Consider the following 82,630-nt stretch of genomic DNA (forward strand, 5'->3'; position numbering starts at 1 on the left):
AAGAACGGCACCAAGAGCTTCTTCGACTGGGACGGGCGCGCCCTCACCGGCTGGCGCAGCTTCAACGGCGTCAAGTACTACTTCGACCCTTCCACGGCCATGAGCCTGCGCTGGAGCCAGAAGCTGGATGGTCGCTGGTACTACTTCGACTCTGCTTCTCGAATGACGAAGGGCATCGTCACCTGGAAAGATGGCACGAAAAGCTACTACGATTCCCAGGGTCGGGAGACAGGGGGCTGGATTCAGTCCGACGGTGCTTGGTATTACTTCGCTTGGTCTGATGGTAAGGCGGTTCGCTGGCATCAAAAGATCGATGGCCACTGGTATTATTTTGACTCGGACTGTCGGATGCATACAGGCTGGCTAAAGTGGAGCGGCGTACAGAAGTGGTCGTACTTTTACAGCAATGGCCAGCAAGCTTTTGGAACCCAGATCATCGGCGGTTGCCGCTATGTATTTGATAGCAATGGGGAGACGAGCACGAAGCCCGTCACTCTGCCCGCCGGTCAGCTGGCTATGTGGAACAAGGCTCAGAACTATTACAGCAACACCAATTACATCATCTTGGTTAATAGCCGCACGCACAAGGTTGGTGTCTTCCGTGGGAGTAGCTATAACTGGGAGCCGATATGGTATTGGGATTGCACAACGGGCGCCCCTGGTTCCCCGACTGTTAAGGGAACCTTTACCGTAGGGTCGCGCGGTAAGTCTTTCGGTTCTGGCTATACCTGCTGGTACTGGACACAGTTCTATGGCAACTACCTGTTCCATTCAGTGCTGTACCAACCGGGGAGCATGTCGCGCATTCAGGATGGTCGTCTGGGCATCTCTGCCTCTCATGGGTGTGTGCGTCTTGACATCGAATGCGCGCGATGGATATACAACAACATCCCTCGCGGTACACGAGTGGTATCCTATTAACATTCTTCCAGAAAGGTGAAGGCATCGATAAAGCCCGGGAGGTCGACGTCGATCTCCCGGACTTTTTTCTGGTGCTTCTAAGATAATGAAGGACGGTTGGTTTCATGATCGAGCGAACGACCGACGATCGCTATGGCAAAAAAAACTATTTCGGCTACTCCCTTGCTGAGACGACTCGCAAGGGACGTTATGCTCTCGTCCTTTTGGGTGTATGCGCGGTCGCCTTTGCAGGCGTGACGCTAACGCTTATCGTGTCAGGTCGTTCGCTTGTCTGGGATACTGACGGACGTCTGCTGTATTTCCCCTTCATGGTTGCGGAAGGAGAGTGGCTGCGAGATATTGCCGTTTCGCTTTTAGCGGGCGATCTGGCGATTCCGCTGTACTCGTTCGATATCGGCTTTGGGGCAGACTGGCTTATTGCCGCATCGGGAAATTCCAACGAGCCGATTAACCTCCTGGCGGCTTTGTGCCCGCCGGAGGCGTCTGAGTGGCTCTACGATGCCCTCGTGTTCTTAAGATTCTATCTGGCGGCTCTCGCTTTCTCTTTCTATTGTTTTAGTCGCGGCAAGGGCAAAGGGGCAACGCTCGTGGGCGCGCTTTGCTACGTGCTGTGTGGGTATATATTGTTCTGGGGTGTTTTGCGCCATCCGAACTTCATTGATTTCGCTGTGTTTCTTCCGTTTGTGTTCATGGGTGCCGACAAGCTGTTCGTGGGCAAGAATCCGCTTTTGCTTATTGTTTCCATGGCGGGTATTTTCGTGTACTCCATTTATTTTGCTTACATGACGTGCCTTTTCTTGCTCATGTACTGCCTTATAACTTATTTTGCTTACCCTCGCGAGCGTTCCATGGGAGATTTCGCTTTACTGGCGGGCAAGTTTGCCCTCTGCCTCCTCGCCGCATTTGCATTGGTCGGATTTTCAACGATACCGATGTTCATCACTCTTACCTCCATGGGTCGCGTTGGCATCGTACGGGATATCGCCTTCTTCCAGACGGCGGATTTTTATGAGAGCTTTGCCAGTGTGCTTTTGGGCAACCACGAGGCCCAAAGCGCTTCGGTGTTGGGGGCGATTCCGGTTATCGCGATTTTGGCTCTTTTTGTCGCGCGGGACTCGATGGATGAACGCGAGCGACGGGCATGGGGGTGCGGGATCGCCCTGTGCCTCATCGGTGCTCTTATCGCGAAGGTTGGCTCGGTTTTCAACGGCTTTGGCTACCCCACGGATCGATGGGAAGTTATTCTCGGCTTTTGCGCAGCGTACGCGGCGGTGCTCTTGGTGCCCGCAATCCCTCGCTTTTCGGCGCTTCAATGGAGGCGACTTACCGCGCTTGTTGCCGTAGTGGCTGTTTGGGCCTTGGTTTATGCGTTCAAAGAGGGGACACTGCTGGGGTTTGCTACGGTGGTCATGTTTGCTGGCATTTACGGAGCATTGGCCCTGTGGGCCTTTTTCCGTCGACGTGCTGCGGGTTCCCCCTCGTCGTCCTTGCCTCGGGTTTTGACTGAACGCTGCTTGTGTGCTCTGCTTATTCTTGCCGTCGTTGCCAATGCTACGGTTCACGTCGGTCTTTTCATGAGTCCACTTGGTAGCTCCTATTGCAAGGAATTCATTCGTGCCGGACATGTGTGGGGCACGCGAGAGCAGCTGGATCTCTCTTCTGTCCTTGAGCAACTTGACGATACCTATCGCATAAATCGAACGGACACTACTTACGGACGCAACGGCAGCTTTGTGCATGGTTATAAAGGTTTTGACTTTTATTCGAGTTTTTACAATCAGGCCGTCGATGATTTTCGCCAGTCTATGGGACTGTCAGACGATGTGAAAAGCACGATGTTCGACGGAACGCGCCAGCGAGCTGCCCTCGATTATGTGCTCGGGGCCAAATACTATATCTCGTCTACCGAAGCCGCCAATTTGATCCCGGGCGGCTATGTGAAGATAGCCGAGCTAGGGGAGGCCCATAACGGATTGTCTTACGAGCTATACGAGACTGATAGGGCTCTTCCTCTTGTTTTTACGTACGGTTCGGCTGTTACCCAGCAAGCCTATGAGGAGCTCGATTTGGTTCAACGCCAGGAACTCCTTACTCGAGCGCTTGTCCTGGCAGTGGACAAGGCCGAAGGTACGGTTCCGCGGTTCGATACGCAGCGGGAACAACTTGGTGTCGTGGAAGTCGATGGGGCCACGGTTCAGGGGGGTCGCATTCTAGTCACGAAGAAGAACGCCTCGGTGACGTTTTCTCTCAGCGGACGTGCTGGTTGCGAGACCTACCTATGCTTCGAAGGGCTGCGTTTCCGCTCGTTGCCCGTTTCGGATGCGGAGCGTCTTGCCGATGAGCCGCAGCTTGCTTCCGATGACCTTGCCGTGAATCCCTCCTTCACTCCGGCGAAGACGTGTTGGGTCACGGTTTCAGATGGAGCTCGGGAAAGCTCTTTCGAAATATCCACAAGCGCCAGTCCCAAATATGCGGGAAAGGAAGATTGGGCCGTGAACCTTGGCGTTAGCGAGGATCCTGTCACGTCGATTACGGTGACGTTTGGCGGCGTAGGTATCTATGAGTTTGCTGAACTCTATGGCGCGACTCAATCCGTCGAAGTTATTCGCGAGAATGCGGAGCGTCTGCAAGAAGGAAATGCCGCATCAGTGGCGTTCGGAAACAATGCTATGACGGTTTCCGTGGAAGCCGTCGATTCGACCGCTGCTGGGGAGAATCGGGAGAAATCCCGCTACGTATTCGTGTCTGTCCCGTACTCAGAGGGGTGGAGTGCTACGATGGATGGGGAATCGGTTGAGATACTGAAAGCGAACGTCGGCTTCATGGCTGTCGAGGTAGATGGCGAAAGCCACAAGCTTCGGTTCTCTTATGTAACACCAGGACTCGATTTGGGATTGGCGTGTACGGGAATTGCTGTCGTGTTGCTGAGCGTCTTCGAGTTGAGATGGGTTCGTCATCGGCGGACGATGGCGGACCGAAGAGGGATATCTGAAAAGGAGCCTATCCGATGATTGACTTCAATGTTCCGCCCTATATCGGTACGGAAATGGAGTATGTGCGGCAGTCGGCCGAAGACAACCATAAGATATGCGGCGACGGCCCTTTCACAAAACGCTGCCAATCGTGGCTTGAGGAACGTTTTCGTGCCGATAAGGTTTTGCTGACCACTAGCGGAACGACGGCGCTTGAGATGGCTGCCATGCTTTGCGATCTTGAGCCGGGAGACGAAGTGATCTTGCCGAGCTTTACCTTTTCGAGTACGGCGACGGCTTTTGTTCTCATGGGGGCGAAGCTCGTGTTCGTCGATATTCTGCCCGATACGAAGAACATCGATCCTGCTGCCATTGAGGCTGCTATTACCGAAAGGACTCGAGTGATCGTGCCCGTCCATTATGCGGGAGTGGCCTGCGACATGGACGAAATCATGGCCATTGCCAAGGCCCATGATTTGTTGGTAGTGGAAGATGCCGCCCAAGGCGCTATGAGTGCCTACAAGGGTAAAGCGCTCGGCACCATCGGCGACTTCGGGTGCTATTCGTTCCACGAGACGAAAAACTATTCTATGGGGGAGGGCGGTGCTGTGCTCATCAATAATCCGGCATATTGCGAGAGGGCCGAGATTATTCGCGAGAAAGGAACGAACCGTTCGAACTTCCTGCGCGGCCAGGTAGATAAGTATACGTGGGTCGATAAGGGGTCGAGCTATCTGCCCAGTGACATGAATGCTGCTTATCTCTGGGGTCAGCTTGAGGCGGCTCAGACCATATACGATGACCGTATGGCTACTTGGGATGCCTATAACAATGCTTTTGCCGATTTGGCAGAAGAAGGTCTCGTTGAACCGCCGGTCGTTCCGGACGATCGCGTTCAGAATGCCCACATGTACTATCTTCTGCTTCCGACGCTTGAGGATCGAACGAGTTTCATCAGCTTTCTCAAAGAGGGCGGCGTGCAGGCCTGCTTTCATTATGTCCCTCTGCACAGCGCGCCAGCAGGGGAGCGGTTCGGGTCGTTCCACGGTAAAGACGTGTATACGACGGAAGTGAGCGAGCGTCTGGTCCGTCTTCCACTCTACTACGGAATGAGCGTCGCAGACCGTGCCCGGGTTATCGAGGTGGTGCGGGCGTACTTTGGCAGGTAGTTCGATGGCGGGCAGGCGTTGGTTCAAAGCATCAGCGATTGCGGGCCGCCAGCTAAGGGAAACATAGAGGTGATCGGAGAATCAATTCTCTCTGGGGCTTTCCGTCTCCGCTAACCACTGGTTCGCTTTCTGTAGGGGCCCTGCGAAGCGCCGCTCCAGCCACCCCATTATGGGCTGTTCCAAAAGCCTTATCCTCGCGAGATCGATGGCGGCGCCGACGGCGTACACCGCCACACCTGACAGCACGCCCACGGCGAGGATCGCTGCAGGGCCCAGTGCGTACGTCCGCGCCAGATGGGGCCAGAGCCAGGCGCGGGTGATGGGGTTGTCGTGGATGAGATAGACGCCGAGCGCGCCCTTCGCGGCGGTGTTGATCCAGCGGATGGGCGGCAGCTCCCAGGAGGCGAACAGGCCGAACAGGCCCAGCGACGCGGCGAAGGTCGGCACCATGTACTGCCAGATGAAATAGTCGGGCAGCACGTAGTCGAACCCGAAGGCGCGCTGCGCCCAGCCGATCGCGGCCATCGAAGCCCATACGAACAGCACGCCGGCCGCGAGGGCGCAGGCATTGCCGCGACGCGTCCATAGCGGGCGGTCGCGCAGCCAGCCGCCCACGAGGTACAGGTAGAAGAACCACACGAGATCGCTGCCGATGGGGTTGTAGGTGGTGATCGTCGGGATGGCGGATAGCACTACGAAGCCGATGATCGCAAGGCGTCTGCGCCCGTCGTCGGTGAGATGCCGGTACAGCACGTTCAGAAACGGGCTCGTCACTATAAGCGCCAAATAGCACGTGATGAACCAGTATTCTCCCGAGGTGATGGGCGTCACGGCCTTGCGCAGGCGATCGGATGTGACGAGGTCGGGTTGGGCAATAGCGAATATCGCGAGAATCGCGAACGAGTAGAACCACGTCTGCAGCACCACGCGCAGCGGCGATTGCACCTTCAGACGCCCGTGCACCATGAAATACCCCGTGATGAGCATGAAGCAGTTCACGCCGAGCTTGCCCCCGAAGCTCAGCATTTCCACGGCCGTATCGGAGGAGAGCGGGCCGTCTTCCGGCCATGCACCGTGCACGCTGAAATGGAACATGACGATAAGCACCATGCTCACGATGCGCAGAAGTTCGATGTTTGAGTTACGCATAGGTCTCCTTGGGCGGTTTGTCGGCGAGACGAAGTATAATCGAGCGAGTCATTGCATCCAACGCTCTTGGGGTCTGGTCTCACGGAATCCAGTCCTCGGGCCTGCAGAAAGGACCTTTTATGATTGACCGCAAGGCATTTCGCTCTCTGTCTTCGGGGCTCTATCTCATCACGGCCAAGGCGGGCGAGCGCCGCTGCGGCTGTGTGGTGAACACGCTTGTCCAGGTGGCGAGCGAGCCGGCCACGTTGTCGGTGTCGCTCAACAAGGAGAACGCCACCACCGCCGCCATCCTGGAGACGGGCCGTTTCGCCGCCACGGTGCTCGCCGAGGACGCGCCCATGGAGCTCATCGGCACCTTCGGCTTCCATACCTCCGCCGACACCGATAAGTTCGCCGCGTGCACGAGTGCGGTCGACGGCGCGGAGGTGCCCTACGTGACCGAGCACGGCCTGGCGCGCTTCTCCGTCTCCGTCACCGAGACCATCGATGTGGGCAGCCACTACCTGTTCGTGGGCGTTGTGGAAGAGGCCGAGGTGCTTGCCTCCGGCGACCCGCTCACCTATGCCTACTACCACGCCGTGAAGGGCGGCAAGACCCCGCCGAAGGCCGCCACCTACAACGGGGGCGACGAAGCGGCGGTTCCCGGGGTTACCGAGACGGCCGCCGGCGCGCCCGATGCCGGCAAGAGGATCGCCTGGCGCTGCACCATCTGCGGCCACATCGAGGAAGGCTATCCCGACGGCCTGCCCGAGGGCTACATGTGCCCCATCTGCGGCGCTCCCCGCGAGATGTTCGAGCGCGTGGAGCTGTAGTTCCGGGTCTCGAACCGAAAAAGCCCCCCGACGATTTGCGCCGGGGGGCTTTCGTTTGTCGGGGATTGCGCCGCGCCTACAGCGTGCCGCTGCGCCAGTCTTCCAAACCTTCGATAACGAGCGCATGGGTGCGCTCCACTTCCGGGAGGTGCTTCTCGGCGGCGTCGTACTCGCCGGCGTACAGCGCGTCGGAGACGAGCGTCGCGCAGTCGTAAAGATCCTTGAACGACAGGTTGCCCGCCACGCCCTTCAGCGCATGGGCCTGGCTGTAGCCCTCGGAGTAGTCCTTGGCCTCCATAGCGGCCTGAAGCGCTACGAGGTGCCCGTCGTCCAGATACTTCAACGCCAAGCGCTCGTACAACTCGGCGTTGTCGCCGAAGCGATCCATGGCATCCACGTAATCGATGCCGAAGGGGCGAAGCTTGTCTGCGAGCTGAGCGGTCATGATCGATCCTTTCCCGTGCTATTCCGGCGCCCGCGGCCCTCTTTCCTCTTCTTTGGACGGCAGTCGCGTTAAGTAAAACTGCTGCTCAGTGTAGCCCCGCGCCACGAAGCTGTCAGCGTACCAGGCTACTCGTTTACGTTTCGTAGCCAGCTGTCAGCAAACTGTAATCTTGGCTTCGATGGATTATCGCCAAAGCGTGAATGAGGCGCGATGTTGGCGCCTGTCAATAGCGATTCCCGACGTCAGGTACGTGATACCCTAGTAGTCCGCCGCTGCGTCGCTTTCCATCCACTGCTCGTAGAACTCCTCGTAGGCGTCGGCAAGCACGGCCTCCCGGGCGCGGCGCATGAGGTCCAGCAGGAAATGCAGGTTGTGCACCGACAGCAAGATGGCGCCGAGCATCTCGTTCTGCTTCACGAGGTGGCGGATGTAGGCGCGCGTGTGGTTTTTGCAGGTGGGGCAGTCGCAGGTGGGGTCGAGCGGCGTGAAGTCGCGGGCGTACTTGGCGTTGCGCATGTTCATGCGGCCGGCGCTGGAAAACGCGGTGCCCATGCGGGCCGTGCGGGTGGGCAGCACGCAGTCGAACATGTCGACGCCCTCGCGCACCGCGCGCACGAGTGTGGTGGGGTTGCCGACGCCCATAAGGTAGCGCGGCCGATCGTCCGGACAGGCCCGGGCCACCTCGCCGAGCGTCTCGAACATGACCTCGTGATCCTCGCCCACGGAATAGCCGCCGATGCCGTAGCCGCCGAAGCGCCGACCGCCCGTGGCCAGCGACTCGTCCTCGATCTCGCGCAGCCGCCGCACGCTTTCCAAGCGCAAATCCAGGTGCATGCCGCCCTGCACGATACCGAAGAGCGTCTGGTCGGGCCGTTTGTGGGCGGCCAGGCAGCGGCGCGCCCAGGCGCTGGAGTAGTCCACGGCGCGCGCCACGAACTCGCGGGTGGCGGGATACGGCGCGCACTGATCCAGCTGCATGGCGATGTCGGCGCCGATGAGCTCCTGGATGCGCATGTTCTCCTCGGGCGTCCAGTGGATCTTGCTGCCGTCGTAGATAGATTGGAAGGTGACCCCGTCGTCGGAGAGCTTCACGGTATCGGCCAGCGAGAACACCTGGAAGCCGCCGGAATCGGTGAGCATGGGGCCGTCGTAGTTCATGAAGCGGTGGATGCCGCCGGCCTCGGCCACCAGGTCGGCCCCGGGGCGCATGGCCAAGTGGTACGTGTTCGCGAGCACCACCTGGCTGCCCAGCTCGGCCAGCTGGGTCGTCGTGATGCCCTTCACCGTGGCGGAGGTGCCCACGGGCATGAACATGGGGGTGCGGAAATCGCCGTGGGCGGTGGTGTAGGTGAGCGCGCGGGCGTGCCCGCTTACGGCATCGCATGTGCAATCGAACAGTGCCAAAATCGTTCCTTCTATCCGTGAAATACCGGTAGAGCCGGAGGCCGAGGGGGTGCTCGCAGACCTCTGATCGCCCCCCGGAGAACGCGATCGTTAAGAATCAGCTTCCACTTCAGCAGCAGCGATGCCGGGATGGTACCCGCCTATGTGCGTCATCTTCGCTGATTCTTTTATCGCGTTCGGAGGGGGATAAAGCGATCAGCGGGCTGCGAGCACCCCCTCGGCCTCCGGCCCCCGCGAGTTGAGGTAGGTCATGGTAGTATAGCGCCTGCATGCATTCAAAGGAGCGCTTTTCATGAGAACCGATGATTTCGACTACAACTTGCCCGAAGAGCTTATCGCTCAGGAGCCGGCGGCCGTGCGCGACGAGTGCCGGCTGCTCGTGATGGACCGCAAAAGCGGGGAAGTGGAAGATCGCATCTTCAAGGACATCATCGAGTACCTGCGGCCGGGCGACCTGCTCGTGGCCAACGAGACGCGGGTCATGCCGGCGCGCCTGCTCGGCGCCAAGCGGGGCACGGGCGGGGCGGCCGAGGTGTTTCTGCTGCGCGAGTGCGGAGGCCCCGAGCCGCGGACGAACCGCGTGGCCTTCTGGGAGGTGCTCGTGCGGCCGGGCAAGCGCCTGAAGCCGGGCGCCGGGGCCGTGGTGGATTTCACCGATGCTGCAGGTGAGGTGGCGCTCTCCGCCGAGATCATCGATTGGGCCCGGGACGGCCAGCGCGGCGAACGCGTCGCGCGGCTTTCCACGACGCTGCCGTCGCTTGACGAGGCCCTGCATGCCGTGGGGCACACGCCGCTGCCTCCCTACATACGCGACTACGCCGGCGACGAGGAGCTGTACCAGACGGTGTACTCGCGCCGGGAAAGCTCGGCGGCCGCTCCCACAGCCGGGCTGCACTTCACGCCCGAGCTCATCGAGCGTTTGCGCGCGCGCGGCATCGGTTGGGCCACAGTGGAGCTGGAAGTGGGTCTGGACACCTTCCGCGTGGTGGACGAGGACGACCCGGAGAAGCACCACATCCACACCGAGTTCTACACGGTGACCCAGGCCACCGTGGACGCCGTGAACGCGACCCATGCCGCAGGCGGCCGCGTTATCGCCGTGGGCACCACGAGCGTCCGCAGCTTGGAAAGCGCCTGGGATCCCGAGGCCGACGACGGCCGGGGCGCTCTTGTCGCCCGCGATCGCGAGGCCACGAGCCTCTATATCTTGCCGGGCTATGAGTTCCACGTGGTCGATGCCCTCATCACCAACTTCCACGTGCCGCGTTCCACGCTCATGATGCTCGTCTCCGCCTTCAGCACCCGCGAGAACATCCTAGCCGCCTACCAGCACGCCATCGACGAGCGCTACCGCCTCCTCTCCTTCGGCGACGCCATGTTCTTGCATTAAACGCGTTTGCAGCTCGCCTGTTCATGTCGAGCGGTTCCCTGTTTCCCTTTGTCTGGCTTGCAAAATGCGATTTTAGGGACGGCCGTCCTTCGGCGAGGCGACCGCCCTCCTTCGGCGATGTCGCGTTGTGTGCAAATCCGCGGGTCCCTTCCCCCACCACGCGGGGCATCTCGACCTCTTGCTTGCGTTGGCGCGCAAAACTGCGGGCGCTGCTTGCTGAAATGGCTTGAAAATCACGAAACATCGGCGTCGGAGGCGAAAAACGCGTTTCGTTGTAATACGCCACCTGGGAAAACTCTGCGAATCGAGACATCACCGTTCTTTTTGGGACGCCAACTGCCGATCTTTCGTGTTTTTCAAGCCATTTCAAGCGATTGAAGCGCCGATTTTCTTCTGCATTCCGATCTTTCGTCATTTTCAAGCCATCATGCCAGCTTCGCGCGGAGAAGGTGGCGTATGGGCGACGCGGGGGCTCTGTGTCGGCAGCAGGGCACCCGCTCGGCAAAAGATGATACATTTGCTTTCAGCAGAGGATATTTCATGTACTGCGCTATTCTGAGAACGAGTGGCGAGTATTAGCTTTAGAATGCCGCGAATGCGGTTGATCCTCTTTGGCATATCGGCTTTCTCCTACTGGCTTTGCGCGCCGTCGGCGCCCGATGCCTCGTGCAAGGTGTCGGCGAAAATTCTGAAGAATTGCGAGCCCGTCCTTGAAGCACTGCGCCATTTGGAAGGAATCTTCCCGTTCCTGCCCCGGCCGCATCATGTCTCTACGACGTCTCATACCAAAAGGCCGTTGTCGGAAGCGATCTGCCATCTTGTGGTTCGCATGCCGAAGGGAAAGGATTTCTGCCGCGTGGAAAGCGGCGTGTTCGTCTCCTGTCCCGAGCTCTGTTTCGTGCAGCTTGCGCAGTCGCTTCCTTTTCACGAGCTCGTTCGCGCGGGCAATGTGCTTTGCGGCCGCTTCTACCTCGACGCAGGGAAGAGTGGTGAGCTTGGGCAACGTGAGCCTCTTACCTCGAAGCGGCGCATCGAGGCCTTCATCCGCGCCAACCCTGGAATTAAAGGTGTGAAGGAGGCTCGCCGGGCGCTCCCGTGGGTTACGGAAGGTGCGGCCTCTCCTCCAGAGGCGTTTCTCGCCATGGTGTTTGGGCTGCCTTACCGCTATGGCGGCTTTCAGCTCTCAGACCTTGCGGTAAACCGGCGGTTGCGGCCGAGCCACAAGGCTCAGCAGATAGCGCGGCGCACCACGCTCGTCCCTGATATCCTCTTTGCTGATGCTCGCCTTGCGATCGAGTACGACTCGACGGCCGAGCACACCAGCTCTTCGCAGCTGACGAGGGACGCCCAGAAGCGCCTGGCGCTGGAGACGGACGGCTACAAGGTCGTCACCGTGACGGCGGGGCAGATTGGCAGCTCGGGCGAAATGCGGCGCATTGCCGAGCAGTGCTATCGCCGGCGGGGCAAAAGATTTCGCCCCCAAAGCAAGGAATTCGCGAATCAGCAAGCTATCCTGTTCCGCATGGGCTGGTCGTTGGAGGATTACTGTCTCAAAGAGCAGCCTCGCTAGGTGCTTTTCAAGAAAATAGTTTTCCCAGTTCAGAGTAAAGGATTAGGGAAAAGATTACGAGAATAATCTTTTTCTCGCTCGCTTTCCGATGCGCGATGGCGCGGCGGCGTCCATAGTGAGGATCGTCACGGGGCGCCGAGCCCGCACACCAGTTGAAGGTTGTCGCGGGGTGCCGTACTCGGGCGGCAGCTGGAAGGCTGCCCGAGTGCGAGAGCGGCGGTGAAGGCCGCGGTCGTGGTTCCCCGGACGGCATCTGTCAAGGAGGGCGCGCGGCGCCCGACAAAGCGCAGGGCGCGAAGGAGCGCCCGGCGCAAGGAGAGGCACGAGGGCGCATGAGAGGCGTCCCGCGCAACGGAAAGAGAGGGAGTTCACCATGACCACCACCGTTACTCGTCGCGATCTGTTCAAGTTCGGCGGCCTGGCCGCGCTCGGCGTGGCCGGCGCCAGCACGCTCGCCGGCTGCGGCCAGCCCAAGACCGTCGCCGAGGCCGCCGCCGAGAAGGGCCTGGCCGACACGGGCGCCGCTGCCGGCCCCGCGTTCCTCGCGCCCCAGGAGCCCATCACCGACTTCGCCGAGACCCACGAGTACGACATCGTCGTGGTCGGCGCCGGCGAGTCGGGCCTGTCCGCCGTGCACACCGCGCTCGAGGCCGGGGCGCGCGTGGCCTGCGTGCAGAACATCAACGCCGCCCAGACCACCGGCAACATGGCCGCCTCCATCGACCTCACCCAGACCGACGAGGCCGCCGTCCAGGCCTGCGTGAGCTTCATCAACTGGAAGAGCGACTACCGCTCCAACCGCGACCTCGTGAACATCTGGGCCCACAATTCCCAGGAGGCGCTGGCCTGGTGGGCCGAGGAGGCGGCGAAGGGCGGCGTGGAAAGCAAGCCCCACGACGCGGTGCTCTCCTACAACGGCTACGACATCCACCTGCACGCCAACACCTACTTCCACGTGGAGGGCAACCACAACGCCGCCGCCACGGTGATCGCCGAGAATCTGGCCGCTGCCGGCGCCGAGTTCTTCTACAACATGCCCTGCAAGCAGCTGGCCACTGACGAGTCCGGCGCGGTCACGGGCGCCATCTGCGAGGATGCCGACGGGGCGCACCACCTGTTCACGGCGACCAAGGGCGTCATTCTGGCCTGCGGCGACTACTCCTCCAACCAGGAGATGCTCGATTACTACGCGCCGGACACCAAGGGCTTCTCGCTGTTCACCGACTTCCGCGACGGCAGCGCGCTTGTGGCCGGCATGAACGCCGGGGCCATCATGACGCCGCACACCCACACCAAGATGATCCACGGCGAGCCGGCGGCTGTGCGCCTGGAGATGCCCTTCCTCTTCGTCGACCAGGAGGGCAACCGCTTCATGGACGAGACCTGCTGCCGCATGGGCTACATGAATAACTTCGCCCGCCCGTACTTGGCGAAGGCTGGCTTCACCGACTCCACGGCAGCGAAGTTCTTCAGCCTGGTGCCCGCGAACTGGGAGAGTTTCTACGAGGAGTGGAAGGCCGCCAGCCCCTACGACATCTCCCAGTACAACGGCGACAACAAGGTGAACCCCGAGAAGTGGATCACCGCAGACACCATCGAGGGCCTGGCCGAGGCCATGAACGCCTACGCCGCCGAGAACGATTGGAAGCTCACGAACATCGACGCCGCCGCGCTGGCCGACACCGTGGCCCGCTACAACGAGCTGTGCGCCGCCGGCCGCGACGAGGACTTCGGCAAGGCCGCCAAGTATCTCGTGCCCATCGAGGGCGGCCCCTACTACGCCATCCCCCGCGGCTCCAACAAGCTGCCGGCCATTCTGGGAGGCCTTGTGGTCGATAGCAACCACCAGTGCCTGAACGGGGAGTTCGAGCCCATCAGTGGTCTGTACGCCGTGGGCAACGCCTCGGGCCAGTTCTTCGGCGGCGTGGATTACCCCATGGACATCGAGGGGCTCTCCATCGGCCGCGCCATCACCTCGGGCTACTACACCGGTCGCTTGGTGGCGAGCCTGTAGGCCACCCGCCGTCTCACCCTCCCGTGCCCGGCCGACGCTCCCTCCCCGTCGGCCGGGCTTTTGTTTGTGCGTTCGCGTCCCCTTGCGGTCCTCGAGTTTCTTTGCGGCCCCTTGCCCTCGATGTCGCAAGGCCCGGAACGCACCGACCTCCCCGCCAGCCGGTCCTGCCACCTGCTATAATGGCCGCCATGGGGAACCTGTTGAAGGACATACGGAAGGGGAGGGAAGACCGCTCCCTGTACCTGCGGGGCATCCTGCCCTATCTGTTCGCGCTCGGCTGCGCCCGCGCCTGGGTGACGCTGGCCGTGGCGGCGCCGGCCCTCGCGCTGCCGGCCGCCTTCGATCTGCACGACGTCTTCGATTACGCGTTCTGCCTGATCTCCATTGCAGTGGCGCTCGCCGCGCGCCGCCTTTTGCCCTTGAACGCCACGAGGCGCATGCGCGCAGCGTCGGCGGCGCTGATGGTCGCGGCGTCGCTCTGCCTCATCGCGGCCGGCACCGGCCTGGTCGCAGAGCCGGCGGCCATTGCGCTGGTGGCCGCGGGCGCGGCGGCGGGAGGCGCGGGCTTCGGCCTCTTTTTGCTTCTGTGGGCCGAGGTCTTAAGCTGCATTTCGCTCATCCGCATTTTCCTGTACACGACGGCCTCCCAGCTGGTGGCCGTTGTCTGCGTGTTCTTCTGCGACGGCCTGGACGATCTGCGCGTGGCCTGCGCTTTGGTGATCCTGCCGCCGGTGGCGTTGCTTTGCCTGCGCCGGGCGTTCTCGGCGCTGCCCGCTGCCGATCGCCCCTCGCCGGTCATCCCGAAGTTCACCTACCCGTGGAAGATCTTCGTGCTCCTGGCCCTGTACTCCTTCGCCTACGGGCTGCGCCAGCACCAGCTGGCCGCCGGCGCTGGTATGCACTCGTCGGTCTCGACGGCCATCGTCATGGCAGTGCTGTTCGCGAGCGCCTACTTCTTCTCGAACCGCTTCAACATCGGGACGCTGTACCGCTCGCCGCTCGTGCTCATCGTGTGCGGCTTTCTGCTCGTGCCCGTCGAGGGCGTCTTCGGCACGGCGGTGTCCAGCTACCTTATCTCCATGAGCTACTCGCTCGTGGGCATCATCGTGGCGCTGCTTCTGTACGACATCGCCAAGCGCCTCGGGGTCACGGTCGTCATCTTCGCCGCCATCAAAGGCGCCGAGCAGGTGTTCGTCATCTGGGGCAAGGGAGTCGCCGAGGCCATGGCCGCCGCCGGCATGAACGCCGGCGCCCAGGACGCGATCATCGCGGTTGCGGTGGTGGCCATGATGCTGGCGGCTACGCTCATCCTGCTGTCCGAGAAGGAGCTGGCGAGCCGCTGGGGCGTGCGCATTCTGGACGCGGGGGGTCTCGTGGAGAAGACCCCGGAAGAGCTGCGACGCGACGAGCGGGCGGTCGAGCTGGCCGAGCATGCTCGCCTCACCCCGCGGGAGACTGAGATCCTGTCCCTGGTGGCCCAGGGCAAAAACGGCCCGGCCATCATGCAGGAGCTGTTCATCGCCGAGGGCACCTTCAAGGCCCACATGAGCCACATCTACGAGAAGTGCGGCGTCGCGAACCGCCGCGAGCTCGTGGCGCTGTTGGGTGCGTGATAGGGCGTCATCGCCGCAACCTGCCGGCCCTCGGATGGCTTGGAAATCACGAAACATCGGGTTTAGGGGCAAAAGCGCATGTGCTCAGCCTTCAAATGGCTTGGAAATCACGAAACATCGGCGCTAAAAGCGAAAAAGGCGTTTCGTTGTAATACGTCACCTGGGGAAACTTCAGAAAAATGAAGGAAATAGCCTGCCGAGAGGCGCCAATCGCCGATGTTTCGTGATTTCCAAGCCATTTTGGACGATCGTAGGGTTCGTTTCCCTCTGTATTCCGATGTTTCGTGATTTCCAAGCCAATTTCCAAGCCAGATTGATAGCTTGCGGCCTTGAGGCGAAGGCGGGTGTATTCGTTTGGCGCGCTCGTCGCCGGGTGGAGGGGTCTTCTGGCGTTGGAGCACGCTCGTTTCACGGGTTCGCCGCCGAGCGGAGGAGCGTTGTCACGTTGGGGCGCGCCCCTGAGGCTCCCGAGGCGCTCCCGATTATGTCGCATTAGTTGTCGTGATGTCAGAATCAGGCGTTGACCTTCGGTTCATTTGTGGCACAATAGGCAAGTTACTGTGAAAGCGCCGCTTCGGGGGAGGCTGGGGCGCTTATCGCGCGAGAAGAACCACCGCGCGAGAAAAGAACGGAAGCGCGCTAAGAGAACCAGGGCGCGCAGGAGAACGGAACGCGAAAGAAGAAGGTCGCATCCCATGGCATTGGAACGCAACGTCAAGAAGAAGCCGGCCCGCACGGCGGATCGCCGCAATGTGTGGCTGCTCATCCTCACCACTCTGCTCATCGTTGTGTCGGTGGTGCTGTTCACCCCGCCCAACGAGAAGATCAACCAGGGCCTGGACATCCAGGGCGGTCTGTCGGTGGTGCTCACGGCGAAGTCCACGGATGGCCAGTCGGTCACCCCCGAGGACATGGAGAAGTCCCGCGCCATCATCGAGAGCCGCGTGAACGCGCTGGGCGCCTCGGAGGCCACCGTGCAGGAGCAGGGAAGCGACCAGATTCTCGTGCAGATCCCCGGCTTGGCCGATACGGAAGAGGCGCTCGCCACCATCGGGCGCACCGGCTCGCTGGAGTTCGCCCGCCTGGATTCGTTCACCGATGAGGACGTGAAGAACGCCATCGACTCCGGCCAGACCTCCGGCGAGGGCACGGTGACCGACGAGTTCGGCAACGCCTTCCCCTCGGGCCAGGTTGAGCACATGGCCGTGGAGGCCGGCACCTACACGCCCATCGTCACCGGCGCCGACATCACCAACGTCACCATCGGCCGCGAGAGCGAGGGCAGCACCTACTACAGCGTGAACATCACGTTGAACTCCCAGGGCGCCAAAGCCTTCGCCGACGCCTCGCGCGATTTGGTGGCCGACCACGGCAAGATTGTCATCATCTTGGACGGCGAGGTGCAGTCCGCCCCGGCCGTGCAGTCCGAAATCCCCAACGGCGAGGTGTCCATCACCGGCCAGTACTCTTTGGAAGACGCCAAGGCGCTGCAGACCATCCTGGAGTCCGGCTCGCTGCCGGTGTCCTTCGAGTACGCCCAGTCCCAGGTCGTCGGCCCCACCCTCGGCCAGGACGCGCTCGTCTCCGGCGTCGTGGTGGCGCTGATCGGCCTTGCGGTCGTCATGCTGTACCTGCTGTTCTTCTACAAGGGCCTCGGTATCATCACCGCCGCGGCCATGGCCGTGTTCGCCGTGCTCTACCTCGGCATCCTGGCGGCCCTTTCCGCCTTCCACCTGTTCAGTCTGTCGCTGGCGGGCATCGCCGGCATCGTGCTGACCATCGGTATGGCTGCCGACTCCTCCATCCTCACGGTGGAGCGCTTCCGCGAGGAGATCCGCATGGGCCGCTCCGTGAAGGCGGCCTCCATCACCGGCGTGAAGCACGCCATCTTCACCTCCATCGACGCCGACCTCGTGACCATGGTCTCGGCGCTGTGCCTGTTCTTCCTCGCCGCCGCCTCCGTCAAGGGCTTCGGTATGACGCTGGCCTTGGGCATCATCTGCGACATCGCCATGATGCTCATCTTCAAGGCACCGCTTATCCGCCTGCTCGCGCCGAAGGTCATTGCGAAGCACCCCGGCTTCTGGGGCATTAAGGACTCCATCGACGCATCGCGCGGCTATGCCGAGCTGGCCGCCGCCGAGGGCGTGCCTGAGGCTGAGGCCGAGGCCGGCGCCCAGATGAACGCCGCCGAGACCCGCGTCATCGCCGAGGGCGAGGGCGAGCCGGGCTCGGTCGCCGTCACCGCCGTGCGCAAGATCAAGGGCCGCTTCATCAAGCACGACATCAACTTCCTCGGCTACCGCAAGGTGTTCCTCACCGTGGCCGCCGTGGCCATGGTGGCCTGCCTTGCCATCGTGGGCTTCCGCGGCCTGAACTTCGGCATCGAGTTCGTCGGCGGTACGTCGGTGGCCTTCCACGGCACCGGCGACATCACCACCGAGCAGATGCGCGAGGCCTTCAACGACGCCGGCGAGCCGGATGCCGTCATCCAGACCACCGAGACCGGCGGCGAGCCCGGCTTCCTCGTGCGCACCACCACCACCTCGGCCGAGGACGCCACGGCCCATGCCAACCAGGTGGCCGAGGCCCTCGGCATGACCTCGAGCGACTTCGAAGTGACCACCATCGGCCCCGACTGGGGCGCGAGCGTCATCCAAAGCTCGCTCATCGCCTTCCTCGTGTCCATCCTGCTCATCATCGTCTACATCGCCATCCGCTTCGAGTACAAGATGGGCGTCATGGCCATCGTCGCGTTGTTCCACGATCTCATCTTGGTGGTGGGCATCTACGCACTGGTGGGTCGGGAAGTGAACCCGAACACCATCGCCGCCCTGCTCACGATTCTCGGCTACTCGCTTTACGACACCGTGGTCGTGTTCCACCGCATCAACGACAACATGAAGGGCGAGGACATCCGCTGCACCTTCATGACCATGGCCAACCACTCCATGAACCAGGTGTTCATCCGCACCATCAACACGACGCTCACCTCGTTCATCCCGGTGTTCGCCATGCTCTTGTTCGGCGGCGAGACGCTGAAGGACTTCGCCTTCGCCATGGCCATCGGCCTCATCGCCGGCTCCTACTCGTCCATCGCCATCGCCTGCCCGCTCTACTGCATGTGGAAGACCCGCGAGCCGAAGTTCGCGAAGCTGCAGAAGAAGTACGGCACGGAAGTAGGCCTGTTCGAGTTCGACCACTCTGCCTCCACCGGCATCGCCCAGGTGCCGCTGGCGCGTCTTGAGGCCAACGCCCGCGCCGAGGCCTACGTGGCCGAGCAGACCGAGGCGACCGGTGAGGCGCCCGACGCCGCGGCGGTGGCGGCGGCCGTCAAGCCCAAACCGGTGAACAACAAGAAAAAGAAGCACCGCCACGGAAGGGCGCAATAGCAGCTCTCCCGGGATCGGGCCACGGGGTACTGCTCAGTCGCTCAGACAGTCCTCGCTCGGCGAAACAGCCCACTGGGCTGTTTCGTTCGCTGCGGAACTCGCTTGGTGAGCAGCACCCCGTGTCCCTCTACGCTCTTCCACGCTTGAGAGAAAGGCGCGAACATGGTTCGTGAAGGTTCGGCTCCTAACTTTTGCCCGCCTACCGAAGAGGGCATCACCATCACGCTCGTCGATGAGAAGGGCGAACAGGTGGAACTGGAGTTCCTCGGGCTCGTGCTGAAGGGGGAGAGCTCGTTCGGGTTCTTCTTCCCGGTGGATGACGAGCATCCGGCTACCTCCTCTGGTGAAGTGGTGGTCTTGGAAGTGACCGAGGTGGACGCCGACGGCCAGCCCTGCTCCTTCGAGTTGGTGGATGACGAGGTCATCGCCGCCGAGGCCTATGCGGACTTCCAGGAAGCCGCCAAGGATCTGTACGACTTCGCCTAAGGGCGCGGCTCGAAGGACGCACGATGATCTTCGTCGCCGACCCTGCCTCCGCGTTCACCTTGCGCGAGCAGCAGATTCTCTATTACATCGCCGGCGGTCTCTCGAACAAGGAGATCGCCGGGCGGCTTTCCCTCTCTGAGCAGACGGTGAAGGCGCACCTGTCCCACATGACCACCAAGTGCGGTCGTGCGAACCGCGCGGCGCTGGTGGCCTACGGCTTCGAGACCGGCCTGCTGCGCCGCCGCTGATTAGCCCGAACGGGGGATGGCGGGAAAGGCGCCCTCGGATAGACTTGAACCCTCAGGCTGGGAGGATAGCGCGCTCATGACCCTGTTCGTCTTCGAAATACTCTGCATCCTGCTCTACGGCGCGGCGAGCGCCTTGGGGGCGTTCGGCCTCAGGCGCGGTCACCGTCGGGCCGCGCGGGCGGCCAAGGGCGTTTATCTGACCGCCGTGGCGGCGCATTCCGCAGTCATCGGTATGGAATCGGTGAGCACCTCGGGCACGTTGCTCTCGGGCCCCAACATCGTCATGCTGGCCTCGTGGGTGCTGGCAGTGGTGACGGCGGTGGGGCTGCTCGTCACCCGCCGTGGGCTGGCCTTCTCCACCGTCTCCGCGCCGGTGGTGGCGCTTCTGATCCTCGTGTCCCAGTGGCTGCGCATCCTCGACCCCGCGGGCGCCGACAACATGGCCTTCTACCACTGGCCGCTGCTCGTGCCCCATATCGTGCTCGTGTTCGTCGCCCTGGCCTGTTTCGCCACCTCGGCCGTCTCGGCTGCGCTCGACTGGTACCAGCGCCGGCTTATGACGGCCCGCAGCGCCAAGGTGCTCGAGCTGAACACGCCGGCGCTGGATACGCTCGCCCTCATCTCGCGCTTGGCGGGGCTGGTGGGCCTTGCGGTGCTCATCGCCGCCATGCTCATCGGGTTCACGCACCTGGTGGCGCTCTACGCGGCCATGGCGCAGATCGGCACCGAGGGCAACCTGGGCTATCTGGTGCCGCGTGTGGCGCTTTCCCTGGCGACGACGGCCGTGTGGTCGGTGTTCTGCGCCCTGTCGTTTCTGGCACCCTGGGCCGCGTCGGCGAGAACCCGCGACGCTTTGGCCATTGCCGGCCTTGCGGCGGCAGTGCTGCTCATCGCGGTGTCGGCGGGGTAGGGCCATGGGTCTGTTCGTTGCGGGCGTGAACCCGCGCCGCCCGGTGTTCCCATCGGCGAGCCAGCATTTGGCCGACGCTGCCGCCCGCCGCGCGCTGCTCGGCGCCGTCTCGGGGCACCGGAGCCTGAGCGAGGGACTCCTCGTGGCCGCGGACGGCCGGCTGGAGCTGTACGCTGTGGCCGACGAGGGCTGCGACGCCTACGATATCGCCGCCGGACTTTTCGGCGCTGTGGCCGAGGGGGAGGTGGCCGGCGCGCTCTATTTCGCCGAGGGGATCGACGTGGCCTCTCACTTGTTCGCCGCCTTGTGCGGCCTGGACGAGTTCGCTCGGGGATCCCGGGAAGGCGCGTTGCTTCCCGGGGAATGCGACGGGCTTGCCGCTGCGGGAGAGCTGTCGCAGCCGGGAGGCCGCGGGGCTCTCGGCGCGCCGGGCTTGCCGGACGCTCTGGCCGCCTGTTGGGCGCGCGCCCTGTCGGAGGCGCGGAAGGCGGCCACGCTGGGCGATGCCCTGACCCGGCTCGCTGCGGCGGTCTCCGGTCTGTCCAGCGCCTTGTCCGCGGCGGATGCGTCCGCTTCGACGGCGGCGCTGGCCGAGACGGCCGTGGAGCTGGCCCGGCGCGTGTTCGGCCATCTCGAGCGCCGGTGCGTGCTTGCTGCCGGCGCGGGCGATTTCTCGCTGGCCCTCGCCGGCGCGTTCCTCGGCGCCGGCGTAGAGCGCTTCCAGGTGCTCTGCGATGGAGACTGCGAGGAGGCCGCCCGCGTGCTCGGCGCGCCCGTGGCCGACCCCCAGCTGCTCTCGGCGCTGCTCGTCGATGCCGATATCGTCTTGGCGGAAAGCGCCGTGGAAGGCGCCTCGCTCGATCGTCGCCTCATGAAGGGCGTCGTCCGCCTGCGCCGGGGCCGGCCGATGCTGCTCGTCGACGCCAGCGCGGGTGGCTCGCTTATCGATCATCGCGTCGCCTCTCTCGATGGCGTCTTCCTCTACGCTGTCGCCGATCTGGCCGCCATCACCCGCGACGCCCCTTGGGCGCGCCTGGGCACCGACGACGCCCGCGAGCGCCTTTTTGCCGATGCGGTTCGCGCTTTCGCCCTGCAGATGGGTTAAGGCGCGCGTCCTCATCTCCCGCGGTGTCCTTCCAACCTAGCCCGTTCGGGCGATTCCCGCAAAAAGCGCTCTGGGTATCCTTGAAACCACCTTGCGGCCGAGCGTGCGGCAAACCCGCCGTCGGCCCTGCGGCAAGGCTGCTGCCAAACCTGCGGCCGCGTCCATGCGAGGGAGAGGAGACCCCGACATGATCGTATCGTGGATGACCACGAACCAATGCAACCTGAAATGCGTGCACTGCTACCAGGACGCCGAGGAGGCCACCGACCGCGAGCTTTCCACCGACGAGGCGAAGAAGATGATCGACGAGATTGCCCTCGCGGGCTTCAAGATCATGATCTTCTCCGGTGGCGAGCCGCTTTTGCGTCCCGACATCTACGAGCTGGTGGCCCATGCGGCCTCCCGCGGCCTGCGCCCGGTGTTCGGCAGCAACGGCACGCTCATCACCGATGAGGTGGCTTGCCGCCTGAAGGACGCCGGCGCGTGCGCTATGGGCATCTCGGTGGACAGCCTCGATGCGGAAAAGCACGATCGGTTCCGTGGGCTGCCCAACGCCCACGCCCTCACCCTGGCCGGCATCGAGGCCTGCAAGCGCGCCGGCCTGCCCTTCCAGCTGCACACCACCGTGGTCGATTGGAACCGCGACGAGGTGTGCGCCATCACCGATTTCGCCGAACAGATTGGCGCGCAGGCCCACTACATCTTCTTCCTGATCCCCGTCGGCCGCGGCGAGTACATCCAGGAGACGAGTTTGGAAGTGCTGGAAAACGAGGCGCTCCTTCGCGAGATCATGGAGAAGTCGGCGGAAATGTCCATCGACGTGAAGCCCACCTGCGCGCCGCAGTTCACCCGCGTGGCAAAGCAGCTGGGCATCGACACGCGCTTCACCCGCGGCTGCCTGGCCGGCCTCACCTACTGCGTCGTGGGCAGCGAGGGGATCGTTCGCCCCTGCGCCTACATGACCGAGGAGGCCGGCGACGTGCGGGAGCAGCCCTTCGACGAGATTTGGAAGACGAGCCCGGTGTTCGAGCGCCTGCGCACCCAGGCCTACTCCGGCGCCTGCGGAACCTGCGATTACAAGGACGGCTGCGGCGGCTGCCGGGCCCGTGCTGCCTACTACCACGACGGCGACATCCTCGCCCAAGACGACTACTGCGCCCATGGCCAACAACTTGACGTTCATTCGGCCATTGCCGAATGAACGTCCTGACGCTGCGGTTCCGACAGGCACCTGGCCTTGGCCCTTGTTTTGGGCTCGGCGCGGCACGAAGGCCGCTTGGCCCAAAGGCGGGCCAATTCCAGGCACCTGTCGAACCCTCGCTGACTTCCTTGGGCGAACCGGTGAGTTTTTGTATAGAAAGGATTTTGTTTTGAAGAAGTTTGTACTGTGCGCTGTTACGGCGGCGTTGGCGTTGGTGTTGGCCGGATGCGGCCAGCAGGAAAGCGAGGCCCCGGCGGCCGATGCGCCCCAGCAGGAGCAGCAGGCCCCTGAGGCTCCCGCAGCGGAAGCAACGGCGCCCGGCCCTGTCACCTTCACCGACGATATGGGCAACGAGGTCACCGTGGACAACCCCCAGCGCGTCGTGGCCTGCATGGGCAGTTTCGCGAACGCCTGGGAGCTGGCCGGGGGCACGCTCGTGGGCGTCTCCGACGATGCGCTCACGGCGGCCGGCTGGATCATCGAGAGCCCGGATGTGGCCACGGTAGGGGACTTCACGGCGGTGAATCTCGAGGCCATCATGGCGCTTAACCCCGATTTCGTCATCATGACGAGCGGTACCGGCGGCCGCGGCGGCGACTCCAGCCAGATCGACCTGCGCGACGCGCTTGTGGGCGCGGGCATTCCCGTGGCCTACTTCGAGGTGACCACCTTCGACGACTACGAGCGCCTCATGCGCACCTTCACCGACATCACCGGGCGTGCGGATCTTTACGATCAGAACGTGGCGAAGGTGGCCGCAGCCATCGACGCCGTTGTGGGCGCGGTGCCGGCCGAGAACCCGCCGACGGCGCTTTTGCTCACCACCTTCTCCGGCGGCACCCGCGTGCAGAGCTCCGGCACCCAGACCGGGGCCATGCTGGCCGACCTCGGCGTGAACAACCTCGCCGACGAGAACAAAAGCCTCCTGAAAGATTTCAGCCTGGAAGCGGTCATCGAGATGGATCCCGACTTCATCTTCGTCATCCCCATGGGCAACGACACCGAGGCGGCCATGCGCAATCTCGAGGAGGCCACGGCGGCCAATCCGGCGTGGGGCTCGCTTTCCGCCGTGCAGAACGGCCGCTACATCACTTTGGACCCGACACTGTACCTCGCAAAGCCCAACGCCCAGTGGGATGCGGCCTACCAGGGGCTCTTCGATAACCTCTACGGGCAGAACTAGCGACGGGGGATGTCTCGCGCCATGGGTTCTGTCTCCCGCAACATCGTCGTCGTTGCCGCGACCGCCGTCTTTCTTGCGGCGGTCACGGCGGCGGCGCTCATGCTCGGCGCCTCCTCGGTGAGCCTGCCGGAGCTGGCGACGTGGCTTCTCGGCGGCGACGTCTCCGCCACGGCCCGCAACATCTTGGAGAACGTCCGCGTGCCGCGGGTGCTGGCGGCGCTTCTGGCCGGGGCGGCCCTGGCCTGCTCCGGCGCGCTTATCCAGGCGTGCCTGGACAATCCGCTGGCGAGTCCCAACGTCATCGGCGTGAACTCCGGTGCGGGGCTTGCCGTGCTGCTGGCCGCCTCGCTCGTTCCCGGGGCGCTGTGGCTCACGCCGCTGGCGGCCTTCGCCGGGGCGCTCGCGACGGCGCTCATCATCTTCGCGCTGTCGCTGGGCACGGGACTCAGCCGCCTTACCGTGGTGCTCGCCGGCATCGCCATCACCACCGTGTTCGGCGCCGGCATGAACACCATCCTCATTGTTGACCCGGACGCCTACATCGGCTCGTCCACCTTCCTCGTGGGCGGCCTGTCCGGGGTCCTTATGCGCGATCTGGCGTGGCCGGCCGCCTACATCGCCGTGGGCCTGGCGGCGGCGCTGGCGGGCGCGGCGAAGCTGAACATCCTCTCGCTCGGCGACGAGGCGGCCCACAGCCTGGGCGTGAACGTGCGCGCCGTGCGCCTGGGGATGCTCGCCGTGGCCGCCGTGCTCGCCGGCGCGGCCGTGAGCTTCGCGGGCCTTATCGGATTTGTGGGGCTGGTGGTGCCGCATCTCATGCGCTTCTTCGTGGGTCACGACAACCGCTGGGTGGTGCCGGCGTCCGCCTTGGCCGGCGCGGCCTTCGTCGTGGGATGCGACCTTCTGGCCCGGGTGCTGTTCGCCCCCTACGAGCTGCCCGTGGGCATTCTGCTCGCCTTCATCGGCGGCCCCTTCTTCATCTACCTCATCCTGAAGAACAAAGGAGGCGGCCTTGACTGAGCGTGCCATTCAGGGCGAGAGGACGTCGTGCGCGCGTCTCGCCGACGCTAAGGCGCGCGCGTCGGAGTGCGCCATCCGCTACGAGGACCTCTCGTTCTCCTACAGGGCGGGCGCCCCCTTCATGGAGGGGCTTTCCGCCGCCATTCCCGCCGGCGCGGTGACGAGCATCGTCGGCCCCAACGGCTGCGGGAAATCGACGCTGGTGAAGCTGGCTGCCGGCCTTCTGCGCCCCGCGGCGGGACGGGTGGAGGTGGCCGGCCGCGATACTGCTTCCTTGACCTCGCGCGAACGGGCGCATCTGATGGCCGTGCTGGCCCAGACCTCCCGCGTGCCTCCCATGACCGTGGAGGCTCTGGTGGCCTGCGGCCGCCATCCGCACCTGGGGTGGGGCGGCCGACTCGGGCCGACCGATCGCGCGGCCGTGGAAGCCGCCATGGAACGGGCCGGGGTCGCGGTCTTCCGCAATCATGACCTGCACCAGCTTTCTGGCGGCGAGCGTCAGCGTGCCCATGTGGCCCGCACACTCGCCCAGGACACCGACCTCATCGTGCTGGACGAGCCCACCACCTATCTGGACATCGGCGCCTGCCACGACCTCATGGCCCTCGTGCGCGACCTGAACCGACGCGAGGGCAAGACCGTCGCCATGGTCATCCACGATCTGGATCTGGCGCTTCGCTACTCCGACTACCTCGTAGTGGTGCAGAAGGGGAGGGTTCTGGCCCAGGGTCCCACCGAGGAGGTGCTCGCCTCGGGCGCCGTCGGCGACGCCTTCCAAATGGACATCTGTCCCCACGACCGCTTCAGCCCCATGAGGGACGAGGCGGTCGCGGGGGCGCGTGCCGAGATCGACCGCGGCTACGTCCTCTACCCCCGTCGCCGCTAAGCGGCACCCCGAGGCATCGGCGGCGGCTATCGACGGCTGGGCGTATCCGATGGTCCTGGGGGTTGCGCGCGCGGCTCGCGTCGCCTACAATGTGCCCCGTGAATTCTGTTTCAGGGCGAGGTGGAAATCCTCACTGGCGGTAAGCACGGCGGCGCCTCTGCGCGCCGGCAAGCCCGCGACCCTGTGCGAAAGCGCAGGCTGACCCGGTGAAATTCCGGGGCCAACGGTTACAGTCCGGATGGAAGAGGCAGACGCTCGCGCTTCCGGCGCCCCGGCCGATGGGGCCAACGCAAACGGAAGCGCGACATCATGGAAGCCTGTATGAAAGGAATTCATACAGGCTCGTTTTCTTTTTGCGAGGGGAAGCGGCTCCGGAAGATACGCCTCGCGAAGAGAAAGAAGGTCCATCATGGCCAACAAACCCACGACTCACCCCGCTGTCGGTTCCTCCACCGTGCGCCCCGCCAAGGCGCCCACGGCCCAGAAGACCATGGCGAACACGAACCGCTGGTCTACCCGCGTGCTCGTGACCATCGCGCTTCTGTGCGCCATCTCGGTGCTCTTGTCCTTCGTTGAGTTCCCGCTGCTTCCTGGCGTGGCGTGGCTTTCCTACGATGCCTCTATCATGCCCGCGGCGGTCTGCGGCTTCGCCTACGGCCCGGCGGCGGGTCTCGCCTGCGGCATCATCTCGGTGGTGGCCCACGGCATCCTCTTCGCCGACTTCACCGGCGCGCTCATGAACCTGCTCGTGGTCATTGGCTTCATCCTGCCCTCGGCGCTCGTGTACAAGAAGATCCACACCCTGAAGGGCGCCATCATCGGTCTTGTGCTCGGCATCGTGTTCGCCGTCATTATGGCCGTGCTCGGCAACCTCGTGGTCACCCCGGCCTGGCTCGGCGTGCCGCTCGATGCCGTCGTGGCCATGATCGTGCCCATCCTCATCCCGTTCAACCTGCTGAAGGGCCTTTTGAACGCCATTCTGACGCTTATCGTCTACAAGGTCATCTCGAACCTCATCACCCCGAAGAAAGACCAGGTTAAGGGCCGCTAATGAGCACCGATGTCTTCGTCGACTTCCGCGATGCCGCCTTCACCTACGATGGGGAGGCCTTCGTCTTCCGGCACCTGAACCTGACGGTGCCCCAGGGGCAGTTTCTGTGCCTGCTCGGCGGCAACGGCTCGGGGAAGTCCACTCTGGCCAAGCACATCAACGCGCTGCTCCTGCCCGACGAAGGCGAGGTGGTCGTGTTCGGCTGCGACACCCGCGACGCGGAGCAGACCTACTTCATCCGTTCCAACGCGGGGCTGGTCTTTCAGAACCCCGACGACCAGCTGGTGGCGAGCCTCATCGAGAACGACGTCGCCTTCGGCCCGGAGAACCTCGGCATCCCGAACCCAGAGCTGCGCGAGCGCGTGACCCGGGCGCTTGCCGAGGTGGGCCTGCAGGGCTTCGAGGCCCACGAGACCAATGCGCTTTCCGGCGGTCAGAAGCAGCGCGTGGCTATCGCCGGGGTGCTCGCCATGGATCCGGCCATCCTCATTCTGGACGAGGCCACGGCCATGCTCGACCCGCGCGGGCGCGCCGGGCTCATGCGCGTCGTGCGCGAGCTGCACGAGCGCGGCATGACCGTCGTGATGATCACCCACTTCATGGAGGAGGCGGCCGCAGCCGACCGCGTGGTGGTGCTCGACGGCGGCGAGGTTCGCATGGACGGCGCCCCGGAAGAGGTGCTCGTGCGCGCCGACGAGCTGCGCGCGCTTTCCCTGGAAGTGCCCTTCGCCTGCCGGCTCTCGCTCGAGCTGCAGGCCGCGGGCGTTCCCGTTTCCACCTGCATCACCGACGACGCCCTGAAGGAGGAGCTATGCGCCTTGCGTTCGTAGATGTGAGCTACTCCTACGAGGGCGGCGAGGCGAAAAAGAAGCGCGGCCGTCGCAAGAAAGACGCCGCCCGCCAGGCCGATTGGGGCAACGCGCCCGATGCCGTGTGGGCCCTGCGCGATGTGACCTTCACGGTGGAGCCGGGGGAGTTCTTCGGCATCGCCGGGCACACCGGGAGCGGCAAGTCCACGCTCATCCAGCATATGAACGGACTCGTGCATCCCACGTGCGGCCGGGTGCTGGCCGATGGGCGCGATCTCGCCGAGAAGGGCGTCGCCACCGAAGTACGCCGCCAGGTGGGGCTCGTGTTCCAGTATCCCGAGAACCAGCTGTTCGCCAACACCGTCTACGACGACGTGGCCTTCGGGCCGCGCAACATGGGGCTTGGCGCCGAGGAGGTCGACCGCCGCGTGCGGGAGGGCCTGGCCTTGGTGGGGCTGTCCTTCGACGAGCTTTCCGAGCGCAGCCCCTTCGACCTGTCCGGCGGCCAGCAGCGCCGCGTGGCCTTCGCCGGCGTGCTCGCCATGGAGCCGGAGGTGCTCGTGCTCGACGAGCCGGTGGCCGGCCTGGACCCGCTCTCCCGCAAGGAGTTCCTGGGGCTCATCCGCGAGCTGCACGCCGGCGGCCGCACCATCGTCATGGTGTCTCACTCCATGGAGGACTTGGCGGCCTTGAGCGACCGCATCCTCGTGCTGTCCGAGGGGCGCCTGTTCCGCCTGGGCACGCCGGCCGAGGTGTTCGCCGATGCGGCAGCGCTGAAGGCCGTGGGCCTGGGGGCGCCGGCGCCCGAGGCCTTCGCCGCTTCCCTGCGCGAGGCCGGCTTCACGCTGGGGCGTGACCTCTACGACGAGCGCACCCTGGCCGCCGACATCGCCGCCCAGCTGAGAGGCGGTGATGGCGATGCCTGATCGCGCCATCATCGGCCAGTACTGGCCCGAGGACTCGCTCGTCCACGCTATGGATCCCCGGGTGAAGTTCATCCTGTCCTTCGTGCTCATGGCGGCGGTGTTCTGCGCGGCGACGCCCCTCTCGCTCGCGGTGGCGGCCCTGTTCATCGTGGGCTTCTATGCGGCGAGCCGCATCCCGCTGCTCCAGGCTATCCGCGCCATCGGCCCCTTGCTCGTGCTCGTGGTGCTGACGGCGCTCCTGAACGTGCTCTTCGTCCAGGGCGGTCACGTGTACTTCGAGTTCGGCATCATCTGCATCAGCGAGAAGGGCCTGCAGTCGGCCGTCTTCATCGGCTGCCGCCTGCTGCTTCTGCTCATGGGGATGAGCCTGCTCACTCTGACGACCACGACCCTCGATATCACGGCGGCCTTCGAGCGTCTGATGGCGCCGCTTTCGCGCATCGGCGTCCCCGCCCACGAGCTGGGCATGATCCTCGGCATCGCGCTGCGCTTCCTGCCTCAGTTCATGACGGAGCTCGGCATCATCTACCGCGCCCAGAAAAGTCGCGGCGCCCACTTCAACGCGAATCCCTTCCGCGGCGGCCTCCAGTCGCTCACGGCTCTGCTCATCCCGCTGTTTACGAGCGCTTTCCGCCATGCCGAAACGCTGAGCGCCGCCATGGAGGCCCGCTGCTACCATGGCGGCGTCGGCACCACCCGCCTGGAACCTCTGCGCCTCACTTGGCGCGACGCCGTGGGCACCGCCGCCCTCCTCCTGATGATCGCCGCCGTCATCGCCACCAACTACATTCCGCTTTCGTTTTGAGTTGAGTAGCGTGGGGCTGGAGGCGGTGGTGCCGCGCGCAGTTCATTCAATGGCAAGAGGAGAACGATATGGCCCTCATCGAGCAATGCCATTGAATGCTGTCTGAGCACGGCACTTCCGCCTCCGGGCCCACGCGGACAGCAATGCACCATCAATCTCGAGAAAGGACCACAAATGACCGGAAACGAGCTTATCGTCGACTACCTCACGAGTGTCCCCGCCTGGTATCTCGCTACAGTGGAGGATACCCCGGAAGGCGCCCAGCCTCACGTGCGCCCCTTCAGCTTCGCCGCGTTGCAGGACGGCGAGATCCAGTTCTGCACCGCCACCACCAAGGACTGCTACCGCGAAATGCAGGCCAATCCCCGTGTGGAGCTGACCGCCTGGAAGCCCGGCCGCGGCTGGATCATCCTGCGGGGCCGCGCGAACTTGGAAGACCGCGCCAGCGCGGAGGTCCGCGAGGAGGGTTTCAAGCACATGGTCGCCCTCGGCGAGGACTGGGATGATGCCAACGATCCACGCCTCACCTTCTTCACCATCGACGACGCCGAGGCGTGGCTGTGCGACATCGACGGCTCCTGGAACCCCATCGAGCTGTAGAGGTTCCGCCCATCACTTTGTTGACATTCGGCGCATTGTGCGCGGAAGGCCCCTCGATGCAGTACAATCGCACCCATGATTGAACTTCTCACAACTATCGATTCTGTCGTGTGGGGCCCGGCGATGATCGCGCTGTTGCTCGGCACGCATATCTACCTGACGTTCCGCACGGGGTTCATCCAGCGCAAGTTGCCCCAGGCTATCCGCATGTCGGTGCGCCGTGATCCGTCGGGCAAGGGCGACATCTCCAGCTTCGGGGCCCTGGCCACGGCGCTCGCCGCCACCATTGGCACCGGCTCCATCGTCGGCGTGGCCACGGCGCTCCTCGCCGGCGGCCCCGGCGCCATCTTCTGGATGTGGATCGCGGGACTGTTCGGCATCGCCACCAAGTACGTCGAGACCTACGCGGCCGTGAAGTACCGCGTTCGCGACAAAACTGGCGCCATGCTGGGCGGCGCCATGTTCGTGTGGAAGCGCGCCTTCGCGCGGCCGGACGGCAGCGTGCCGTGGTGGGCGACGCTGGGTGCCGTGTCCTTCGCCGCTTTCGCCGTCATCGCCACCATCGGGACTGGCTCGGCGGTGCAGGCGGCGGCCATCTCCGGCATCGTCACCTCGTCGGTGCCCGCCATTCCGGCCGTGGCCGTGGGCGTTGTGATCGTCGTGGCCGTGGCGGCCGTTATCTTCGGCGGCGTGAACTCTATCGCGCGGGTGTGCGAGTGGCTCGTGCCCATCATGGCCGGCGCCTACGCGCTCGGTTGCCTGGTCATCATGGGCATGAACGCCCCGGTGCTCGGCGAGGCCGTCGGGCTTATTCTGGAATGCGCCTTCACGCCGAAGGCGGCTTTCGGCGGCGCGGTGGGTTCCGGCATGGTGATGGCTCTGCAGTTCGGCTGCGCGCGCGGCCTGTTCTCCAACGAGTCGGGACTGGGCACCGCCCCCATTGTGGCGGCGGCGGCCAAGACGAAGAACCCCGCCGACCAGGCGCTCATCTCCATGACCGGCGCGTTTTGGTCCACGGGCGTCATCTGCCTGCTCACGGGGCTTGTGCTTGTGTCCACCATGATCGTGCACCCGGAGATCGGCGCGGACATCCTGGCCAACCCCTCCATCTTCACCGGAGCGGCCTTGGCCAGTGCAGCCTTCGCCGAGATCCCCGTGTTCGGCACGCCGGTGCTCGTGCTCGGCATGTGCGCGTTCGCCTACTCCACCATCCTCGGCTGGTCCTATTACGGCAATCGCTGCGTGGCCTATCTGTTCGGCCCCAAGGGCATCAAGCCGTACCAGGTGATCTACGTGGCCGTGGCCTTCTTCGGCGCCATCGGGGTGGGGGACGTGGTGTGGACCATCTCCGACATCGGCAACGCGTTGATGGCCATCCCCAACATCATCGTTATTCTGCTGCTTTCGGGCATGATCGCCCGGGAGACCAAGCACTACGTCTACGACGGGCACCTCGACGAGGAGTATGCCGAGCCCGTGCCCCGCGTGGACAAGGCGCAGCTGTAAGAAGGTGTCGCCCAGGCCGATCGCTTCCTCTGGCGGCCCGCACCGCCCGGCCCGGTGCTGCTGCAGCCGCCGCTTACGGGGAATTCTTCCATTGTTAACAAAGACGCTCAACTTCTCCCTCTATAATGCGGCTACTTTAGCACGTTAAAGTGCGAAGGCCCGATGAGCGCGCCTTGCCTCGCCGGGACCGCCGCGCCGAGCCGCTGGCTTTGAAGTCCCGCCGCACTGCGCTCACTGAGAGGAGAACCGCCACATGGACATGATTGTTGACGTTATCAACAGCATCGACGCCTTCGTTTGGGGGCCGCCGATGCTCGTGCTGCTGTTAGGCTCGCACATCTTTCTGACCTTCCGCACCGGCTTCATCCAGCGCAAGCTGCCCACGGCCATCAAGCTGTCGGTGACCAAGGACCCCGACGCTCCCGGCGACATCAGCCAGTTCGGCGCGCTGTGCACGGCGTTGTCGGCCACCATCGGCACCGGCAACATCGTCGGCGTGGGCACCGCCATCATCGCGGGTGGTCCGGGCGCGGTGTTCTGGATGTGGATCACCGGCGTGTTCGGCATCGCCACGAAGTACTCCGAGACCTTCGCTGCCGTTAAGTACCGCGTGAAGGATCACAACGGCGACATGCTCGGCGGCGCCATGTACGCGTGGAAGCGCGGCTTCACTGACAAGAACGGCAACACGCCCTGGTGGGCGCTGCTCGGCGCCGGGGCTTTTGCCCTGTTCGCGGCCATCGCGTCCTTCGGCATCGGCTCGGCCGTGCAGTCTTCGGCCATGACCGAGGTCATCTCCACGAACCTGCCCGGCGTGCCCGCCTGGGGCATCGGGCTTGCCATCGTCATCATGGTGTCGGTCGTCATCTTCGGCGGCGTGAAGGTCATCTCGAATGTGTGCGAGAAGCTCGTGCCCTTCATGGCCATCGCCTACATCTGGGGCTGCGTTGTCATCCTCGGCATGAACTGGGAGCTCGTCTGGCCCGCGTTCTGCCTCATCGTGGAGAGCGCCTTCACCGCCAAGGCGGCCTTCGGCGGCGCGCTGGGGTCCGGTCTCATGCTGGCCCTGCAGTTCGGCTGCGCGCGCGGCCTGTTCTCCAACGAGTCGGGCCTCGGCTCCGCGCCCATCGTGGCCTCGGCGGCCGCGACCCGCAACCCGGCCCGTCAGGCGCTCGTCTCCATGACCGGCACCTTCTGGGACACGGTCATCATCTGCCTGCTCACCGGTCTCGTGCTCGTGTCCACGATGCTCGGCAACGCCGATTTGCAGTCCGAGATCATGGCCGGCAACATCACCGCCGGTGCGGCGCTGTCCTCCGCGGCCTTCGCGAGCATTCCCTACATCGGCACGCCCATTCTCATCTTCGGCATGATTCTGTTCGCCTACTCCACCATCCTGGGTTGGTCCTACTACGGCAACCGCTGCGTCACCTACCTGTTCGGCAAGCGCGCCATCCGCCCCTACCAGGTGCTCTACGTGGTGGTGGCCTTCCTCGGCGCCATCGGCGTGGGCGAGGTGGTCTGGACGGTCTCCGACATCACCAACGCGCTTATGGCCATCCCGAACATCATCATGGTGCTGCTGCTCTCCGGGCTCATCGCGAAGGAGACGAAGCATTACGTCTACGAGGGCAACCTCGACGAGCGCGACGAGGCTCCCATTCCGCAGCTGGACAGCAAGTAGGTTCTAGCGACATAGTGTGTCATGAGCGAGCGCCCCGCCATGCGGGGCGCTCGTGCTAGAATGGCCAGATGACCGACGGGCCGTAAGTCCTGAGCGCCAGGCGGTGCCTTCTTTTGCGAAAGGAGGTGGATCGCTTGGACGTCTTCGTTTTCGTCGTGCGCCTGGCGACTGCGGTCGTCGGGTTGCTGAGGGAGGCGGCTGCGTTCTCCGAGACGCTCAGGAGGGGCCGACATAGGAAGGACCGCTAGCGCCAACTAGCGGTCCCGACTAAACGACGGTGCCGCCTGCATCCACCTCAGGCTGGTCCGTTGGTCGTATTCTAGCATATATTGCATTGGGAAGCGAGCGGATGGAAGCAGCATGGGCGAAGCGAAGACGATTGCAGTCATAGGCGGCGGGGCCTCGGGGCTGGCTGCGGCCGTGGCGGCCGGGGAGGCTCTACGGGATTTGGAAGGTGCCGGAGGTGCGGCCGGTGAGGTCGTAGAAGGTGACGCGGGCGCGGCGCGGGTCGTCGTGTACGAGGCCTCCGACCGCGTGGGACGCTCTATTCTGGCCACGGGCAACGGGCGTTGCAACTTCTCGAACGCGCGGCCCGACGAGGGTGATTATCGCAACGCCGCGTTCGTCAGGCGCGCGCTTTTCGAGTTCGAATGCCGGGCGAGCCGCTATGTGCTGTCCCAGACCAAGACGAGCACCGCTTATCCGAACGGTGTGCTCGGCTTCTTCTCCGATCACGGGCTGATGTGGCGCGAGGAAGGGGAGGGGCGGCTGTACCCCTTGGCTAACAAGGCCGCATCAGTGCTCGATTGCCTGAGAGCGGCCTGCGCTGCGGCGGGGGTGGAAGAGCGCGTGGAATGCGAGGTCGCAGCCGTGGAGCCGCCGCGCGCCGAGGGCGCCCCGTTCACGCTGCGCCTGGCCGACGGGCGCTTCGAGCGGGCCGGTGTGGTTATCGTGGCCGTGGGAGGCACCGTCGCGCGCGAGCTTTTGCCCAAGGGCCTTTCCTTCCGCGAGCTGGAGCCGACGCTGGGGCCGCTGGCCACCGATCCGCGCTGGCCGCGTCGCCTCGACAACATCCGTGTGCGTGGGGCGCTCGAGCTGTGGCGCCCCGGCGAGAAGATGACGCCCCAAGAGCTCAACCGCCACGGCTTCCCGATGGGCACCCACGAAGGCGAGCGGCTGGTGTCCCGCGAGGTGGGCGAGGTGATGTTCCGCAAGTACGGCGTTTCGGGGATCGCTGCATTCAACCTGAGCCGCCTGGTCGAGCGCGGCGACGTGCTCGCCGTGGACTTCGTGCCCTGGGTGCGCCTTTGCGACATGGAGGCGTTCCTCAACCGTCGCCGCAAGCTGCTGCGCGCCTCGCTCGGGCGCGATGTGACCTGGAGCGATATGCTGCGCGGCATGGTGCTCGTGCCCGTGGCCGACGTGCTGCTGGAGGCGGCGGCGCTGGACGGTGCGCGCCCTGTGGCCAAAGGGGAGACGACCGTCATAGCGCCGGTGCTCAAGGGGCTGCGGCTTCCTGTGACGGGCCTCGGTGACGTGCGACAGTGCCAGGTGCACCGCGGGGGCGTGAGCGTCCGGGCGGTGGACGACCGCACGTGCGAGGTGCGCCGCGTGCCGGGGCTCTACGTCGTCGGCGAGGCGCTGGACGTGGATGCGGCGTGCGGCGGCTTCAACCTGCACTGGGCCTGGGCCTCGGGGCTGCTCGCGGGCTGGTCGGCAGCTGAAAGGTTACGTGCATGATTCAGGCTTCCAATGTTCCGGTTTCTCTTGATGCTCTCCTGCCAGAAAACGAATCGCTCTTCCGCCGAGAAATCGCGCGGACGCTCGGGGTTAAGACGAGCGCTATCACTGAGGTGAAGCTGCTGAAGCGGTCGATCGATGCGCGGAAGAAGTCGAACGTGCATGGCGTCGTGACCGTGGCGGTCGAGCTTGCGGAAGGCGCTGATCCGCGGCCGGTGAAGGGCGTGGCGGTCAAGGCCTACGAGCCCCCTGAGCCTCTTTCGATACCGCACGTGGAACCGACTGGGCTGCGGCCCGTCGTGGTCGGGGCGGGGCCGGCGGGGCTGTTCTGCGCGCTGTATCTGGCGCGGGCTGGGTTGCGTCCGCTGGTGGTGGAGCGGGGCGCTTCCGTGGACGAGCGCGTGGAGATCGTCGAGGCCTTCAACGCCGGCGCGCCGCTCGATACGCGCACGAACATCCAGTTCGGCGAGGGCGGGGCGGGCACATTCTCAGACGGCAAGCTGAACACCGGTATCAAGTCGCCCCATATCCGCCATGTGCTGGAGGCCTTCGTGGAAGCCGGCGCCCCGGAGGACATTCTCGTGGACGCCAAGCCGCACATTGGCACCGACCTGCTCGTCGGCGTCGTGCGCAACCTGCGTCGGGCCATCGAGGAGGCGGGGGGAGAGGTACGGTTCCTTACGCGCCTCGACGGCCTTGTGCTTGAGGGCGGAGCTGCTGATCGTCCGGGCGTCGCTGATGCTGTGGATGAGGTTGGCGGCGAAGATGGCGAAGCGCGCGTCACTGCCGTTCGCCTCGTCGATGAGCGCACGGGAGCGGCGGAAGTCTTCGCCACCGATTGCGTCGTGCTGGCCTGCGGGCACTCCGCGCGTGACACCTTCCAAATGGTTTGCGAGGCCGGGGCGGACATGGCCCGCAAGCCCTTCGCCGTGGGCGTGCGCATTGAACATCCCCAGGCTCTCGTGAACGAGGCCCAGTACGGGCCAGCCGCTGGTCATGCGGCCCTCGGGGCGGCCGACTACAAGCTGGCGGTGAAGACCGACGACGGCCGGGGCGTCTACAGTTTCTGCATGTGTCCGGGCGGGGAGGTGGTGGCGGCCGCCAGCGAGGAGGGGCTGCTCTGCGTGAACGGCATGAGCCGCCACGCCCGCGCCGGGACCAATGCTAACGCGGCGCTGCTCGTGGAGGTGCGCCCCGACGATTTGCCCGGCGACGACCCCCTGGAAGGGGTCGCCTTCCAGCGTCAGCTGGAACGGGATGCCTACCTTCTCGGGCGCGGGCTGGCGGCCGACGATGTGGAAGGTGCCGACACCTCTTCGGAATCCGACAGCGCGTTCATGCCTCCCTATACCGCCCCGGCCCAAACCGTCGGCGACTTCCTCGCCGGCGCGCCGAGCACCCCGAGCGCCACAGTGACGCCCACCTTTCCGCGCGGCGTGGCCTGGCGCGACCTGCACGACTGTCTGCCGCCGTTCGTGGCTGACGCTCTCGCCGAGGCGCTGTCGGCCCTCGATCGCAAGCTGCACGGGTTCGCCGACGTCGACGCTGTCATGACTGCCGTAGAGGCCCGCAGCTCGAGCCCCGTGCGCATCGTCCGCGACGACCGCTTCCAATCGAATATCGGCGGCCTGTACCCTTGCGGCGAGGGCGCGGGCTACGCCGGCGGCATCACGAGCGCCGCCGTGGACGGCCTGCGCGTCGCCGAGGCCATCGTGACCGAACGGCTTTCAGAAACCGCAGCGCCCGTGATCTGCGAGGGGATCGCGTCGGCGCAACCAGTATCTGGCGAAACTGCTTTCTGCGAGAAGGAGGGCCGATGAGCAACTGCCCCTTCGATGGCGCCTGCTGTCCGCTCTCGCTCGGCGAGGCCGCCTGTGCCCTGGCCGCCGGCGAGGCTGTCGTCTTTCCGACGGACACCGTTTTCGGCTTGGGTGTCTCCGTGAAGGCGGCCGCAGGCCCCCGTCTCCTCTACGACCTGAAGCACCGTGACGCTGGCAAACCCGTGGCGTGGCTCGTGGAAGGCCCCGAGACGCTGGACGTTTACGGCAGGGATGTTCCCGCCTACGCCCGGCGCCTCGCCGAGACCTTCTGGCCCGGTGCCCTCACCTTGGTGGTGCGCGCGTCGGCGGCCGTTCCCGCTGCCTTCCGGTCGCCCGCGGGTACTATCGGGCTGCGCATGCCCGACAGCGAGGCGGCTCTCGCCCTCATCCGTGCCGTCGGCTGTCCCTTGGCCGTCACCTCGGCCAACCTCTCGGGAGCGCCCGATACGGCCCGGATCGAAGATCTCGATGGGGCTCTCATGGCGCGCACCGCCGGTGTGTACCTTCCCGATGATCTCCCGCCGTACTCGATCGCGTACGGCGTCGCCGAAGCAGCTGAAGCTGTCGAAGCTGGCGAAGCAGCCGAAGCAGCCGAGGGCGCCGCCGCGCTCATGTCGTCGAGCGCTCGCGTCCGCGCCGACGTCGCGGCAGGAACCGCCGGCGATTCTGATGCCCCTTCTGCGGGCATCGCCTCCACCGTGCTCGACTGCACTGGCGACGTCCCCCGTGTCCTGCGCGCGGGCGCCCTCACCTTGGAAGATATGAAAGGATGCCTCTCATGAGCGCCGCAAACGATGCCTTCGCGACCACTGGCCGCACCGAATTCTCCTTCGATTCCGCCGACGGAAAAAGCCAAGTCCGCGCCGTGCTCTGGGTGCCCCTGGCCATGGAGCGGGCCGATGCGGCTGCCGGCGAGCCGTCGCTTGGCTGCTTCAAGCCGCGCGGCGTCGTGCAGCTCGTCCACGGCATGGCCGAGCACATCGACCGCTACGACGACTTCGCCCGCTTCCTCGCCGACGCGGGCTACCTCGTGGCCGGCCACGACCACATCGGCCACGGCGATACGGCCGGCGCGCCCGAGCGCCGCGGCGTGATCGATGCCGAGGGCGGCGCCGACGCCATGATCGAGGACGCGCAGATGCTGCGCCTGCTCGTCTCCCAGCAGGTGGCGTCCGGCACGCCGTACTTCATCTTCGGGCATTCCATGGGCTCGCTCGTGCTGCGCAGCTATCTGCCGCGCTACGGGTCGGGCCTTGCCGGCGCCATCATCTGTGGCACGGCCAACGAGCCTGTTGCCGTCTCCCGCGCCGGCAACCTGGCCGCCCGGGCCATCGCCCGCGTGCGCGGCGACGACTACCGCAGCAATCTTCTGCACGCGCTTGCCGATGGCGCCTACAGCCGCGCCATCAAGGACGCGCGCACCCCCTTCGACTGGCTCTCCCGCGACCCGGCCGTGGCCGACGCCTTCATGGCTGACGAGGCCTGCGGTTTCATGTTCGGCGCCGGCGCCTACGCCACCCTAACCGAGCTGGCCTGGCGCGCCGCCGCGCCGGCGACCTTGGCCGCCACGCCCCACGACTTGCCCCTGCTCTACGTGGCCGGCGACGCCGACCCCGTCGGCAAATGCGGCCGCGCTGTCGCTGCCGCCGCCGAGTCCATGGAGGCCGCCGGCGCCGAGGACCTCACCTTGCGCCTGTTTCCCGGCATGCGCCACGAAATTCTCAACGAATTCGGCAAAGAAGAAGTCTACGATTTCATCCTGAACTGGATAAACCTACACGAATAGGCCAAAGTGCAACTCGACAATCTCGTCGAGCTGCACTTTGATGTCCTCGAAGGGCGTATCGAGATCAAGCGTCTTCACGCTAATCTGGTTTCCGCTCATTCTGTAAACGCCATCTGGCTGTATTTCCTCGTCGGTTTGCGCGTACAGCAACATCCCCGACACCTCGTGGGGCACGTCGGCGCGTGCGAGTTCCGCCTCCTTATTTTTCACATAGGTGAAAATCTGGTATAGATTGTGCGAATGGACGCTATGCGTGTTGTACTGATGCTGCGTAGCATGCGAGTAATATTTCGCGTCGATGATGAGCGTCGTGTGGCCGAGTGAGAGCACAACGTCGCTCTTCATGACAGGCAGCATATCGTCGAAGTCGTCGTCAAGCGTCCAGCTGATGTGAGGAGCGCCAACATGTAGCTTGGGATGCTCGCGCTTGAAGTATTCTAGGATGAACCGTTCATACAATCGGCTCATGCGCTGTTCGTCTAGAAAGTCCATGAGTTTGGTTGATCCGTCTTCTTGGGTCTGCAGCAGCCCTTTGGCAATGAGCCAGCACACATTTATCAGCATGCGGTAGGTCTGGTTATTTCGATTGAAGCGCATCTGCCAGTTCGCGGTTGCCAGATCGATGTCGCTCACGTCGTCGAAGTATGCGAGCAGTCGCTTGATCTCCCGCTTGCGCTCTTTGCTTAGGTTCGAGCGTACCAGCAGCATCATCGTTGCCTTGAGGATGCGATTCATGGGTGTGTCGATTGAGAACTCGTCGTAGCTGCACACCATTTGTCGTCGCAGTACGGATCTTGTTTTCACCGAATCGGCAATCTCGAATTTTCCTCGTAAAGTCGAGAGTGTATCGGTATGGTCTATGTACTCCCGTCCGAGGCCGCGTTTGACTTGAGAGTTTGTGCCGCGTATCAAAATAGCAGCGCAGAGCTCCGCCGCGTTGTCGAACTCTTCGGTAGCCATCTCGCGATACCCTTGCTCGCACAGCACCTGGAAGGCGTAGGCGAGCATATGATAGATGTTCTGGATGCGGATCATTTGATGGACTTGCGCAGAGCGTCGGTCCACTCGCGAACCTTCGATGGCTCGTCGAACCAGTACTCGCGCAGCATTGGTGCAAGTTCATATTCCACGATGGCCGAGAGTTTTGCGTCTGTTACGTCGGCAGCTTTCATGCCGCAGAAATAGCTATGCCCGATGCAAAAGCCATCGCCCAAAGTGTCATCGTCGGAGATGGCGGCGTTCAGCTTTACTGTGCATGCGAGAAGGTTGTTAAGCTTCGGGTTGCCCAGGCTATCGCGGTAGGCAATGAACCCCTTGGAATCGAATCCAGGACGCAGGTCGAAAAATGCGAACCGTCGACGTAGCGCATAATCGAGCATTGCGAGCGAGCGGTCAGCGGTATTCATCATGCCGATGAGATACACATTGCTTGGCACGTAGAAGCGTTCGCGTGAATAGAGTAGCTGCAACTTGTTATTGGGCCCTCGCTTGTCGTTCTCGATGAGCATGAAGAGCTCGCCGAAGATCTTCGATAAGTTGCCTCGGTTGATCTCGTCGACGATGAAGAAGTAATCATTGTCGGTATCGTCTTGCGCCTTCTTGCAGAACGTGTAGAAGCTTCCCTTGATGAGGTCGAAGCCCGATGCGGAAGGACGAAAGCCTTCGATGAAATCCTCGTAGCTATAACTTTGATGGAACTGCACCATCATCACGCGATCGCGATCTTTTGCGCCCATCATCGAATAGGCCAAGCGCTTTGCAACGAAAGTTTTTCCCACGCCGGGAGCGCCTTGCAAGATGATGTTCTTTTTTGAACGAAGCACACCGACGAGCGTGTCGTAAGTTTCCTCGTCCATGTATGCCTCGGAGAGGAATTGCTCGCGGTCGTAAGGGAGGTCTGCGGGGAGCGTCCCCCCGAGGGTTTCCTCGGCATCCTCCTCGAAATAGCCGTTTACCTTCTCCACGAAGTCGGTATAGTCGGTGACGTCAGTGAGGGTCTTCATCGCGAACTGGTCGTCATGGGTCCAGTGACCCTTGTGGGTCCACTTTACTTCGCGTAGGTTGGGGTAGTGGCCAGCATCCGCATCGTATGCGTAGCTCCCTACAACCACTCCGCGACCAAGGATTTCCGTACGCCCCCGCTTAACAAAGACGATATCGCCAGGTTTGATGTCGTGGGTAAACTGCCACACTGCGTGTGCCGAGTTTTTCTGCGAGGTTTCATTACCACGTATCTGCTGAAGAGCGAGCCTCATGTCTTCTTTGGTCGAATACTCGCGCAGGTCGCCGAGTTCGTGCCAACCGAGGCCCATGACGCCACGGGTGTAGAAGTCCTCCCACATGCTTGCGCCTTCGCCGGGTGCATAGAGCCAATAATGGACGACTTCCACCCCCGCGTCGCCAAGTGCGTTCTCCTCTGCTTCTTGTTCAGCGGCCTTGGCTGCTGCCTTTCTCTCTCTATTGACTCGTTCCGATTCGATAAATGCCGCATTAGAGAGTGAAGGAAAGCCATTGTATGGGCAGTCGGCGCTGTTAAGCTCTGCTCGGATAGTGTCACAGATGGCAAGATAATGTTTGCCATCGTGAATAGGCGCGTCTTTTTCTTTTGGCATGATGCTTGCTATAGGGACACCGGCCTTTGCGGTATCGCCCATGAACCACCTATTGCGCGAGTCTAGATTGATGAACGCGAGCGGTCTGGCCCAATAAAGCCCCATAGTGAGTTTCCAGCCCAGGCCGAACTGCCCAACTGTTTTATCGAAGGCGGCCGCAAAGGCATTGCGATTTTCGGGGTTGTCTGCGTCAGCTAGAGCAAGTTCCGCTTCGAACAAATCCCAGAGATTGTCGATATCGGATTCGCCGCGCCTGCTGTCCCCAATGAAAGCGTAGAAGGTGGCATTCAAGTTGTTGAGCAAGGGGGTTCCAGCGAAATCGTTTGGTAGTTCAGCGGTGATGCAGAATACGTCTGCGAGAGCGGCAACGATCTTTCGTCTGTTCTGACTTGAGATACCTTTGTTGAAGAGTCCGAATATCGTAAAGGGGTCAATATCGTTAGGGACGCCGCCGTCATCAAGCTTAGGAAGCTTCGTGTCGATGCTCTCGTACATCGCTTGCAGCTTGTCGATCAAGGCAGCGCGGTCGTTCTTGTAAGGCAATAGCTTGTTTGCCAGCTCGGTGTAAAAAGGAACCCATGTGTAGAGTTCTTCCGCCATGTAATCGCCTCTCTAGCCGATCTCTTTTTCCGCTATCGTATCATACCGTGCGCCAGAAGGGCTGTTGGACGCACTGGTCAGTCCATACCCTTCGCACCTCGTTGCTGGAACGGGGTGCTTCGGCTAAAGTTGAGCGAAGCGGGATGCGGGGTGCCGCTCACCAAGCGAGTTCCGCAGGTGGTATCGAAGGCGCAATGATACGGGGAGGAGTAATCCTTGGTGCCTTCGATACCAACGAGGACTGTCTGAGCGACTGAGCGGTACCCCGCAGCCCGCCCCCGAGGAGCCGCAGCAAGAGCAAGAAGAGGAGAAGCGAACATGAAGAAGTACATCATCGCGCTGGATCAGGGCACCACCTCCTCCCGCGCCATGCTCATCGACCGCGCCGGCCGTCCCGTCGCCTCGGTGCAGCGGCCCTTCCCTCAGATCTATCCCCAGCCTGGCTGGGTCGAGCACGATCCGCAAGACATCCTCTCCTCGCAGCTGGGCGCCCTCACCGAGCTCATTCTGTCGTCGAACGTAGACACCGCCGACATCGATTCGATCGGCATCACCAACCAGCGCGAAACCACCATCGTGTGGGACCGCGCCACCGGCGAGCCCATCATGAACGCCATCGTCTGGCAGTGCCGCCGCACGGCGCCCATGGTGGAGGCCATCGCGAGCGACCCGGCGACCGCGGCCGAGATCACCGCGCGCACGGGCCTCGTGCCCGACGCCTACTTCTCCGCCAGCAAGCTCGCCTGGATCTTGGGTGAGGTGCCCGGCGCCCGTGCCCGCGCCGAGGCGGGGGAGCTCTGCTTCGGCACCGTGGACAGCTGGCTCATTTGGAAGCTCACCGACGGGGCCGTGCACGCCACGGACGTGACCAATGCGAGCCGGACCATGCTCTACAACATCCACGAGAGGCGCTGGGATCCCTTCCTGCTTAAGCTCTTCGGCATTCCCGAGGCCATTCTTCCCGAGGTGCGCCCCTCTTCCGGCAGCTTCGGCATAACGGCGAACCCGGGGCTCGTCCAGGGCATCCCCATCTGCGGCGTGGCGGGCGACCAGCAGGCGGCGCTCTTCGGCCAGTGCTGCTTCCATGCGGGCCAGGCGAAGAACACCTACGGCACCGGCTGCTTTCTGCTCATGCACACCGGGCACGAGGCCTGCGCGAGCGAGCACGGGCTCGTGACCACGGTGGCGGCCTCGGCCCCCAACGCGGGGGACACCGAGTACGCGCTCGAGGGCAGTGTGTTCATGGCCGGCGCCCTCATCCAGTGGCTCCGCGACGAGCTCGGCATCATCGACAGCGTCGCCGAAACCGACGCCATCGCTCGCAGTGTGGCCACGACCGACGGCGTCTTCGTCGTGCCCGCGTTCACGGGCCTGGGCGCCCCCTGGTGGGATGCCGACGCCCGCGGCGCTATTCTCGGCCTCACCCGCGGCGCCGGACGCGCCCACATCGTGCGGGCGGCTCTGGAGTCGATCGCCTACCAGGTGTGCGACTTGGCCCGCGCCATGGCCGAGGACGCGCACATGCCGCTTTCGGTGCTGAACGTCGACGGGGGAGCGGCGGCCAACGACTTCCTCATGCAGTTCCAAGCCGACATGCTCGGCGCGCCCCTGCGTCGCCCTGACAACGCCGAGACCACTGCTCTCGGCGCCGCCTACCTGGCCGGCCTTTCCACGGGCTTTTGGAAGAGCACCGAGGAGCTGGCGGCCCTGCGCGAGGGCGAGGACCGCTTCCTGCCCACCTTCGACGAGCCGATGCGCGCCGCCCGCCTCGCCGCCTGGCACGAGGCCGTCTCCCGCGTCCGCAGCTAGGACTTCGCCCGTCTCTCCCGATTTGGTGCGGAAAGCGTGAGCGAGGGGGCGCGGGGGCACTCGAGCGCCTACAATAGGCCTCAAGGCATTCGCGACGGAAAGGAAGTGGCCCATGCGCGTGAGCATCGGAAGCGACCACGCCGGCTTCGAGCAGAAGCAGGCCCTGGTGGATTACCTGGTGGGGAAGGGGTACGACGTCATCGACCGCGGCCCCGACAACGATGATCGCGTCGATTACCCCGACTATGCGGCCCCCGTGGCCCACGATGTGGCCGACGGTGTCGCCGAGCGCGGCGTGCTCGTGTGCGGCACGGGCATCGGCATGGCCATGGCCGCCGACAAGGTGCCCGGCGTGCGTGCCGCCAACATCATCAACTCCGAGTTCGCCGCCTTGTGCCGCGAGCACAACGATGCGAACGTCATCACCCTTTCCGGCCGCTTCGTGCCGCTCGAGGAGAACGAGCGCATCCTCGACACCTTCTTCGCCACCGACTTCGGCGGCGGCCGCCACGCCGGCCGCGTTCAGAAGATAATGGAACTAGATTAGAGAAGACCAGGGAAGCTCAGAGAAGATTAGCAAAGGAGACAATAGATGGCTTTGGAATTTCTCGCCGCTGAAGATCCGCAGGTGACCGACTGCCTGCGCCAAGAACTCGCCCGCCAGCGGGGGAGTGTGGAGCTCATCGCGTCGGAGAACTTCACCTCCCGCGCCGTCATGGAGGCCGTGGGCAGTGTGCTCACCAACAAGTACGCCGAAGGGTACCCCGGCAAGCGCTACTACGGCGGCTGCGAGAAGGTCGACATGGTGGAGGACCTTGCCCGCGACCGCGCCTGCGAGCTGTACGGCGCGAAGTACGCCAACGTGCAGCCCCATTCCGGTGCCAGCGCGAACTTCGGCGCGTATCTTTCCATCATCGAGCCCGGCGACACGGTGCTCGGCATGAGCCTCGACCATGGCGGCCATCTCACCCACGGCAGCCCCGTGAACTTCTCCGGTCTTCTGTACAACATCGTCTCCTACGGCGTGAACCCCGAGACCGAGACCATCGACTACGACGAGCTCGAGCGCATCGCGAAGGAGTGCCGCCCGAAGGTCATCGTCGGCGGCGCCTCGGCCTACCCGCGCTTCATCGACTTCGAGCGCATGGCGGAAATCGCCCATGAGGTGGGCGCCTACCTCATGGTGGACATGGCCCACATCGCCGGCCTCGTGGCCGCGGGGCTGCACCCGAGCCCGGTGCCCCACGCCGACATCGTCACTTCCACGAGCCACAAGACCCTGCGCGGCCCGCGCGGCGGCTTCATTCTCACGAACTCGGATGAGCTGGGTCCGAAGATCAACAAGGCCATCTTCCCCGGTGCTCAGGGCGGCCCTCTCATGCACGTCATCGCCGGCAAGGCCGTGGCCTTCGGCGAGGCGCTGCGTCCCGATTACCGTGTTTATATGGAGCATGTGGTGGAGAACTGCCGCACTCTCGGCCAGGGCATGACCGACGGCGGCCTGCGCCTCGTCTCCGGCGGCACGGACAACCACCTGTGCCTCGTTGACCTTACGGCCTCCGACATCACCGGCAAGGACGCCGAGAAGCTTCTGGAATCCGTGGGCCTTACGGTGAACAAGAACTCCATCCCCAACGAGCAGCGCTCTCCCTTCGTGACGAGCGGCATCCGCGTGGGCTCCGCGGCCGCCACCACTCGAGGATTTACCGCCGAGGACTTCTACGAGATCGGCCAGCTCATCGCGACCACGGTGTTCAACGCCACCGACGAGGCCAAGCTCGCCGACGTGCGCGCCAAGGTCGACGCCCTGCTGGAAGCCCACCCCCTGTATCCGGGCTTGGAGTATTAAAAGAGGTTTTGGGTTTGGCTGAGCAGGCTGCGAGGCGGGCGGGGGCGCCCGCGCGCAGGTTGCGCAGCGAACAGGCGACACGGATGTTGCTGCGATAGCAGTTGGGTAGGTGCGGGGGCGGACGGGGCCTCCGCGCGCAGGTTGCGCAGCGACTGGAACAGTCCAGTGGACTGTTCCACAAAGCGAGCCATTGCTTGAGCACGGAGGCCCCGTCCGCCCCCGCACCGGACGAAAGGAACTAAATTATGGAATGGAACGACCGCGTCGTCGTCCTCGATCACCCCATCGTGCAGCACAAGCTGGCCATCCTGCGCGACAAGCACACCCCTTCCAACGAGTTCCGCGATGTCGTGCGCGAGCTCTCGCTGTTCGAGACCTACGAGGCCACCCGCGACTTGCCGCTCACGAACGTGTTCATCCAAACGCCCATCGCGCCTTTCGATGCCAAGCAGATCACGGGCCGCAAGGTGGCCTTCGTGCCCATTTTGCGCGCCGGCCTCGGCATGGTGGACGGAGCGCTGGAGGTCATCCCCCGGGCCCGCGTGGGACATCTGGGCATGCAGCGCAACGAGGAGACCCACGAGCCCGAGAGCTATTACGACAAGCTGCCCCGCGACATCGCGAGCCGCCGCGTCTACGTGCTCGATCCCATGCTCGCCACCGGCGGTTCTGCCGAGGCGGCCGTCAAGTACCTGCGCGAGGCGGGCGTGGCGGGCACCATCCGCTTTTTGTGCCTCGTCTCGGCCCCGGAGGGCATCGAGCGTCTGCTCGCCGCCGACGATGATCTCATCATCTACACCTGCGCCATCGACGACGGCCTCAACGAGAACGCCTACATCGTCCCCGGCCTCGGCGACGCCGGCGACCGCATCTTCGGAACGGAGTAATCTGACCGGATTGATTTCGGCAAAGGCTGAGCAGGCACGGGGGATGGCGGGGGTCTCCGCGCGCAGGTTGCGCAGCGAACGGAACAGCCCGTTTTCGACCGAGGTTCGGCAGCAGAGAGGGGCGGGCGTGCTCTGCTGGCACCCTCTGAACACTGCCTAGCCGCGACCGAAGGTCGCAACATAAAAGCATGAAGGAGCGAAGCGCCTGAGCCGAAGGCGAACAGCGTAGCGGGGCGTGCCTGCGGAGTGCGGCCGCCCCTCTCCGCGAAGGGAAGGAGCAACCATGGCAGCAGATAACCGTCCCAGCTGGGACGAGTACTTCATGAAGATGGCCAACGACGTGGCCACCCGCACAACCTGCCTGCGCCGCGGCGTCGGCGCCGTCATCGTGAAGGATCGCCGTATCCTGGCCACGGGCTACAACGGCGTGCCCACCGGCCTGACCCACTGCAGCGAGACCGGATGCCTTCGCGAGCAGCTGGGCGTGCCGAGCGGCCAGCGTCACGAGATCTGCCGCGGTTTGCACGCCGAGCAGAACGCCATCATCCAAGCGGCCCGCTACGGCATCAACATCGCCGGCGCCACCATCTACGTGAATACGCAGCCCTGCGTCGTGTGCGCCAAGATGCTCATCAACGCCGGCATCACCGAGATCGTCTACCAGAACCCGTACCCCGACGAGCTGTCCCAGGAGCTTTTGGCCGAGTCCGGCATCCTCGTCCGGGAGTACACGGGGGAGTAGATCAGGGAAAAGTCGGTGATCGAAGCGACGGACGCGCTGATGGGCTTCGTTTTAGTGCACCTGCACAAATTTTCCCAGATCAGGGGCGCAAGCCGCCGCCGCGATCATTTCACCGCTCACCCCAGAAATTGGTTGAGTTGGTCAGCTTTTGTGAACAAGACGTTATCATAGGCAACGGTTTACATTGGGTGTAACAGCGCGCAAGCGCCCCGACGGAAGTAGGTTATGGTACTGGCAATCGCACTCGGCATCTTGGCGGGCATCGCGGGGTTTTTGCCCCTCGTGTTCGGCTTGCACCGGGTGAAGCACATGACGGATTCGGGCAATCTGGGGCACATGGGCGTGCTCATGCTCTGCCTGCTCTTCTCATTTGTCCTCATGTTCGCCTTCGCCATCCTCTGCATCAACGTCAACCGGGATGCTGCGCTGCCCTTTGTCCTGTCGGAAGCCGGGGCTCTCTCCGTCACCGCCATCGCGTTCGGCGTGACGAGGCTGGCTCGGAAAAGCTAGGAAAGGTTGATACGTGGACGCTCTTTCAATGCTCTCTGAAGAAGTGCCTCATCTTCAGGCATCCTTCGATCCCACCGTGGTTTTCGGCGGAGTCACCCAGTACATTGTGTGGATGGTCATCTGCTGGATCATCACGCTGGTGCTGATCCTCGTCGTGGGCCGCAAGCTCACGCTCATCCCGACGAACAAGTTCGTCAACACCGTCGAGTACGGTTACCAGTTCGTGCGCAACGACATGGGCGAGGGCATCATTGGTCACGGCTTCAAGAAGCACGTGCCCTTCCTCGCCACGCTGTTCTTCTTCATCCTCATCTCGAACTTCGTGGGTCTTATCCCCGGCTGCAAGACGCCGACGGGCACCATCTCGGTGACCTGGGCACTTGCTACCATCTCGTTTGTCTACTTCAACGTCTGGGGCATCAAGGCTAAGGGAGGCTTGGGCTATTTGAAGTCCTTCGCCCCGGCGGGCCTGCCGAAGGTCATGGTGCCGATCATCTGGTTCTTGGAGCTCATCTCCACCTGCATCCGCTGGCTGACGCTCGCCGTCCGACTCTACGGCAACATGTTCGCCGGACACATGGTGCTGGGCATCTTCGCCCTGGCCTCAAGCGTGTTCCTCACCTGCGGCATCCAGGCCATCGACCCGCTGACCGGCGTGCTGTCGCTGCCCTGGTTCCTGCTGCTCATCGCCATGTACGCCCTGGAGACGCTAGTGGCGTTCCTTCAGGCCTACGTGTTCACGGTGCTCTCCGCGGTCTACGTCCAGATCGCCACGAGTGCCCACTAGGAACCGCTTTCGCGCCGCGCGCCGCAGCGCCGCGCCCCGGGGCCTCGCGTCCCGACCCCATCTGGGTTAAGCCGGCTCCTCCAAAGCCGGAAACCATAATCCGTAAGTGTTTTTGGGAAACAGGCTCAAAAACGACCTAAAGGAGGAAACTGTGGAAACTGTATTCGTCATTGCTGCGCTGAAGCTCGTCGGCTATGGCCTGGCCACCATCGGCCCCGGCCTCGGCATCGGCATCGCCTGCTACGGCTGCTGCGTGGGCACCGCCCGCCAGCCCGAGGTGGGTGGCCGTCTGTTCACGAACTTCATCATCGGTGCCGCTCTGGCCGAGGCCCTGGCCCTCATCGGCTTCGTTCTCGCCTTCATCCTCTAGTTCTAGTCTTTAACCGGTTGTCATAGCCGTTATAAGGCTGGAAGGAGGAATTGCACGTGAAGACAAGAGCGAACAAAGCAGTTGCGAAGGTCGCCTTCGGCGCCCTGGCTCTCAACGCTGCTTTCCCGGCGCTCGCGTTCGCTGCTGAGGCGGAACAGGAGGGCGGCATCTCCGCCATCCTGCCGGACATGGCGGAGTTCATCCCCATGCTCATCGCCTTCATCATCCTCTGGATCATTCTCGCGAAGTTCGGCTGGCCGATGTTTGCCGGCATGCTGGAGAAGCGCGAGAACACCATCCGCGAGGCCCTGAAGAAGTCTGAGGAAGCTCAGATCGAAAGCGAGCGCGTGCTGGCTGAGTACAACAAGCAGCTGGCCGACGCCAAGGCCCAGTCCGCGCAGATCATCGCCGACGCCCGCTCGGTGGGCGAGGCCGTCAAGGCGGACATCACCGCCCAGGCCCAAACCGAGGCCGCCGACATGATCGCGAAGGCCAAGGCCGCCATCGAGGCCGAGAAGAAGCAGGCCATTTCCGAGCTGCAGGCCACCGTGGCCGACACCTCGGTCGATGTGGCCGCGCGCCTGATTGGCGAGGATCTTACCGAGGGTGAGCACCGCGCCATCATCGAGCGCTACGTCAAAGAGGCGGGTAGTTTCAATGGCAACTAATCGTCTCGTCGTGAAAGAGGAAGTCGCGGTTTACGCATCGGTGCTCTTCGATGCCGCCCATACCGCCGGCGGCCAGGAGGCAGTGCTTGAGGTGCGCGAGCAGATGGGCGAGATCATCCGTCTCATGCGCGCCGATCTGGAGCTGACTCAGAGCCTGTCGAACCCGGACTTCACCCCCGCCCAGCGCAAGGAGCTGGTGGAAGGCACCTTTGCCGACTGCCATCTGGCGCTGCGCGAGGTGCTCGCGGTCATGGCCGAGCGCGGCCAGGCGGACTTGCTGCCGCGGGTCTTCGACGCGTACCGCGAGCTGCTGGGCGACAAGCTGGGCATTTGCGTGGTCGACGTGACCACCGCCGTGCCGCTCGACGACGGACTGCGCCAACTCATTACGGAAAAAGCCGAGGCCGATTTGGGACGGCGCGCGGTGCTGCGCGAGCGCATCGATGCGTCCATCCTGGGCGGCATCATCATGGATGTTGACGGCAACTACATTGACGCGAGCATGATCTCGCAGCTCAATCGCGCCCGCAACGTCCTCAAGGACACAACAGATGGAGGTGAATGCTAGTGACTGAAATCACCGCACAGTCCATCGACGAGGCGCTGAAGAAGCAGCTCGAGCAGCTGAACGTCAGCGTCGAGTCTCGCGAAGTGGGCACGGTCATCCAGGTCGGCGACGGCATTGCGCGCGTCGACGGCCTGCGCGATGCCATGGCCGGCGAGCTGCTCGAGTTCATCGGAGAGGGCGGCAAGACCGTGTACGGTCTGGCCCAGAACCTCGAAGAGGACGAGGTCGGCGCCGTGCTTCTGGGTGACGTCACCGCAATCAAGGAGAACGACCAGGTCCGCACGACCGGTCGTATCGTGGAGGTTCCCGCCGGCAAGGCCATGCTCGGCCGCGTGGTGAACCCGCTGGGCCAGCCCATCGACGGCAAGGGCCCCATCAAGGCCGAGGGCACGCGCCCGGTGGAGTTCAAGGCTCCCGGCGTTATCTCCCGCCAGCCCGTGAACGAGCCGATGCAGACCGGTATCCTGGCCATCGACTCCATGGTGCCGATCGGCCGCGGCCAGCGCGAGCTCATCATCGGCGACCGCCAGACTGGTAAGACCGCTATCGCGATCGACGCCATCATCAACCAAAAAGATCAGGACATGATCTGCATCTACGTCGCCATCGGCCAGAAGGCCTCCACGGTGGCCGGCGTGGTGGAGACCCTCGAGCGCCACGGCGCCATGAAGAACACCATCATCGTGGCCGCCACCGCCTCCGACTCCGCTCCGCTGCAGTACATCGCGCCGATGGCCGGCGCCGCCATGGGCGAGTACTTCGTCTACAACGGCGAGGACGGCAAGCCCGCGGGTCCCGAGAACAAGGGCCGCGCCGTGCTCATCGTCTATGATGACCTGTCCAAGCAGGCCGTGGCCTATCGCCAGATGTCGCTGACCCTGCGCCGCCCGCCGGGACGCGAGGCCTATCCGGGCGACGTGTTCTACCTGCACTCCCGCCTGCTGGAGCGCGCGGTCAAGATGTCCGACGAGAACGGCGGCGGCTCCATGACCGCCCTGCCGATCATCGAGACCCAGGCCGGCGACGTGTCCGCCTACATTCCGACCAACGTGATCTCCATTACCGACGGTCAGATCTTCCTGCAGACCGACCTGTTCTTCCAGGGCCAGCGCCCGGCAGTCGACGTGGGTATCTCGGTGTCCCGCGTGGGCGGCTCCGCGCAGATCAAGGCCATGAAACAGGTGGCCGGCTCCCTGCGTCTGGACCTCGCCAGCTACCGCGAGCTGCAGGCCTTCACCCAGTTCGGCAGCGATCTGGACAAGGCTACCCAGGATCAGCTGACCCGCGGTTCGCACATGACCGAGCTCCTGAAGCAGGGTCGTTACATGCCGATGCCCGTGGCCGAGCAGGTCATTGCCATCTTCGCCGGCAACGAGGGCTTCCTCGACGATCTGCCGCTCACGTCCGTGGTTCGCTTCCGCACCGAGCTGCTCGCGTCGCTGCGCGCTTCCAAGCCGGAGATCCTGCAGACGATCAACACGGAGAAGAAGCTCAGCGACGAGACCAAGGTCGCTCTGAAGGAGGCCATCGCCGCCTTCAAGCAGTCCTTCGACGCCGCAGCGTAAGGTAGGTAGACCATGCCCAACCTACACGACATCGAACGGCGAATCAAATCCGTCACCTCGACGAAGCAGATCACGCGCACCATGGAAATGGTCGCGGCTGCCAAGATTCGCCGTGCTTCCGAGCGCGTGGAGAGCGCGCTCCCTTGGGCGGTCGCCATCTCAGACATGCTCATCAGCACGGCAAAGTACGCTCACTTGGATAATGAGCCGCTGCTGCAGGTCCACGACGAGGTGAAGCGGGTGCTCATCGTAGCCGTCACCTCCGACCGGGGTCTCGCCGGCGGCTTCAACACCAACGTGCTTCGCTATGTGGAGAAGCTCTCGAAGGAAAAGCAGCGGGAAGGTGCCGAGGTGGAGGTGGCTGCCTGTGGCAAGAAGGCCATCGGGTACTTCACCTACCGAGGCATCGAGCCGGTGTTCTCCTTCGCGGGATATTCGGCCGACCCCGAGTTCGCTCAGGCGGCCGAGCTGTCCGGCTATGTGATGCAGGCTTACGCCGAGGGCAAGCTCGACGAGGTGCTCATCGTGTACAACCACGCGAAGAACGCCGCCGAGCAGACCTTGGTCGAGCAGCAGGTGCTGCCGGTGAAGGAGGAGTCCTACGCGGATCTTCTGGGTCTTAAGGCCAAGGAGGAGGACATTTTCAAGTCCTTCCGCGAGCGGGACGATTCCGCCATCCCGGGCGACATCGACTTCGAGCCGAGCACGGAGTCGGTCATGTCCTACATGATGAACGCCTACCTGAACAACGCGTTCTACTACGCGATGCTCGATTCCGCAGCGGGCGAACAAGGCGCTCGCCGCAACGCGATGAAATCGGCTACCGACAACGCGAACGAGATGGTCTCCACCCTGGAGCGCGTGTACAACACCGTGCGCCAGGGCGCCATTACCACGGAGATCACCGAGATCGTCGGCGGTGCCGCAGCTTTGGAGGATTAAATGGCTGATAACACTTCTACTGAAGCGGCCAAGGGAGGCGCCATCGGACGCATCGTCCGTATCGTCGGCGCCGTTGTGGATGTGGAGTTCCCGGCAGACGCCATGCCGGCCATCTACAACGCCCTTACCGTGAAGGCACAAACCCCAACGGGTGAAGTGTCCACCGTGCTCGAGGTGCAGACGCACCTGCCCGGTGACATCGTCCGTACCGTCGCTATGACGTCCACCGACGGCATGGTGCGCGGCTTGGAGGCAACCGACACCGGTTCCCCCATCATGATGCCCGTGGGCAAGGCGACCCTGGGCCGCATTTGGAACGTGCTGGGCGAGCCCGTCGACGGCAAGCCCATGCCCGAAGACGTCGAGTGGCGCCCGATTCACCACCCGGCCCCGCCGTTCGATACGCTCGTGACCACCACCGAGACCTTCGAGACCGGCATCAAGGTCGTCGACCTCATCGAGCCCTACGTCAAGGGCGGAAAGACCGGCCTGTTCGGCGGCGCCGGCGTGGGCAAGACGGTGTGCATCCAGGAGCTCATCAACAACCTGGCCCAGGAGCATGGCGGCACCTCCGTGTTCACCGGCGTGGGCGAGCGTACTCGCGAGGGCACCGACCTGTACCTCGAGATGACCGACTCCGGCGTTATCGAGAAGACCTGCCTGGTCTACGGTCAGATGAACGAGCCTCCGGGAGCCCGTCTGCGCGTGGGCCTCGCTGGCCTCACCGAGGCGGAGTACTTCCGCGATCAGGGTCAGGACGTGCTGCTGTTCATCGACAACATCTTCCGCTTCACCCAGGCCGGCTCCGAGGTGTCCGCTCTGCTGGGTCGTATGCCCTCCGCTGTGGGCTACCAGCCGACGCTGGCCACCGAGATGGGCGATTTGCAGGAGCGCATCTGCTCCACGCAGACCGGCTCCATCACGTCCGTGCAGGCCGTCTACGTGCCCGCCGACGACCTGACCGACCCGGCCCCGGCCACCACGTTCACCCACTTGGACGCGAAGACCGTTCTGTCGCGTTCCATTGCCGAGCTGGGCATCTACCCGGCTGTTGACCCGCTGGAGTCCACCTCCCGCGCTCTCGATCCCGAGATCGTGGGCCAGGAGCACTACGACGTGGCCATGGGCGTGCAGCAGATCCTGCAGCAGTACAAGGATCTGCAGGACATCATCGCCATTCTGGGTATGGACGAGCTGTCCGAGGACCAGAAGCTGACGGTGAACCGCGCCCGTAAGGTGCAGAAGTTCCTGGGCCAGCCGTTCCACGTGGCCGAGGTCTTCACGGGCCTGCCCGGCGTGTACGTCAAGGTCGAGGACACCGTGCGCTCCTTCAAGGAGATCCTCGATGGCAAGTGCGACCACATCCCGGAGCAGTGCTTCGTGAACAAGGGCGCCATCGAGCAGGTGTACGAGGCCTACGACGCCATGCAGAAGGAAGGTAACTAATGGCCTCCATGGGCTGTGTCGTGGCTCTTCCCGATAGGGCCCTGTTCCAGGGCGAGATCACCTACGCCAACATTCCGGGCACGGATGGCTACTTCGGTGTTCTGCCCGGTCACGAGCTGACGGTGTCGCTGAACCGCGAGGGCGGCGTCGTGACGCTGACCGTGGGCGAGAACGAGAAGCGCGAGTTCCTCGTGATGGGCGGCGCCACCTCCGTGCTCGACGACAAGGTGACGGTGTTGGCCCGCTTCGGCGTGGCCGTCGAGGATATCGATGCCGAGGCCGTGCGCGTCGAGGCCGCCGAGTGCAAGAGCGCCATCGCCGAGCTGGAGCAGAAGAACGATCCCCAGGATCAGGCGACGCTGATGACCCATCAGAAGAAGCTCGAGTGGTGCGAGGCCCAGCTTGCGCACGTAGGCCAGGCCGCGTAAGGCCCAGCCGAGCCAAGAAAGGGAGCCGCGACACGCGCAGCCCCAAATTTTGAGCCTGTTTCGAGAGGCGCCCACCCCGGGCGCCTCTCGTCGTTCAAATACGAAACCGATTTCGCTTCGTGCTCGACGGCATTTCTCTTCGCTCGAGCGAGTCGGCGGTTTTCGAAGCTTTCCCAACGGTCACCCCCCTCAGTCAACGAACACCCCCGTTTTTGCAAGAAATCTCGAGTTGTTAGCGTCTGGGGTCACTGCACGAGAAGATCGGGAAGATGCGTGCCAAATGCACTCTCGTAAAACACCAGGTCAGGATCTTGCTCCCAAGAGATAGCTCCGAGCTCACCATTCAGGTACACTCCCGAGACGCTAACAACTCGAGATTTCATGCGATTTCGAGGCAGTTCGTCGACCGAACGAGCGATAAACAGTAGTCTTGACTTTCTCAAAGGTTGTACTCAAGATGTTGTACAGCGGAAAGGAGGTCATTGTGACCGATGCGATGGTGACGGGGCGGATGCCGGAGCGGAAGAAGCAGCAGGGGCTTCGTGTGCTCAAGCGAGATGGAATGAACGCCTCCCAGGCGGTGAACCTCTTGTTCGACCGGCTGATCGAGGAGGGGAGCGCCGACTTCCTTTTGCAAGATGGCGATGCGTCTGCGGACGAGCGGTGGGCATCGGCGGCGCGCTTTGTCGATAGCCTCTCGCGCAAGCGCTCAACACGGTTCGACGATATGACGAAGGCCGAGATCAAACTTGACCGTCTCGCCGCCAAGGGGCTGGTGTGACATGGCCCAATCCAAGCTGCTTCTCGACACCAACGTAGTTATCGACTATCTGAATGAGCGCGAGCCGTACTACGAGAAGGCGCGGCTGCTGATGATCGGCGGTCGGGTGGGGGAGTTCGAGCTGTGGATCTCTTCGTCTCAGGTGACCGCTCTTGTGTACATTCTTTCCAACGGAGGACGAGCGAGCGAGATGGACGCCGTCATGGGGCAATTGCGGGGCCTGCGCACCTTCGTCAACGTGTTCGCAGCGAGCGAGAGGGAGATCGACCTGATGCTCGCCGCCTCGTGGCACGACCCGGAGGGCTATCTCCTTTACGAAATCGCCCTGGCGCTTAGAGCCGACGCGCTTATTACCCGCAACCAGCTCGATTTCCCCCAGGGCCTCGTTCCCGTCATGAACTGCGACGAATTCTTCCAATGGATGCGTGATATGCACGGCCTCGACTACGGAGAGATTGAATTCTAGGTTTGATGGTGCTTCCGCTGGCTTGCGCTCCCAGGGCATTCCATGCAAAACTCACTGTTTGTTCGCACACCGTGGGGCGACAGGCTGGTATCATGGCAGCCGAGAAAACGACGAAACTTGAGAGCGGTCGAAAGGGAAGCGAAGCAGCGGGGAGGTCCTCACGTCAGCCGCGCGCTTTCGACCCAGCATGATACGACACAGTGCGCGTAATCACACCATAAACGAACTCGTGCGCCGCCGACCTTATCGAAGGGGCTGACGATGGCATTTGTCCATTTGCACAACCATACGGAATACTCGCTGCTCGACGGGCTCACCCACATCAAGGACATGGTGCGCCGCGCCGCCGAGCTGGATATGCCGGCGGTGGCCGTCACCGACCACGGCGTCATGTCCGGCATGGTGGAGCTCTCCGACGCCTGCGACGCCGTCGAGAAGGAGACGGGCAAGCGCGTGAAGCCCATCTTCGGCTGCGAGGTGTACTTCACTCCCGACGAGTCCCTGCGCAAGGACGTGAAGCCGAAGCTGTATCACCTGCTGCTTCTGGCGAAGAACAACGAGGGCTACCATAACCTGCTGAAGCTCGTCAGCGAGTCCCATGTGGACAACTTCTACTACAAGCCGCGCACCACCTTCTCCATGCTGCAGAAGTACGGCCACGGCATCATCGGCTCGTCGGCCTGCATCGCCGGCGTTATCCCGAAGCTGCTCGACGAGCGCCGTTTCGACGACGCCGTGGAATGGGCCCGTAAGTTCGCCAGCTGCTTCGATGAGGGGGACTTCTACATCGAGCTGCAGAACCAGGGCATCCGCACCGACGCCGGCTTCACCCAGACCGAGCTGAACCACGAGCTCACCCGCGTGGCGAAGGCCGCGGGACTCAAGACCATCGCCACCAATGACTTCCACTACCTGCTGAAGGAAGACGCCGAGGCCCAGGACATCATGCTGTGCATCGGCACCGGAAGCACGGTCAACCAGACGAACCGCATGAAGTTCGAGAACGACCAGTTCTACATGAAGACCGAAGAGGAAATGCGCGAGGCCATGAAGGACTTCCCCGAGGCCTGCGACAACACGGTGGAAGTGGCGGCGAAGTGCGACGTCACGTTAGAGCGCGAGCCCATCCTGCCGAAGTTCCCCCTGCCTGCGGGCGAGACCGAGGAATCGTGGTTCCGCAAGCGCGTGCAAGAGGGCTTGGAAAAGCGCTACGGGACCCCGGTGCCCGAGCGCGAGCAGAAGCAGGCCGATTACGAGATGGGCATCATCATCCAGCAGGGCTTCCCGGCCTACTTCCTCATCGTGCAGGAGTACATCGAATGGGCGCGTAGCCAGGGCATCGGCGTGGGACCCGGCCGCGGTTCGGCCGCCGGCGCCATCGTGGCCTACGCCATGGGCATCACCGACCTTGACCCCATGCCCAACGGCCTCATGTTCGAGCGATTCCTCTCGCCCGAGCGCGTGGAGATGCCCGATATCGACGTCGACTTCGAGCAGGGGCGCCGCGAAGAGGTCATCAACCACATCAAGGACGTCTACGGCGAGGACCACGTCTCCCAGGTGATCACCTTCGGCACGCTGCAGGCCAAAAACGCCGTGCGCGACTCGGCCCGCGTGCTGGACTACCCCTACGGGGTGGGCGACCGCATCTGCAAGATGATCGGCGACGAGCTGGGCATCACCATCGACAAGGCGCTGGAGACTAATCCCGACCTGAAGAAGGCCTACGATACCGAAGAGGACGTCAAGCGCATCATCGACGCCGCGAAGTCCATCGAGGGCCACGTGCGCGGCGAGGGCGTGCACGCCTGCGCCACCATCATCTGCCGCGACCCCATGAGCGATCACGTGCCCATGAAGCGCGACACCAAGGGCGGCGGCATCATCACCCAGTACGACGGCCACTACACGCCGGACCTGGGCCTGCTCAAGATGGACTTCCTGGGTCTGCGCACCTTGGACGTGCTCTCCATCGCCTGCCGCAACATCGAGGAGCGCACGGGCACGAAGATCGTTCCGGAGGAGATTCCCACCGACGATGAGCTGGCTTTCAAGCTTATGCAGTCCGGCAACATGGACGGCTTGTTCCAGGTGGAGGGCGCCCTGTACGTGAGCCTGTTCAAGCGTTTGCCTCCCAAGCAGTTCTCCGACGTCGTGGCCTCCATCGCCCTGAACCGCCCGGGCCCGCTCGAGTCCGGCATGGTGGAGGACTACATCAAGGCGGCGAAGAACCCGGCGGCCGTGCACTACTACGACGACCGCCTGCGCCCCATTCTGGAAGAGACCCACGGCACCATGGTCTACCAAGAGCAGATCATGCAGATCTCCATGGCCATGTCCGGCTTCTCCGCCGGCAAGTCCGACAAGCTGCGCAAGGCCATGGGCAAGAAGAAGCTCGACATCATGCGCCAGCTGCAGGCCGACTGGGACGAGGGCGCCGTGGCCAACGGCTACCCGCTCGAGATCGCCCAGCAGATCTGGGCCGACGCCGAGAAGTTCGCGAAGTACGCCTTCAACAAATCGCATTCGGCCGCCTATGCCATCCTCGTGATGCGCACGGCCTACCTGAAGGCGCACTACCCGAACGACTTCATGGCCGCCGTGCTCACCAGCTACATGGGCAACACCGACCGCCTCATCCGCTATATCGCCAGCTGCAACAAGAACGGCACGCCGGTACTGCCGCCAGACATCAACGCCTCCCGTGCCGAGTTCACCCCGGTCGAAGGCGGCATCCGCTTCGGTTTGGTGGGCGTGCGCGGCGTGGGCAAGAACGTCGCCGACGAGATCATCGCCGAGCGCGAGGCTAACGGCCCGTTCACGTCGCTGCACGATTTCGTGAACCGGCTCGACGCGAAGTGCTACAACCGCAAGACGCTCGAGGCCCTCATCAAGGGCGGCGCCTTCGACTCCACCGGCTACACCCGCAAGCAGCTCATGTACTTCGTGGAGGAGACGCCGCTGCTCGAGGGCGCAGCCAAGCGTCAGAAGGACCGCGATGCCGGCCAGGTGTCCATGTTCGACATGTTCGCCGACGACGCTGACTCCGGCTTCCAGGAGGACGTGCCCGCTCCCGACGGCGTGGAATGGGACAAGCGCACCAAGCTCGCCTACGAGAAGGAGATCATGAAGATCTATGTGAGCGAGCACCCGCTGGCCCCCTATGAGGGCACGCTGCGCCGTATGTCCCGCTACGACATGGGCACGCTCTCCGAGCAGACCAAGGAGATCAAGAACGGCGTGTTCGTGGGCATGATCTCGAATGTGGCGACGAAGCTCACGAAGCGCGGCACGAAGATGGCCACGTTCACGCTGGAGGACACCACCGGCTCCATCGAATGCATCTGCTTCAAGTATGACGACTTCGCCGAGGTCATCCAGGAGGACGTCATCGCGAAGATCAAGGGCAAGTTCGAGAGCGGCGACCGTGGCAACCAGATCATGGCCTTCGAACTGGAGGCGCTGGAGCTTAACGAGGAGGACGCGCGGCCGAGCCATTTGGAGCTGCGGGTGCCCTCGCGCTCCTTCGACCAGAACCGTTCGGCGCATCTGAGCCGCATCCTGAGCTCGTACCCGGGCCGCGACGGCGTAGTGCTGTTCGTGCAGCAGGCCGACGGCCGCCGTTTCCGCGCCGAGCTGCCGGTGTCGGTAGATGCCCAGTCCACGGTGCTGAAAGCGGAGATCCGCGACCTCTTCGGCCCGGAAGCTATGATCGCCTAGTCGTTCCGTGCGCCCTGACGGGACGCACGGACTGCTCGACGCTGCGAGGCTCTGGTGCATTTCATATTCACCCTTGTTTTGGGCTCGGCGTTGGCGAAGCCAACTTGGCCCAAAGGCGGGCGAATCTGAAACGCGCCAGAGCCTCTCGCTGACTTTACGAACGAAAAGTGAGTAGTAAATGAGTGAAGTGATTTGGAAGGAATTGCATAGACCGAGTTTGGAAGAGCGGGCGGGCGCATGCGAGCGGGAGCTCACGTTCTCGGCGACGGTGGCCTATGCCGGGGCGCCGTTTGCGGGGTTTGCGAAGCAGCCGGGGCAGCTCACGGTGCAGGGGGAGCTGGAACAGGCGCTTTCGCTGCTATTTCGCCGATCGGTGGACGTGGTCTGCGCCGGGCGCACCGATGCCGGCGTGCATGCCCGCGGGCAGGTGGTCTCCTTCGACGTCGATAGGTGCGAGTTGCGCGACCGCACGCCCTACAACCTGCGGCGCTCGCTGAACGCGCTCACCTGCGAGGGCATTGCTGTACGCGCGGTGGAGGAGCGGCCGCGGGGCTTCTCGGCCCGCTTCGATGCCCAGTGGCGCGAGTACAAGTACTTCCTCGCCACAGGGGATACGCCGCCGGTATTCACCGATCGCACCGCCTGGTACGTGGGCCCGAACTTGGACATCGCCGCCATGGAACGGGGCGCCTTGCACCTCATTGGCGAGCACGACTTCAAGAGCTTCTGCATGGCCGCCTCGGCCGTCGGCAAGCCGACTTGCCGCAACGTGGAGGAGATTTCCATCGCCTCCGAGGAGATTCTGGGCGAGCCGCACCGTGTCGTCACCGTGCGGGGCAACGCCTTCCTCCATTCCATGGTGCGCACCATCGTGGGCACGCTCGTCATGGTGGGCCGCGGCCAGCGCGACGCCGACTGGGTCGCCGAGGTGCTTGCCGCCCGCGACCGCCAGGCCGCCGGCGAAAACGCCCCCGCCTGCGGCCTCATCTTCTGGTCGGTAGGGTACTAACCTGCTATGATAAGCGCATCGGTAATTTTTGCGCGTGCGCACAAGAAAAGGGGAGTGCCATGGAGACTGTAGGGAAGTTGGCTCCGCTCGGGTTCGGGTTCATGCGGCTGCCGCTTAAGGACGCAGATGATCCCACGTCCATCGACATTGACAAGGTCTGCGAGCTGGTGGACATCTTCATGGACGCCGGGTTCACCTATTTCGACTCGGCCCGCGGCTACCACGGCTGCAAGTCGGAGTGGGCCCTTCGCAAGGCCCTTGTGGAGCGCTACCCGCGCGACTCGTTCACCATCGCCACGAAGCTGCCGGCGTGGCTTGCGAAGGACGCCGACGAGGCCCGCGCCATGTTCGACACCTCCCTTGAGGAGTGCGGCATCGACTACTTCGACTATTACCTGCTGCACAACCTGGGCGAGACCCTCACGCCGCCCTTCGACGAGTACGGCCTGTGGGAGTTCTGCGCCGAGAAGAAGGCCGAGGGGAAGATCAAGAAGTTCGGCTTCTCTATCCACGACAACGCCGAGGAGCTTGAGCGCGTGCTGGACGCCCACCCCGAGGTGGACTTCGTGCAGCTGCAGATCAACTACGTGGACTGGGAGAGCGATATCATCCAGTCGCGCAAATGCTATGAGGTATGCCAGGAGCGCGGGCTGCCCGTGGTCATCATGGAGCCGGTGAAGGGCGGCACGCTGGTGAAGCTGCCCGATTCGGTGGCCGATATCCTGCGCGCGGCCGAGCCCGGCGCCCCGCTCGCCTCCTGGGCGCTTCGCTTCGCCGGCTCGCTGCCGAACGTGATCGCCGTGCTCTCGGGCATGAACACGCCGGAAATGGTGGCCGAGAACGCCGCCATCATGCGCGGCGGCGTGCCGCTCACGCCGGCCGAGTACGAGGTGATCGACGCGGCTCGGGCGGCCTTGGAGTCGCTGCCCGGCGTGCCCTGCACCGACTGCCGCTACTGCGTGAAGGGCTGCCCGGAGGGCGTGCACATCAACAACATCATGCAGTCGCTCAACATCTATGACCAGATGGGCGACGCCTACCGCGCCCAGGAGAACTACGACTGGAACACCGGCGACGGGAAGGCGAGCGCGTGCATCCAGTGCGGCGCCTGCGAGAGCGTCTGCCCCCAGCATATCGAAATCGTGAGCCAGCTTGAGCGCGCGGTGAAGCTGTTCGAGTAGCACCCCGCACCCTCGCCCCCAGCGCCCCGCGCTCTCCGTTTCTCGGAAACACGGGGTGTTCAGGTCAATTTCACGCTATAATCACACAGTTTCAACGGGCGGCTGCACCGTGCGCGATGCAGCCGCCCGTTCCTTAAAGGTAGGCGAGGGCGCGCGGGCGCCTTGGAAATGGGAAAGGAAGACTATGGCAGGAGAGATTAAGAAGCAGCGCGCTTCCTGGTCGGGGAAGTGGGCGTTTATTTTGGCCGCGGCCGCCTCGGCGGTGGGCCTGGGGAACATGTGGCGCTTCCCCTATCTGGCGGCGAAGTACGGCGGGGGCACCTTCCTGCTCACCTACGTGGTGCTCGTGTTCACCTTCGGCGTGTCGCTCCTGCTGCTGGAGACGGCGCTCGGCCGCAAGACGGGCCAGTCCGCCATCGGTGCCTTCAAGGCCTTCGGCAAGAAGTACGCCTTCATCGGCATTCTGGCCTCGGCGGTGCCCTTCATCATCACGCCCTACTACTGCATCATCGGCGGCTGGGTGACGAAGTACACGGCGGCCTACCTGGTGAACGGACCGGAGGCCTTAGCCGACGGCGGCGACTTCTTCACCGGCTTCATCACCTCCAACGCCGAGAGCTACATCTGGATGCTCGTGTTCATGGCCATCGTGTTCGTCATCGTGGGCCTGGGCGTGAAGGGCGGCATCGAGAAGGCGAACCTGTTCATGATGCCCGCGCTCATCATTATGGCCGTCGCCATCGCCATTTACACGCTCACCATGCCGGGTGCCGTGGAGGGCGCGCTGTACTACCTCACGCCGGACTTCAGCAAGTTCTCGCCGGAGCTCGTGATCGGCGCGTTGGGGCAGATGTTCTACAGCCTGTCGCTGGCCATGGGCATCATGATCACCTACGGCTCCTACATGCGCAAGCAGGATAGCCTCACCTCATCGGTCGTGCGTATCGGCGGCTTCGATTTGGGCGTCTCCTTCATCGCCGGCCTGCTCATCGTGTCTGCGGCCTTCGTGGCCATGGGCTCCGGCGACGCGGTGGCCGCCAAGGCGGGTCCCTCGCTCATGTTCGTGACGCTGCCGACAGTGTTCGTCGACATGGGCGGCATGGCCACCATCATCGGCTTTTTGTTCTTCCTGCTGGTGCTGTTCGCCGCGCTGACGAGCGCCATCTCGCTGGTGGAGACGCTCGTCTCCATTGTGCACGACGGCCTTCAGTGCACGCGCGCCAAGGCCCTCGGCATCGTCATCGCGTTCGTGGTCATCGCCGGAGCTATCATCAATGCGGGCTACAACGGGCTGTCGTTCATCGAGCCCCTCGGGGCCGGTTCCTCGATCCTCGATTTCGCCGACTTCATCTCCAACTCGGTGCTCATGCCCATCGTGGCGCTGCTTACCTGCGTGTTCGTCGGCTGGATCGTGAAGCCCAAGACCATCATCGACGAGGTGCGTGTCTCCGCCCCGTTCAAGGCCGCGCCGGCTTGGACGATCATGATCAAGTACATCGCCCCGGTGTTGGTGATTATCATTCTGGTCGCCTACGTGGCGGCTCAGTTCGGCTTCTTTTCCATGTAAACCGCGCTGGTCAACGAGATTTCCATGGCGAAGGGCGTCCTTGTGGGCGCTCTTCGTTGTTTTGCGGTAGGATAGTCAACTACTGAAACATTAGTTAGATCGAAGGATTTTCATGGCTCTCTCAATCGGTATCGTGGGGCTGCCGAATGTCGGCAAGTCCACGCTGTTCACGGCGATGACCAACAAGGGCGGTCTGGCCGCCAATTACCCGTTCGCCACCATCGAGCCCAACGTGGGCATCGTGCCGGTGCCCGACGACCGCCTGCAGGCGCTGGCCGAGATCGACCATCCGGCGAAGATCGTGCCCGCCACGGTCGAGTTCGTCGACATCGCGGGTTTGGTGGCCGGAGCGAGCCAGGGGGAGGGCCTCGGCAACCAGTTCCTCGCGAACATCCGCGAGACCGACGCCATCGCGGAAGTGGTGCGCTTCTTCGGTGACCCGGACGTGACCCATGTGGCCGGCAAGGTGGATCCGCAGTCGGACGTGGACACTATCAAGACCGAGCTCATCCTGGCCGATATCGCCACGGTTGAGAAGGCCATCCCGCGTCTGGAAAAGGAGGCCAAGCGCGATAAGGCCGGCGTGGCGAAGTTGGAGGCGGCCAAGAAGGTACTCGCGGGGCTGAACGAGGGCCACCGCGCCCGCACCCTGGGGCTGACCGAGGACGAGGTCGCGGCCATCTACGAGCTGCACCTGCTCACTATGAAGCCGATGCTCTACATCGCGAACGTGGACGAGGACGCCGTGGACGCCGAGCTGCCCGAGATCGACGGCTGCACTCCGGTGCCGATTTCCGCGAAGGTGGAGGCCGACATCGCCGAGCTGGCCGAGATGGATCCGGACGAGGCCAAGGAGTACATGGAAGCGCTGGGGCTCACCGACAGCGGTCTGGCGCGGCTCATCCGCGAGGCCTACCACCTGCTCGGCCTGCAGAGCTACTTCACGAGCGGCGAGACCGAGACCCGCGCCTGGACCATCCCCGTGGGCGCGAAGGCCCCCCAGGCCGCCGGCGTCATCCACACCGACTTCGAGCGCGGCTTCATCAAGGCCGAGACGGCCTCCTTCGAGGACTACGTGGCCTTGGGCGGCGAGAAGGGCTGCCGCGACGCGGGCAAGCTCCGCCAAGAGGGCAAGGACTACGTCGTCCAAGACGGCGACGTCATGCACTTCAAGTTCAACGTGTAATACGTCGCATTCTGGAAAAGATGCAGGCTGATACCGAACAACGGAAAGGGCGCGACTCCGTTTGGAGTGCGCCCTTTGTCATTCTGATGGCGGTAAACTTCTTCCAGTCGATGGCGGCGTTCATGGCCAATGCCACGTTGCCGGTGTTCGCCGACTCGCTGGGGGCGACGGCTTCCATGGTGGGCGTCGTCGTGAGCTCGTTCACGCTGTCGGCGCTGCTCGTGCGGCCCTTCGCCGGCCCCGCCTTCGATAGCTTCTCGCGCAAGCGGCTCTTGCTTATCGCCCAGGGCATCATCTGCCTGTCGTTTTTCGCCTACGGGTTCGTCGATTCGCTGGGCGTGCTCATCGCCATCCGGCTCTTCCACGGCGTGGGCATCGGGTGCAGCGGTCCTCTGGCGATGTCGCTCGTGTCCGAGTACCTGCCGGCGACGAAGTTTGCCAGCGGCATCAGCATTTACGCGCTGGCGCAGTCCTTCGCCCAGGTCATCGGGCCGGCCACGGGACTCTACCTGGTGGATGCTGTAGGATTCTCGGCAGCGTACTTCCTGGCTGCGGCGCTTCTGGTGGTGGCCATGGGCGGCATCTTCGCCATCCGCGAGCCCTATCGCGAGCGCCTGCCCTACCAGCTGAAACTCTCCCGCATGTTCGCCCGCGAGGCCGTGGGCAAGGCGGCCGCCCTCATGCTCATCGCCGTTTCGTTCTCGTGCATGGGCTCCTACGTGGTGCTCTACGGCTATGGGCGCGGCGTGGCGGACATGGGGCTGTTCTTCGTGGTGTACGCGCTGTGCCTGGTGGTGACGCGGCCGGCTTTGGGCGGCCTTGCCGACAGGGTGGGAACGCCCCGGGTGCTCGTCTTCGGGACGATCTGCTTCGCTGCCTCCTATGTAGCGCTCTTCTACGCGCAGGGCTTGCCCGGCTTTCTGCTCGCCGCCGTCATCGGCTCGGCGGGGTTCGGCTGCTGCGCGCCGCTTCTTCAGTCCATGGGGCTCGCCTCGGTGGGCATCGACCGGCGCGGGGCGGCCAGCAACACCATGTTCACGGGCCTCGATTTGGGAATGCTTGTGGGGCCGGTGACCGGGGGCGCGGTAGCCGAGGCTCTGGCGCCTGCGGCCGGCGGCATCACGGGCGGCTACGGGCTCATGTGGCTCGTCATGATCGTGCCCGCCCTGGGCACGCTGGCCATCGCTCTGGGATGGAGCCTGCGGGGGAGAGTCCAGCGCCGCTAAAAGATGCGCGAGACACGGAATTGCATTATCATGGCGAGCGGATCATTTGAATGGAAGGAGAGCGGTATGGCGGAGTTCAACGAGCACGATGGGCGTGGCGGTCGCGAACGAGGGCGCGGCGGTCGCGATATGCGTCGTCCGAATCGGGACGAGCAGCGGGAGGAGCGGCGGCGCGAGGCGGCGCGGCATACGGGCCTCATGAAGGCCGCCTTCGGGCGCGAGACGGACGAGGCCATCGAGAACGCGCGCATTTACGAGGAAGGGGAGGGGCGCTCGCTTCTGTGGGGCGCCGAGGCCGCTGCGGCCGCCGAGGCGGCGAAGCGCGCAGCGGAGATGGCCGAGGCCGACGCCGATGGCGCCCAAGCGGGGAATGTCGAGGCTCGCGAGGTGGCCGAGATCGCCGAGGAAGACGCCGAGGCTGCGGAAGCCGAAGAGGCGATGGTCTCCGATGGAGCCGCGGGCGCTGCGACGCCTCAGGCTACGGAGACGACGGTCAAGGTCGTGACCTCTTTCGCCCCCGAGGCGCTCTACCGCGATGCCACGGGCAAGACGATGATCGCGGATCCCGGCGCCTTCACCCGCCCCGGCGGCGCCTACGAGGACGGCGCCTTCGGCCCGGAGCAGATCCTGTGCTCCGAGAGCAACCTGTACCCGATCCTTGTAGCCCACAAGCGCGACTTCTACGACAAGAACCGTGACTACCGCCGAGGCTCGCTGTTCACCGACCGGGCTCTGTACGTGCCCGAGGTGCTGTTCTCCCGCGGGGGCGATGTGCGCCGCGCCGACGTGCTGGTCATCGCCGAACCCGTCCGTGCCTTCGCCCTGGAGAACCACCGTTCCGAACGCGAGTGCGACAAGGCGCTCGCCGACCGCATCGAGGCCATCTTCCGCATCGCCGCCGCCAACGGCACTGAGACGCTCATCGTGGGCGCCTTCGGCTGCGGTCGCAACGGCTACCCTGTCGAGCAGGTGATCGAGCTCATCCAGAACTGGATCGCGGAACACCCTGGCGCCGTGCCGAACGTGGTGTTCGCCGTGCCGCGCATGCACGCCGATGCCTTCCGCGAGGCCTTCGGCGCCCCGGAGCCCGAGCGCCCCGCGCCGGTCGTTGTCGCCGAGGGCGAGAACGACCGCGAAGGCGATGACGAGGACTGGCGCAACGTGGAACTGCCCGAGGGCGTCACGCTGCGCTAAGGATGGCTGCTCCTTGAGGGGCAGAGCATAGAAGAGAACGAATCGGGCGGCGTGTGGCTTCGGCGCGTCGCCCGATATAGTACAGAAGGCGAGTATGGAAGTAACGAAAGTCGCAGAGATCGAGGAAAAGAGCGCGGAAGCGGCGGTGGATTCCGAAAGCGTTGTCGCCGAGGACACCGAGGATGTGGGGCCGGGCCAGCACCTGTTCGGCGAGCCGCTTGAGATGTACCTTCTGCGCGAGCCGAAGCTGGCCGTGGCCTTCTCGGGCGGCTGCGACTCGGCGCTGCTTCTGGCGGCGGCGAAGCTGGCGGGGTGCGAGGTGCGCGCCTATCTGGTGAAGACTGCCTTCCAGCCCGATTTCGAGCTTGATGACGCCCGTGCTGTGGCGGCGGCGCTGGATGTGCCCCTCACGGTAGTGGAAGCGGACGTGCTGGCTCAGGAGGCTATCTGCGCGAATCCCGCCGACCGCTGCTATCTCTGCAAGCGCTTCATCTTCGGGGAAGTGCGCCGGGCCGCGGCAGCTGACGGGTTCACGGTGATCGTCGACGGCACCAACGCCACCGACGATCCCGAGCGGCGCCCCGGCTTCAAGGCGCTGGCCGAGGCCGGGGTGGTGTCGCCCTTGCGCCGCGCCGGCATGACCAAGGCCAACGTGCGCCACGTGCTCGCCAGCTTGGAAGAGAGTTTCGGCCTGTCGTCCGGCGCGCTCATGTCCGCCAAGCCGAGCTTCCCCTGCCTGGCCGTCTACGTGCCCCAAGGCGAGTCGATCACTGAAGCGTCTTTGCGGGAGGCCGCCCGATCGCGCGGACTGTGAGTCGCCCGCTCTGTTAAATCTTCGCGCTCGGTGGGCGCGGGGCGCGCTGGTGGCGCGCCTTTTGCTATCATGGAGCGGTTGACTTAACGAACCGGGGAGTGCCGATCGCCACGGCGCGGCCGCTCCCAGAGAAGGAGCGCGATTCATGACGCAGCATCTTTCCGAGGCCGATGTGCGGGGCATCGCGGAATACACCCGCATTGGCCTTGACGCGGAGGAGGTCGTCGCCATGACGGCCGACCTGAACGCCATCATCGACAGCCTGGCGCCTATCACCGAGTTCGACCTCGACGGGGTCGAGCCGACGTTCCATCCCATCGGCGACTTGTCCAACGTCATGCGCGATGACGAGGTGCGCGGGAGCTTCACCCAGGAAGTGGCGCTGGAAAACGCGCCCAAGCAGGAAGACGGCAGCTTCCTCATCCCGTCCATCCTGGGGGAAGGGGGCGATCGCTAATGGCGCGCACCTTCGGAGAAATGGGCATTCGCGAGATTCAAACCGGTCTCGCCGCCAAGGAGTTCTCGGCCGCCGAGGTGACCCGCGGCACCTTCGAGCGCATCGGCGAGGCCGACGGGGCGGTGCATGCCTTCCTGGAAACCACCGAGGAACTCGCGCTCGACGCGGCGGCTCGCATCGACGCCGCCGTCGCCGAGGGGCGCCTCGCCGAGATGGGCCCGCTCGCGGGCGTTCCCGTGGGCTACAAGGACAACCTGAACCTCACGGGCACGCACACGACGTGCTCCTCGAACATGCTGCGCGACTACGTGTCCCCCTACACGGCGACCTGCGTGGAAAAGACGCTGCGCGCCGGCGCTCTTCCCATCGGCAAGCTGAACATGGACGAGTTCGCCTTCGGCGGCTCCACCGAGACCTCCGCCTTCGGCCCCACCTTCAACCCGTGGGATGTCGAGCGCGTGCCCGGCGGCAGCTCGGGCGGAAGCGCCGCGGCCGTGGCGGCGGGCTTTGTGCCGGTGTCGCTCGGGTCGGATACGGGCGGCTCCATCCGCCAACCGGGCTCGTTCTGCGGTCTGGTGGCCGTGAAGCCCACCTACGGCGTGGTGTCGCGCTACGGTGTGGTGGCCTTTGGCAGCTCGCTCGACCAGGTGGGCCCCTTCGCCCGTTCGGTGGAGGATGCGGCGCTCGCGCTGAACGCGCTTTCCGGCCGCGACGAGCTGGACTGCACGAGCCAGCCGTGCGACGTGGACTTCACGGCCAACCTCGCTGAGGGCGCGCGCGGCATGAAGATCGGCATCGTTCCCGCGTTCATGGAGGCGGCCGGTCTTGCGCCCGAGGTGCGGGCGAAGGTGGAAGAGGCCGCGGCTGTTCTTCAAGATATGGGCGCGGAACTGGTGGAAGTGGAGCTTCCACACGCCCAGGCCGCTATGAGCGCCTACTACGTGCTCGGCCCCTGCGAGGCCTTCAGCAACCTCGCCCGCTTCGACTCGGTGCGCTACGGCTACTGCGACCCGGGCCACAAGGATCTGGCCAGCCAGTACGAGGCCAGCCGCGCGAAGGGCTTCGGCCCCGAGGCGCGCCGCCGCATCATGCTCGGCAGCTACCTTCTGTCGGCCGGCGTCTACGACAAGTACTACTATCCGGCCCAGCAGGTGCGCACCCTCATCACGCGCGACTACGCGGCGGCCTTCGAGAAGGTGGATGTCATCCTGTCGCCGGTGGCGCCGACCACGGCGTTCAAGATCGGCGAGATCTGCGACCCCACCGAGATGTACCTCGCGGACATGTTCACCATCTCCATCAACATCGCCGGCAACGGCGGCCTGTCGTTCCCCGTCGGCCTCGGCGCCGACACGGGCCTTCCGGTGGGTGTGCAGATCATCGCGCCTCCCTTCAAGGACAAGAACATGTTCCGGGCGGCGGCGGCCTTGGAGCAGCACTACGGCCCGGCGCCCGTTGCCCCCGATTTCGCCGACGGAAAGGTGGGTGCGTAAATGAAGACCCTCGAAGAGGTATTCGAGACCTGGGAGGCCGTCATCGGTCTGGAGATCCACGCGGAGCTGACCACGCTGGAAACCAAGATGTTCTGCGGCTGCAAGTTGGAGTTCGGCGCGGCCCCCAACACCCACACCTGCCCGGTATGCCTGGGGTTGCCCGGGGCGCTTCCCGTGCCCAACCGCGCGGCCATCGAGTCCATCGTGCTGGCCGGTCTTGCCACCAACTGCGACATCGAGAAGCACTCGATGTTCTACCGCAAGAACTACATGTACCCGGATATGGCGAAGAACTTTCAGACCACTCAGGGCCCCATCGCGTTCTGCATGCGGGGCCACCTTGACCTGGACGTGGACGGCAGGGGCGCGACCGAGCGCTACCGCCTGGACGCGCTCGCCCCCGGCGAGACGGAGGACAACATCACGCGCACCGAGGACGGCTACGTGGCGCATGTGGGCATCACGCGCATCCACATGGAGGAGGACGCCGGCAAGATGGTGCACCTCGGAGGCGGCGAGGGTCGCATCGCCGGGGCCACGCAGTCGCTCGTGGACTACAACCGCGCCGGCACGCCCTTGATCGAGCTGGTGACCGAGCCCGATCTGCGCACGCCCGAGGAGGCGCGTCTGTTCATGCAGAAGCTGCGCCAGATCTACCTGGCCTTAGGGATCTCCGACTGCTCCATGGAGGAAGGTTCCCTGCGCTGCGACGGCAACGTGTCGCTGCGCCGCCGCGGCGCCACCGCGTTCGGCACCAAGACCGAGCTGAAGAACATGAACTCCTTCAAGAACCTGCACGACGGGCTGGCCTACGAGATCTGCCGCCAGGCCGAGGTGCTCGAGGAGGGCGGCGTCATCTACCAGGAGACGCGCCACTGGGATCCGTCCGCCAAGCGCACCATCGTCATGCGTGTGAAGGAGACGGCTGACGACTACCGCCTGTTCCCCGAACCCGATCTGGCGCCCTACGACTTGTCCGACGAGTTCATCGAAGGGGTGCGGGCGAAGCTGCCGGAGCTGCCCGACCAGAAGGCCGCGCGCTTCGCCGCCGATTTCGGGCTCACTTCCTACGATGCGCGCCATCTGGTGGAGCACCGCGCTACGGCCGACTTCTTCGACGAGTGCATGGCGCTTGCGAAAGCCGAGGCGGACGGCAGCAAGTTTGCCAAACCGCTCGCGAACCTCATCATCAACGACGTGGCCGCGTGGCTGAACGCCCACGAGGGCACGCTGCTCGCCGACACGCCGCTGACGGCGGCCCGGGCGCTTTCGCTTGTGAAGATGCTTGCGGATGACACTATCTCCTCGAAGCAGGCCAAGGAGGTGTTCGCGGCCATCATGGACGAGGGCGCCGACCCCGAGGCCATCGTGGAGGCCCGCGGCATGAAGCAGGTGTCGGACACCGGTGCCATCGAGGCCGTGGTGGACGAGGTCATCGCCGCCAACCCCGATGAGGTGGCCCGCTACCGTGACGGCAACACCAAGGTTATCGGCTTTTTCGTCGGCCAGTGCATGAAGGCCATGCGCGGCCAGGGCAACCCCAAGATCATCAACGAGCTGCTCGCCAAGAAACTGGGGTAGGGAAGCGAAGTCGTCAATTTGTTTTAAGTTGCGAAAGGCCGCCCTTCAAGGTGCGGCCTTTCGTTAAGAAGGATGCCGAATTTTTCAAATTTGATCTCCTTTCCTCTTGCAATCATCGGTTCAAAACCCTATAATAGAACAAATGTTCTTACGGTTTCATGAGAGGTGAAATCGAGGCTGGGGAGCCCCTAACCCGGAAACGGGGACAGCCGCTGAGGAGAAAGGGGCTGCCATGACCAGCCGTATACCCATATCCAACAACTTCATGTTCGGGCGTGTGCTCTGTCGCGAAGACATTTGCCGCGGGTTCTTGGAGCGCGTTCTCGGCACCGAAGTGGGCTCTATCGCCTATCTCAACCGGGAGCAGGTGCTTCAGCCTACAGTGGCATCCCGCGGTGTGCGGCTTGACGTGTACGCCGAGACTGCCTTGGGCGTCATCGATGTAGAGATGCAAGCCAATCCCCACGCCGATTTGGGGCGTCGCCTGCGCTACTACCAGGCGAGCATCGATTCGGGACTTCTCGACCAGGGCTCGTCATGGAGGGATCTGCGCGACAGCTACATCATCTTTGCCTGCGATTTCGATTGGCTTGGAGCTGGTTTCCCGGTGTATACGTTTGATCGTCTTTGTCGCGAGAATTCCGCCCTATCGGCCCAGACGGGCTCTACGTGGGTGGTGCTGAACGCTTGTGCTGGAGCCATTGCGCCCAATGAGGGTCTGCGGAATCTGCTAGAATATATTCGAAAGGGTGCGGTAGCCCCCGATGACGAACTTATCAGTGCCATGGACGCAGCAGTTTCCGCGGCCAACGAGGACAGAGAGTGGGTGGGTTCCGTGATGACCGTAGGAGATCTGTTGGATGATGCTCGTGCCGACGCCATTGCCGAAGGCTTGGCTGAGGGCCGCGCCGAGGGCCGTGTTGAAGGTGTTGCCAGGATGGCTGCCCTTGCCGCGAAACTGGCAGAAGATGGCCGCGCCGAAGACGCCCTAGCCGTCATGGCCGATCCTGTGGCGGCCGAGGAACTTCTTCGGAAGTATGGTTTGTAGTAGCTTCCCGTGAAAAAGGCCGCGCCCTGGGAGGGACGCGGCCTTTTTTGGGAGGGGAGGGCTCGGTCGGGGGTTACTCGTTCTCGGCGATGTGCTTGCCGGTGAGATAGCCGAAGGTGATGCAGTTGGCGCCGTAGTTCGCGCCTTCCACCATGAAGGTGTAGTTAGTCGCAAACATATCGCCCACCATGGTGCCCACGTTATACAGGCCGGGAATGGGATTGTCCTCCTTATCGCACACGCGCATCTGCGGATCGGTGGAAAGGCCGCCCAGCACGGTGAGGAAGATGAGCATGCCGCCGCTGGACTGGCCGTAGTAGGGGCCGTCGCCGAAGGCGTGCAGGCAGCTGGGGTCCTTATGGTAGTCGGTGTCCTCGCCGGCCAGACACAGCTCGTTGTAGTGGTTCACGGTCTCAATGGTCTCGGGTGGCAGCCCCAGCTGTTCGATGACGCTCTCCAAGGTATCGCCCTTCACCATGGCGCCGGCCTCCACATCGGCGTCCCACGACTCCACGATAGCCGCGGCCTTCGCCGCCGGGTCGCCTTCCAGCATCGAATCGTTGTTCCAGCTGCCGGACAGCTCCACCTGGGAGGCGTAGTCGTGGCCCCACAGGGCGAACACGGTCTTGCCGGGCTGACCGAAGTTGTTCATGCCGGCGCAGGGCGACAGGCAGTTCTCGTTCATGAAGCGCTCGCCTTTGGTGTTCACGAGCAGGCCGAGGAAGTTGCTGTACAGGTTGCGCGGGCCGGGGCCGAAGAAGCCGCCCATCACGCAGTTGGGGAAGATCTTCTGCCAGCCGGCGCCGACCCACAGGCCCATGCGCTGGCCATCGCCCTTGAACAGGCCGCCGTACTGGAAGCCCGCGTCGTAGTTGGGTTCGCTGTCGTACACCTCGTCGGCGATATAGGGAGCGTAGCTGGGAGCGTAACGGTACATCATGTCGCGGTTGGCCGAGAAATCGCCGGTGGCGAGCACGACGGCCTTGGAACCGGTGTACTTCGCATAGCTGCCGTCTTCCCGCGAGCAGATGACGGCGGTCACGCGGCCGGTGTTGTTATCCTCGCGTACCAACTGCTCGCCCTTGGTCTTGAAGTCGATGCGGCCGTCGAGCTCCTCGGTGAGGCGACGCGCCAGCTCGTTCACGAGCAGGGGCTGCATCATGCCGGTGCTCACAACAAGGTCGGGATCGGGCTCTTGGCCCGGGCCGTAGTCCCAGCCGATGGAGCACGTCTCGTAGTACAGGCTCGTCGGGGAGCCGGGAGTGCCCTTCTCCACCTTCACGGCGTAGCCGGCGCCTTCCATCATGTCGATGATCCAGTTCATGGCCGTCTCGCTGTTGTTGTAGTGTTTGTACCACTTGGCCTCGTCCACTTGGTTGCCAGCGTAGAAAATCTCCTTCTGGAACATGAAGGGAGTGAGCTTGTCGAAGCCTTCGCGCTGCATGGCCTTGCAGAACACAGCGTTGTTGGAGCCGCCTCGGGAAACGGGTTTCTCAGAGGCCGATACCACCACAACGTTCAGGCCTTCCTCGGCGGCGGACACGGCGGTCACGAGCCCTGCGGTACCGGCGCCCACCACCACAAGGTCGGCCTCGACGGTTTCGGCGATGGAATCCTCGGCGATGGGCTCCGGCGGAATCTCGAAGGCCCATTCCTTCTGGGAGGTCTCGGCGGTTTGGGCGCCTGCGCCGGCAGAACCCTCCGTTGCGCTGCCGCCCTCGGTTTTGGCGGCGCCGTCGCTGCCCTCGATTTTGGGTGCGCTGGGAGCGCAGCCGGCCAGGGCGCTTCCGGCCACAATGGCTCCGGAGGCGAGTGCCCCCTTCAAGAAGGAACGGCGTCCTATTGCATTGCTCGTCATGAGTTCCCCTTCCTGTTGGTTGTCGCAATGGTCGAGCTGCCGCCATTGAAGCTCCATTTCGGTCGCGATGAAACCCCCGTAGGCCGCCAAATTGTCCAAATCGGCGAATTGGCCCTTCTAGGGGGATACGATTTCTGCCCATTTCGGGGATACTTTTTACCCAAGGAGGGCTTTCTATGGCTTATGAGACTTACGAAGAGAAGCAGAGAACGATTGCCGATCCGTCCGACGAGGGAGGAGCTTCCCTGCGCCCTTTGAGGGATGCGGTGTTTCGCCATCGCTTTCTGTTTCTTGCGCTAACCTGTTATTGGGCGTGGCAGCTCTCGTTCTTCCAAAGTCCCTTAGCGGTGCTTCCCGTCGACGGAATGAGTCCTGTGCCGCTGTCGGCGCTGTTGCTGCTCGGGGCGAGTCTGCTCACGTACCTCTTCGTGTACCGCGAAGATGCCCGTATGGCCTCGTGGGCTGCCCGCCGTCGCTATCTGGTTCTCATCGGTGTCTGCATGGCAGGGGGAACGGCGGCCCAAGGGCTGTCGCCTTTGGCGTCTGGGACGGCCGGAGCGATTCTCTGCGACGGGGGATCGGCGGCTATGGGCGTCGGCGCGGCCCTCTTCGTGGTGGAGGCAGGTCGCGTGTTCGCCCAACTGGGCCCTCGTCTTGCCCTGCTGCTGGGCGTGGCGAGCATTTTCTCAGGGGTAGTGTTGCTTCTCGGGGCGTCGCTCGCTCCTTGGTGCGGCCGCATTGTGCTTCTGGCTCTGGCCGCTCTGGCCGCGGTGGTCTTTCTTCGTGGGGCGAGGCGACCGTTTCCCAAGAAGCGCTTCTACGCATGGGGATTGGAAGAGAAGGTGCGCTTTCCCGTGAAGCTCGCCCTTACCTGTTTCGTGCAGGGGGTAGCCCTCGGGCTCATGTCGCTGCTAAGTGGTGAAGCGGGAGCGGGCTATGCGGGCGAAATGAGCCTCCTGTCTGCGCTTGCTTTCGCTCTCGGCGCGATGCTTATCTTCGCTACGGCGGGCACCTTCAAGATGGACTTCAATCATTTGCTCTATCAGCTGGGTTTTTCGCTCATGGGGCTTGGCTTTCTTGCCCATGTGTGCCTGCCGGGAAACGCCATGGCGGCGAGTTTCTTGTTTGCCGTGGCCCATTGCTACGTGTACGTGCTCATGACCTGCATCTGCTCTTATTTCAGCAACTGCCTGAAATGTTCCCCAGGTTGGATCGTGTCGCTGACAACCCTGTGCATGGTGGCTGGTCAGATGCTGGCCGCCATTCTGGCCGCTGCTCCTTGCACGGTGGCGTCCTCGGTGCCAGTGGCTGTTTCCGGCGCCATGGCGTTTCTTATGCCTACCGTGGCGCTGCTGCTTTTGAGCAACGATAATCCCGTGTCGGGCTGGGGAGCCATTCGGCCGGGCGCTCGCAAGGAAGACGGGGAGGGCGCGCTGTTCGCGAAGATCGCGAGCGATTACGGCCTGACCGCCCGCGAGACCGAGGTGACCGAGTATTTGGCCCGCGGCCGCAACAAGCGCGTGATCAGCCAGGAGCTGGGCCTGGCCGAGGAGACGGTGAAGACCCATATGGGCAACGTGTACCGCAAGCTGCTTGTCCATTCCCAGCAGGAGCTGATCGATCTGGTGGAAGCCGAGCGCGACGCCCGCGACCGGTAGCGAGGGGCCACCGACCTCGGCGGTTGGCTGTGACGGGTTCGTGACAGGGGAGGCGCTCGGGTTCCCCTGCGTGGCGGCAATGGTAGAATCCCAATCAAAAGTCATAAGGTCAGCATTGACGAAGGGATCTTCCATGGGCATCTTCAAGGACGAGAACGGCAACAGCTACGGCGACTGGGCCCATCGCGGCCAGGGGCGCACGCGCGAGAACGCCAACGACATCGTGACCACGGGCGACGAGAAGAAGTGGTACGACCAGACCTTCTGGATCGTGTTCTTCCTCATCGTGCTGTGGCCCGTGGGCCTCGTCATGATGTGGCGCAGCGCCTGCGCCTGGAACACCGTGGTGAAGGTGGTCGTCACCATCGTCATCATCGGCATGGTGGTGCTGTCCTACCAAATGTCCCAAGCCGTGCTGGCCGCTCAGGGTACCATCAGCTAAGTGACGGCGTAGAGGGAGCGCGGGGTGTTCTGACCGAGCGAGTTCCGCAGCGACTGGAAGTGCCCAGTGGGCACTTCCACAAAGCGAGGACTGTTTGAGCGAATCAGAATGCCGCGCGCTCCCGACCGCGAGGATTCACTGCAATGTATTGCCAGATGAAAGCCTGCTATCGTGGTCGCCGATGGCGGGCTTTTCCTATTCCGTATGCCGTTTCCCCTTGTGCGCGCGGACGGCTTCGGGCATCATACTGACCCACGCGAAACTCTGCCGGGTGAATTGCGCTCGGCGCTACCCGGTCGGGCGTTGCGTGCCCGGCATTCAGAAGACCGACACCGGACAAGGAGCAGTGATGGCGAAGAAGAACATTCCCTACGACCAGAAGTACTACGATCCCGAGATCGAGTGCATGCCGCGTCCGGAGCTGGAGGCCATGCAGCTTGAGCGCCTTCAGGAGATGGTTCGCTACGCCTACGACAACACGGTGTACTACAAGCGCTCCTTCGACGAGGCCGGCGTGAAACCCGAGGACATCAAGACCCTCAAGGACTTGGAGAAATTCCCCTTCATCGACAAGAAGACCGAGCGCGAGACCCAGCACGTGGGCAGCTTCTTCGGCGAGATGTGCTCGGTGCCCGAGGAGGATGTCATCTTCATGGCCACCTCGTCCGGCTCCACGGGCGTGCCCACAGTGAGCCCGTTCACCCAGGAGGACTTCGATCTGTGGCAGGACACCGAGGCGCGGCTGTTCTGGCAGGCCGGCATGCGCCCGACCGACCGCTACGTGCACGGCCTGAACTTCGCCCTGTACGTGGGCGGCCCGGACGTCATCGGTGCCCAGCGCTTGGGCGCGCTCGCCATCTGGGTAGGCGCGGTGCCGAGCGACCGCCTCATCTTCGTGCTGCAGCAGTACCAGCCCACCATCATCTGGACGAGCCCGTCCTATGCCTGGACGCTCGGCGAGAAGATCAAGGAGAAGGGCCTCGACCCGCGTACCGACTTCTCTATCCACACCATCATCGTGGCCGGCGAGCCGGGCGGCTCCATCCAGAGCACCCGCGAGGCCATCGAGGAGCTGTGGGACGCGAAGGTGGTCGACTTCTTTGGGCTCTCCGACATCTACGGCGCCTGCGCGGCCATGTGCGAGGCGAAGGACGGTCTGCACATCGTGGAGGACCAGATCCTCGTGGAAACGGTGGATCCGGTCACCGGCGAGGTGCTCGAGCCGGGCAGCGTGGGCGAGCTGGTGTACACCACGCTCATGAAGAAGGCTCGTCCCATGATCCGCTTCCGTACCGGTGACATCGGCTACTTCTCCACCGAGAAGTGCGAGTGCGGGCGCACCTTGGGCCGCATCCACATCACTGGCCGCAAGGATGAGATGTTCATCGTGGGCGCCGTGAACGTGTTCCCCTCCGACGTGGAGTACGTGGTGCGCGCCGAGAAGGGGCTCACCGGCGAGTACCTCATCCGCGTGTACGACGAGAACTTCTCCACCCGCTACGAGGTGTCCGTGGAGCGCGCCCAGGGCTCCGACGAGCCCTTCGACGCCGTGGCCGCCCGCGTGACGGCGGCGCTGAAGGCCCACACCGGCGTGAAGCCGGCCCGCGTCATCGTCTACGACGCCGGCAAGCTCGGCACGTCCTCCGAGCACAAGGCGAGCCGCTTCATCGACGAGCGCAGCAGCGCGAAGTAGGCAGCGAATTTTCGATCCGAAAGCCGGGCGAGGCGCTTCGCCCGGCTATCGGGTATCATGTCACTCGAAGAGATCCCATCGAAGAAGGGAACCTGTATGACCTCTTACGATTTCGCCATTTCGGGACAGCACTACCTGTTCGACGTGCAGTCCTTCGCCCACACCATCTTGGCGGCCGGCGGCGACGCCTATTCCTATGCGCTTCTGGATCGCACGACCCAGGGCGTCATCGACGATGTGGCCTCGGGTGCTGCCGAGCTGGGCGTCATCATGCAAACCTCGACGACCGAGGACGCGCTGAACTCCGCTCTGGCCGAGGCCGGACTGGCCTTCCACGAGCTGGCCGTCTCCGCGCCCTTGGTAGCCCTTCCGGCAAGCCATCCCTTCGTGAACGCGAAGAGCTTGAGCCTCGAGCAGCTGGCTGATTTCCCCTATGTGTACTTCGACCAGGGTCCCGATGCCCCCGTCGCGTTTTTCGAGGAGGCCCTGTCGGAGGTGCCGCGCGCCAAGAAGGTGGCCTGCACCGACCGCGCGTCGCTTACCGAGCTCATCATGGCCATCAACGGCTACACGGTGACGAGCGGCATTCTCGTGGGCATCACCGACGGCAGCGCGCTCACCACCATCCCGCTGGAGACCGACATCAAGCTGCATCTGGGCTATGTGACCGCCGACAACCGTGAGCTGTCCGTCATGGGCGAGCGCTTCGTAAGCCATCTCGCACGCAGCTTGGACTTGTACGCGAACCGATAGGGAAGAGCGATGCTGCCAGTGAGGCAACGACAGGTATAATGAAGGGACGGGCGAGAGACCCGTCCCTTTCTTTTCACGTAAGGAACCACTATGTTGGAATTCATTTGGCATGCCCGGGGTGGGCAGGGGGCCTTTACGGCGGCCCGGTGCCTGGGGGCGGCCGCAGCGCTGTCGGCAGGCGCCTATGCGCTGGCGTTCCCCACTTTCGGCCCCGAGCGGCGCGGCGCCCCCATGCGGGCGTTCACGAAGATCGACACCGCTCCCATTGGCGACCGCAGCGCCGTGCATCGGGCCGCGTTCGTCATCTATTTGGACGAGACGCTCGTGGAAGACGGCTGGGAGGACGAGCTCGCCCCCGGCGGCCTCATGCTGCTGAACACGAAGCGGGCCCTTGACGACCCGCGCATTCTGGGAATCGACGCCGATGGCATTTCCGCTGCCGCGCTCGGCCGCCCCATTCCCAACACGGTGTTTCTCGGGGTCATCCCCGCGCTTGCGGCGGCCGTGACCATCGAGGACATCCATGCCGGCATCTGTGCCACCATGCCCGAGAAGCTGCACGCGAAGAACTTACGCATCGTGGATGCCGCCTTCGCCGAGGTGGCCTCCCGCGAGATCGCCGCCACGCGCGACCTGGTGGCCGCCGAGCAGGCGGCGACGGATGTGACCGCCGTGCTTTCCGAGAAGGACGCTATGTTCTCGCTGGCCGCCGAGATGCTCGTCGAGGGAGAGGGGAGGGATTTCGATGTCCGCGATTGCTAGTCAGAGCCGCCGCCCCTTCACGCCCACGTTGCGCGAAGGACTCGCCGCGCGTCCGAGCCAGTTCGCCCGCTCCACCTGCTTTGAGGCGGGGCACCTCACCTCGGTGAACGCCGGGTGGCGCAGCGTGCGGCCCGTCATCGATGCCGAGCAGTGCACGCTCTGCCTTAACTGCTATATGTACTGTCCCGACGGCACCATCGCGAAGGTGCGCGACGACGAGGGAGTGTGCGTGGCCGTCGTCGTCGACTACGATTTCTGCAAGGGCTGCGGCGTGTGCGCGAAGGTATGCCCCGTGCCCTGCATCGCCATGGTGGACGAGCACGCCGGCGAGAACGAAGGGGCGGCTGAGACGGCCGAGACTCTGGATGAGACCTCGCCCTCGAGTGGCGTTGCCGGGGTTTCGGGTGTCTCGACCGAGCGAGTTCCGCAGCGACGGGAACAGGACTCAATGTCCTGTTCCCCAAAGCGAGGACTGTCTGAGCGAATCGAGATTCCCGAAACCCCCACTGGGAAGGGAGGCTTAGCATGAGGAATTTCCTTTCCGGCAACGAGGCCTTCGCCGAGGGGGTGCGGCTCGCTCGGCCCCAGGTGATCTCCGCCTATCCCATCACGCCCCAGACCACGGTGGTGGAGGCGCTGGCCTCCATGGTGGAGGACGGAAGTCTTTCCGCCGAGTACCTGCACGTGGAAAGCGAGCACACGGCGCTCGCGGCCGCCATCGGCGCCGCGGCCACGGGCGCGCGCACGTTCACGGCCACCTCGTCCCAGGGGCTGCTGTACATGGCCGAGTGCCTCACCTACGCTTCGGGCGGCCGGTTCCCCATTGTGATGATGAACGCGAACCGGGCGCTCGCGCTGCCCTGGAACATCTACGGCGACCAGCGCGACTCGCTGTCGCTGCTCGACCACGGTTGGATCCAGGTGTACGCCGAGAGCAATCAGGAGGCGCTCGATCTGGCGCTCATGGCCTACGCCGTGGCGGAGGATCCGCGCGTGAGCCTGCCGGTGATGGTGAACGTGGACGGCTTCGCGCTCACCCACACCTACGAGTCGGTGGAGGTGCCCACGGCTGATGAGGCCGACGCCTTCCTGCCTCCCTACCGCACGGCCAACAAGTTCGATTTCGAGAACCCCGTGAACATTGGCTACTCGGCAGGACCTGACTTCAATCGCTACTACCAGTACTGGCACCATCGCGACATGCTGGCCGTCGGGGCGGTGGTGGAAGAGGTGGAGGCGCGCTTCGCCGAGGTGTTCGGTCGGGCGTATCCCGGCATGGTGGACGCCTACCTTTGCGAGGACGCCGATTTCGTGCTCGTCACGCTGGGCTCGGCGGCCGGCCTTGCCCGCGATGTGGCCGACGAGCTGCGAGCGGCGGGCAAGCGGGCCGGTGTGCTGCGCATCCGCTACCTGCGGCCGATGCCCGATGCCGCTCTTGCTCGGGCGTTGGTCGACGCGGCGGCCGTGGGCGTGCTGGAGCAGGACATCTCCTTCGGCGGCACCGGCACCGTGTACGCGAATGTGCTGGCATCGCTCGCCCGTGCGGGCGTTGTGCGACCGAGCGCGAACTTCATCGGCGGCCTCGGCGGCGACGACATCAGCCGCGAGGCCATGCGCGGCGCCTTCGCCCACTTGGAAGCCCTGGCGGCAGGGGAGGGCGCCTCGGGCGAGGTCGTCTTTTTCGGCGTGGAAGAAGAGGGGGGAAAGCGATGACCGTGAACGCGCGCACCATTACCGACGAGGAGTTCTTCTACGGGCACAAGGCGTGCCCCGGCTGCGGAGGCGCCCTAGCCGTGCGCCAAGCGCTCAAGGTGCTCGGACCCCATGCGGTGGCGGCGCTGCCCGCTGGCTGCATGAGCGCCACCGGTTTCAACTTCCCGCAGCTGGCCTTCGGCGACAACGCGATGATCACGCCCTTTGCGGCCACGGCGGCGGTGCTCTCGGGCATCGAGGCGGGCCTGCGCGCCCAGGGGGCGGCGCCCGAGGACGTCACCGTGGTGGGTTTCGCCGGCGACGGCGGCACGGCGGACATCGGCCTGCAGGCGCTCTCCGGCGCCATCGACCGCAACGACGACGTGCTCTACATCTGCTACGACAACGAGGCCTACATGAACACGGGCATCCAGAAGTCGAGCCTCACCCCCTTCGGCGCCTCCACGACCACCACACCGGCGGGCAAGCGCGAGCACGGCTGCCTCACGCAGAAGAAGAGCCTGTTCGACATCGTGGCGGCCCATCGCATCCCCTACGCGGCCACGGCCTCGGTGGGGTATCTGAACGACTTCATCAAGAAAGTGGAACGAGCGCGCGATATCAAGGGCACCCGTTTCATCCACGTGATGGCACCGTGTCCCGTGGGCTGGGGCTTCCCTTCGGCCGACATGGTAGACGTGGCGCGCGAGATCGTGGATACGGGCCTGTGGTACCTCGCCGAGTACGAGGGTCCCGCGCTCACGGGGGCGCCCGGCGGCACGTTCCACTTGAACCGCGACCCCAAGTCGTTCAAGCCCATCGAGCCCTACCTGCGCCGCCAGGGACGCTTCTCCGCCGACGACGGAGCCGATCTGGCCCTCATCGAGCGCGCTCGCGACGAGCGCTGGTCCTACATGCGCGAGACGTGGGGGTAGGGAAGGGCTGCCCCTGCGAATAGCGGCGCTTTCGAACGCTGAGGGCGCGGGTTCGTCTTCGAGGTTTGCTGCGCGAGAAGATGCGCTATAATGGCTTGCGACCGGGCGACCCCGGCGAACGTTAAGCGCCCATGGCTCAACGGATAGAGCAACGGACTTCTAATCCGTAGGTTGTAGGTTCGATTCCTACTGGGCGCACCAGAAAAGAAAACGGCCCCGTCGCAGTGACGGGGCCGTGGCATTTCTGGAGCGGGTGACGGGAATCGAACCCGCGTTATCAGCTTGGAAGGCTGGAGTTCTACCATTGAACTACACCCGCAGAGGCAGAGGGGATTATACCCCAATCCTCAAGGCTTTCGTCTCAAATCCGATGAATAATCCATTAAGCGGTCCACGCACGGCAATCGTACGGCAACACCGAAGGGCGGCCTTTTCTGGAGCTGGTATCGGATCCGCGCGACTGCCTTTGGAGGATCGGGTGTCGCGAACCGGTGTCGATATCCGGAGGTTTGGAACTTGGGAGCGACGAACTGCCTGAAAATGCACGAGATCGCGAGTTGTAAGCGTCCCGGGGGTGCGGACAGTTACTTGGACAGCGGCCTACGCCGCCAGCCCCAACCGCCTCCTGCGGTTGTCTATCGTATCGTAGACGGTCCTGCCGCCCTCCCGGAAGGCCTTTAGACGGACGGTCGAGTAGGCGGCCATCCACCCGTC

72 protein-coding genes, 2 tRNA genes and 1 riboswitch are annotated in these 82,630 nt (G+C 64.0%); of the genes, 66 read left to right on the plus strand and 8 right to left on the minus strand.

Annotated features, from left to right (window positions below; all coding sequences use genetic code 11):
* The 3 genes from NE591_RS10665 to rffA all read left to right on the plus strand — a co-directional run.
* Positions 1 to 921, plus strand: a 921-nt coding sequence (locus tag NE591_RS10665) for a L,D-transpeptidase family protein (RefSeq protein ID WP_256156689.1), incomplete at its 5' end; no start/stop codon positions are given.
* Between the two features lie 104 nt (positions 922 to 1,025).
* Positions 1,026 to 3,932 (plus strand): YfhO family protein, encoded by a 2,907-nt coding sequence (locus NE591_RS10670; RefSeq protein ID WP_227070632.1) that lies wholly within the window; start codon positions 1,026 to 1,028, stop codon positions 3,930 to 3,932.
* On the plus strand, positions 3,929 to 5,062 hold the full coding sequence (rffA, locus tag NE591_RS10675) for a dTDP-4-amino-4,6-dideoxygalactose transaminase (protein WP_227070631.1): 1,134 nt from the start codon (positions 3,929 to 3,931) through the stop codon (positions 5,060 to 5,062). The genes NE591_RS10670 and rffA overlap by 4 nt, the downstream gene beginning before the upstream one ends.
* 81 nt (positions 5,063 to 5,143) lie before the next feature.
* Here rffA and NE591_RS10680 read toward each other — a convergent pair whose 3' ends face one another.
* A complete protein-coding gene (locus tag NE591_RS10680; RefSeq protein WP_227070630.1) occupies positions 5,144 to 6,211 on the minus strand; it encodes an acyltransferase in 1,068 nt (355 codons plus the stop codon).
* A gap of 119 nt (positions 6,212 to 6,330) precedes the next feature.
* Here NE591_RS10680 and NE591_RS10685 point away from each other — a divergent pair, with 119 nt between their 5' ends.
* On the plus strand, positions 6,331 to 7,023 hold the full coding sequence (locus tag NE591_RS10685) for a flavin reductase (RefSeq protein ID WP_227070629.1): 693 nt from the start codon (positions 6,331 to 6,333) through the stop codon (positions 7,021 to 7,023).
* Positions 7,024 to 7,099: 76 nt separating this feature from the next.
* On the opposite strand, the gene NE591_RS10690 is transcribed toward NE591_RS10685, so the two are convergent.
* Both NE591_RS10690 and tgt read right to left on the minus strand, forming a co-directional pair.
* A complete protein-coding gene (locus NE591_RS10690; RefSeq protein ID WP_227070628.1) occupies positions 7,100 to 7,468 on the minus strand; it encodes an Hpt domain-containing protein in 369 nt (122 codons plus the stop codon).
* 258 nt (positions 7,469 to 7,726) lie between these two features.
* Entirely contained in the window at positions 7,727 to 8,872 is a 1,146-nt protein-coding gene (gene tgt / locus NE591_RS10695) for a tRNA guanosine(34) transglycosylase Tgt (RefSeq protein ID WP_227070627.1), read from the minus strand.
* Between the two features lie 292 nt (positions 8,873 to 9,164).
* On the opposite strand from tgt, the gene queA reads away from it, so the two are divergent.
* From queA to NE591_RS10715, 4 genes are all read left to right on the plus strand, one after another.
* Positions 9,165 to 10,262, plus strand: coding sequence for a tRNA preQ1(34) S-adenosylmethionine ribosyltransferase-isomerase QueA (gene queA / locus NE591_RS10700; protein ID WP_227070626.1), 1,098 nt, complete (start codon positions 9,165 to 9,167; stop codon positions 10,260 to 10,262).
* A 595-nt stretch (positions 10,263 to 10,857) separates the two neighbouring features.
* On the plus strand, positions 10,858 to 11,832 hold the full coding sequence (locus NE591_RS10705; RefSeq protein ID WP_227070625.1) for a hypothetical protein: 975 nt from the start codon (positions 10,858 to 10,860) through the stop codon (positions 11,830 to 11,832).
* 373 nt (positions 11,833 to 12,205) lie between these two features.
* Positions 12,206 to 13,846, plus strand: a complete 1,641-nt coding sequence (locus NE591_RS10710; RefSeq protein WP_114539803.1) for an FAD-binding protein — start codon at positions 12,206 to 12,208, stop codon at positions 13,844 to 13,846.
* Between the two features lie 188 nt (positions 13,847 to 14,034).
* Complete coding sequence (locus NE591_RS10715) at positions 14,035 to 15,459, plus strand: helix-turn-helix transcriptional regulator (RefSeq protein WP_227070624.1); 1,425 nt, start codon at positions 14,035 to 14,037, stop codon at positions 15,457 to 15,459.
* A gap of 91 nt (positions 15,460 to 15,550) precedes the next feature.
* Here the strand turns inward: NE591_RS10715 and NE591_RS10720 are convergent, their stop codons facing one another.
* A complete protein-coding gene (locus NE591_RS10720) occupies positions 15,551 to 15,871 on the minus strand; it encodes a hypothetical protein (protein ID WP_173113575.1) in 321 nt (106 codons plus the stop codon).
* Between the two features lie 283 nt (positions 15,872 to 16,154).
* Here NE591_RS10720 and secD point away from each other — a divergent pair, with 283 nt between their 5' ends.
* From secD to NE591_RS10820, 20 genes are all read left to right on the plus strand, one after another.
* Positions 16,155 to 18,851 (plus strand): protein translocase subunit SecD, encoded by a 2,697-nt coding sequence (gene secD, locus NE591_RS10725; RefSeq protein WP_227070623.1) that lies wholly within the window; start codon positions 16,155 to 16,157, stop codon positions 18,849 to 18,851.
* A 162-nt stretch (positions 18,852 to 19,013) separates the two neighbouring features.
* The gene (locus NE591_RS10730; protein ID WP_114539800.1) at positions 19,014 to 19,337 is read left to right on the plus strand and encodes a DUF1292 domain-containing protein; all 324 of its coding nucleotides are present in this window, start codon (positions 19,014 to 19,016) and stop codon (positions 19,335 to 19,337) included.
* Positions 19,338 to 19,360: 23 nt separating this feature from the next.
* Positions 19,361 to 19,585, plus strand: coding sequence for a response regulator transcription factor (locus tag NE591_RS10735; RefSeq protein ID WP_022739570.1), 225 nt, complete (start codon positions 19,361 to 19,363; stop codon positions 19,583 to 19,585).
* Positions 19,586 to 19,661: 76 nt separating this feature from the next.
* On the plus strand, positions 19,662 to 20,495 hold the full coding sequence (locus tag NE591_RS10740) for a hypothetical protein (protein ID WP_227070622.1): 834 nt from the start codon (positions 19,662 to 19,664) through the stop codon (positions 20,493 to 20,495).
* A gap of 4 nt (positions 20,496 to 20,499) precedes the next feature.
* Positions 20,500 to 21,600 carry a hypothetical protein gene (locus NE591_RS10745; protein ID WP_227070621.1) on the plus strand — a complete coding sequence of 367 codons (1,101 nt, stop codon included), beginning with the start codon at positions 20,500 to 20,502 and terminating at the stop codon, positions 21,598 to 21,600.
* Positions 21,601 to 21,787: 187 nt separating this feature from the next.
* Positions 21,788 to 22,801, plus strand: a complete 1,014-nt coding sequence (nirJ2, locus tag NE591_RS10750) for a putative heme d1 biosynthesis radical SAM protein NirJ2 (RefSeq protein WP_227070620.1) — start codon at positions 21,788 to 21,790, stop codon at positions 22,799 to 22,801.
* 169 nt (positions 22,802 to 22,970) lie between these two features.
* Entirely contained in the window at positions 22,971 to 23,984 is a 1,014-nt protein-coding gene (locus NE591_RS10755; protein ID WP_227070619.1) for an ABC transporter substrate-binding protein, read from the plus strand.
* Positions 23,985 to 24,005: 21 nt separating this feature from the next.
* A complete protein-coding gene (locus tag NE591_RS10760; protein WP_227070618.1) occupies positions 24,006 to 25,004 on the plus strand; it encodes an iron ABC transporter permease in 999 nt (332 codons plus the stop codon).
* Complete coding sequence (locus NE591_RS10765; protein WP_227070617.1) at positions 24,997 to 25,890, plus strand: ABC transporter ATP-binding protein; 894 nt, start codon at positions 24,997 to 24,999, stop codon at positions 25,888 to 25,890. The genes NE591_RS10760 and NE591_RS10765 overlap by 8 nt, the downstream gene beginning before the upstream one ends.
* A gap of 102 nt (positions 25,891 to 25,992) precedes the next feature.
* Positions 25,993 to 26,144: riboswitch (FMN riboswitch) on the plus strand.
* A gap of 155 nt (positions 26,145 to 26,299) precedes the next feature.
* Positions 26,300 to 26,941, plus strand: coding sequence for an ECF transporter S component (locus NE591_RS10770; protein WP_371130587.1), 642 nt, complete (start codon positions 26,300 to 26,302; stop codon positions 26,939 to 26,941).
* Positions 26,941 to 27,771: an energy-coupling factor transporter ATPase gene (locus NE591_RS10775; protein WP_227070616.1), complete on the plus strand. Its 831-nt coding sequence runs from the start codon at positions 26,941 to 26,943 to the stop codon at positions 27,769 to 27,771. The genes NE591_RS10770 and NE591_RS10775 overlap by 1 nt, the downstream gene beginning before the upstream one ends.
* Entirely contained in the window at positions 27,753 to 28,676 is a 924-nt protein-coding gene (locus tag NE591_RS10780) for an energy-coupling factor transporter ATPase (protein ID WP_227070615.1), read from the plus strand. The genes NE591_RS10775 and NE591_RS10780 overlap by 19 nt, the downstream gene beginning before the upstream one ends.
* A complete protein-coding gene (locus NE591_RS10785; RefSeq protein WP_227070614.1) occupies positions 28,663 to 29,481 on the plus strand; it encodes an energy-coupling factor transporter transmembrane protein EcfT in 819 nt (272 codons plus the stop codon). Before NE591_RS10780 ends, NE591_RS10785 begins: the two co-directional genes overlap by 14 nt.
* Before the next feature lie 174 nt (positions 29,482 to 29,655).
* Entirely contained in the window at positions 29,656 to 30,081 is a 426-nt protein-coding gene (locus tag NE591_RS10790) for a pyridoxamine 5'-phosphate oxidase family protein (protein WP_227070613.1), read from the plus strand.
* A 75-nt stretch (positions 30,082 to 30,156) separates the two neighbouring features.
* Positions 30,157 to 31,587 carry a sodium:alanine symporter family protein gene (locus NE591_RS10795; RefSeq protein WP_022739582.1) on the plus strand — a complete coding sequence of 477 codons (1,431 nt, stop codon included), beginning with the start codon at positions 30,157 to 30,159 and terminating at the stop codon, positions 31,585 to 31,587.
* Between the two features lie 253 nt (positions 31,588 to 31,840).
* Positions 31,841 to 33,271, plus strand: a complete 1,431-nt coding sequence (locus tag NE591_RS10800) for a sodium:alanine symporter family protein (RefSeq protein WP_022739583.1) — start codon at positions 31,841 to 31,843, stop codon at positions 33,269 to 33,271.
* A gap of 360 nt (positions 33,272 to 33,631) precedes the next feature.
* Positions 33,632 to 35,011 (plus strand): aminoacetone oxidase family FAD-binding enzyme, encoded by a 1,380-nt coding sequence (locus tag NE591_RS10805; RefSeq protein WP_227070612.1) that lies wholly within the window; start codon positions 33,632 to 33,634, stop codon positions 35,009 to 35,011.
* A gap of 113 nt (positions 35,012 to 35,124) precedes the next feature.
* The gene (locus NE591_RS10810; RefSeq protein ID WP_321203149.1) at positions 35,125 to 36,831 is read left to right on the plus strand and encodes an FAD-dependent protein; all 1,707 of its coding nucleotides are present in this window, start codon (positions 35,125 to 35,127) and stop codon (positions 36,829 to 36,831) included.
* Positions 36,828 to 37,613 (plus strand): L-threonylcarbamoyladenylate synthase, encoded by a 786-nt coding sequence (locus NE591_RS10815; RefSeq protein WP_227070610.1) that lies wholly within the window; start codon positions 36,828 to 36,830, stop codon positions 37,611 to 37,613. Before NE591_RS10810 ends, NE591_RS10815 begins: the two co-directional genes overlap by 4 nt.
* Entirely contained in the window at positions 37,610 to 38,617 is a 1,008-nt protein-coding gene (locus tag NE591_RS10820; RefSeq protein ID WP_227070609.1) for an alpha/beta fold hydrolase, read from the plus strand. The genes NE591_RS10815 and NE591_RS10820 overlap by 4 nt, the downstream gene beginning before the upstream one ends.
* Here NE591_RS10820 and mcrC read toward each other — a convergent pair.
* Both mcrC and NE591_RS10830 read right to left on the minus strand, forming a co-directional pair.
* Complete coding sequence (gene mcrC / locus NE591_RS10825; RefSeq protein WP_227070608.1) at positions 38,606 to 39,682, minus strand: 5-methylcytosine-specific restriction endonuclease system specificity protein McrC; 1,077 nt, start codon at positions 39,680 to 39,682, stop codon at positions 38,606 to 38,608. The two genes, NE591_RS10820 and mcrC, sit on opposite strands and share 12 nt — an antisense overlap.
* Entirely contained in the window at positions 39,649 to 41,829 is a 2,181-nt protein-coding gene (locus NE591_RS10830) for an AAA family ATPase (protein ID WP_227070607.1), read from the minus strand. The genes mcrC and NE591_RS10830 overlap by 34 nt, the downstream gene beginning before the upstream one ends.
* Before the next feature lie 318 nt (positions 41,830 to 42,147).
* On the opposite strand from NE591_RS10830, the gene glpK reads away from it, so the two are divergent.
* The 29 genes from glpK to NE591_RS10975 all read left to right on the plus strand — a co-directional run bounded on the left by glpK (position 42,148) and on the right by NE591_RS10975 (position 72,123).
* Positions 42,148 to 43,638 carry a glycerol kinase GlpK gene (gene glpK, locus NE591_RS10835; RefSeq protein WP_227070606.1) on the plus strand — a complete coding sequence of 497 codons (1,491 nt, stop codon included), beginning with the start codon at positions 42,148 to 42,150 and terminating at the stop codon, positions 43,636 to 43,638.
* A 112-nt stretch (positions 43,639 to 43,750) separates the two neighbouring features.
* Positions 43,751 to 44,185 (plus strand): ribose 5-phosphate isomerase B, encoded by a 435-nt coding sequence (gene rpiB / locus NE591_RS10840; protein ID WP_022739592.1) that lies wholly within the window; start codon positions 43,751 to 43,753, stop codon positions 44,183 to 44,185.
* 45 nt (positions 44,186 to 44,230) lie between these two features.
* The gene (glyA, locus tag NE591_RS10845; RefSeq protein ID WP_227070605.1) at positions 44,231 to 45,487 is read left to right on the plus strand and encodes a serine hydroxymethyltransferase; all 1,257 of its coding nucleotides are present in this window, start codon (positions 44,231 to 44,233) and stop codon (positions 45,485 to 45,487) included.
* A gap of 245 nt (positions 45,488 to 45,732) precedes the next feature.
* A complete protein-coding gene (gene upp, locus NE591_RS10850) occupies positions 45,733 to 46,374 on the plus strand; it encodes a uracil phosphoribosyltransferase (protein ID WP_114549598.1) in 642 nt (213 codons plus the stop codon).
* Between the two features lie 283 nt (positions 46,375 to 46,657).
* Positions 46,658 to 47,116: a cytidine/deoxycytidylate deaminase family protein gene (locus NE591_RS10855; protein WP_114549599.1), complete on the plus strand. Its 459-nt coding sequence runs from the start codon at positions 46,658 to 46,660 to the stop codon at positions 47,114 to 47,116.
* Positions 47,117 to 47,131: 15 nt separating this feature from the next.
* Positions 47,132 to 47,287 carry a hypothetical protein gene (locus tag NE591_RS10860; RefSeq protein WP_161127414.1) on the plus strand — a complete coding sequence of 52 codons (156 nt, stop codon included), beginning with the start codon at positions 47,132 to 47,134 and terminating at the stop codon, positions 47,285 to 47,287.
* Positions 47,288 to 47,341: 54 nt separating this feature from the next.
* Positions 47,342 to 47,626, plus strand: a complete 285-nt coding sequence (locus tag NE591_RS10865; protein ID WP_161127415.1) for a hypothetical protein — start codon at positions 47,342 to 47,344, stop codon at positions 47,624 to 47,626.
* Between the two features lie 13 nt (positions 47,627 to 47,639).
* Positions 47,640 to 48,413 (plus strand): F0F1 ATP synthase subunit A, encoded by a 774-nt coding sequence (gene atpB, locus NE591_RS10870; RefSeq protein ID WP_227070604.1) that lies wholly within the window; start codon positions 47,640 to 47,642, stop codon positions 48,411 to 48,413.
* A gap of 151 nt (positions 48,414 to 48,564) precedes the next feature.
* Positions 48,565 to 48,783 carry an ATP synthase F0 subunit C gene (gene atpE, locus NE591_RS10875; protein ID WP_022739598.1) on the plus strand — a complete coding sequence of 73 codons (219 nt, stop codon included), beginning with the start codon at positions 48,565 to 48,567 and terminating at the stop codon, positions 48,781 to 48,783.
* A 56-nt stretch (positions 48,784 to 48,839) separates the two neighbouring features.
* On the plus strand, positions 48,840 to 49,451 hold the full coding sequence (atpF, locus tag NE591_RS10880) for a F0F1 ATP synthase subunit B (protein WP_022739599.1): 612 nt from the start codon (positions 48,840 to 48,842) through the stop codon (positions 49,449 to 49,451).
* Positions 49,441 to 50,019: an ATP synthase F1 subunit delta gene (gene atpH, locus NE591_RS10885; RefSeq protein WP_022739600.1), complete on the plus strand. Its 579-nt coding sequence runs from the start codon at positions 49,441 to 49,443 to the stop codon at positions 50,017 to 50,019. Before atpF ends, atpH begins: the two co-directional genes overlap by 11 nt.
* Entirely contained in the window at positions 50,013 to 51,584 is a 1,572-nt protein-coding gene (gene atpA / locus NE591_RS10890) for a F0F1 ATP synthase subunit alpha (protein WP_173400365.1), read from the plus strand. Before atpH ends, atpA begins: the two co-directional genes overlap by 7 nt.
* A 12-nt stretch (positions 51,585 to 51,596) precedes the next feature.
* Positions 51,597 to 52,526, plus strand: coding sequence for an ATP synthase F1 subunit gamma (gene atpG, locus NE591_RS10895; protein ID WP_227070603.1), 930 nt, complete (start codon positions 51,597 to 51,599; stop codon positions 52,524 to 52,526).
* Complete coding sequence (gene atpD / locus NE591_RS10900; protein WP_022739603.1) at positions 52,527 to 53,972, plus strand: F0F1 ATP synthase subunit beta; 1,446 nt, start codon at positions 52,527 to 52,529, stop codon at positions 53,970 to 53,972.
* Positions 53,972 to 54,400, plus strand: coding sequence for an ATP synthase F1 subunit epsilon (gene atpC / locus NE591_RS10905; protein ID WP_227070602.1), 429 nt, complete (start codon positions 53,972 to 53,974; stop codon positions 54,398 to 54,400). Before atpD ends, atpC begins: the two co-directional genes overlap by 1 nt.
* 484 nt (positions 54,401 to 54,884) lie before the next feature.
* On the plus strand, positions 54,885 to 55,181 hold the full coding sequence (locus tag NE591_RS10910) for a hypothetical protein (RefSeq protein ID WP_022739605.1): 297 nt from the start codon (positions 54,885 to 54,887) through the stop codon (positions 55,179 to 55,181).
* Between the two features lies 1 nt (position 55,182).
* Complete coding sequence (locus NE591_RS10915) at positions 55,183 to 55,647, plus strand: PIN domain-containing protein (RefSeq protein ID WP_227070601.1); 465 nt, start codon at positions 55,183 to 55,185, stop codon at positions 55,645 to 55,647.
* A gap of 261 nt (positions 55,648 to 55,908) precedes the next feature.
* Positions 55,909 to 59,367: a DNA polymerase III subunit alpha gene (gene dnaE / locus NE591_RS10920; RefSeq protein ID WP_114540212.1), complete on the plus strand. Its 3,459-nt coding sequence runs from the start codon at positions 55,909 to 55,911 to the stop codon at positions 59,365 to 59,367.
* 178 nt (positions 59,368 to 59,545) lie between these two features.
* Positions 59,546 to 60,376 (plus strand): tRNA pseudouridine(38-40) synthase TruA, encoded by an 831-nt coding sequence (gene truA, locus NE591_RS10925; protein ID WP_114540211.1) that lies wholly within the window; start codon positions 59,546 to 59,548, stop codon positions 60,374 to 60,376.
* Between the two features lie 59 nt (positions 60,377 to 60,435).
* Positions 60,436 to 61,557, plus strand: coding sequence for an aldo/keto reductase (locus NE591_RS10930; RefSeq protein ID WP_114540210.1), 1,122 nt, complete (start codon positions 60,436 to 60,438; stop codon positions 61,555 to 61,557).
* A gap of 184 nt (positions 61,558 to 61,741) precedes the next feature.
* Positions 61,742 to 63,124, plus strand: coding sequence for a sodium-dependent transporter (locus NE591_RS10935; RefSeq protein WP_114540209.1), 1,383 nt, complete (start codon positions 61,742 to 61,744; stop codon positions 63,122 to 63,124).
* Between the two features lie 112 nt (positions 63,125 to 63,236).
* Complete coding sequence (gene ychF / locus NE591_RS10940) at positions 63,237 to 64,310, plus strand: redox-regulated ATPase YchF (protein ID WP_114540208.1); 1,074 nt, start codon at positions 63,237 to 63,239, stop codon at positions 64,308 to 64,310.
* A gap of 86 nt (positions 64,311 to 64,396) precedes the next feature.
* Positions 64,397 to 65,536: an MFS transporter gene (locus tag NE591_RS10945; protein ID WP_227070600.1), complete on the plus strand. Its 1,140-nt coding sequence runs from the start codon at positions 64,397 to 64,399 to the stop codon at positions 65,534 to 65,536.
* A 66-nt stretch (positions 65,537 to 65,602) separates the two neighbouring features.
* Positions 65,603 to 66,730 (plus strand): TIGR02452 family protein, encoded by a 1,128-nt coding sequence (locus tag NE591_RS10950; RefSeq protein WP_227070599.1) that lies wholly within the window; start codon positions 65,603 to 65,605, stop codon positions 66,728 to 66,730.
* A gap of 94 nt (positions 66,731 to 66,824) precedes the next feature.
* Complete coding sequence (locus NE591_RS10955) at positions 66,825 to 67,544, plus strand: 7-cyano-7-deazaguanine synthase (protein ID WP_157013034.1); 720 nt, start codon at positions 66,825 to 66,827, stop codon at positions 67,542 to 67,544.
* A 145-nt stretch (positions 67,545 to 67,689) separates the two neighbouring features.
* Entirely contained in the window at positions 67,690 to 68,001 is a 312-nt protein-coding gene (gatC, locus tag NE591_RS10960) for an Asp-tRNA(Asn)/Glu-tRNA(Gln) amidotransferase subunit GatC (RefSeq protein WP_114540205.1), read from the plus strand.
* Positions 68,001 to 69,494, plus strand: a complete 1,494-nt coding sequence (gene gatA / locus NE591_RS10965; protein ID WP_114540204.1) for an Asp-tRNA(Asn)/Glu-tRNA(Gln) amidotransferase subunit GatA — start codon at positions 68,001 to 68,003, stop codon at positions 69,492 to 69,494. Before gatC ends, gatA begins: the two co-directional genes overlap by 1 nt.
* On the plus strand, positions 69,495 to 71,075 hold the full coding sequence (gatB, locus tag NE591_RS10970; RefSeq protein ID WP_114540203.1) for an Asp-tRNA(Asn)/Glu-tRNA(Gln) amidotransferase subunit GatB: 1,581 nt from the start codon (positions 69,495 to 69,497) through the stop codon (positions 71,073 to 71,075). It abuts the gene before it with no gap.
* 232 nt (positions 71,076 to 71,307) lie between these two features.
* Positions 71,308 to 72,123 (plus strand): Rpn family recombination-promoting nuclease/putative transposase, encoded by an 816-nt coding sequence (locus NE591_RS10975; RefSeq protein WP_114540202.1) that lies wholly within the window; start codon positions 71,308 to 71,310, stop codon positions 72,121 to 72,123.
* A gap of 73 nt (positions 72,124 to 72,196) precedes the next feature.
* Here NE591_RS10975 and NE591_RS10980 read toward each other — a convergent pair whose 3' ends face one another.
* Positions 72,197 to 73,981, minus strand: a complete 1,785-nt coding sequence (locus tag NE591_RS10980; RefSeq protein WP_157013033.1) for an FAD-binding protein — start codon at positions 73,979 to 73,981, stop codon at positions 72,197 to 72,199.
* A 176-nt stretch (positions 73,982 to 74,157) separates the two neighbouring features.
* On the opposite strand from NE591_RS10980, the gene NE591_RS10985 reads away from it, so the two are divergent.
* From NE591_RS10985 to NE591_RS11025, 9 genes are all read left to right on the plus strand, one after another.
* Positions 74,158 to 75,639, plus strand: a complete 1,482-nt coding sequence (locus tag NE591_RS10985) for a LuxR family transcriptional regulator (protein ID WP_227070598.1) — start codon at positions 74,158 to 74,160, stop codon at positions 75,637 to 75,639.
* 133 nt (positions 75,640 to 75,772) lie between these two features.
* Entirely contained in the window at positions 75,773 to 76,081 is a 309-nt protein-coding gene (locus NE591_RS10990; protein WP_198161093.1) for a holotricin-3, read from the plus strand.
* A 349-nt stretch (positions 76,082 to 76,430) separates the two neighbouring features.
* Entirely contained in the window at positions 76,431 to 77,774 is a 1,344-nt protein-coding gene (locus NE591_RS10995; RefSeq protein ID WP_256156690.1) for a phenylacetate--CoA ligase family protein, read from the plus strand.
* A gap of 96 nt (positions 77,775 to 77,870) precedes the next feature.
* Entirely contained in the window at positions 77,871 to 78,527 is a 657-nt protein-coding gene (locus NE591_RS11000; RefSeq protein ID WP_173113452.1) for a LysR substrate-binding domain-containing protein, read from the plus strand.
* Positions 78,528 to 78,617: 90 nt separating this feature from the next.
* Positions 78,618 to 79,289 carry a 2-oxoacid:acceptor oxidoreductase family protein gene (locus tag NE591_RS11005; protein ID WP_114540197.1) on the plus strand — a complete coding sequence of 224 codons (672 nt, stop codon included), beginning with the start codon at positions 78,618 to 78,620 and terminating at the stop codon, positions 79,287 to 79,289.
* The gene (locus tag NE591_RS11010; protein WP_114540196.1) at positions 79,273 to 79,818 is read left to right on the plus strand and encodes a 4Fe-4S dicluster domain-containing protein; all 546 of its coding nucleotides are present in this window, start codon (positions 79,273 to 79,275) and stop codon (positions 79,816 to 79,818) included. The genes NE591_RS11005 and NE591_RS11010 overlap by 17 nt, the downstream gene beginning before the upstream one ends.
* Positions 79,815 to 81,002, plus strand: coding sequence for a transketolase C-terminal domain-containing protein (locus NE591_RS11015; RefSeq protein ID WP_114540195.1), 1,188 nt, complete (start codon positions 79,815 to 79,817; stop codon positions 81,000 to 81,002). The genes NE591_RS11010 and NE591_RS11015 overlap by 4 nt, the downstream gene beginning before the upstream one ends.
* Positions 80,999 to 81,916: a thiamine pyrophosphate-dependent enzyme gene (locus NE591_RS11020; RefSeq protein ID WP_227070597.1), complete on the plus strand. Its 918-nt coding sequence runs from the start codon at positions 80,999 to 81,001 to the stop codon at positions 81,914 to 81,916. Before NE591_RS11015 ends, NE591_RS11020 begins: the two co-directional genes overlap by 4 nt.
* Before the next feature lie 125 nt (positions 81,917 to 82,041).
* Positions 82,042 to 82,117 (plus strand) — tRNA-Arg (locus NE591_RS11025).
* A 44-nt stretch (positions 82,118 to 82,161) separates the two neighbouring features.
* Here the strand turns inward: NE591_RS11025 and NE591_RS11030 are convergent.
* Positions 82,162 to 82,235: transfer RNA gene (locus NE591_RS11030), tRNA-Gly, on the minus strand.
* Between the last annotated feature and the right edge of the window lie 395 nt (positions 82,236 to 82,630).

The organism is Adlercreutzia sp. DFI.6.23 (assembly GCF_024462535.1).
In the GTDB taxonomy this organism is placed as follows: domain Bacteria; phylum Actinomycetota; class Coriobacteriia; order Coriobacteriales; family Eggerthellaceae; genus Adlercreutzia; species Adlercreutzia rubneri.

Bases quoted from the DNA above. Each gene is read 5' to 3' on its own strand.
- NE591_RS10670 (WP_227070632.1), top strand. From the start codon at position 1,026: ATGATCGAGCGAACGACCGACGATCGCTATGGCAAAAAAAACTATTTC.
- rffA (WP_227070631.1), top strand. From the start codon at position 3,929: ATGATTGACTTCAATGTTCCGCCCTATATCGGTACGGAAATGGAGTAT.
- NE591_RS10680 (WP_227070630.1), bottom strand. From the start codon at position 6,211: ATGCGTAACTCAAACATCGAACTTCTGCGCATCGTGAGCATGGTGCTT.
- NE591_RS10685 (WP_227070629.1), top strand. From the start codon at position 6,331: ATGATTGACCGCAAGGCATTTCGCTCTCTGTCTTCGGGGCTCTATCTC.
- NE591_RS10690 (WP_227070628.1), bottom strand. From the start codon at position 7,468: ATGACCGCTCAGCTCGCAGACAAGCTTCGCCCCTTCGGCATCGATTAC.
- queA (WP_227070626.1), top strand. From the start codon at position 9,165: ATGAGAACCGATGATTTCGACTACAACTTGCCCGAAGAGCTTATCGCT.
- NE591_RS10705 (WP_227070625.1), top strand. From the start codon at position 10,858: ATGCGGTTGATCCTCTTTGGCATATCGGCTTTCTCCTACTGGCTTTGC.
- NE591_RS10710 (WP_114539803.1), top strand. From the start codon at position 12,206: ATGACCACCACCGTTACTCGTCGCGATCTGTTCAAGTTCGGCGGCCTG.
- NE591_RS10715 (WP_227070624.1), top strand. From the start codon at position 14,035: ATGGGGAACCTGTTGAAGGACATACGGAAGGGGAGGGAAGACCGCTCC.
- secD (WP_227070623.1), top strand. From the start codon at position 16,155: ATGGCATTGGAACGCAACGTCAAGAAGAAGCCGGCCCGCACGGCGGAT.
- NE591_RS10730 (WP_114539800.1), top strand. From the start codon at position 19,014: ATGGTTCGTGAAGGTTCGGCTCCTAACTTTTGCCCGCCTACCGAAGAG.
- NE591_RS10735 (WP_022739570.1), top strand. From the start codon at position 19,361: ATGATCTTCGTCGCCGACCCTGCCTCCGCGTTCACCTTGCGCGAGCAG.
- NE591_RS10740 (WP_227070622.1), top strand. From the start codon at position 19,662: ATGACCCTGTTCGTCTTCGAAATACTCTGCATCCTGCTCTACGGCGCG.
- NE591_RS10745 (WP_227070621.1), top strand. From the start codon at position 20,500: ATGGGTCTGTTCGTTGCGGGCGTGAACCCGCGCCGCCCGGTGTTCCCA.
- nirJ2 (WP_227070620.1), top strand. From the start codon at position 21,788: ATGATCGTATCGTGGATGACCACGAACCAATGCAACCTGAAATGCGTG.
- NE591_RS10760 (WP_227070618.1), top strand. From the start codon at position 24,006: ATGGGTTCTGTCTCCCGCAACATCGTCGTCGTTGCCGCGACCGCCGTC.
- NE591_RS10770 (WP_371130587.1), top strand. From the start codon at position 26,300: ATGGCCAACAAACCCACGACTCACCCCGCTGTCGGTTCCTCCACCGTG.
- NE591_RS10775 (WP_227070616.1), top strand. From the start codon at position 26,941: ATGAGCACCGATGTCTTCGTCGACTTCCGCGATGCCGCCTTCACCTAC.
- NE591_RS10780 (WP_227070615.1), top strand. From the start codon at position 27,753: ATGCGCCTTGCGTTCGTAGATGTGAGCTACTCCTACGAGGGCGGCGAG.
- NE591_RS10785 (WP_227070614.1), top strand. From the start codon at position 28,663: ATGGCGATGCCTGATCGCGCCATCATCGGCCAGTACTGGCCCGAGGAC.
- NE591_RS10790 (WP_227070613.1), top strand. From the start codon at position 29,656: ATGACCGGAAACGAGCTTATCGTCGACTACCTCACGAGTGTCCCCGCC.
- NE591_RS10795 (WP_022739582.1), top strand. From the start codon at position 30,157: ATGATTGAACTTCTCACAACTATCGATTCTGTCGTGTGGGGCCCGGCG.
- NE591_RS10800 (WP_022739583.1), top strand. From the start codon at position 31,841: ATGGACATGATTGTTGACGTTATCAACAGCATCGACGCCTTCGTTTGG.
- NE591_RS10805 (WP_227070612.1), top strand. From the start codon at position 33,632: ATGGGCGAAGCGAAGACGATTGCAGTCATAGGCGGCGGGGCCTCGGGG.
- NE591_RS10815 (WP_227070610.1), top strand. From the start codon at position 36,828: ATGAGCAACTGCCCCTTCGATGGCGCCTGCTGTCCGCTCTCGCTCGGC.
- NE591_RS10820 (WP_227070609.1), top strand. From the start codon at position 37,610: ATGAGCGCCGCAAACGATGCCTTCGCGACCACTGGCCGCACCGAATTC.
- NE591_RS10830 (WP_227070607.1), bottom strand. From the start codon at position 41,829: ATGGCGGAAGAACTCTACACATGGGTTCCTTTTTACACCGAGCTGGCA.
- glpK (WP_227070606.1), top strand. From the start codon at position 42,148: ATGAAGAAGTACATCATCGCGCTGGATCAGGGCACCACCTCCTCCCGC.
- rpiB (WP_022739592.1), top strand. From the start codon at position 43,751: ATGCGCGTGAGCATCGGAAGCGACCACGCCGGCTTCGAGCAGAAGCAG.
- glyA (WP_227070605.1), top strand. From the start codon at position 44,231: ATGGCTTTGGAATTTCTCGCCGCTGAAGATCCGCAGGTGACCGACTGC.
- upp (WP_114549598.1), top strand. From the start codon at position 45,733: ATGGAATGGAACGACCGCGTCGTCGTCCTCGATCACCCCATCGTGCAG.
- NE591_RS10855 (WP_114549599.1), top strand. From the start codon at position 46,658: ATGGCAGCAGATAACCGTCCCAGCTGGGACGAGTACTTCATGAAGATG.
- NE591_RS10865 (WP_161127415.1), top strand. From the start codon at position 47,342: ATGGTACTGGCAATCGCACTCGGCATCTTGGCGGGCATCGCGGGGTTT.
- atpH (WP_022739600.1), top strand. From the start codon at position 49,441: ATGGCAACTAATCGTCTCGTCGTGAAAGAGGAAGTCGCGGTTTACGCA.
- atpA (WP_173400365.1), top strand. From the start codon at position 50,013: ATGCTAGTGACTGAAATCACCGCACAGTCCATCGACGAGGCGCTGAAG.
- atpG (WP_227070603.1), top strand. From the start codon at position 51,597: ATGCCCAACCTACACGACATCGAACGGCGAATCAAATCCGTCACCTCG.
- atpD (WP_022739603.1), top strand. From the start codon at position 52,527: ATGGCTGATAACACTTCTACTGAAGCGGCCAAGGGAGGCGCCATCGGA.
- atpC (WP_227070602.1), top strand. From the start codon at position 53,972: ATGGCCTCCATGGGCTGTGTCGTGGCTCTTCCCGATAGGGCCCTGTTC.
- NE591_RS10915 (WP_227070601.1), top strand. From the start codon at position 55,183: ATGGCCCAATCCAAGCTGCTTCTCGACACCAACGTAGTTATCGACTAT.
- dnaE (WP_114540212.1), top strand. From the start codon at position 55,909: ATGGCATTTGTCCATTTGCACAACCATACGGAATACTCGCTGCTCGAC.
- truA (WP_114540211.1), top strand. From the start codon at position 59,546: ATGAGTGAAGTGATTTGGAAGGAATTGCATAGACCGAGTTTGGAAGAG.
- NE591_RS10930 (WP_114540210.1), top strand. From the start codon at position 60,436: ATGGAGACTGTAGGGAAGTTGGCTCCGCTCGGGTTCGGGTTCATGCGG.
- NE591_RS10935 (WP_114540209.1), top strand. From the start codon at position 61,742: ATGGCAGGAGAGATTAAGAAGCAGCGCGCTTCCTGGTCGGGGAAGTGG.
- ychF (WP_114540208.1), top strand. From the start codon at position 63,237: ATGGCTCTCTCAATCGGTATCGTGGGGCTGCCGAATGTCGGCAAGTCC.
- NE591_RS10945 (WP_227070600.1), top strand. From the start codon at position 64,397: ATGGCGGTAAACTTCTTCCAGTCGATGGCGGCGTTCATGGCCAATGCC.
- NE591_RS10950 (WP_227070599.1), top strand. From the start codon at position 65,603: ATGGCGGAGTTCAACGAGCACGATGGGCGTGGCGGTCGCGAACGAGGG.
- NE591_RS10955 (WP_157013034.1), top strand. From the start codon at position 66,825: ATGGAAGTAACGAAAGTCGCAGAGATCGAGGAAAAGAGCGCGGAAGCG.
- gatC (WP_114540205.1), top strand. From the start codon at position 67,690: ATGACGCAGCATCTTTCCGAGGCCGATGTGCGGGGCATCGCGGAATAC.
- gatA (WP_114540204.1), top strand. From the start codon at position 68,001: ATGGCGCGCACCTTCGGAGAAATGGGCATTCGCGAGATTCAAACCGGT.
- gatB (WP_114540203.1), top strand. From the start codon at position 69,495: ATGAAGACCCTCGAAGAGGTATTCGAGACCTGGGAGGCCGTCATCGGT.
- NE591_RS10975 (WP_114540202.1), top strand. From the start codon at position 71,308: ATGACCAGCCGTATACCCATATCCAACAACTTCATGTTCGGGCGTGTG.
- NE591_RS10980 (WP_157013033.1), bottom strand. From the start codon at position 73,981: ATGACGAGCAATGCAATAGGACGCCGTTCCTTCTTGAAGGGGGCACTC.
- NE591_RS10985 (WP_227070598.1), top strand. From the start codon at position 74,158: ATGGCTTATGAGACTTACGAAGAGAAGCAGAGAACGATTGCCGATCCG.
- NE591_RS10990 (WP_198161093.1), top strand. From the start codon at position 75,773: ATGGGCATCTTCAAGGACGAGAACGGCAACAGCTACGGCGACTGGGCC.
- NE591_RS10995 (WP_256156690.1), top strand. From the start codon at position 76,431: ATGGCGAAGAAGAACATTCCCTACGACCAGAAGTACTACGATCCCGAG.
- NE591_RS11000 (WP_173113452.1), top strand. From the start codon at position 77,871: ATGACCTCTTACGATTTCGCCATTTCGGGACAGCACTACCTGTTCGAC.
- NE591_RS11005 (WP_114540197.1), top strand. From the start codon at position 78,618: ATGTTGGAATTCATTTGGCATGCCCGGGGTGGGCAGGGGGCCTTTACG.
- NE591_RS11010 (WP_114540196.1), top strand. From the start codon at position 79,273: ATGTCCGCGATTGCTAGTCAGAGCCGCCGCCCCTTCACGCCCACGTTG.
- NE591_RS11015 (WP_114540195.1), top strand. From the start codon at position 79,815: ATGAGGAATTTCCTTTCCGGCAACGAGGCCTTCGCCGAGGGGGTGCGG.
- NE591_RS11020 (WP_227070597.1), top strand. From the start codon at position 80,999: ATGACCGTGAACGCGCGCACCATTACCGACGAGGAGTTCTTCTACGGG.